The following is a 113,618-nucleotide window of genomic DNA, read 5'->3' as shown; positions in this document are numbered from 1 at the left end:
GGACCCGGGACAGCAATCTGGCTTGGCGCATGGGGCGCGGCATCCAGGCCGGCCGGGTCTGGGTCAACTGCTACCACGCCTACCCGGCCCATGCGGCCTTTGGCGGCTACAAGAAGTCGGGGATCGGTCGCGAGACCCACAAGATGATGCTGGACCACTACCAGAACACCAAGAACCTGCTGGTGAGCCACGACATCAACCCCCTCGGCTTCTTCTAAGCCCATCCCGTGATCCACAAGGGCGCCTGCGGGCGCCCTTTTTCATGCGGTTCAGGCCACGGGTTGGCCCAGTTGCTGGCGATAGCGCTGGGGGGCGCAGCCCTGTTCCCGCTGGAACATGGCGATGAAAGCCGAGGTGGAGGCGTAACCGAGGCGCCAGGCGATCTCCTGCACCGGCATCTCGCCCCGCAGCCAGTCCAGCGCCTTCACCAACCGCAGCCGGGTGCGCCACTGGCCCAGGCTCATGCCAAGCTCCTTCTGGCAACGCCGCGCCAGGGTGCGCTCCGTGGTGTGCAGCGCCCTGGCCCACTCCACCAGCGTGCGGTTGTCCTCCGGCGCCGCCTGCAATGCCGCCAGCAAGGGTGCCAGCAGGCGATCCCGGCTCTGGGGCAGGTAGCTCGGCTGGCAACGGGTGCGGGCCAGCTTCTCGATGAAGAGTTCACCCTGGCGGGCATCCCACTCATCCTCCATGTGCCCGACCCGGCGCTGGGTGAAGTCCTCCAGCAGGGCCCGCAGCAAGGGGGTGAGGGCCAGCAGCTGGGGTTCCCGTGGCAGGCGCGGGGCCAGGGCGTGGCTCACGTAGATGGAGGTGTAATCCAGGGTCTGCTCGTTGAAGGCGGTGTGGGGCAGGTCCGCCGGCACCCAGATGAGGTAGTCCGGGGGCGCCACCAGCCGCTCTCCCCCCACCTCCACCACCATGACCCCCAGGCTGATGAGGCTGAGCTGACCCCAGGGGTGGGCGTGCTCGGCGCAGGCGTTGCCCCCCTGGATCTGGCTGTAGCGAAAGTAGAGGGGGTTGGGGTCGGCCAGCAGGCGATCCTGCTCGGCCAGGGTGAGGGTGCCCATGCAGATTGTCCCAAAGCGGTTATGACATGTCTTATTTACGCTACTTACCTCGTTCAAGACAAGGCTAGACTCTCCCCATCGTACCAAGGAGTGCCTATGCCTTTTCTCTTCCCCCTGCTCGCCATCCTGATCTGGGCCGCCAATACCGTGGTCTCCAAGGCCGCCGCCGGCGTGCTGGATCCCGCCGCCATCTCCTTCTATCGCTGGGTGATCGCCGCCCTCGCGCTCTCCCCCTTCTGCCTGCCGCAGCTCTGGCGCCGCCGGGCCGACATCCGCCCCTGGCTCGGCAAGCTGCTGGTGCTCTCCCTGCTCGGCATGGTGCTCTACCAGTGCCTCGCCTACTACGCCGCCCACAGCACCTCGGCCACCAACATGGGGGTCATCGGCTCCCTGCTGCCCCTGCTCACCCTGCTCATCGGGGCCTGCTGCTTTGGCCAGAAGCCGGGCAAGCAGGCGCTGCTCGGCATGAGCCTCTCCCTGTTCGGGGTGCTCTGGCTGCTGGGTCAGGGCAATCCCCTGGCACTGCTGCACAGCGGCATCAACCCCGGCGACGGCATGATGCTGCTGGGGGCGGCCAGCTATGCCCTCTATGGCCTGCTGATCCGCCGCTGGCAACTGCCGTTCGGCCCCTGGCTCAACCTCTACCTGCAGATCCTGCTGGCGGTGCTGCTGCTCATCCCGGTGGCCCTCTCTGCCGACTCCCTGGCCATTCCCGCCCAGGGCTGGAGCATGGTGCTGTTCGCCGGCCTCGCCTCCTCCATCTTCGCCGCCTACTGCTGGATGCGCGGCCTCGCCACCCTGGGGGCGGAGCGCACTTCGGTCTTCATGAACCTGATGCCCCTGTGCACGGCCCTCATCGCCGTCATCACCCTGGGGGAGCCCATCCACGGCTATCACCTGCTGGGGGGCGGCCTCATCCTGACCGGGGTCATGCTCTCCCAGCTCAAGCCGAGGGTACGCCGTCCTCTGCCAGAAGGGGCTTGAGCCGGCCAGCACCATGAAAGAAGGGAGCCTCGGCTCCCTTCTTGCTGCCCTCGTCAGGGCACACCTGACCTTTTCGCCAGGGTGGCGTCTCCTCCTTAATCCCTGCCCCCCCGCCCCTTGTCATGGGCGGCGAAGGCGCTGCGGGCCGCACTGATGCCATTCATGCAGGCGGGCACTCCGGCATAGACGGCGACCTGGAGCAGGATCTCGATGATGGTCTCCCGGCTGACCCCCACATTGAGGGCGGCCCGGATATGGAACTCGAGCTGTCCGGGCGCCGTACCCATCCCCATCAGGGTCGCCACCGTGAGCATCTCGCGGGTGCAGAGATCGATGCCGGGTCGGGCGAGCACATCGGCAAAGGCAAACCCCAGCACCAGCTCGGCAAGCTCGGGTGACAAGGCATCCAGGCTGGCGGCGACCCGCGTGGGCGCCAGGGGATCGAGCCGGGCCAGCAGCGCGAACGCCCGTTCACGGCGATCCGTGTGCGAGCCGCTCATGCGTTCACCCCCTTCATCCCCTCGGCGGTATAGCGCTCCCCCGCCACCGGCAGGGTCCGGATGGCCTGTCCCAGGGCCCCGAGCTCTGCAGGGGAGAGGCGCACCGAGAGCGCACCGAGGTTACCCGCCAGGTGGGTCAGGCGCCGGGTGCCGGGGATGGGCACTATCCCCTCCCATTGCGCCAGCAGCCAGGCCAGGGCTATCTGCGCCGCCGAGCATCCCTTCTGCTGCGCCAGGGCCATGACCGCCTGCACCAGGGTGCGGTTGGTGGCGAGGTTCTCCCCCTGAAACCGCGGCAGACTGGCCCGAAAATCCCCCTCCTCGAACACCGCCTCCTGCTGGTAACGCCCGGTCAGAAACCCGCGCCCCAGGGGGGAGTAGGCCACCAGACCAATCCCCAGCTCCCGGCAGGCGGGCAGCACCGCCGCCTCCACCTCCCGCGTCCAGAGGGAGTATTCGGTCTGCACCGCCGCCACCGGGTGCACGGCATGGGCGCGCCTCAGGGTGGCCTCGCTCACCTCGCACAGACCGATGCGGGCTATCTTGCCCTCCTGTACCAGCTGCGCCAGCCCGGCCATGGTCTCCTCGACGGGATGGGCCGGATCGAGGCGGTGCACATAGTAGAGATCGATCTGCTCGATGCCGAGGCGGCGCAGGGAGCCCTCGCAGCTCTGACGCGCATAGCGGGCGCTGTTGTCGAGGGTACGCCTGTACTCCCCGTGCTGGCGCACGATGCCAAACTTGGTGGCGACCTTCACCTGCCCCCGCCGGGTCGCGAGAAAACGCCCGATCAGCGCCTCGTTGTGGTGGGGGCCGTACATGTCGGCGGTGTCGAGCAGGTCGATGCCCCGCTCCACCGCCTCCGCCAGCACCCGCAAGGACATCTCATCGTCCCGCGGCCCGTAGAATTCGCTCATCCCCATGCAGCCCAGCCCCAGGGCAGAGACCTGCAGGTTGGCTCCCAGTGTTCGTCGTTGCATCGCATTTTCTCCCTGACAAGTTGCAGGGGAGTATGGTCTTCCGAAAATGAATGAGATATAGAGGTAACTGGCAACCTATCTTCCGATTATGGAAACACTATGCACGATCCCCTGCTCTGGGACGACGCCCGCGTCTTCCTGGCCATCGCCCGCAGCGGCACCCTGAGCGGTGCCGCCCACGCCCTTCGCATGGGGGTGGCCACCGTCTCCCGGCGCCTGGACAGGCTGGAGGCGGCCCTCGGCCTCCCCCTGTTCAGCCGCCACCAGCAAGGCTATCGCCTGACCGACGACGGGGAGGCCCTGCTTGAGCGAGCCGAGGCGCTGGAACATGCGGGGCTGGCCTTTGGCGAGGCGGGGCAGTTGCAGGGACAGGTGGCCGGCACAGTGCGCCTCGCCACCGCCGAGAACCTGGCCAATCCCCTCATCATCCCCTCCCTGCCGACGCTCTTTGCCCAGCACCCCGAGCTGAGGGTGGAGCTGGTCACCGGGGTGCAGACGGTGAACCTGCACCGGCGCGATGCCGATCTCGCGGTGCGCATGGTCAAGCCCGATGCCGGCCACCTCACCCTGCGGCGCCTGGGCACCCTGGGCTTTGGCCTCTACGGGACCGGCGCCTACCTGGATGCCCGCAGCCCCGGGCTGGATGCCGCCAGCTTCGATCAGGATGACTTCATCGGCTGGAACGAAACCCAGAGCCACCTGCCCGCCGCCAGATGGATGACCCGCATGCTGCGCGGCCGCCCCTGCCGGGTGGAGACCAGCACCCTGGCGGCCCAGCTCGCCGCCGCCCAGGCCGGTCTGGGGCTCGCGGTGCTGCCCCACTACCTGGCCCGCCAGACGGATCTGGTCTGCCTGCTGCCGGAGCTCGGGGTGGATCAGCCCATCTGGCTGGTGCTCCACAGCGATCTCGCCCACTCCCGGCGGGTGAGAGCCGTGGCGGATCACCTCATCGCCCTGTTCGAGCGCGCCCGCACCGCCCTGCACCCCTTCTCGGGCGATCCCAGATAGAAGGGCCGGGTCGCATCGGGGCAAAACAAAAGGGAGCTCAAAGGCTCCCTTTTATCTGCGCGGCCTGCGCAGCATGGTGTGCGCGGCCTCTTCAGCGTTGTGCCCGCGGCGGGGTCACGACTCCCGGCGCCAGTGGTAGCGCCGCTCCGGGCGGCCACGCTGGCCGTAGTTGAGCTCCACGTCCAGCCGATCTTCTGACTCCAGAAACTCCAGGTAGCGGCGGGCCGTGGTGCGACTCAGGGAGAGGCGCAGGGCCACGGTGTCGGTGGAGAAGGTGTTGTCCGGCTCCCCCGCCAGTAGATCCAGCACCTGTCGCAGGGTGATGGCGTCGATCCCCTTGGGGGTCTCCCGCGCCTCCCGCCCCTGGTTGCGCGCCTTGCCCATCAGGCGGTCCAGGTCGCTCTGGGCCAGCTCCCCCGGCTCGCACAGGCGGCGATGGAGGACCAGGATCTCCTCCAGGCTCTGCTGGATGCGAAACAGCCGCAGCGGCTTGATGACGTAGTCCTGCACGCCCAGGTTGAGGGCCTGCTGTATGGTCTCCACGTCGCAGGAGGCGGTCACCATCATCACCATCACCTCCCGGTTGTAGCTGCGCAGCCGGCTCACCCACTCCAGGCCCGAGCCATCGGGCAGGGAGATGTCGACCATCAGCAAGCGGGGCTCGCTCCCCGCCATCAGGCGATCCGCCTCGGCCAGGGTGCCGGCCCGCCCCATCAGGGAGAACCCGGCCGTGGAGGAGACCAGCTCCCCCAACATGGCGCCTATCCGCTCGTCATCCTCGATAATCAGCGTGAAGATTGGCTTCATGACTTACACCAATTGGTTTTTATTCAAATAGATACCGAACAGGGTCGTCTGCTCGGCGGTGCGGCGCCATTCTATCACGCCCCCCCGCCTGGCCACCGTCTTCTTGACCAGGAAGAGGCCGACCCCGTGATCCCCGGTCTGGCGGCTGACACCGTAGTCGAACAGGTGATCCGCCAGCGCCTCGTCCACCCCCTCGCCACTGTCCTCCACCTCGATCACCAGCCGCCGCCCCAGATCATCGAGGGAGAGCAGCACCCTGGGCGCGGCGTGCTCGCGGTTCCCCCAGGCGGCGCGAATGCCGTTGTCCAGCAGGTTGCCGATGCAGGTGATGAGATCCGCCGACACCTCGGCCGGATACTCCCCGAGGGCCGACCCCGCATCCAGCACCAGCTCCACCCCCAGCTCCCGCGCCCGGCTGAACTTGCCGAGGATGAGCCCGGCCACCGGCTTGTTCTCGATGACCCGCAGCAGATCCTGCAACATGTTCTGGCAGGCTTCGTTCTCCTGCTGGATGAGGTCTACCGCCTGATCCACGTGGCCAAGCTGGAGCAGGCCGGAGAGGCTGCTGAGCTTGTTGGCGAATTCATGGGTCTGGATGCGCAGCATCTCGCCGTACTGGCGCAGGTGGGTCACCTGCATGCCCAGGCTGCCGGTGCCGTCTGGCCGGCTGAAGATGAGCATGCGCCCCGGCTCGCGACCGCTGAGCTCCTGCCAGTGGCCGACGAAGTCATCCCCCTGCACGGTGAACCTGACCGCCCCCCCTTGCTGCAACGTGGGCACGAGGCCGGGGGCCAGCTCCGCCAGGGAGCGGCCCAGCAGGGCGTGGCGCCCGGTGCCGGGCAGTCGCAACTGATAGAAGGCGGCGCTGTTGAGCATGGTGATCCTGTGCTGGTTGTCCAGGGCCACTATCCCCTCCGAGATCCCCTCCAGCACCAGATCCTGCTGGGCGAAGCGATTGGCGATGGTCTCCGGCTCCAGATCCAGCAGGGTGCGGCGCAGCAGGTGCTGCACCCAGAGCGCCAGCAGCAGGCCGCACCCCAGCACCGCTGCGATGGCGCCGACCAGCAGGGCGATCCGCTCCTGATAGGTGCCCTCCACGGTGCGCATCAGATAACCCACCGCCACCGCACCGATGGCCTGGCCATCGGGCCCCACCACGGGAGCGAAGCAGCGGATGGCGGGGCCCAGGGTGCCCACGTCCCGGGAGCAGTAGCTCTCGCGCGACTGGAGTGCAGGCCAGATGTCCTCCCCCCGGAAGGTCTGGCCCACCAGCTCGGGGGAGGGGTGGCTCAGGCGCCTGGCATGTTCGTCGGTCACCACCATGTAGGCGGCATCGGTGCGGCTGCAGATCCCCTGCACATAATCCCGCAGCCCGGGATCGCTCCCCTTCTCCAGGGCCCGGACCACCCGGCTGTCCGCCGCCAGCACCCGGGCCAGATCGCTCCCCTTCTCCTTCAGGTTGTTCTCCAGCAGGTGGCGCATGAAGAGGGCGAGCAGACAGCCCAGGATCAGGATCAGCAGCAGTGACAAGCCAAGCGAGAGGGTGACTAGCTGGTGGCGCAGTTTCATCGTTCAACCTTGCAGCGGACGGGGAAGCCCAGGGTGAGGGTGTCCCCCGGCCGGGTCAATGGCCAGCCTGGCGCACCTCAAAGGTGGCCACTCTAACGCCTCCTCCGGCCGTTGTCGGTTAGCTGGCCCGCAAAGCCATATAAAAACTTAAACACCACGGCCCGGGCAAAAAACCTGAACGTGAGCTGTATCACACCATTTACTTAGCCTGCGAAATAAATATAATGCTTCGCAAGCTAAGTAATTGAGGTGCCCGTCATGAAAAAGGATCTGGAGATGTTGCGAGAACTCTCCCTCGCCGAGCAGCTGGGGCGATTGCACCGGCTCTGGCGCACCGTGGCCGATCTCGAGCTGGCACCTCTGGGGCTCACCCATCCCCGCTGGACCGCCCTGTGGAAACTCAGCCGCCTCGGCGGCCACCTCAGCCAGAAGACCCTGGCCGAGGCCCTGGAGATAGAGCTCCCCTCCCTGATGCGGACCCTGGGTCAGCTCGAGGAGCAGGGGCTGATCGAGCGCCATTGTTGCAGCCAGGACAAGCGGGCCCGCATCGTCACCCTGACCCCGGCGGGCAAGGCGCTGCTCGATCAGATCGAGGGCCGCATCATCGCCGTGCGCCGGGAGCTCCTCACCGGCATCAGCCAGCAGGAGCTGGCCCAGTTTGAAGACATTGTGCACCGCATCTCCGCCAACGCCCTTGGCAAGATAGCCGCACAGCATGAAGAGAGAGAATAAGATGACACCGGATCAACAATTCAAGCGCTGGATAAAGTGGGCCATCGTCTGCTTCGTCCTGGTGTTTGGCTACTTTCTGCTGGCCGACATCAAAATGCCCCTGACCCCCCAGGCCATGGCCACCCGGGTCGTCACCCGGATGGCCCCCCAGGTCAGCGGTAAGGTGGTCGAAGTCGCCGTCGCCAACAACCAGCACGTCAAGCAGGGGGATCTGCTGTTCGCCCTCGACCCGGAACCCTTCCAGCTCGCCGTGGATCAGGCCAGGCTCGCCCTGGATCAGGCCAGGCAGCAGAACCGCCAGCTGGACGCGACCCTGACCGCCTATGAGGCGGAGTACAGCTCGCTGCGCACCCAGGCCGACCAAAAACAGCGGGAAGCGGCGCGCATCGACGCCCTCTACCGCCGTCACATGGTCTCTGAACAGCAGAAAGATGACGCCGACAGCGCCGCCCGCACCGCCCGTGCCAACCTGCTAGGCAGCCAGGCCCGGGTAGAGCAGGCCCGCGTCAACCGCGGCTTGCCAGGGGAAGACAACCTGCTGCTGCGCCAGGCCCGCAACCGCCTCGCCCAGGCCGAGCTCAACCTCGCCTACAGCCAGGTTCATGCGAGCCAGGACGGCATCATCACCAACCTGCAGCTCAAGCCTGGCAGCGTGGCCAATGCGGGCTCCCCCCTGCTGGCCCTGGTCTCCGAGCAGGTGGACGTGATCGCCGATTTTCGCGAGAAGAGCCTGCGCCACGTCAGCGCCGGCAGTCAGGCCCTCGTCGCCTTCGACGGCGAGCCCGGTCGCCTCTATCCTGCCCGCGTCGCCAGCCTGGATGCCGGGGTCAGCGCCGGCCAGTTTGACGCCAACGGCCAGCTTGCGAACCCCGTCGAGTCCGATCGCTGGGTGCGCGATGCCCAGCGCCTGCGCCTGCACCTGACCCTGGAGCAACTGCCCGCCCACCTGCCGGCCGGGGCCCGCGCCACGGTGCAGCTGCTGCCGGACAACACCCTGACCGGGCTGCTGGCCCGCGGCCAGATCCGTCTGCTCAGCCTGCTGCACTACATCTATTGAGATGACGACCATGAACCTGTGGCACAGACCCCTCACCCCCAACGAACTGCGCCAGTGTCTGCGCATCGCCTTTGGCTGTACCCTGGGGTTTATGCTGTGCAAGATCTTCGGCTGGAGCAACGGGGTCTTCTTCACCGTCACCCCGGTGCTGCTGCTCGGCCTGGTGCCGGTGATGAACGGTCACGCCGCCCGCCAGCTCATCGCATCCGCCGCCATGTGCGGTCTGGAAGTGGGGCTGCTCGGCGGCCTGTTCGGCGGCCACCCGGGGCTCATGACCCCCCTGGTCTTTTTGCTCTTCCTCTACCGTTTCGCCGCCATGTCCCGGGGCAGCCTGTTCCTGTTCGGTGCCAACGGGGTGCTCAGCCTCAGCATCATGCTGCACTTTGCCAGCTACCCCGGGATTGATCTGAACGACCTCATCTTCAGCAACCTCTGGGCCAGCGTCCTGTCGGTGCTCATCGCCTATCTGATGACGGCCCTCATTCCGGACGTGGAGGAGCGCCCCAGGCCGGCCCCCTCCCCCAAGGCGCCGCACCGGATGCGGCACGAAGCCCTGCTGGGGGCGTCCATCGCGACCCTCTCGTTCCTGGTGTTCCAGATCTTCGATCTGCGCGACTCCATGTCCGCCCAGGCCACCACCCTGCTGCTGCTCTTCCCCATGCACTGGAACGGCGCCCTGGACTATGCCCGCAAGCGGGCCATGGGCACCCTGCTGGGGGTGAGTTTCGGCATCCTGGGGCAGCTGGTGCTCTATGACTGGTCCGGCTTGCTGCTGCTGGTGACCCCGGTGCTCTGGCTCGGCGCCATGCTGTTCAGCTATGCCCATGTGAAGGAGGCGAGCGGCTCCGGAGTCGGCTTCGGTGCCCTCACCACCCTCGGCATCCTGTTCGGCCAGTACCTGACCCCGGGCAACGACCTGGTGTTCAGCGCCCTCTATCGGGTGAGCAGCATCCTCTTTGCCATCGTGGTCACCCTGCTCGCCTGCTATCTCATCCACCGGCTGCTCAATCGCTTCGAGGCGACACGGTTCGGCCACTGACCCTTTTCTGCAGCCATTGGATGGCTCCCTTTCGCCCCGCTTGCCTGCCGGGGCGTTTTTTTGCCTGCCCCACGGACCAGAGGGAGACGGACGCATCCCGACGCAGGGCTCCCGCCACGAGGTTGCAGTTGTGCCTCATCCTGTTAGGCTCAAGGCCATATGACACCGTTGTGAGGATCAAACATGAAACACGCCAAGCTCTTTCTACTGGGGGCGGGCGCCATCACCCTGCTCGGCGGCTGCGATCTGGGCAGCGGCAAGCTGGGAGTGACCGGCGGCGATCCCGTCACCTATCTGTGTGAACAGAACCAGAAAGTGCAGGTTCGCTACTTCTCCCTCTCGGACGAGAGCCTGAACTTCGTCAAGCTCTCCCTCCCCGATGGCAAGGATTACACCCTGCCCCAGGCGGTTTCCGCCTCCGGCGCCCGCTATACCGACGATCACGAGGTGGTCTGGTGGAACAAGGGCAAGGAGGGGTTCGTCGAGATGCGTGATGACGCCGGGGAGTGGCAGAGCCGCAACAACGACTGCAAGGAGCAGTGATCCGCGCCGTCATGGCACACAGCCCACACGAAACACCCCGGCCTGGCTGGGGTGTTTGTCATTTCACTTCCACTTCAAATCGGGCCACAACCCGAGCCGGAATGGCTTGCTGATTCTGCTCCGATGGCCGGTAGCGCAGCTGCGCCAGCCCGGAGATGGCGATGAGATCCAGCACGCCGGGAGGCTGGGACTCCAGTACCTCTGGGCTGAACAGCGTGCCATTGGAATCGATGAGGTAGCGAAGGGTCACATACCCCTTGACCGGCCTCTTCGCCGGCAGCCCCCCGACCGGGTTAAAACTGATGGCATCCCCCACCAGCACCCAGTATTCGGGCAGCGTTTCCCAGGTGACATCCACCGGAGGCTGATTCAGCTTGGCGGTGGGGCTGGCACAGCCCCCGAGCAGGGCCAGGGCGGCCCACAGAAACAACCCTTTCACACGCACTGACATTCCCTCTTCGTTGTATCGCTCGACTCCATGAGCGACGCGCCAGTGTCAGGCAAAGGGGCTCATCCGGGAAGCCCCCATCTGGCAGGCAAAAAAAAGCCAACCCCGGAGGGCTGGCCTTGTGATCTCTCACGGCTCAGGCGCGCTTGTCGCTTACCACCAGCCAGAGGGCATGAACCATGCCGGGCAGACCGCCCAGCAGGGTCAGCACTATGTTGATGAGGAAATGGAGGCTGAAGCCTACCTGGATAAAGGCGCAGACCGGGGGGAGAAAGATGGCCAGCAGGATCTTGAGCAGATTGTTCATCGGGATTCCTCGTGTAAACAGCGCTTGGGGTTGGCCTAACCATAAACACCCAAGGCCTCAACTGCAAACCAGACAGGGGATCCGCTCTCCTTCTTTCCGCCAGGCGTTGAGGTCGTGAACCATCTGGTTGCTGCTGCCACGCCAGAGCAGACCGGGATCCGCCAGGGCCTTCTCGAACCTGCCATCCACCAGCACGTCCAGCAAGGCCACCAGCTCCCGCTGTGCCGGGCTGAGATCGGCCAGCAGATAGCCGGTCCAGCACCAGATGTCCTTGCCGGGGCACTCGGCCCGCACCCGCTTCACCAGCGCCAGCACATGCGGCACGTTGGCGGGGTGGAGCGGATCGCCGCCGGAGAGCGACAGTCCGCGCCGCTTGATGCGGCTGTCGTTGAGATCGTGAATGATGCGATCGCTCATCGCCTCATCGAACGGCTTGCCCCCATCGAGCCGCCAGGTGCTCTGGTTGTAGCAACCGGGGCACTGGTGCTCGCAACCCGACACGAACAGGGTGGCGCGGGTGCCGGGGCCGTTGATCACATCGACCGGGTAGTACTGGTGGTAGTGCATTCGAGTTCTCTGGGTTAACGGCCAACCCCCTCCCAACCTCCCCCTTCGAAAGGGGGAGGAGCTTCTTTGCCCCCCCTGCCAAGGGGAGGGCTGGGGTGGGGTCTGCTCGCTTACATATGCTTGACGCGGCGTTTGACCTCTTCCTGCTTGCCCGCGTTGAAGGGGCGCGCATCCGGGCTGCCGAGATAGCCGCAGACGCGGCGGGTCACCGACACCTTGGCGGGGTCATGGTTGCCGCAGCGTGGGCAGGTGAAGCCCTTGGAGGTGCACTCGAACTCGCCGGTGAAGCCGCAGTCGTAGCACTCGTCGATGGGGGTGTTGGTGCCGTAGTAGGGCACCTTGTCATAGCTGTAGTCCCAGACGTTCTCCAACGCCTCCAGGTTGTGCTGGATGTTGGGGTACTCGCCGTAGCAGATGAAGCCGCCGCTGGCGATGGGCGGATAGGGCGCCTCGAAGTCCAGCTTGTCGTAGGGGTTCACCTGCTTCTCCACGTCCAGGTGGAAGCTGTTGGTGTAGTAGCCCTTGTCGGTCACCCCGGCCACCACGCCAAACTCCTTGGCGTCGATGCGGCAGAAACGGGTGCAGAGGTTCTCGCTCGGGGTGGAGTAGAGGCTGAAGCCGTAGCCGGTCTCCTCCTTCCACTCGTCGGTGGCCGCCTTGAGCCGCGCGATGATGGCGATGGCCTTCTGGCGCAGGGTCTCGCTGTCGAACAGGTGGACATCTGTGCCATAGAGGGCGTTGATGGTCTCGTGTACCCCGATGTAACCCAGCGAAATGGAGGCGCGGCCATGTTTGAAGATCTCGCTGATGTTGTCATCGGCCTTGAGGCGCACCCCGCAGGCCCCCTCCATGTAGAGGATGGGGGCGACCCGGGCCTTGACCCCGTCCAGGCGCTTGATGCGGTACATGAGCGCTGTCTTGGCCACCCGCAGGGCGGCGTCCAGCTTGTCCCAGAAGTCCGCTTCATCGCGGGATTTCAGGGCAATGCGCGGCAGGTTGAGGCTCACGACCCCCAAGTTGTTGCGCCCTTCGTGAACCAGCTCGCCATTCTCTTCGTAGGCACCGAGGAAGGAGCGGCACCCCATGGGGGTCTTGAAGGAGCCTGTGACCTTGACCACCTGGTCGTGGTTGAGGATGTCCGGGTACATCCGCTTGGAGGCGCACTCCAGCGCCAGCTGCTTGATGTCGTAGTTGGGATCCCCCTGCTTGTGGTTCAGGCCATCCTTGATGGCGAACACCAGTTTCGGGAAGACGGCGGTCTTCCTGTTCTTGCCAAGGCCGGCGATGCGGTTGCCAAGGATGGCGCGCTGGATGAGGCGCGATTCCCAACTGTCCCCCAGGCCAAAGCCGAAGGTGACGAACGGCGTCTGACCGTTGGCGGTGTGCAGGGTATTGACCTCGTATTCGAGTGACTGGAAGGCGTCGTGGCACTCCTTCTCGGTGCGGGCCATGGCATAGGCATCCACGTCCCTGATCCCCCACTCCTCGGCCACCTCCCGGTGCTTGTGCCAGCTGATGGTCACATAGGGTGCCAGCACTTCGTCGATGCGGTTAATGGTGGTGCCGCCATAGATATGGCTCGCCACCTGGGCGATGATCTGGGCGGTCACCGCAGTGGCGGTGCTGATGGATTTTGGGGTGTCTATCTCCGCGTTGCCCATCTTGAAGCCGTGGGTCAGCATCCCCTGCAGATCGATCAGCATGCAGTTGAACATGGGGAAGAAGGGGGAGTAGTCGAGATCGTGGAAGTGCAGGTCGCCGCTCTCGTGGGCCTGCACCACGTCACGGGGCAGCATGTGACTGATGGCGTAATGCTTGGCGACGATGCCCGCCAGCAGGTCACGCTGGGTCGGGATCACCTTGGAGTCCTTGTTGGCGTTCTCGTTGAGCAGGGCCGCGTTGGTCTGCTCCACCAGGCCGCGGATCTCCTGGGCCAGGCGACCCCGGGCCTCGCGAGCCTGATCCCGGTCGTGACGGTATTCGATGTAGGCACGGGCGATGGCCTTGTCGTCGGAGGCCATCAGGTGGTTCTCGACCCGGTTCTGGATCTCGTGGATGTCTACCTCCCCTCGCCCCTCCAGCTCCTGGCTGACAGCGGCGGCAATGCGCTCTGCCAACGCCGGACTGGCCTGATTGACCGCTGCCGCCGCTCGGCTGACCGCATCGCGGATCAGTTGGCCATTGAATGGTGCACGACATCCATCGCGTTTGATCACTACCGGTTTCATCGATTTTCCCCGTATTGAAAGACCTGGTGGCCACCCTCGGCTCACCCTCGTTGAGTCCCCTTCTCCACGCCCGTCCCCGGCGCAAACAAGGTCAGCCAAGGCTTGAAACACCTGGGCTGACACTGAGAGGGCGACCACTTATGCACAGCTTTATGACACTATATATGGGTGTTTTTTTTATGCTTACCCCTATATGTGGGGTCTATTAGGCACCAAAGCGGTACCCTGTTTCTTGATCCAGAACAGGTTTTGGAAGGAGTGGGGCAGTTCACGACCAGTGCCAAAAGGCGCTCCTTTTGCTCACCCCAGACGGGATGCGGGCTCCCGCCCGACAAGGGATAAAAAGAGAGGGGCACGCCTTCCGACAACAATTGACCGAGGCGCCGGAGAGCGGGAGAGCACATACTGGGGAACAGTCTGTCCCTTGCGGAAAACACACGTGACCAAGGTCTTGCTCCTGCTCTCCCTCCTCTCCCTCCCGCTGCTGGCCGCCGAGATCCTGGTGATCAGCAGCTATCACCAGAGCAACCAGTGGGATCAGAGCTACAGTGCCGGCCTAGAGAAACACCTCAAGCAGGCGCATCACCTCGGCTATCTCTATCTGGACACCAAGCGCCAGCCCGGCCAGACCCGTGACGAACTGCTCGCCAAGGGAATGGCCGCCTACCGGACCCACCAGCCGGCGCTGGTGATCCTGGGGGATGACAACGCCATCAACGCCCTCGCCCGACCCATCGCCGCCCGGGGAACGCCCGTGGTGTTTCTCGGGATGAACGAGAATCCGCGCCCCAAGGGGCTGGTCGGCCACCCCCTGATCACCGGCGTACTGGAACGCCCCCTGCTCAAGCGCAGCATCAGCGAGATGAGTCAGTTGATGGGAGGACTGGAGCGCGCCCTGGTGCTGTTTGACGAAAGCGAGGTGTCCCGCACCGCCGTCGCCCACGAGTTCAAGGGGCGAGGCGAGCTGACGATCGGCCAGACCCGGGTCAGCAGCCGCCAGTTCACCGACTACGGACGCTGGCAGGAGGCAGTGCTCGCCAGTCGGAAAAACGGCTATCAGGCGCTCTTCCTCGGCCTCTACCACACTCTCACCGACGCTCAGGGCCAGCATGTAAGCGAGCAACAGGTGCTGGCATGGACCAGCGCCAACAGCCCGGTGCCACTGTTCTGCTTCTGGGCCTTTGCGGTGGGCAGGGGAGCCGCCATCGGCGGTCTGGTGCTCGACGGCCACAGCCAGGGAGAGAGAGCCGCCGAACTGGCCAATGCCATCCTCTCGGGCACGGCGCCCGGCGCCCTCTCCCCCCGCGCCGCATCCCGCGGGGAATATCTGTTCAGCAAGAGCGAACTGGCACGCTGGCACCTGACGGCTCCCGATGCCTGGCAGGACAAGGTGAGCTACGTCGAGTGAGCCCACCAACGACAAACCCGGCCAGTGGGCCGGGTTTGTCTGCTCAAACGTGCATTCTCAGGGCTGAATGGCCGCCTGCAACTCGGCCTCGGTCCAGATGGTGATCCCCAACTCCTGGGCCTTGGCGAGCTTGGAGCCTGCCGCCTCCCCCGCTACCAGCACGTCGGTCTTGGCCGACACCGAGCCCGCCACCTTGGCCCCCAGGGCCTGCAGCGCCGCCTTGGCGTCGTTGCGGGACAAAGCGGTGAGGGTACCAGTCAGCACGAAGGTCTTGCCGGCAAAAGGTTGATCGCTTGCCTCCTTCTTCTCGATGGCCGGCCAGTGGATCCCGGCGGCCAGCAGGGCGTCGAGCACCTCGATGTTGTGGGGCTGGCGCAGGAAGTAGTAGACGTGCTTGGCCACTATGTCCCCCACGTCAGGCACTTCCAGCAACTGCTCCACCGAGGCGGCGCGCAGGGCATCCAGAGTGAGGAAGTGGTTGGCGAGGTTCAAGGCGGTCGCCTCCCCTACTTCGCGGATCCCCAGGGCAAACAGGAAGCGGGGCAGGGTGGTGCTGCGGGCGGCATCGATGGCGGCCACCAGGTTGAGGGCCGATTTTTGCCCCATCCGATCGAGACCGGCCAGCTGGATGGCGTTGAGGCTGAACAGGTCCGCCGGGGTCTTCACCAGCCCCTTGTCCACCAGTTGCTCCACTATCTTGTCGCCAAGGCCATCCACATCCATGGCGCGACGCGCCGCGAAGTGCTTGATGGCGGCCGCCCGCTGGGCCTCGCAGAAGAGACCGCCGGAACAGCGGGCCACGGCCTCCCCTTCCAGCCGCTCCACCGCCGAGCCGCACACCGGGCACTCGGTCGGGAAGAGGATCTCGCGGGCATCCGCCGGGCGCTGCGCCTCCACCACAGCCACGACCTGGGGGATCACGTCCCCGGCCCGGCGCACGATCACGGTGTCGCCGATCATGACGCCAAGGCGCGCGATCTCGTCCGCATTGTGCAGGGTAGCGTTGGAAACGGTGACGCCGCCGACAAACACCGGCTTGAGCTTGGCTACCGGGGTGATGGCACCGGTGCGGCCCACCTGGAACTCGACGTTCTCAAGCGCCGTCATCTCCTCTTCGGCCGGGAACTTGTGGGCAGTGGCCCAGCGCGGCGCGCGGGCCACGAAACCGAGCTCCCCTTGCAGGGCGATGTCATCCACCTTGTAGACCACGCCGTCGATCTCGTAGGGGAGATCCCCGCGACGCGCCAGGATATCATCGTGAAACGCCTGGCAGCCGGCGGCACCCTCTTTGAGCTTCACTTCCGGGCTGAGCGGCAGACCCCAGGCCTTGAGCTGATTGAGGCGACCGAAGTGGGACTCTCCCAGCTCGTCGCCACCGACTCCCACGCCGTAGGCATAGAAGCTGAGGGGGCGGCTGGCGGTGATGCGTGAATCGAGCTGGCGCAGGCTGCCGGCAGCGGCGTTGCGCGGGTTGACGAACACCTTCTCCCCCGCCGCCAGCGCATCGCGGTTCATCGCCTCGAACCCCGCCTTGGGCATGAAGACCTCCCCACGCACCTCCAGCCGCGCCGGCCACCCCTGGCCGCGCAGGGTCAGGGGAATGGCCTTGATGGTGCGCACGTTCTCCGTGATCTCCTCCCCCGTGGTGCCGTCCCCGCGAGTGGCGGCCTGTACCAGCTGGCCAGCCACGTAGAGCAGGCTCACCGCCAGACCGTCGAGCTTGGGTTCGCAACAGAAGGTAAAAGTCACCTCCCGCTTGAGGCGATCACTCATGCGTTGCTCGAACGCCTGCAACTCCTCGCTGCTGAAGACGTTGTCCAGACTCAGCATGGGGATCTCGTGGCGTACCTGCTTGAAGGCGGTCAGCGGCTGGCCTCCCACCCGCACGCTCGGCGAGGCCGGGGTTTTCAGCTCGGGATGCTCGGCCTCCAGCGCAATCAGCTCGCGCATCAGGCGATCGTATTCGGCGTCCGGCACCGTGGGGTTGTCCAGCACATAGTACTGATGGCCGTACTCGGTCAGCAGCTCACACAGTTGACGGTGGCGGGAGAGGATATCGCTCATGAAAAAGTCTCGAAGTGTGATGGAACATTCAGTCTGGGGCAGAAACAAAAATGCGGCACCGGGGTACCGCACTTTTCATTGTTCAAGCCCCATGGCGCATCAGTCGCGGCTGGCCTCGTAGGCCGCCAGCTCGTGACGGTAGCGGGCGATGTCGTCGTCGCTGAGGGGACTGCGCGAGGCGTCGGTCAGCATGGCATCGAGATCGCTCGCCAGCTGATCCGCGGCCTGCAACATGTGCTCGAAGGCGAAGGCGGCATTGCTGCGAAGGGGCAGTTGCATGAAGAGGGACACACCCGGGGTGCTGAACTGCTCCATGCGATAGGGGTTGAAGGTACCCGGCTTGACCATGTTGATCATGGAGAAGAGCACTTCCCCCTTGCCGCCCAGATCTTCGTGACGGTGGAAGATGTCCATCTCGCCAAACTTGAAGCCCAGCGCCAGCAGGGAAGAGAGCAGAGTCGCACCTTGCAGATCGTGGCCGGGACGGGCCATCAGGTTGATGACATAGACATCCTGCCAGATCTTCTCGACCGGGGCCGGGGCGGGTTCTGGCTCGGCTGCGTGAACCGGCTCTTCATAGGCTGGCTCGTCATCGTAAGCGGGCTCTTCATAAGCCGGCTGGGCGTAGCGGGGAGCCTGCTGGGCAACCGGTGCCGGCTCGCGTGCACCGAAGGTCGGCGCCTGGGCATAGGCCGGCTCCACCAGCGGCTCTTCGTCCAGCGGCTGCATCATGGGCTCGCGCTGCGGACGGGAACGGTGGACCGGCGTACGGCGGATCACCTGTGCAGGTTTGCGCACCGGCGCGGCAGGGGCCTCTTCAACAGGGGCGGCAACCGGCTCGTCATAGTCCTCTTCTTCCTCATACACAGGCTGAGGGGGGACAGGGCGAGCGGCAGGCTTGCGCACCACGGGAGGCGGCAGATCGGCGTCGTCATCTTCATCATCGAAGGCGGGAACGGGGGCGACACGGCGGGGTTCGGGCTGACGGGCCTCGTCGCTGCGCAGTTTGGGCTCGGCACGACGGCCACCGCTCACCACACGCACCTGACCGATGCCATCGCTGTCGAAGGCGTCGTTGTCACGCTCACGGGACTTGGACTCCATCCGACCCAGGGGTTTCTCCTTGATCGGTGCCTGACGATTCTTTCTGTTGCTCCACAACCCGTGAATGAGCAATGCCGCGATGGCAATACCGCCCAGGGCAACCAAGATGTAACGCAATTCCTGCATTAGCTGCTTCTCTTTCTAGTTTTGCTCAGCCAAAGCGACGGCTTCACCGATATCGACCGACACTATGCGCGAAACCCCGGGCTCTTGCATCGTGACGCCAACCAGCTGCTCGGCCATCTCCATGGAGACCTTATTATGACTGATGTAAACGAACTGTACTGTGCTCGACATCTCTTTGACAAGAGAACAGAAGCGACCGACGTTCACTTCATCGAGCGGTGCATCCACCTCATCCAGCAGACAAAATGGTGCTGGATTGAGTCTGAAGATGGCAAAAACCAGCGCAAGGGCGGTTAGCGCCTTCTCCCCCCCGGAAAGCAGGGCAATGGTAGCATTCTTCTTGCCCGGAGGTCTTGCCATGATGCTCACTCCGGCCTCCAAAAGATCATCCGAGGTCAGCTCAAGCCAGGCACTGCCCCCCCCGAACACTTTTGGGAACAGGGATTTTAAATCTTCATTGACCTTATCGAAAGTGTCACGGAAGCGTATTTGTGTTTCTTTATCAATTCTTTTAATGGCTTGGCTCAAGGTGTCGAGGGCCTGCTCCAGATCCTGGCACTGATTTTCCAGGTAGCTTGCGCGGGTTTTCGCCTCCTCATACTCCTCCAGTGCCGCCAGGTTGATGGCGCCAAGCGCCTCCACCTGCGCCTCCAGCGTCTGAATCTCCTGGCGCAGCTTGCCGCGATCAGCGGCAATCAGCACCGCCTGATCGAGGTCCACCAGGCGCACGCCCAGCTCTTCGAACTGCTCGTGCAGTCCCTGCCTGCGCGTCAGGTTGCGCTCGCGCTCGAGCCGCAGAGTCGCCAGCTTCTCTTGAATTTTCACCAGCTGCTTGTGATCGGCGCTTCTGGCCTGCTCCAGCTCGGTCAGCTGACGATCCAGCTCCGCGAGCCGCTGGTGACAGGCCAGTTGCTGCGCCTCAAGATTGCGCTGTTCGACCAGCAGGGGCGACAGATCCTGACTCGGAGCGGCCCCTGGCTCCTTGAGTTCCGCCAGCTCCAGGCCGAGACGGACCAGCTCCTGCTCGCGCAGCGTGATGAGCTGGCGCTGGTTCTGCTGCTCCAGTTGCAACCGCTGGCAGGCCGCCTGCTGCTGCTCCCGGCGAAGGCGCACCTCTTCCAGCGCCCGCTCCGCCCCGCTCACCTGCTCCTGGGCGAGCAGCAGCGCCTCGGCGAGTACCTCCCCCTGCTCCTGCAGCTCGCCAAGGGCCGCTTCATCCTGCTCAAGCCGCTCCCCGGCCGACGCCAGCCGCTGCGCCTCCTCAGCCTGCTCCTTGTCGAGCCGGGCCAGCTCTTCCCCCAGCTGGCCCAGGCGCTGCAAGCGCTCCTGGCGCTGCCCCTCGCGCAGACTCCAGGCTTCGCGCAGTTGCTGCCACCGCAGCTCCTGCTCGCGCAGGGTGTGCTGAGCCAGCTCATGGGCACTGTGCAGCTGGGCCCGCGCTGCATCGGCGGCGGCAAGCTGCTCGTCAAGTCTGTGCAGCGCCTCCCGACCCGCGGCCAGCTCGGTGTGCAGCCGCTCACGCTCACCGAGCAGCGCCAGCGTACCGAGGGCCATGCCCTCCCCCAGATCCGCCCAGTTGGGGCCGAACCAGTCGCCGGCGGGAGTGAGCAGCGACTCACCGGCAGAGAGGCTGTGCAGGCGGGACAGCGCCTCCTCCCTGCTCTCTGCCAGCCAGATGGCATTGAGGAAAGCCGGAATGTGCTCGCCCCCCAGTTGCGCCGCCAGGGTACCGGCCCTGGCTGGCTGGGCCGGGCCAATCCAGAGTCCGGGTTGCGCCAGGTTGCACTCGTCCGCCGGGATTGCGGTGAGCCAGCGGCCGAGCACCTTGTCCAGCCCCCGGGCCCACTCGGGGGGAACCTGCAACCGATCCGCCAGGGTCGCGCCCGCCATCTGCTCCCCCAGGATCTGATCCAGGGTGGCGAGGCGCGCCTCCAGCTCGCGCAGCAGGCCCTGCTGGCGACCCTGCTCTGCCTTGAGCTCTTCATGGCGCGACACACCGGCCTGCCACGCTGCATCGGCTTCCTCATGGCGGGCGCGGGAGAGCGAGAGTTCCGCCGCCAGGGCATCGAGCGCCGGTTGCAGGTTCTCCCCCTCCCCGCCAAGGGGCCCGGCCTGTTCGTCTTCCAGCTTGAGGCGGGCAAGCCGGGTCTTGGCCTGCAGCTCCTGCAGGCCATTCACCTCGGCGCGGGTCTGGTTGAGCCGCCCCTGCAACTGGCCCAGCTGCTGCTGCCACTGCTGCTGACGCTGGCGCGCCTGCTCGAGCCGATCGCCCGCTACCGCACGCACGCTCTGCTGGTCGGTGAGCAACTGCTCACACTGCTCGAGGCGCGCCGACGCCACCTCCCCCTGCAACGTGCTGTCGCCCAGTTGCTCCAGCTGGCCGGCCAGCTGGGCCTTGAGCCCCTCGATACGCTCGCCGAGGGCTTGTCGCCTCGCCTGCCAGTCGCGGCCAAGCTCGCTCTGGTGCAATTGCTGCTGCTCGAGGCGGGCGATGGCTTGCCCGCCGAGGAAAATCTGCTGCTGGCGGCTCGCCTGCTCGGCCTGCGCCTCCTGGCGGGCCACCGACAGAGTGACGTGGCGTCCTTCGTCTGCGGTGCGCTTGGCATCGAGGGCCGCCAGCGCCTGTTCAGTCTGGGCCAGTTCGGTCTTGGCTTCGCCAAGACGCGTCTCCAGCGCCCACAGTTCCGAGCCGATCAGTTCGCTGCGGGCCGCGCGACTGCGACTCTTGAGCTGCTTGTAGCGCTCGGCGGTCTCGGCCTGGGCCTTGAGGTGCTCGAGGCGTGAGCCCAGTTCGCCGCGGATGTCGCCAAGGCGTTCCAGGTTCTCCTGGGTATGGCGGATGCGCTGCTCGGTCTCCCGGCGCCGCTCCTTGTAGCGGGAGACCCCGGCGGCCTCTTCCATGAACAGCTTGAGATCGGCGGGGCGAGACTCCACCAGCCGGCTGACGGTGCCCTGTTCGATGATGGCGTAACTGCGTGGCCCAAGGCCGGTGCCGAGGAAGAGGTCGGTCACATCCTTGCGGCGGCACTTCTGGCCGTTGATCTGGTAGTGATTGGAGCCGTCGCGCAGCACTTCGCGGCGCACCGAGATCTCGGTAAAGCGGCCGAACTCGCCGGGTACCCGGTTGTGGGGATTGTCGAACACCAGCTCCACCGAGGCGCGGCCATGGGCGCTGCGGTTGATGGAGCCGTTGAAGATGACGTCGGTCATGTTCTCGCCGCGCAGATGGCGGGCGGAGCTCTCCCCCAGCACCCAGCGCACGGCGTCGATGACGTTGGATTTGCCGCAGCCGTTGGGGCCCACCACGGCGGTCATGTCGGCGTTGAGTTCGATGCGGGTCGGCTCGACAAACGACTTGAAACCGGCGAGTTTGATCAATTTCAGACGCATGGCGGCCTATGTGGGTAACGAAATAAAGAGGAGGCGGGCAGGCGACTTTACCAAATCAAAGGCTTGTTTGTAATATGCTGGCACTTTCCCCATTCACTGATGGAGCTCACATGAGCCAATCACCCCACATGGTCAAAGATTCGGTCAGCGGTGCAGACTACTTCCTGCGCGGCTTCTCGCTCATCCGCCAGCCTGGCATCCGCACCTTCGTGCTGATCCCCCTGCTGGTCAACTTCGTGCTCTTTGCCGGTGCCTTCTACGCCCTGTTGCTACAACTGGACGGCCTGTTCGCCTGGCTGCACCAGCAGATCCCGAGCTGGCTCTCCTGGCTTGATTACCTGCTCTGGCCCATCGCCCTCATCACCATACTGGTGGTCTTCTCCTTCATCTTCAGCTCGGTGGCCAACTGGATAGCGGCCCCTTTCAACGGCCTGCTGGCAGAGAAGGTGGAACAGATCCTCACCGGTGAAGCCATGAATGACACCGGCATGCTGGATGTGGTGAAAGATGTACCCCGTACCTTCGGCCGCGAATGGACCAAGCTGAAATACTATCTGCCCAAGGCCATCGGCTGCCTGATCCTCTTCCTGATCCCGGTAGTGGGCCAGACCCTGGCACCCGTGCTCTGGTTCCTGCTCAGCGCCTGGATGATGGCGATCCAGTATGTCGATTATCCGTTCGACAACCACAAGATCGGCTTCATCACCATGCGCGACGCCCTCAAGCAACGTCGTGGAAAGTGCCTGAGCTTCGGCGCCCTGGTGACCCTCTTCTCCGCCATCCCGGTGGTGAATCTCTTCGTGATGCCGGTGGCCATCTGTGGCGCCACCGCCATGTGGGTAGACCAATACCGCAGCGAGCAACTTGGACGCTGAACCGCGTCATCATGATCAAAAGAGGGGGCGAAAGCCCCCTTTTCATTACTTAATCTAATGCATAACTAAGATAGCTTGTCGCCCCAGCGCAGGGTTGTTAGGATGCGGGCCTTTCTCGCACCCTGGGATATCTCATGTTACATGCACTCTTCTTGCTCGGCCTGGTGGCCGAAGGGATGACTGGCGCGCTGGCAGCGGGTCGGCGACGGATGGATCTGTTTGGCGTCGTGATCATCGCCTCGGCGACGGCCATCGGTGGCGGTACCATTCGGGATGTGCTGCTGGGCCACTATCCCCTGCTCTGGGTCGAGCACCCCGAATACGTGCTGCTGGTGGCGGGCGCCGCCATGGCCGGGGTCATCTCGGCCCCGCTGATGCGCTACCTTGGCAAGCTGTTCCTGGCGCTCGATGCCCTGGGGCTCGTGGTCTTCTCCATCTTCGGGGCTGCCCGGGCGCTCGAGATGGGCCACGGGGCCGGCATCGCCTGCATCATGGCCGTGGTGACCGGCGTGTTCGGGGGGGTGCTGCGGGACTTGCTGTGCCAGCGCATCCCGCTGGTGTTCAAGCGCGAGCTCTATGCCGCCGTCTCGCTGATCACCGCCGCGCTCTACTGCTTTGCACTGCACCATGGGCTGCCCAACGACTGGGCCGCTTTCGGTGCCATCGGCATCGGCTTCGTGCTGCGGCTCCTGGCGGTACGCTTCAAGTGGGGACTGCCCACCTTCAACTATCAGTACGCCACCCATTGATCGCGCCAGTTCCTGGCCATATCGCACGGATAACGAGCAACAAAAAAGCGCCATACGGCGCTTTTTTGTTGGGCATCGGCAAGAGAGGAAAGGGTCAGTTGATCCCTTCCGAGCTGAAGAAGGTCGCCTTGTCGGCGATGAAACGCACCTTGATGTTCTTGCCTTCCCCTCCCCAGACACAGCTCGTGGTGCCGAGAGCATCGTCGCAACGCTCAGCCTTGCCGAGGATGGCACTCGCTTCGGCATAGCTCATCCCGACTTTCAGCTTGTCGTAGCTCTCGCGGTTGAGCTTGCCGCAACCAGTCAACAACAGGGCGATGAGCCCCCCGATCACAATCTGCTTCATCTTTCTCTCCTCTGGCTGGAGTCCAGAGCCTAGCAGCTTGGTCCCCCTCAATGCCAGCGGCAAAAAGACACAATCGGCACTCAACCCTTGAGGAAATCCCGACTCACCAGCTGCGAACGGGGCCTGTGTCCAGGTGCACGAAGTTGTCGGAAGGGTAATAACCCACACCGCCCACCTTGAGGTTCAGGGCGGCCTTGCGCAGGTGCGCCAGCTGCACCCCGGGGATGCGCACGTCAACCGCCTGCCCCAGGGTGTGGTAGCTGTGCTTGGCGACGCCGCGACTCTTGCGCCGCTTCTGCTGATTGGTGGCCGGGGAGCGATAACCCGAGATGAGCTGGATTTCGCCGTGGCGTCCCAGCTTGTGTTGCAGCAGAAAGAGCTGATCGAACAGCTTTCTGTCGATGTTGAACACTTCGTTGCGACGGTAGTCACGGAAAATATGGTTGAGCTCCGCCAGCCCGTCGCTCAGATAGTGGCCATCTTCCCAATAACTGGCGCGTACCCGCTCGCCGGTATTGAGGTTGAAGAAACTCAGTTCCCGTCCCGAAGTGCTGCGGCTCGCCAGCGCAGGGAACGACAGCAGGCTGGTCCCCATCAAGCAACCCGCCCCCAGCAGCAGACGGCGTCGGCTTATCTCTTGTCCCAGCATCCGTTGTCCGTCCATCTCATGGTGAAGTCACACAGGTGAATGAATTTGATACAAGGGCCGAAACTACCTGCCAGAAAAAGCGCTGTCAAACCCCATTCACCCATGAAAAAGCCCGGCACGGGCCGGGCTTTTCACTCTGTGGCGAGGATCACAGCAAGCGGCTTTGATAGCTGACTCTGTCGAATCCGTAGATATCGTTGCGCAGTTGCTGACGTCCCTCTTCATCAATCCAGCTGCTCCAGTAGACGGTAAACACCGGGATAGGGTTGCTCAGGGGCAGCCACTTGGTCTGGGTCTCTTTCAGGATGCTGGCCACCTTGTCCGGCTGATAGCGGGAGTCCGCCAGCAGCAACTCTGCCAGATCGTCGGCGTGTTCCACCCGGATGCAACCCGAGCTGAAGGCACGGGCCCCCTGCTCGAACAGCGCCTTGCGCGGGGTGGAGTGGAGATAGATGGCATCGTTGTTGGGCAGATAGAACTTGTAGCGACCCAGGGCATTGTGATCCCCCGGCTTTTGCCGCAACCGGTATGGGAAACCCGAGGCCAGCGCATGGTGCCAGCCATCTTCGCTGAACTGCACCGGATTGCCCTCGCCGTCGATCACCTCGAACTGTTCGCGATCCAGGTAGGCAGGATCGCGCCCGAGCTTGGGCAGAATGTCCTTGCTCAGGATGGAGCGCGGCACGTGCCAGGCCGGGTTCAGCACGATGGAGCGGATCTCGCTGGCGAGGATGGGGGTTGCCCGCTGCTCCTTGCCGACGATGACCCGACTGGTGAAGACCTCGCTGCCCGACTCCACCACGCTCAGGCGGTAGTCCGGAATGTTGACCAGCACATAGCGACCGGCAAGGTGATCCACCAGATCACGGCGCCACAGGTTGCGAACCAGCAGGCTGGCGCGCACCTCGGGGCCGGTATTGAGCCAGCTGCGGGTCTGACGGCCGATGATGCCGTCGGCGGTCAGGCCGTGGCGGCGCTGGAACTGCTTGATGGCCTGTTCGGTCTCGGGATCGTAGAGGCTGTCCTGGTGAGTCGGGGCACTGTCCCCCAGTTCGTTCAGGATGGAGCGGATCTGGCCGAGCTCGGTCGAGCTCTCCCCCGCCCGCAGGGTCGGCATGGAGAGGGTGGGCCAGTGCTTGGCCATGGGCATGGCCAGCAGCTTGCGCACTTCTTCGCGCACGGCGTCGTATTCCGCCACCTGTGGCCTGAGTTGCCTGACCTGCTCCAGCAGATTGTCTCCCTGGGGAGCATGGGCCAGGGGGCGGTTCAGATCCAGCTTGAGGGTCTGCATCTGTTCGCGCGCGACCAGATCCATCCCTCGCCAGGCCTGCTGGAACCGGGCCAGCTTGCCAAAGGCCTCATCGTAGAGGGCACCGCGCCGATCCGCCGGGGTCTTTTGCAACTGCTGCCAGAGGCGGTAGAAATCCGGATGCAGCTGGGCCAGCACCGCTTCCTGCAACTGCTGTTCAAGCTCATGACGAGCCTGCTCGGCCACCTCGTTCTGATACCAGTCATGCTGGATGCTGGGACTGGCCACTACCGCCTGTTCCGTGCTGGCATGAACCATGCTGGCTGGCCAGCAGCCCAGCCAGATGAGATTCGCCAATGCCAACCAATACTTCTTACCCATGCTTCTTACCACGCTTGCCTCAAATCGGTTCATTTCGGCCTGTCAGGCGCGACGGTCAGGACCCCATGATGCGTGAATGCCGACGACTTTGCTAGCGGACGGAGGTGTAACGACGCCAGATGAGTTCCTGCTCCCCGCTGTCGCCGACGGCCACTATCGCCTCGTTGAACCGCGCTACGAATTCCCCGGACAGGGTCTTCTTGCTCAACATGAAAAAGGTGGGCGTCTCATGGATCGCCATGGTGTGGGGGACGACCGCATCCGACAGCCCCTCTCTCTTCAGACCCCAGGGCGTGGCCAGACTATCCCCGAGAAAACCGTCTATCCGCCCAAGCAGCAGCTTGCGATAGTTTTGCACATCGTTGACCTCGCTCACCTGGTTGCGGTATCGCTGCAGAACCTTGGTGATTTCCGGGCCGTAATAGTAGTCCCTGGTCACACCGAGGCGATGCCCGTGGGCCAGCCAGCTCGCCAGATCCGACTCCTCACCGGTACCGGATTTGCGTACCCAGAGCGATGTCCGGCCCGGGTTGTAGGGGATGGAGAACCAAGCATAACGCGCCCTCTCATCAGCAAAATACGCCTCCATCACGATGTCCAGCCGACCCCGCTCAAGATCGTGCAACCCCCGCTTCCAGGGACGCTCCACATAGACCAGACGACAACCCAGCCGATTCGACACGGCATTGAGGTAGTCGACCGCAAATCCACGCAGTTCCCGACGTGCTCCCTCTTGCTGGTAATAGTGGTATGGGGGCCAGTCATCGAAACCGACGCGAAGGGGGGAGGAGCAGAACGATTGCGCCCACAACGGTTGGAGGGGCAGACAGCAGAGCACACACAGAGAGAAGAGTCTCATGGGTCATCCTTGACGACGGGACAGGCCATCTTAATTCTGCCCGGGTGAAATGGCGACAGATCCTGCCACAACAAAGCACAATATCAGCCGTTTGCCTGATGCGCCCCAGGTGGCGGCAGACAGGTTGGCGCCGAAAAAGCCACAATCAAGAAGAGGAAGCAAACGACCCCAAAGCCCCTTGGTAAGCAGGGTGATTGAGGGTTAATATGTGAGCAAATATATTTTTGTGATCCACTATGCTTTTTTTGCAATTGGATTAGCATATGCGCGAAATCTGCCTATCAATCTGTCGGGCGTCGAGTGAGTAATATGACCTACAAAAAGTTCGGTTTTCTGGCTGCCATCCTGGCACTGAGCGGTTTCTACCTTTATACCCTCTATCTGGCCGCTCACCCCAACGTGAGCCTGGCTTACAAGCTCTATTACCTGGAAGGCAAGACCCGTTTCTGGGAGCACAACTCCAGCATGACCTACCAGCCCGGCAACGAACTCAACCTGACCAAGCCGAGCCGCTTCCTCTCAAGCGAAGGCTGGGCCAAGAAGCCCAGCGAGCAAGGCACCGAGCTGAGCGGTCAGGGCGGTCTCTATTTCGTGCTGCCCAAGCAGCAGGCCCAGCCGGAGCAGCTCACCATCCAGGCCAGGATCAACAGCCCCCAGGCTGGCGCCCTGCTCAAGGTGGCGCTGGGTCATGATTTCACCACCACGGTCAAGCTGGCCAAGGCGGGCATCAACGAGATCCGCCTCAGCCTGCCGGGCGACTCCCTGACCGCCGATCCCAAGCGTCCCAACTTCCTGGCGCTCTCCGCCCCGACACCACTCAACGTCCAGTCCGTGCGACTGACCGTGGCTCAGTGAAGCGGAATGCCCCAAGCATCTGTTCCGTAAAATAATTCTTTCAATAAGGAAGTTCCCATGTCCCGTGCCGATTTTCGACTCTCTCTGGTCGTTCCCGTTTACAACGAGGAAGAGAGCATAGACGCCTTCATCAGCGCGATAGATACCGAACTGGCCCCGCTCAAAGACCAGCTTGAAATCGTGTTCGTCAACGATGGCAGCCGTGACCGCACCCGTGAGGTGGTCGAGCAGGCCATCGCCCGGGATCCCCGTGTGACCCTGGTCAACCTGGCCCGCAACTTCGGCAAGGAAGCGGCCATGACCGCCGGCCTGCACCAGGCCAAGGGCGACGCCATCGTCCCCATGGACGTGGACCTGCAGGATCCCCCCTCTCTCATTCTGGAGTTCGTCAAGCTGTGGCAGACCGGCGACTATGACACCGTCTACGGCATCCGGGTGGATCGCAGCGCCGACACCCCGATGAAACGCCTGACCGCCGGTGGCTTCTACCGCTTCTTCAACGCCCTCTCCACCAGCACCAAGCTGCCGGAGAACGCCGGTGACTTCCGCCTCATCGATCGCAAGGTGGTCGAGGCCATCAAGCAGTTGCCGGAGCGCAACCGCTTCATGAAGGGGCTGTTCGCCTGGGCCGGTTTTCGCGCCGTCGGCGTTCCCTACGAGCGCCCGGCCCGCCATGCCGGCGAAACCAAGTTCAACTACTGGAAGCTGTGGAACTTCGCCCTTGACGGCCTGATGAGCTTCTCCAGCTGGCCGCTGCGGGTGTGGAGCTACATCGGGGTCGGTGTCTCCTTCATCGCCTTCCTCTATATCCTCAAGATCATCACCCAGGTGCTCTTCTTCGGCATCGACGTGCCCGGTTACGCCTCCCTGATGTCGGTCATGCTGTTCCTCGGCGGCATCCAGCTGCTGTCGCTGGGCATCATCGGCGAGTACATCGGCCGCATGTTCGTCGAGGTGAAACAGCGCCCCGTCTACCTCATCGAAGGGGTCTACGGCCAGTACGCCAAGCAGGATGAAGAGCAGAAGCAGGAAGTGCCCACCACCAGCAAGAAGGGCGCTGGCAAGAAGGCCGCCGCGAAAGCCGCTGATGATCAGCAGGAGCAGGCGTCTCAATGATCTCCCGCGAGGAATTCTGGCGGCTGGTTCGCTTCGGTTTTGTCGGCGGGGGGGCCACTCTCGTCGATCTGGGTACCTCCATCGCCCTGTTTCATACCTGGCCGGCCATCTCCGAGCACCTGGTCACGACCCTGGCCTTTGCCGTGGCGTTCTGGTTCTCGTTCTTCGGCCATCGCTACATCACCTTCCAGAAACAGGGTGCCGCCAGCAAGTTCCTGCTGGTTGCCCTCTTCTCTCTGGCGGTGCGTAACCTCATCCTGAGCGGTTTGCTGTTTGCCGGTCTCTCCGGCCTGTTGCCGGTGGTGATCGCCACCCTGACCGTCACCGTGCTCACCTACGTTCTCTCCCGTATCTGGGTTTTTGCCTGATGAATGATATGACCAATACCGCCCCGTCAACCGGGGCTGCACTCCCCTATCGCCCGTCACTGCGCATCAGCGGCCGCGACTGGCTGATGATTGTCGCCGCCTTTGTGCTGAGCAGGGTGGCGCTCTATGGCATGGGCTATTTCGGCGTCCAGCTCTATGGCGCCACCGACATCGGGCCGCTGCAGGCCTACTGCCAGTTCGACTGCGTCTGGTTCCAGCGCATCATCGAGAATGGCTACGACCTCTATCCACGCTGGTTGAGCAAGGGCAATGCGGCGAACTGGGCCTTCATGCCCCTCTATCCCATGCTGGCCGGCGGTCTCTCCAGCCTGTTTGACATGGAGAGCCTCATCGGCCTGATGCTGGTGGCCAACATCGCCTTCTTCATCAGCTTGCCCCTGATGCTGCTGGTGCTGCGCCAGCTCAAGCTGGGGGACGACACCGCCCGCTTCGGGGTCTGGCTGCTGGCCTTCTCCCCCTTCTCCGCCTATTTCGTCTCCGGCTATACCGAGCCCATGTTCATGGCCTTGATGCTGGGAATGTTCCTGTTCGCCTACCGCGAACAGTGGCTCATGGTCGCCTTCCTCGGCATCTTCATCTCCGCCACCCGCAACCTGGGGGTGATGATGGTGTTCCCGGTGCTGATCCTGGCCCTGCAGGCCTACGGCTGGCGCGAGTTCTTCCGCTTCACCGAGCGGGCCTTCAAGGTGGTGTTCACCCTCTGGCTCATTCCCCTCGGCCTCTTCTCCTACATGGTCTATCTCTATCACCTCACCGGGGATGCCCTGGCCTTCAAGCACATCCAGGTGGCCTGGGGCCGCTATATGGACAGCCCCCTGGACTGGTGGCTGAGCGGCTTCGAGCTGGGGGGGCGCAAGGCCTATCTCTCCATCATGGTAATCTTCGGCTGGTGTCTGAATGGCTACCTGTTCAGCCAGAAACGCTGGGCCGAAGCGACCCTGATGTTCATCTGCTGCACCATCCCCCTGATGACCGGCCTCAACGCCATGCCCCGCTACATGTTCGGCCTCTATCCGACCCTGCTGGCCATCGTGCTGCTGGCCCATCGCTGGCCTGCCATCCGCCCTGCGGTGCTCTGCATCAGCGGCATGGTTGCCTCCTTCATCGCGGTGGCCTTCGTCAACTTCAAGTTCTTCACCGTGTGACGCCACCCCGAATGCCTACAAGCCGGTCAACTGACCGGCTTTTTTCATGGCCGCGACACCCGGTTCACACTTTTCCATTCTTGAAAACGTAACCATTTGAACTGACGTCACAAATCGGTATTTTACCGGTCCAAGCCTGCCCCAGCGCACCCTAGAATGAGTGCCTCAACGGACCCTGCTCCTCACACTCTGCTCAAGGAATGGCTTATGCGTCTCTCTTCGCGCCCCGCTCTTCGCCCATCACCCCTGTGGCTGGCCGTGCTCGCCACACCGCTGTTCATCAGTCAGGCGATGGCCGCCCCCGAGGTCTATCTCCATGTGGATGGCAAACCGGTGGCCGAGGCGCTGACGCTGGACAAGGGCACCGTCACTCTGACCCACAGACTGGACAAGGGGAGCCACCAGATCCGCATCAGCGATGCGGGCAACAGCTGCGGCACCAGCTTCGGGCCAACCGAGGCCAAGCCCCTTCCCTTCGGCACCGCCCAGCCCATGGACAAGTGCAGCAAGGGGACAGACTTCAATCTGAGGGTGATGCTGGCGGGGGACTACGAGTTCACCTTCAACCCCGATACCCCCAGCCTCAAGGTGTTGCGGGCAACCAAAAAGAGCGAGTTCAAACGCCAGCCCCCGGAAGAGCCCTGCATCAGCTGGGATGGCGGCCCGGTCACGACATCACTCAAGGGAGTCTGGCCCGACGGCACCCGGTTGCGGGATGCCTACTCGGGACAGGAAGCCGTGGTCAAGGGCGGCAAGATCACCCTGACACCGAGCAAGGAGAGCGGCGGCCTGCTGCTGCTCGAGCCGGTCAAGGCCGCCAAGCCTGCTCCCTTCAGCTGGGATCAGGCGAGCGTCTATTTTCTGCTGACCGACCGCTTCCACAACGGCGATCCTGCCAATGATCACAGCTTCGGTCGTCAGAAGGATGGTCAGGACGAAGTGGCCACCTGGCATGGCGGTGACTTCAAGGGGCTGACCGAGAAGCTCGACTACATCAAGCAACTCGGCATCAACGCCATCTGGATCACCCCCATGGTGGAACAGGTCCACGGCTTCATCGGCGGTGGCGAACAGGGGAACTTCCCCTTCTACGCCTACCACGGCTACTGGGCGCTCGACTTCACCAAAATCGACCCCAACTACGGCGACGAAGAGAGCCTGAAAACCCTGGTGGACGAGGCCCACAAGCGCGGCATGCGGATCATCCTCGACGTGGTGATGAACCACGCAGGCTACGCCACCCTCGCCGACTTGCAGGATCTGGGGCTCACCGATCTCACCCAGAACACCGGCAAGCTGCCGAGTCGCTGGAACGAATGGCGCCCGAGCGGCGGCCTCAACTGGCATGGCTACAACCAGTTCATCGACTACCAGTCATCCCACTGGGACAAGTGGTGGGGCCCTGACTGGGTGCGGGCCGGCCTGCCCGGCTACCCGCAACCCGGCACCGACGACGTCACCGGCTCGGTGGCGGGACTGCCGGACTTCCTGACCGAATCCACCAGATCGGTGGGGCTGCCACCGCTGCTCGCTGCCAAAAAAGACACGAGGGCCAAGGCCCTGCCCAACGCCACCGTGAGCGATTACCTCATTGCCTGGCACACCGACTGGGTGCGCCGATTCGGCATCGACGGCTTCCGTGCCGACACCGTCAAGCACCTGGAGCCCGCGGTCTGGGCCAGGCTCAAGCAGGCGGGCACCGACGCGCTCAAGGAGTGGAAGGCCGCCAACCCGGGCAAGGCCCTCGATGACCTTCCCTTCTACATGGTGGGCGAGGTGTGGGATCACGGGGTCGCCAAGGACTTCTGGTACCAGCACGGCTTCGATTCCCTGATCAACTTCGACTACCAGCGTGAATTCGCCCTGCCCCAGGCCCAGTGCATGGCGGGGGCAGAGCCCACCTATGCGAGCTATGCCAGCCGCATCAACCAGGATCCCGAGTTCAACGTGCTGAGCTACATCAGCTCCCACGACACCAAGCTCTTCTTTGGCGACTACCAGGACGTGGCGCTGCAACGGCGGGTGGCCAACAGCTTCATGCTGCTGCCGGGGGGCATCCAGATCTACTATGGCGACGAGTCCGGCCGGGGGCTTGCCAAGGATGGCGGCGTGTTCGATCAGAGCGTGCGCTCGGACATGAACTGGCAGGAGCTGGCGAGTGGCGAGAAGGCGGAGCTGGTCAAGCACTGGCAACGGCTCGGCCAGTTCCGTGCCGCCCACCCTGCCATCGCGGCGGGCAGCCACAAGAAGATTTCCGATGCCCCCTACGGCTTCGTGCGGGAGAAAGGAGAAGACAAAGTGGTCGTGGTCTTCGCAGGTCGGCAGAAATAGCGACCTGGCCTGAATAAAAAGGGGAGCCGATGGCTCCCCTTTTTTGTCTTGCCGACGCCCGCATCAATCAGACTGGCGGGCCGCCTTTGGCCACTGCAACCTCGCCCTGAGCAGGGTTTCCTGCCACAGGGGCCAGGCCAGCAAGGCCTGCTGATAGGCGCCAGCCTGACCGGGCAGCGAAATGCCATAGCTTGCCAGTCGATAGGCCATCACCGCATAGAAGGCATCCAGAATGCTCGCCTCGTCGAAAAAGAAGGGCCCCCGCGCCTGGGACCAGAGGGTCTGCAACCGGGCCAGCTCGTCGATGACCTCCACCGGCGGTTCACTCTGGGTGGGCGCCCCCAGGAAGAAAGGCAGCAGGGTGCGGATCTGGCGAAAACCGGCGTGCAGCTCGGCGCACAGGCTGCGGGCCAGGGCCCGTTCGGCCTTGTCCACCGGATAAAGGTGACGCTCCGGGCAGCACTCGTGGAGATATTCGGCGATGGCCAGAGAGTCGTGAATACGCAGTTCACCGTCGTCGAGCCAGGGCACCAGGCCGGCGGGGGCCGTGCGCTTGAGCCGTTGCAGCTCCTTGGCATCTTCCAGATCGAAGACCTGCTCCTGCCACTTGAGCCCGCTCATGGCCAGCACCAGCGCCGTTCTCATTGCCCAGGTGGAGCCCGTGCCCACCGTCAAAACCAGGGATCCCATCGCTTGCCTCCTGCATGGGTTGTTTACTGGCCATCCCGCCGGCCCCGTGGCACGACATCCGATGACCACCTCACATTTGCGTACTGGCGGGTTTGACCCACTTGGGTAGCAGTGCTAGTTTGATTTTTCAAAACAATCAGTTAGCAACAATGTGAGCTATGGACAGCCAATTTACCATCGTCATCGCAGATGACCACCCCCTGTTTCGGGGCGCCCTCTATCAAGCGGTGCACATGGCCATCGACGACGCCAGATTGCTGGAGGCTGACTCCATCGACAGCCTGAGCCACCTGCTCGATGAACATCCCGACGTCGACCTGCTGCTGCTGGATCTCAAGATGCCGGGGGCCAACGGCTTCGAGGGGCTGGCCTATCTGCGCGGACATCACCCGGATCTCCCCATCGTCGTGGTCTCGGCCTCCGAGGATCCCGCCATCATCCAGCAGGTGCTGCGCCTGGGCGCGCTCGGCTTCATTCCCAAATCCGTCCCCATGAAAGAGCTGGTCAGCGCCCTCAATACGGTGATCGGGGGGGACAACTGGGTGCCGGAAGGCATCTCCCTCCATCCCGAGCCCAGCGAAGGGCCCGATTTCGCCACCAAGCTGGCCAGCCTCACCCCCCAGCAATACAAGGTGCTCATCATGTTGCGGGATGGCAGCCTCAACAAACAGATCGCCTGGGAGCTCAACGTCTCCGAGGCGACCATCAAGGCCCATATCACCGCGATTTTCCGCAAACTCGGGGTCAAGAACCGCACCCAGGCGGTCATCGCCCTCCAGCAGATGGATATCAAGGACAGTTGAGCCCCTTGCCACCATCAGAGCCCATATCACTCCGCCTTCCGCAAACTTGGGGTCAAAAACCCCACCCAGGCGGTCATCGCCCTCCAGCAGATGGATATCAAGGACAGTTGAGCCCCTTGCCACCATCAGAGCCCATATCACTCCGCCTTCCGCAAACTCGGGGTCAAGCACCGCACCCAGGCAGTCATCGCCCTGCAGCAAATGGGCATCAAGGACGACTGAGCTCGTCCCCGGCTGGCTTGTAACAAGCCAGCCACACCCGCCTCCCAGAAGACTCTCTGGCCCCCCGCGGCAGCCGGAAACGGCCTCCCTGCACCATTTGCGGCTCGACAATTAGCACGGTCGTACTTTATGCTGCCAACCCAGAGAGAGGAGAGCCGGATGAGCAAGGGACGTCTGACCCGCGACACCATTTTGCAGACTGCATTCGAGCAGGCGAGCCAGCAGGGGCTGGAGAGCCTCACCATAGGCTCCCTCGCAACGGCCTGCGAGATGTCAAAAAGCGGTCTGTTCGCCCACTTCCAGTCCCGCGACAACCTTCAAATCGCCGTGCTCACCCATTCCGCCGAGGTATTTCGGGAGCGGGTGATCCAGCCGGTGCGCCAACAGGGGTACGCCACCCAGCAGGAGAAACTGCTCGCCCTGTTGCAGGCCTGGCTGGCCTGGAACCAGAGTTTTGCCGGCCGCTGCATGTTCCTCGATGCCTGGACCTCCGCCCAGGAGGGTGAGGTCCAGCAGGCGGCACGCGAGCTGGTCCGTTTCTGGCTCGACTACCTGGCACGCCAGGTAGTGCAGGGGCAGGCCAGAGGGGAGTGGCGCAGCGATCTCGACCCCTGGCGCGCCGTCTATCGCCTTTATGGCCTCTATCTCGGGGATCAGGTGTTCCATGCCCTGGGGCTCAGCGAGGATCCGGCCCGCCACTTCTGGCCGGAGGTCACCGCTCTGCTGGCCAGCTGGCGCTGACCCGACGGGCTCTTCTTTTTAAAAACCCGCAAAAAAGCACGATCGTTCGCACACAAAAGACACAGGATGACCATGAGCAGCAAGATCTACTTCAACACACGCCGCTTCAGCCCGAGCAAGTTGCTGCTGGGCCTCGGCACCCGCCTGCATCACGTGCTCGCGCCCACCCACGCCAAGCGCACCGCCAGCAAGCTGCTGCTCACCCCGCAGCGGGCGACCCGGGGCGTCGCAGCCCCAGCTGGCCTGGTCGAGCAGGCCATCCACACCAGTGAAGGGACCCTGATGAGCTACCGGCTCGGGCAGGGGCCGGTCTGGCTGTTGATGCACGGCTGGTCAGGCAGTGCCAGCCAGTTCTATCCGTTGATGAGCCACATCGCCGCCCAGGGCTATACGGCCCTCGCCTACGATCACCCCGCCCACGGCCGGAGCGAAGGGAACAGGGGTCACCTGCCCCGCTTCGTGCGCGCTTTCGACGAGATCCTCGAGCGGGTCGGCCCCGTCCAGGGCGTCATCACCCACAGCATGGGGGGCGCCGTCACCCTCAGCAGCCGTCACCCGGCAATCGATACGCTGCCGCTGCTGCTCATCTCCCCGGTGCTCGACTACGTGCCCCAGCTCTACGGCATGGTGGCGCGCTCCGGCTACTCCATCCGGCTGTTCGATGCGGTGGTCAAGGAGATAGAACACGAATACCAGCACCCGCTCAGCACGGTTGACCCCCTTGGCCGGCTCGCCCGGCGCAGCGGCGCCGCCCTCATCGTTCACGATGAGGAAGACCGCTTCGCCCCCCACCGGGACTCCCTGCGCGCGGCCCAGGATGGCAGAACCCGACTGGTGAGCACCCGGGGGCTCGGCCATGGCCGTATTCTGGCAAGCCCTCCAGCCTTCGCCGCCTTCGATCAACTGAGCCAGACGCCCTTGGCAAACTGAAAATGAAACGGGCCGCAAAAATTGAGCGTGCGGCCCATTTTTATCCGGTATACAACGTCTTATAGTTGAATTGCGCGGTGGCAACCCGCCCTGGCGATCACGATAAGGCGCACCCTCATGGCCAGACCCAATACTGCTCTTCTGCTGACTGGTGGTGGTGCCCGCGCCGCCTATCAGGTCGGCGCACTCAAGGCGGTGGCCGAACTCTACCCCCGCAACATCGGCATCCCCTTCCCCATTTTGTGCGGCACCTCGGCGGGGGCTCTCAACATCACGGCGCTGGCGTGCTACGCCTCCTGTTTCCATCTGGGGGTGCGCAAGCTGGAGTGGGTCTGGCGACGATTCGAGACCCACCACATCTTCGACTTCCACCCTTGCCAACTGCTGTGGCGCACCCTCTATCAGGGCTCGGCCGGCCTCATCACCCCCCAGAGCAACCGAGCCTTTCACCTGTTTGACAACGCCCCCCTGCGCCGTCTGCTGGATCAGCTCATCGACTATCACCGCATCGATGACAACATCCTCTACGGCAGCCTGGAGGCCATCGCCATCACGGCCTCCGACTACGATGACGGCCTCTCCACCACCTTCTTCCAGGGGCGGGCCGAACATCAGCCCTGGGAGCGCGCCAGACGACGTGGCCTGCGTACCCTGCTCACCTCGGATCATCTGCTGGCCTCGTCGGCGCTGCCCTTTGTCTTTCCCGCCACCCCCATCGGCGATCGCGTCTACGGGGATGGCTCCATCCACCAGCTGAGCCCGCTCAGCCCCGCCATCCACCTGGGGGCGGAGCGGATACTGCTGGTGACCCTGGACTCCCCTCACAGGGAGAACCCGACTCCCCGCCAGGGGCACCTGACCAGCTCCAACATCGCGAGCCATCTGCTCAACACCGTCTTCTCCGACACCCTCAATTCGGATCTGGAGCGGCTCGGGCGCATCAACCAGACCCTTTCCCTCATTCCGCCACGGGAGCGCAGCCGACTGAAACTGCGCCAGGTGGAGACCTGCGTGATCCGCCCCAGCCAGGATCTCGACCTCATCGCCCTCGAATACCTCCCACGGTTGCCGACCCAGCTGCGCCGTCTGCTGCGGGTGCTCGGGGTCAACGGCGAAGAGAGCAGCAGCCTGGCCAGCTTCCTGATGTTTGATCCCGGCTATTGCCAGCGGCTCATCAAGCTGGGATACCAGGACGCGCTGGATCACCACCAGCGCATCGAGGCCTTCCTCGACCTGCCGGGCAGCGGGAAGCAGGAGCAGTTTCGCGAAGAGGCCTGAGGAGCCTTATCCCATGGCAAGGAGATCCTAGCGTCCCTCCAGCAGGCGCTGCTCGGCCTGTTCCATGGCCACGGCCGTGCCGAAGAGCACCAGGGTATCTCCCGCCGCCAGCACCAGCTCGCGCCTGGGATCCAGGCTGCGCTCCCCGCGATGAATCGCCTTGATGCGCACCTCTCCCAGGGCGAGATCCCGTACCCTGTGTCCCACCGCCCAGGCCTGGTCGTGCAGCAGCACGGGATGCAGCCGCTCGAGCAGTTGATCCGTCTCCAGATTGCCCGCACTCTTGCCGCCCCAGTAGAAACCGTGCAGAAAGCGATACTGGCTGCTGCGCTCGTGCTCCATGCGCCGGATCACCCGGCCGATGGGAATGTCGCAGTTGAGCAGCAGGTGGGAGACCAGCATCAGGGCTCCCTCCTGGGATTCGGGGATCACCTCGAAGGCGCCGGCCTGCTTGTAGTGTTCAAGGAAGCTGTCATCCCGGGTACGCACCAGCACCTTGATCTCCCCCGCCAGCTCCCGGATCAGCGTCAGCATGGCATCGACCCGCTTTTGATCGTCGAAGGTGATGATCACCAGCCGCGCCCGCAACAGACCGGCCGCCAGCAGGATGTCGCGCCGGCTGGCATCGCCGAACGCCACCTGCTCCCCCGCCAGCTTGGCCTCGCTCACCCGCTCGGGATCGAGATCCAGGGCCAGGAAGGGGATCTCTTCGAGCTTGAGAAAGCGGGCACAGGTTTGGCCGGTGCGTCCGAACCCGGCGATGATGACGTGCTGGTGTTTGCTCAGGCCCGACTGGGCCACCTCGGCGCGAGAGAGCAGGGCACTGTCGGTGAGGGAGTGGGCAAGCCCCAGCGCCCGCAACACCAGCCAGGGGGTGAGGGCGATGGAGATGACACCGATGCCGATGAGCAGAGAGACCAGCTGGTGATCCAGCAAGCCGTGATGACTCGCCAGCGCCAGCAGCACAAAACCGAACTCCCCGACCTGGCTCAACATGATGCCGGCGGCCATGGCGTCGCGCTTGCGCTCCCCCATCAGGCGGCCCGCCAGCAATATGAGCAGCGACTTGCACAGGATGAGCCCCGTCACACAGGCCAGCACCTGCCACCAGGCGCCCGCCACCAGCGCCCAGTCCATGGTCATGCCGATGGTAATGAAGAAGAGCCCCATCAACACGTCGCGAAACGGCTTGATGTCCACTTCGAGCTGATGACGATAGTGGGACTCCCCCAGCATCATGCCCGCCAGAAAGGCACCGAGCGCCATGGAGAGCCCCATCCACTGGGTCAGGGAGGCCGCCAGCAATGCCACCAGCAGGGCACTCAGTACGAAGAGTTCGTCTGAACGTGCGCGCGCCACCTCGAAAAACAGCATGGGCAGCAGCCACTTCCCCACCGCCAGCAGCACGGAGAGCGCAAACAACCCCTTGAGGGAGGCCCAGGCGACCTCCGCCAGCAGGGCGCTGCCCTGCACCTCGGGCTGGGCCAGGATGGGGATCATCACCAGCAGGGGCACCACGGCGAGATCCTGGAACAGCAGCACGCTCACCCCGAGCTGGGCTCGCCGGGTATGGAGCTGCTTGAGCTCGCCGAGCTGCTTGATCACCACGGCGGTGGAGGAGAGCGCCAGGGTGCCTGACACCACCAGCGCCTGGGCCAGGCTCAGCCCCCACCACCAGCCGAGCCCGAAAAACAGCAGTGAGGTGAGCAGCACCTGCAGGCTGCCGACCCCCAACACCAGCTTGCGCATGGCGAGCAGACGCGGCAGGGAGAACTCGAGCCCGAGGGAGAACATCAGGAACACGATGCCAAGCTCTCCTATGGTCTGCATCATGGCCTGACCCGTGACGATGGCCACGCCGTGGGGGCCGAGCAGCATGCCGGCAAACAGATAGGCAAGGATCACCGGCTGGCCGAGGCGCCGGAAAATGGCCACCAGCACAACGGCGAAGATCAGCAGGATCAACACATCGGCGTACACCTATCCCTCTCCTTCATCTGCCCGGCGCCCTCTTCCCTGACACAGCAAGCACAGCGCCCGCTCCCCATATGGCACGCCACTCGCTCAGCGGCAGGAATTTCCCCTCCCGTTTCATCCCGTTAAGCCTAGCCAGCCCCCTTGTTTTTCATCGGACATATTTTAGGCACAGGGCTTGCAAGAGCCTGCGCAATGAATGGAGAGGTGTAAGGGCTGTAACGTGGAAAACACATCGTCATTGAACGGCTTCGGACATGGCATAGAGCAGTGGGTACAGCAGATGGAGCGGCTTGCGCCCTTGACCGGGCAGGACCGCTATCAGCAGATAGAGCAGTTGCTGGGGCAACGGGATCTTGACGCCCTGCTGGCAATCTTTGCCGAGCGGGTGGCAAACATTGTCCGGATCCACTCGCTCCAGTTCGACTGTGGCCAGCCCCATCCCCTCATCTCGCACCCGCCCCAGGCCAGGCTGACCCTGCATGCCTATCGCTTCGAGCTGCGGGGACGACACGAGCAGTTGCTCGGCCAGTTGCACTACGAGCTGGAGCACCCCCTGAGCGACGGCCAGAGGCGGTTGCTTGAGCAATATCATCAGCTGTTCAGCCTCCCCCTGCCCCTCTATCTGCGGCTGGATCGGCTGGAGCAGCAGGTGCGGCTCGACCACCTGACCGGGCTTGGCAATCGCGCCTACTTCGACGAGGCCATCGGCCGGGCGGTGGAGCAACACAGCCGGGAACCCCACGGCCTGGTGTTGGTGCTGCTGGATCTCGACAGATTCAAGCAGGTCAATGACACCTGGGGCCACCCGGTGGGCGACCTGGTGCTAAGCCGCTTCGCCCAGTTGCTGCAGGGGTGCATTCGCGGGACGGATCAGGCGTTTCGCCTCGGCGGGGACGAGTTTGCCCTGCTGCTGCAACCCGCGGACCCCGAGGCCTGGCGCCCGGTCTGGCTGCGGTTGCAACATGTGCTCCACAGCCACAAGGAGCTCAGCGCCTTCTCGGTGGGGTGCAGCCTGGGAGCCGCCAGCTGGCAGTCTGGCATGGATGTGCAGCGCCTCTACGAGACGGCCGATACCCATCTCTACGCCCGCAAGAAAGCCGGGGGCTCCGGCCTGCCCGAATAGGGCATCACCCTTTCTCCTCCCGGCCCCCTGTCACTCTGCGATGTCAATCCGCATCCTGGGGGACGGGGGGCCGCCACTCCCACGCCACCCCCTCTTCTGGCGCCAGAAATCCGTCGCAGACAAAGAGCCCGGCCACCAGTGCCACCTGTTCACCGTAGTAGAGGATGGGAATGCGCCCCCGTTGCCAGGAGGGCACCCCGTATTCTTGCAGCAGCTTCTTGAGCCGCCGGCTGCCCACCCGCCCCACCGGTTTCAGCATGACGCCGGGGGCGACCTGAAAACGCACCGAGAGCGGCTCGTCCCCCCTCGGTGTCCGCAACCCTTCGCCATCCGTTCTCCAAAGCCTGAACTGCCCGAGCCCGTCCGGCAGGGTGAGCGTCTCTTCCATCCCGATGGGCAGCACCTCCTCGCGGGGGGCGAGATCCGGCGCCACCAGGTACAGGCGCCCCTGATAACGGCGGCACGCCAACCCTTGCAGGCTCAGCCTGGGGTTGGCGTCATCGCGCGCCAGCGCCACCTCCTGCCACAGCAGGCCCAGCAGCTCGCGGGAGGGCATCTCCCCCCCCTGGCGGCGGATCCAGTGGCGCAGCAGGTTGTTGCGCCGCACGGGGGAGAGGGAGAGGAGTCCGTCAATGCGCAGCCCTTCTCCCTCCCCCACCGCCTGCCAGTCCACCTCGGCCAGCTCGCCGATGAGCGCCTCCTGCTCGGCGCACAGGGCCATGGTGCGCGCCGTCGTCCGGGCCATGGCGGGCCAGCGGTCCTTGAGCAGGGGAATGATCTGCTGGCGCAGGAAGTTGCGGTCATAGCTCGGGTCCTCGTTGCTCTCATCCTCAACCCAGCCATAAGGAAGTGACTGCGCGGCTTCCGCCAGCTCGGCCCGGCTCATGTCGAGCAAGGGGCGCAACAGATGGCCTGCGGCAAAAGGCTGGCTCGCCACCATGCCCGCCAGCCCGCGCAGACCGGCACCCCGCTTGAGCGCCAGCAGCAGGGTCTCCAGCTGATCGTCCTGATGGTGAGCGGTGAGCAGCCACTCCCCCTCCCCCAGGTGGGCGGCGAGTCGCTCATAACGCGCCGCCCGCGCCTGGGCCTCCAGGCTCTCCCCGTTGCCCCGACAGAGCTGCACCCGCTCCACGATGAGGGGCACCGCCAGTTGCCGGCACACCCCTTCGCAGTGAGCCACCCAGTGGTCGGCATGTGGGCTCAGGCCGTGATGAACGTGCAGGGCGTTCAGGGCGAGGCCGTGGGCGCGTGCAAAACGGGCCGCCAGCACCAGCAAGACGGTGGAGTCGAGCCCGCCGCTGAAAGCCACCAGCAGACCGCGGGAACCTTCCGGCGCGGGCAGGGTCTGACAAAAACGAGAATAAATACGAGAAATCATAGGCTTCCCCAATACGACCAGGCCGATCTTAGCAGAGTCGGGCTTATCAAGCGCTAACCCGGCTGCTAGAGTGAATCGCTCCCTGCGTGGGCAAGGAAGCCATATAACCCGAATTGGAATAAAACCATAATGAACAACAAGAAACACATCCTGGCCACCCTCGTCGGGCTGGCCCTGCTGGCCGGTTGCAGTCAGGCACCGAGCCAACCGGACAAACACTCCGGCCTTGCGCTGGCCAACATGGACACCAGCGTCAAGCCTGGTGACGACTTCTTCCGCTACGTGAACGGCCACTGGCTCGCCACGGCCAAGATCCCCGATGACAGGCCCGCCGACGGCGCCTTCTACCTGCTGCGGGACAAATCCCTGGCGGACGTACGGGTGCTGGTGGAGGGGCTGGATGGCAAGGCCGCCACCGGCACCCCGGCCCAGCAGATCCACGACCTCTACCAGAGCTATCTGGATCAGGCCGCCCGCAACGCCAAGGGCACCACGCCCCTGCTGCCGATGCTGAGCGAGATAGAGCAGATCAGCACGCCGCAGGATCTCGCCCGCGCCTTCGCCCAGAGCGCCCGCACCGGTGGCGGCTCCCCCTTCGGTTTCTGGATTGACGCCGACGCCAAGGCCCCTGACAGCTATGCCGTCTACCTCTACCAGGCCGGCCTCGGCCTGCCGGATCGGGACTACTACCTCAAGCGCGACCCCAGCAGCCAGGCACTGCTGCACAAGTACGAGCAGCACATCGCCGCCATGCTGGCCCGCTTCGGTGAGACGGATGCCCAGGCCAAGGCGAAACGCATCCTGGCCCTCGAGACCAGGCTCGCCCAGATCCAGTGGGACAACGTGGCCCTGCGAGACAGAGAGAAGAACTACAACAAGGGACCGGTGAGCGAGCTGGGGCGCCTCGCCCCCGCCATCGACTGGGACACCTACCTGGCCCAGGCCGGCCTTGCGGGGCAACAGAGCCTGGTCATCGGCCAGCCCACCTACCTCTCGGCCCTGAACGAGGTGATGCAGCAGACCCCGGTCGCTGACTGGCAGGCCTACCTCAAGTGGCAGCTCATCACCGATTACGCCCCCTACCTCGACAGCCAGACCGATGCCCAGAATTTTGCCTTCTTCGGCACCGCTCTTAGCGGCACGCCCAAGCAGCGCGCCCCCTGGGAGCGGGCCCTTGGGGTGCTGGACAACAATCTTGGGGAGGCGGTGGGCAAGCTCTATGTCGAGCGCTACTTCCCACCAGCGGCCAAGGCCCGCATGGAGCAGCTGGTGGAGAACCTGCGCACCGCCTACGGCCAGAGCATCCAGGAGCTGGACTGGATGTCCCCGGCCACCAAGACCCAGGCCCTCGAGAAGCTCGCCAAGTTCAGACCCAAGATCGGCTACCCGGACAAATGGAAGGACTACAGCGCCATCACCATTCGCCCCGACGATCTGGTGGGCAACCTGCAGCGGGCCCGCGCCTTCGAATACGCCGACAACCTGGCTCGCCTCGGCAAGCCGGTCGATCGGGACGAGTGGCACATGTCACCCCAGACGGTGAACGCCTACTACAACCCGAGCAACAACGAGATCGTCTTCCCGGCCGCCATTTTGCAGCCCCCCTTCTTCGACATGACGGCGGACGATGCGGTCAACTACGGCGCCATCGGCGGGGTGATCGGCCACGAGATGGGCCACGGTTTTGATGATCAGGGGGCCAAATCCGACGGTGACGGCGTGATGCGCGACTGGTGGACGCCGGCGGATCTCAAGGAGTTTCGCTTCCGCACCAGCCGGCTGGTGGCCCAGTACAACCGCTTCGAGCCCATCAAGGGCCAGTACGTCAACGGCCAGTTCACCCTGGGGGAGAACATCGGCGATCTCGGCGGCCTCACCATCGCCCACAAGGCCTACCTGCTCTCCCTGGATGGCAAGGAGGCCCCGGTGCTGGACGGTTTTACCGGCGAGCAGCGCTTCTTCCTCGGCTGGGCCCAGGTGTGGAAGGGCATGTATCGCCCCGAGCTGATGCAGATGCTGCTCGCCTCGGATCCCCACTCGCCGCCGGAATACCGGGTCAACGGCGTGGTACCGAACATCCCCGCCTTCTACGAGGCGTTCAAGATCCAGCCCGGCGACAAGCTCTATCTGGACCCGGCCAAACGGGTCAAGATATGGTGATGACAACCCGGGCAGGGGGCGGCCGACCAGCGGCCCCCTGCCCGTCACAGACACACAAGCAGCAACAAGGGTCCTCTCCATGAAAGCCTTATTCCTTACTCTCGGCCTGCTCACCCTGCCCCTCGCCAGCCAGGCGGCGGACGGCTTCTTCAAGCAGATGACGCTCCCCTCCGGCAAGGTGGTGACCGTCAGCGAAGGGCGCGGCGAGCCCGCCTCCACCGGCAGCTACGACGTGCGCCTCTACTCCGGTGCCAACCCGCAGTTTCCGCTGGATCAGTTCATCGACGGCAAGGTGCTGCCGCGCGATGGCAGTATCAAGGAGATCAAGCTGCTGGATCTCAACGGCGACAAGCAGCCTGAAGTCATCGTCGTGGTAGAGAGCGCCGGCAGCGGCAGCTACCTGAGCGCCGACGCCCTCACCATCAATCCCCAGGAGGGGCTGGAGAGCTTCAACCACGTGGAGGGACTGGCCCCCAGTGACGATGTAATTGAGGCCCTCAAGACCCCCCGCGACTGACCCCCCACGCCCCGTATCACGGGGCGTTTTTTACCCCGCGCCTCCCGATGCGGTGCCCACGGCCCCCCACAGGGCGGATGGACGACTGTTTTTTTCTGTGCCTATAATCGCCGCACCCTGCCATAACGAAACACAAGGAGGTAAAAAATGGTTATCCAAGCGTGTCCGATGTTCTCGGCTCGCCTGTTCGGCACATTCAAGTGCTCTTGCCTGCATACCATCGCGCTGCGATAGCGGGTTCGAGCAAAGCCGACTCCCTTCCATACCGAGACCTTTCTCGACTCTGCCGTTGTCGCCAGCGCTCCTGATGACAGGGATTTCCCATCCCGCGATTTAAGAGAGCAAGAGCATGACAACCCTGATGAGTACCCATTCCCTGCAGATGAGTGCGGGGCACCTTCCCTTATTTGATCACCTCGAACTCGGCATTCGCGCAGGCGACCGACTCGGCCTGATTGGCGCCAACGGCTGCGGCAAGAGCACATTGCTCGCGCTGCTGGCGGGCGAGCGCACGCCCCAGGCCGGCCGGATCGTGCAGGCCGCCGCCTGCCGCTGCGAGTTCGTGGCCCAGCAACTGCCCGCCGGGCTTTCCACCCTCAGCACCCGCGCCGTGCTGCTGGATGCCCTGGGCAACGACCCCGCTGCCGAATGGCAGGTGGACAAGCTGCTGGCCGAACTGCAGCTGGAGGCCCAGGCCACGTTGCCGGTCAGTGCACTGAGCGGTGGCCAGCACAGCCGGCTGCAGATAGGGCGCGCCCTGCTGCGCCAACCCAACCTGCTGCTGCTCGATGAGCCCAGCAACCACCTGGACTTGCCCGCCTTGCTCTGGCTCGAGCAGTTTCTGCTGGGCTGGCGCGGCGCCTTCGTGCTGGTCTCCCACGACGCTCGCCTGCTGGACCGCGTCACGGATCAGACCCTGATCCTGCGAGACGGCCAGTTGCACCGCTTCGCCCTGTCCTGCAGCCAGGCCAGGGCGGCGCTGGCTGCCGAGGATGAGCAGACCCGCCTGCGCCGGGCGGATGAGCAAAAGGAGATAGACCGCCTGAGCGCCAGCAGCAAGCGCCTCGCCATCTGGGGGCGGGAGCATGACAACGAGAAGCTGGTGCGCCAGGCCAAGTCCATGGAAAAACGCATCGCCCGCCTGCAGGAGGAGCAAAGCCAGGTGGCGGCGCTGGCCCCCTGGCGGCTCGAGCTGCGCGGAGTGAGCCTGCCCGCCGACACCCTGCTGCGACTGGAGGCCCTCGACGTATCGCCGGCACCGGCACTACCGCCGCTGCTGCGTGCCGAGGGGCTCTGGCTGCGGGCAGGGGACAGGGTCGCCCTGCTCGGTGCCAACGGCACCGGCAAGTCCTCCCTGCTGCGCCAGTGCTGGCGCGAACTGACTGACCTGAGTCCGCAGGCGGGCTGGTACTGCCACCCCGGCGCCAGCATCGCCTATTACGATCAGTCCCTGCAGCAGCTCGCTGACGACGCCACCCTGAGCGACGCGCTGTACCCCCTGGCCCCTCTGCCTGAGGTGACGCGGCGACAGGCGCTGATCCGGGCGGGCTTCCCCTATGCCCGCCACGGCCAGCAGGTGCACACCCTGAGCGGGGGCGAGCGGGCACGGCTGCTGTTTCTCGCCCTGTCCCTCGGCAGCCACCACATGCTCTGGCTCGACGAACCCACCAACCACCTGGATCTGGCGGGCAAGGAGGAGCTGGCCGACGCCATTGCCGCCTTCCCGGGGGGCGTGCTGCTGGTCTCCCACGACCGGGAGCTGATCGAGCGCAGTTGCAACCGCTTCTGGCTGATACAGGACGGGCGCATCCAGGAGGCTCACAGTGCCGAGCGGGCCTATGCCGAGCTGCTGGGCGATGCCCCCTTGCCGCAGGCGGGCAGCCCGGCTCGATCAGGTGACCCGCAGACCGCGGCCGCCACGGGGGATGACGAAGAGGCGCTGCTGGCGCGCTGGTATGAGCTCGATGCCCTGCTCGCCGCCGATCTGGCCCGCAAGCCCAGGCACCAGACCCCGCGCCTGCAGCAGCAGTGGCGTGACGAGCTGGCGCGCCTTGCCGAGCGCCTCGGCTTTGCCTGACGCCAGCCCGGATCATCCATCTCTTGTTACGCAACACACGCGGCCAGCCACGGCTGGCCGCAAGGAGTCATCATGACATCAGCACCACCCCACATCAGGCTGGATCCCGTCACCGACACCGACCTGCCTCACATCTATCGCGGCCTCTCCGATCCCCGGGTCGTCGCCTACTACGGCGTCAGCTACGACAGCCTGGCGGCATGCCGGGCACAGATGGATTGGTATGCCGAGCTGACCCGCACCGGCCGTGGCGCCTGGCACCTCATTCGCGACCGACTCTCGGGCGAGCCGCTGGGGGCCATCGGCTACAACGATGCCGACCCGACTCACCGGTGTGCCGAGCTGGGCTACTGGCTCTATCCCGAACACTGGGGCAAGGGGGTAATGAGCGCGGCGCTGCAACTCTGGCTCCCGCTCACTTACCGCACCACCGACCTGCACCGGCTGCTGGCAGTGGTGGAGGAGCCCAACCACCCCTCCGCCCGCCTGCTGGAGCGGGCCGGTTTTCACTACGAGGGCACGGCGCGGGAGTGCGAGCGCAAGGGGGATGGCTTCATCTCCCTGCGCCACTACGCCATCTTGCGCAGCGACCTGCCCGCCAGCCTGTGACCCGCAACAACAAGCCCCGCACTGCGGGGCTTTTTTTCGGGAGTTACTTGATGGCGCAGACACCCTCATCGGACGCCGAGCGGCGGCGTCTGCGCCGCCACAGGGAGAAGCCGCCATACCCCAGGCTCAGCACAAGGGCATAGAGCACCTGGGTGGCGAGGGCCAGCAGCACCAGGGCACAGAGCAGCACGCTGAGGCCCGCCAGCCCCTTGCCGGTCCCCGACAACAAGCGCCAGCCGGCCGCCATGCAGAGCAGATAGACCAGCACGAAGTTGCCGTTGGCGTAGCGGATCAGCGCATCGAGGGGCAGACGCAGCCAGAGGATCAGGGTGATGGAGACGAAACAGATGGCGAGCACCCAGGCAAGGGCATGCAGAGGAGCGCCCCGGGCCGAGAGGCGAGAGAGGGAGACCGGCAGTTTGCCCTCCCGCGCCATGCTCCAGATAAGGCGCGCAAAACCTTGCAGGTAGATGTTGATGCTGGCGAAGCAGGAGAGATAGCCCAGCACCGCCACCAGCCACTTGGCGGTGGGGCCGAACAGCAGGGAGAGCAGGGCCGGAATGGCGGTGGCATTGGTCGCCTCGTCCCCGTAGAGGTCATATTTGAGCACCACCAGCGAGTGAACCCAGTAGATGAGCCCCGCCAGCAGCACGCCCCCCAACAGGGCAAGGGGGTAGTCCCGCTCTGGCCGCTTGAACTCCTCCCCCATGTGAGCGAAGGCCTCGAGCCCCACGAAACACCAGAACATCACCGCCAGCGCCGAGCCCATGGCGGGCCATTCGCTCGCCGTTGGCAGAGGCTGGGCGGCATCGCGCCAGCTGAGATCCCCCTTGACCCAGATAAGCAGGGTGAGCCCGAGAATGGCCAGGGCGATCAGCAGTTGCAGGTTGCCGGAGGAGCGCGCTCCCCGCAGCCCCAGCAGAAAGACCCCGAGCAGGGTGAGCAGCTGGATGCCCCAGAGGGTCCACTCCCCCATGTCGAACAGGGCGTGCCAGAAACCGGCGGCGATGGTGAGGGCGGCAGGCAGGCCCACCGGCAGCACCGCCAGAAACAGGAAAGCGGAGAAGCGCTCGGCGCCGTTGCCAAAGGCCAGGCCAATCAGATGGGGGGCGCCACCCGCGTGGGGATAACGCCGCCCAAGGCGGGCGAAGGTAAAGGCGATGGGCAGCACCAGGGCAATCAGCAGCAGCCAGGCCCACAGCGACGCCCCTCCCGCCAGCGAGGCGGCGGTGGCCGGTACCACGAAGATCCCGGTACCGAGCAGGGAGGTGGCGAGCAGCCCCATCCCCTGCCAGAGCCCGAGATCCTTTTTCAACCCAGACATATCCTGTTGTCCCGTCTAGAAAAACATCCCGCCATGTTAGGCCGCCACCACCGCTTTGTTAAGCATTTGTGCCCATAAAAAAACCGCCCCGAGGGGCGGCTTTCTCACAGGGATGAACGCTGTCATCAGGCAATCAGCTTGTAGATGATGCCGGACATGGCGATGAGGCCGATGAGGGTGACGAAGCCGTTGCTGAGGTTGCCGGCATATTTGCGCATGGCCGGTACCTTGGCGATGGCGTACATCGGCATCAGGAAGAGCAGCATGGCGATGATGGGGCCGCCCAGATCTTCAATCATGCCGAGGATGCTCGGGTTGATGGTGGCCACGGCCCAGGTGGTCAGGATCATGAAGACCGCGGTCACCTTGTTCAGCTGCTTGACGTCGACGTTCTTGCCCTTCTCGCGCAGGGACTTGGCCATCAGGCCGTTCATGCCCTCTTGCGCACCCAGGTAGTGACCCAGGAAGGACTTGCTGATGGCAACCATGGCGATGAGCGGTGCCACGGTGGCGATCACCGGGTTGTCGAAGTGGTTGGCCAGGTAGGAGAGGATGGAGATGTTCTGCTCCTTGGCTGCTGCCAGGTCAGCCGGGGAGAGGCTCAGCACGCAGCTGAACACGAAGAACATCACCGTCATCACCATCATGACGTGGGCGCCCAGCAGGATGTTGCTGCACTTCTTCTCGGCGTTGGCGCCGTAGCGGCCTTTGTTGTCCACCGCGAAGGAGGAGATGATCGGGGAGTGGTTGAAGGAGAACACCATCACCGGGATGGCCAGCCACAGGGTCTTGATGAAGTCGCCGTTGAAGGCCTCACCCAGCGCAGGGGCTTCGGTGATGATGGCACCGTTCCAGTGCGGGATCAGGTAGAGCGCCAGGCCCATCAGGGTGATCACGAACGGGAAGACCAGCACGCTCATCGCCTTGACGATGACCTGGCCGCCCAGGCGAACGATCGCCATCAGACCCAGGATCAGCACCAGGGAGAGGATGGCACGGGGAGGTGCCGTCATGCCCAGCTGGTGCACCATCAGGCTCTCGACGGTGTTGGTAATGGCCACGGAGTACATCAGCAGGATGGGATAGATGGCGAAGAAGTAGAGCAGGGTGATGAACTTGCCTGCGGTCTTGCCGAAGTGCTCTTCCACCACCTCGGTGATGTCGCCGTCACGGGTGGAGCCGGACAGCACGAAGCGGGTCAGGCCACGGTGGGCGAAGAAGGTCAGCGGCAGGGCCAGGATCAGCATGGCGACCAGCGGCCACAGGCCACCGACACCGGCATTGATCGGCAGGAAGAGGACACCGGCGCCGATGGCGGTACCGTACAGACCCAGCATCCAGACCACGTCGGCCTTGTTGATGCCACGGGAGGAGGCTTTGCTCAAGCTGCCTTCAACTGCAATGTTCATGTCAGACATAGGGGTGTTCCTGTCATCAAGGAAAGTGGGATCTTAACTTGTCAGTGGGCCTGGGCCCGGTTCCTTTCCCTGGAACTCCAGCTATTCGTCCTGTTTGTTCCTCCGCCCCGGCCATCCGGCCGCCACTCCCTGTGGCAACCTAATTGCAACAAACACGGGCGGGGAGTCGTAATACAGAGGGGATCGTGCTCGCTCGTTAACAACGGGATAACGCTCACCTCATCCGATGAGATGACTCTAGTTAAAAGGCCCTATTAATCACAGCGTTTTTTTGAATTAATCAACCAAAGTTTGATTGGAATCGCCTTTCCGTCGCTTCAGATCACACTTAAATCGCCATATTACGATTTTTTTTTAACATATAAACTTTTTGGTGTGATCCACCTCACCCTTGAAACGCGCAACAATTTCGTCATAACCCCCTCGTTGCCCCCCGATTGTCTCCCGTCGCCCCATGGCGTACCCTTTGTGTCCGCCCCTTTTCTGCGTACCGACCATGACCCTCTCCCGCACCGATCTCGCCGAGCTGGCCGTGTTTGCCGCCGTCGCCCGTCACCGCAGTTTCAGCAAGGCCGCCCTCGAGCTCGGGGTCTCCGCCTCGGCCCTGAGTCATGCCCTCAAAGGGCTGGAGAGTCGCCTGGCCGTCAGGCTGCTCAATCGCAGCACCCGGGCCGTGGTGCCGACCGAGGCGGGCGAACGGCTGCTGGCCCAGGTGCTGCCAACCCTGGGGCAACTGGAGGCGGCGCTGGCGGAGCTGACGCGCCACGCGGGCGAACCCGTGGGCAGGCTCAGGCTCTGTGCCCCGCGAGCCGCCATCCAGGAGGTGCTGGCCCCGGTGCTCATCGACTATCTGGTGCGCTACCCGCGCATGCAGGTGGAGGTGGAGGAGCTGGAGCTGATGCCCCGCCTCATCGAGGATGGCTACGACGCCGCCCTCTTCTACGGCGACCTGCTGCCCCAGGAGATGATCTCGGTTCCCCTGGGCCCGCAGCAGCGCTATCTGGTGGTGGGCTCCCCCGACTATCTGGCACGGCGTGGCACCCCTCGCCACCCCTCGGATCTGCGCCAGCACGACTGCATCGGCTACCGGCTCACGCCCCATCACCACTATCGCTGGGCCTTTGCCGCCGAGGGGGAACTGCTGGAGATCGAAGTGACGGGCCCGCTCACCACCAGCACGCCCGCGCTCTATCTGGGGGCGGCCGAGGCGGGGCTCGGGCTCGCCTACTGCCATGAAGGGGAGGTGTTCGACGCACTGGCATCGGGGCGGCTGGTGAGCGTGCTGGATGACTGGAGCCCCAGCTTTGCCGGGTTCAACCTCTTCTATCCGGGCCGGCACCAGCTGGGGCAAGGGCTGCGAGCCCTGATCGACATGCTGAAGGAGTATCACAGGATCCGTTGATTGATGAAATCTATTCAGCAATCCATCAAATGAAAGCCTGATTATCAATTAAACCATAAGAAACTAGACTGTCTGCTCGATTCCGGCCCTTTTCCCGAGTACAGATATGTCCGCCTACTTCCGTCTGCGTCAACGGGCCATGGCCCGCCGTTTCTGGGGCTATGCCCTCCCCTCCGTCATGGCCGTGCTGGTCTCCGGCGCCTACTACCTGGTAGACGGCATCTTCGTCGGCCACTACGTGGGGGCCGCCGGCCTTGCCGGCATCAACCTGGTCTATCCGGTCATCATGGTGCTCATCGGCCTCGCCGCCATGATCGCCATGGGGGCCGCCACCGCCATCTCCTTCCAGCAGGGCGCCAGGAACCTCGCTCTGGCCCGCCAGGCTCTGGTCAGCGCCCTCTGGCTGCTGCTGATCCTGGGCACGGTAGCGCCGCTGCTGCTGCACCACTGGCACACCGATATCCTGCAGGCCCTGGGAATGGCCCCCGGCACCGACACCTGGCAGCAGGCCAGCGACTACCTCACCTGGATTGGCGGTGGCACCCTGCTGCTCGCCAGCAACCTGGCGGTGCCCTACCTGCTTCGCAACGACGGCCGCCCTCGCCTCGCCATGGTACTGGTGAGCGGCGGCGCCCTCCTCAACATCCTGCTCAACTACATCATGGTGGGCCGGCTCGGGCTCGGCCTCACCGGCACGGCCCAGGCCACCCTCCTCTCGGAGGCCGTGGTCAGCCTGCTCGGCCTGGGGTACTTCTTCTCCCGCCACGCCCGGTTGCGGCTGACCTGGCGCCAGCTGGTGCCACGCTTCCCGGCCATGCCCGGCCTGCTCTTCACCGGGCTGCCGAGCCTCATCGCCCAGTTCAATCTGGGGCTGCTGTTGCTGCTGCACAACAGCCAGCTGATGGTGCACGGCACGGTCAAGGATCTGGCGGGCTTCACCGTGGCGGGATACACGGAGGCGGTCTTCATCGTCATCCTGCAGGGACTGGCGTTTGGCATCCAGCCCCTGGTGAGCCAGGCAGCCGGGGCCGGGCGCTATCGCGACCTCCAGTTCCTGATGGCGATGGGGCTCAAGATCACCCTGGTCTATGGCCTGGGGGTCTGGCTGATTGTCCAGCTGCTGCCGCAGCCGGTCGCCATGCTCTACACCGGTGATCAGGACGCAGAGCTGCTCGCCGCCGCCATCAGCAGCCTGACCCTCAACCTCGCTGCCCTGCCCCTGGAGGGGATCGTCATGTTCGGCATCGTGCTGTTGCAGGCCATGGCCCGCACCCGCCAGGCCCTCGTCATCTCCGTGGCCAAGACGGTGCTGCTGCTGCCCCTCATCTTCCTGCTGCCCCTCTGGTGGGGGCGCGACGGGGTCTTGATGGCACAGCCCGCCACCGTGCTGCTGCTGACGCCCCCCCTGTGCTGGCTGCTGTGGCGGGAGTGGCGGGCCCTGAGCCCTGCCGGAGGGCGTGCTTCCGTCCGTATGCAACGGGCGCTGACCGCTCCCTGAGGCCCGCCCCGGCGTCCCCCCACAAACGTCGCCCATAAAAAAAGTCCCCGCATGCGGGGACTTTTTATTGGAAGCGGCAGATCAGCAGTAGCCGTAACCCAGCAGACGCTGGTAGCGCTGCTCCAGCAGTTGCTCGCTGTCGAGGGGGCGCAGGGCATCCAGATCCTGCTTGATGCGCGCTTTCAGGTGCTTGGCCATCTTCTCCACGTCGCGGTGGGCACCGCCGAGGGGCTCCTCGACGATGTTGTCGATGAGCTTCAGCTCCTTCAGGCGCTGGGCGGTGATGCCCATGGCATCCGCCGCCACCGAGGCCTTCTCGGCGCTCTTCCACAGGATGGAGGCGCACCCTTCCGGGGAGATGACGGAGTAGGTGGAGTACTGCAGCATGTTGACCCGATCGCCCACGCCGATGGCGAGAGCGCCGCCGGAGCCGCCTTCACCGATCACGGTGCAGACCACCGGCACGGTCAGGCCGGCCATGACTTTCAGGTTGCGGGCGATGGCTTCGGACTGGCCACGCTCCTCGGCACCCACGCCGGGGTAGGCACCCGGGGTGTCGATGAAGGTGATGATCGGCATCTTGAAGCGCTCGGCCATCTCCATCAGGCGCAGGGCCTTGCGGTACCCTTCCGGGCGCGGCATACCGAAGTTGCGCTTGATCTTCTCCTTGGTCTCGCGACCCTTCTGGTGACCGATGATCATCACGGGCTCGCCGTCGAGACGGGCGATGCCGCCGACGATGGCCTTGTCATCGGCATAGGCGCGATCCCCGGCCAGCTCGTCGAAATCGGTGAAGATCTGCTCGATGTAGTCGAGGGTGTAGGGGCGCTGGGGATGACGTGCCATCTGGGATACCTGCCAGGCACCCAGATCGCCGAAGATCTTCTTGGTCAGCTCTTCGTTTTTCTTCTCCAGCCGGCGAATGTCTTCGCTGAGATCCACGGCACTGTTGTGCTCGCTCACATGGCGCAGTTCATCGATCTGTGCCTGCAACTCGGCGATCGGCTGTTCAAAATCCAGAAAAAGACTCATAGGGACAATAGATCCTCTAATCAAAAACCAATTCAACCCGCTCTCGTCCAAGCAGGACTCGCAAGTCATCTATCAGTTGATCGGTGGGCGTCACCCGCCACTCGGTACCGAGCGTCAATCGCACCCGGGAACCGGGGCGACGATAGTTTACCTGAACCGGACAGACTCCGGCACGGGCGGGCTCCAAAATCTCGCACAAACGCGGGAAAAAGCGCTCGTCAATGCGTTGTTCATCGAGGGAGATGCGGATTGCCCTGGCAAAACGCTCCCTCGCATCGTTGATATCCAGCAACTCGCGGGCCGACATTTTAAGGCCACCGGAGAAGTCATCAAAGCTGACCTGTCCAGAAACCACTAAAATACGGTCTTTTTGCATCAATTCTTCGTATTTTTCCAGCGCTTCACTGAAAAGGGTCACATCCAGACGGCCGGAACGGTCGTCCAGGGTGAAGATCCCCATCTTGTTGCCGCGCTTGGTCACCATGCTGCGCGCCGCGATCACCAACCCCGCCGCCGTGGTCACCGTATCCCGGGAGGTGGGATGCAGATCGCACAGTCGGCCCGAGGTGTAGCGCCGCAGCTCGCTGCTGTACTGGTTGATGGGGTGACCGGTGAGGTAGAGCCCGAGGGTCTCGCGCTCCCCTTCCAGCCACACCTTGTCGGGCCAGTGCGGCACGTTGGCGAACGCCTTCTTGACGTCGTCGATCTCCTCCGTGAGCACGCCGAACATGTCGACCTGCCCCACCGCCTGGGCCTTGGCGTGCTGCTCGGCGGCGCGCATCGCCTCCTCCAGGGTCGCCATCAGGGCGGCGCGGTGGGGGCCGAGCCTGTCCATGGCGCCGGAGAGGATGAGCTTCTCCATCACCCGCTTGTTGAGCTTCTTGATGTCGACCCGGTTGCAGAAATCGAACAGGTCGCGGAACGGACCGTCCCGATCCCGCGCGTCCAGGATCGCCTCGATGGGCCCTTCCCCGACCCCCTTCACCGCGCCGATGCCGTAGACGATGTGGCCGTCCTCGTTGACACTGAAGCGGTAGCGACCGGTGTTGACGTCCGGCGGGATCACGGTCAGCCCCATGCGCTGACACTCGTCCACCAGGGTCACTATCTTGTCGGTGTTGTCCATGTCCGCGGTCATCACCGCCGCCATGAACTCCGCCGGGAAATGGGTCTTGAGCCAGAGGGTCTGGTAAGAGACCAGCGCATAGGCAGCGGAGTGGGACTTGTTGAAGCCGTAGCCCGCAAACTTCTCCACCAGATCGAAGATCTTCATCGCCAGTTCGCCGTCGACGCCGTTCTTGACCGCCCCCTCCTCGAAGCCCGCCCGCTGCTTGGCCATCTCTTCGGGTTTTTTCTTGCCCATGGCCCGACGCAGCATGTCCGCGCCACCCAGGGTATACCCCGCCAGGGTCTGGGCGATCTGCATCACCTGCTCCTGGTAGAGGATGATGCCGTAGGTGGGCTCGAGTATGGGTTTGAGGCTTTCGTGCTGCCACTTCTCGTCCGGGTAGGAGATGGCCTCCTTGCCGTGCTTGCGCTCGATGAAGTTGTCCACCATGCCCGACTGGAGCGGGCCCGGGCGGAACAGGGCCACCAGCGCGATCATGTCTTCGAAGCAGTCGGGCTGTAGCCGCTTGATGAGGTCCTTCATGCCGCGGGATTCGAGCTGGAACACCGCCGTGGTCTCGAAACGCTGCAAGAGGGCGAACGACTTCTTGTCGTCGATGGGGATGGCGGCGATGTCCACCGGCGGCTTGCCCTCTTTGGCAAGACGGGGGTTTATCATGCCAAGGGCCCAATCGATGATGGTGAGCGTGCGCAGACCCAGGAAGTCGAACTTCACCAGCCCGGCATACTCCACGTCGTTCTTGTCGAACTGGGTGACCGGGTGATGCCCCTCGTCGTCGCAATAGAGCGGCGCGAAGTCGGTGATCTTGGTAGGTGCGATCACCACGCCACCGGCGTGCTTGCCGGCGTTGCGCACCACCCCTTCCAGGCGGCGGGCCATGTCGATGAGGTCCTTGACCTCCTCGTCCTGCTCGTAGAGCTCCGGCAACTTGGGCTCGGCTTCGAACGCCTTGGCGAGGGTCATGCCCGGATCCGGCGGGATCAGCTTGGAGATGCGATCCACAAAACCGTAGGCGTGGCCCAGCACCCGGCCGACGTCCCGCACCACCGCCTTGGCCGCCATGCTGCCGAAGGTGATGATCTGGGACACCGCCTCCCGGCCGTACATCTCGGAGACGTGATCGATCACCTCGTCGCGCCGGTCCATACAGAAGTCGACGTCGAAGTCGGGCATGGAGACCCGCTCGGGGTTCAGGAAACGTTCGAACAGCAGGTCAAATTCCAGCGGATCCAGGTCGGTGATCTTGAGGGCGTAGGCCACCAGCGACCCCGCCCCCGAGCCCCGGCCCGGACCGACCGGGATGCCGTTGTCCTTGGACCACTGGATAAACTCCATCACGATGAGGAAGTAACCCGGGAAGCCCATCTGGTTGATCACTTTGAGCTCGATGTCGAGACGCTCGTCATACTCGGGACGACGCTCGGCCCGCACCGCCGGATCCGGGAACAGGAACTCCAGCCGCTCCTCCAGCCCTTCCTTCGACTTCATGACCAGGAAGTCCTCGGTGGTCATGTCGCCGGTGGGGAAATTGGGCAGGAAATACTCGCCAAGGCGCACCGTCACGTTGCAGCGCTTGGCGATCTCCACCGTATTTTCCAGGGCTTCCGGGATGTCGGCAAACAGCTCCGCCATCTCCTCCTGACTGCGCAGGTACTGCTGGGGGCTGTAGCGGCGCGGTCGGCGCTTGTCCATCAGGGTGTAGCCGTCGTGGATGGCGACCCGGATCTCGTGGGCGTCGAAGTCATCGGCGGTGAGGAACACCACCTCGTTGGTGGCCACCACCGGCAGTTCGAACTCGGTGGCAATGGCCACCGCCATGTGGAGGTAGACCTCCTCGTCCGGGCGGCCGGTACGCAGCAGCTCCAGGTAGTAGGCATCCGGGAAGTGGGTCTGGTAGAAGGCGAGGCAATGCTCCACCATCTGGCGGTTGCCCTTGAGCAGGAACTTGCCCACATCCCCCTCGCGCCCGCCGGAGAGGACGATCACCCCCTTGGCATGTTCGCCAAGCCAGGCCTTGTCGATGACGGGGCGCCCCTGCACGTGACCGCGCTGATAGCCGCGGGAGATGAGCAGGGTGATGTTCTGGTAGCCGTCGTTGTCCATGGCGAGCAGGGTGAGGCGAAACTGCTCGTCCCCAAGCTCGTCGCTCTGCACCCAGAAATCCGCCCCGACGATGGGCTTGATCCCCTTGCCGTGGGCAGAGCCGTAGAAGCGCACCAGGCCGCACATGTTCATCTGGTCCGTCAGGGCCAGGGCCGGCATGTTGTTGGCGGCGGCAGCGGAGACGATGGGACCGATCTTCTGCAGGCCGTCGACCATGGAGAAGTCGGAGTGCACCCTCAGGTGGATGAAACGAGGATCAGCCATGGTCACGCCCTCTCATTGCGCAAGCAGAAATCGTTCAGACAGATCGGCATCGGTTATTCGATCCCCTGGGCGCGGCGCACCGGCTTGAAGCTCTGCCGGTATTCGGGCAGCGGGCCCCGTTCGGCCAGAATGGCGAGGTGCTCCGCCGTCGGGTAGCCCTTGTGGCGGGCGAAACCGTACTCGGGATGGCGGCTGTCCAGCTCGGTCATCTCGGCGTCCCGGGTCACCTTGGCGAGGATGGAGGCGGCGCTGATGGCGGCCACCAGGCTGTCACCCTTGACCACGGCGCGGGCCTCCATCGGCAATCTGGGGCAGCGGTTGCCGTCGATGAAGACCAGCTCGGGCGTCACCTTGAGCCCCGCCACGGCGCGCTGCATCGCCAGCATGGTGGCGTGCAGGATGTTGAGCTCGTCGATTTCCGCCGGGCTGGCGCGGCCAATGGCATAGGCCAGCGCCTTCTCTTTGATCTCGCCAAACAGGGCGAGGCGCTTCTTCTCGGAGAGCTTCTTGGAGTCGGCGAGGCCAAGGATGGGATTGGCAGGATCCAGGATCACCGCGGCGGTGACCACGTCACCCACCAGGGGGCCGCGACCCACTTCGTCCACCCCGGCAATCAGCTTGTCTTCGGGAATATCGATCGTCATCTCATAGCCTTGAATCAAAACCGGCCCCGCAGGGCCAGTATCAGCACAACATCACGCCTGACACACAGGCAGAGCCCACTAGCGTTCCAGCAGCGCGGCAACCGCTTCCGCTGCCTGCACATCCGCATTGCAGCGGATCTTCTCGTGCAACCGGGTGAAGGTGGCGATGAGCTCGCTGTTGTCATGGTCCAGCAGCTTGCTCACCTCTTCCACCAGGTTGGCCGGGGTGCACTCGTGCTGGATGAGCTCGGGCACCAGCATCTTGTCCGCCAGCAGGTTCGGCAGGGAGACATAATCCGTCTTCACCAGCCACTGGGCCAGCAAGTAGCTGAAGGGTTTGAGCTTGTAACCCACCACCATGGGCTTTTTCACCAGCATGGCCTCGAGGGCCGCGGTGCCGGAGGCGAGCATCACCACGTCGGCGGCAATCATGGCCTCGCGGCCCTGACCGTCCAGCAGCACCATGTCGAGCTCCGGGGCCACCTCGGCCTTGATGGCGAGGAACTGCTCGCGCCGTTTCTGGTTGACCAGAGGCACGATGAAACCGAGATCCGGGTTGTGCACCGTCAGGTGCTTGCACGCCTCGAGGAAGACCGGCGCCATGAAGCCCACTTCCGCCGTGCGGCTCCCCGGCAGCACCGCCAGCCAGCGACGGGCGGGATCGATGCCGAGGGCCTCGCGCACCGCCCCTTGATCCGGCACCAGCGGAATGTCGTCAGCCATGGTGTGGCCAACGAAGCGACAGGGGGCATCGAAACGGTCGTAGAAGGCTTTCTCGAACGGCAGGAAGGCGAGCACCATGTCGGTGGCGGCCTTGATCTTGTGAATGCGGCCCTGACGCCAGGCCCAGACGGAGGGGCTGACATAGTGGACCGTCTTGATACCGGCGCGGCGCAGTTTCAGCTCCACCCCGATATTGAAATCCGGTGCATCCACACCGACGAAGATGTCGGGGGGATTGGCGATGAAGTGGCGCAGCAGTTCGCGGCGCACCTGGAGGATGCGGGGCAGACGGCCCAGCACCTCGGTGATGCCCATGACGGAGAGCTCCTCCATCTCGAACAGCGCCTTCACGCCGAGAGCCTGCATCCGCGGCCCGGCGATCCCTTCGAACTGCGCATCCGGGTAGCGGGCTTGCAGTTCGCGCACCAGCCCTGCGGCCAGGATGTCGCCGGAGGTCTCTCCGGCGACGATGCCGATGCGAATGGGATCAGGCACGGATGATCCCGCGCTCGTTGTCCTTGAGGAAATCCACATAGAGCTGGATGGCCGGTTCGCTCTGGGCCATCTCGCTCAGCACGGGCAACACCTCTTCAATGGTCTTGCCGGAGCGGAAGATCTCCTTGTAGGCGCGCTTGACGGCAGAGATCGCCTCGGCGCTGAAGCCACGACGACGCAGGCCTTCGGAGTTGACCCCGAACGGCTTGGCGTAGTTGCCGGCGGCCATCACGTAGGGCGGCACGTCCTTGTTCAGGGCAGCGCAGCCGCCGACGAAGGCGTGGGAGCCGACGCGGCCGAACTGGTGAATGGCAGACAGACCGCCGAAGATCACGAAGTCACCGATGTGCACATGGCCCGCCAGGGTGGCGTTGTTGGCGAAGATGCAGTTGTCACCGATGATGCAGTCGTGGGCCACGTGAACGTTGACCATGAACAGGTTGCCGCTACCCACCTTGGTCAGGCTCTGGTCCTGGGTGGTACCGCGGTGCACGGTGCAGTTCTCGCGAAACACGTTGTTGTCGCCGATCTCGAGGAAGGTGCGCTCGCCGGCGTACTTCTTGTCCTGGCAATCCTCACCGATGGAGGTGTGCTGGAAGATCTTGTTGCCGCGACCGATCTTGGTCGGGCCCTTGATCACCACGTGGGAGCTCACCCAGGTGTTGTCACCGATTTCCACCTCGGCGCCGATGACGGTGAAGGGGCCGATTTCAACCCCTTTGCCGATGACGGCAGACTCATGGACGATGGCGGTGTCGTGGATGATGGCAGTCTGATCGATCACGGTTATACCTCGCGCTTGGCGCACATCAGTTCGGCAGTACAGACCACTTCACCGTCGACGGTGGCGACACCGGTGAACTTGGCGATGCCGCGACGCTCCTTCAGGAACTCCACATCCAGCACCAGCTGATCGCCGGGGCCCACCGGGCGCTTGAAGCGGGCATTGTCGATGGAGGCAAAGTAATAGAGCTCGTTGGGTGACGGCTTGCCCACCATGGTGAAGGCCAGGATACCGGTGGCCTGGGCCATGGCTTCCAGGATCAGCACGCCGGGGAAGACCGGCTTGGCCGGGAAGTGGCCCTGGAAGATCGGCTCGTTGAACGAGACGTTCTTGATGGCGCGCAGGGTCTTGCGCTCATCGCTGATCTCGTAGTTTTCCACCTTGTCCACCATCAGGAACGGATAACGGTGGGGCAGCAGATCCATGATTTCCTGGATACCCAGGCTCTTCTTTTCAGTAGTCAAAACAGTACCCTATACCAATCGTGATTATTCTTGATCCAGCTTTTTCTCAAGCTTGCTCAACCGCTTGTGCATCTCTTCGATACGCATCACCCGGGCGGCGGTCTTGCGCCACTCTTTATTGGTTTGCAGGGGGATGCCGGAAGAGTAGATACCGGGCTCGGTGATGGGACGCATCACCATGGCCATGCCGGTGACGGTGGCCTGGTCGCAGATCTCCATGTGCCCGTTAAAGACGGAGGCACCACCAATGATACAGTATTTGCCGACCTTGAGACTACCGGCCATCACGGTGGAGCCCGCCACGGCAGTGCCGTAGCCGATCTCGACGTTGTGGGCGATCTGGCACTGGTTGTCGATGATGACGTTGTCAGCGATGCGGGTATCTTCCAGCGCACCGCGGTCGATGGTGGTGCAGGCACCGATCTCGACCCGGTTGCCGATGGTCACGCCACCGAGCTGGGGGATCTTGATCCACTCGCCGCGCTCGTTGGCATAACCGAAACCGTCTGCCCCGATCACGGTGCCGGCCTGTACCAGACAGTCCGTGCCCAGGGTCACGTTGTGATAGAGGGTGACGTTGGCCCACAACCGGGAGCGCGCTCCCAGTCGGGTATCCTTGCCAACGAAACAGCCCGGGCCGATACGCACATCGTCACCCAGCACGACGCCGGATTCGATCACCGCATTGGCACCGATGGCCACTCTCTCGCCCAGTTGCACGTCCGCCGCGATGACGGCGCTCGGATGGATATCCATGGCCGGCTGCGGGGTGGTGTCCAGCAGTTGGGCAACCCGTGCAAAGCCCACGTAGGGGTCCTTGAGCACCAGGGCGTTGGTGGGGCAAAACGGCAGGTCTGCCTCGGTGATGAGCACGGCAGTGGCCTTGCTCTGCTCCAGAAAATGCCGGTACTTCTTGTTGGACAGGAAGGCTATCTCCCCCTCCCCGGCTTTTTCCAGTGTCGCGACCTTGCGAATTTCCCGGGTCCCATCCCCATGGACCTCGGCCCCCAGTTGCTGGGCCAGCTGTGCGAGAGTGAATGCCATCAATTAGTTGCTCTTGCTAACCTGAGAAATAACCTGGCCGGAGATGTCCAGCTTGCTGGCTGCATACGGGGCGGCGTTGCGCTCCAGCACCAGATCGTAGCCATTGCTCTTGGCGATGGCGTCGATGGCAGCCTGCACCTTGGTCAGGATCTTGTTGCGCTCTTCGGACTGACGGCGACCGTTGTCCTGTTCAAACGCCTGACGCTTCTGGTTGAACTCCATCTGCAGCTTGGCCAGCTTCTCCTGGCTCTGCTTTTTCTGTTCGGCGCTCATGAAGGCTTCGTCCTTCTTGAACTTCTCGACCAGTGCCTGACCGTCGGACTCCAGCTTCTGCAGTTCACGCATGCGCGGCTCGAACTCGCCCTTCAGCTTCTTGGCAACGGCTTCACGCTGGGGCAGCTTTTGGAAGACTTCGCCCATGTCGACCACGGCAATCTTGGTCTCAGCGAAGGCAGAACCCATGCCGGCAGCCATCAGTGCAAAGCTCAAACCAGCTACTTTCAACGCTTTATTCACACTTACTCCTTGGTCCCTCGGTCGAGGGCTACCTGATTTACCTGATTGTGCAAGCGATCCACGAGATCGTCTTGTTACCTGGTGAGGCGCGCAAATGCGCGACCCATCATGCTTCCCCCCGCCATGGCGGGGGGGCGTCCGCTTCCCTTAGAAGGTACGGCCGATGTTGAAGGAGAAGACTTCGGTGTCGTCCCCTTCATATTTCTTGATTGGTCTTGCCAGCACGAACACCAGCGGGCCCATGGGAGAGAGCCACTGCAGCGACAGGCCGGTCGACATCCGGATGTTGCTCGGGTCGGAGTAGTCCATCAGATAGTTGCAACCACTGAAGCAACGGTTCTGATACTGGCTGTAGTCGAAGTGGGTATCCCACACGGAACCGGCGTCGATGAAGAAGCTGGTCCGCAGCTGGGGCTGATAGGTCTCGGAGGCAAAGGGCGTCGGCACGATCATTTCCAGCGAGGCCACCGCCAGGGCGTTGCCCCCGACCGAGCTGTCAGTGCCCTGGATGACGTCGTTGCCGCCCAGGTTGTAGTAGTAGAGCGCCTTCGGACCGACCGTGTTGCTCTTGAAACCACGCAGGGTGTCGAAGCCACCGGCGTAGTAGTTCTCGAAGAACGGCAGGACGTGCTCGTAATCGCCATTGGTGCCGTAGCCATCGCCGTAGGAGGCACGGGCCTTGGCCAGCATGACCCATTTGTGATCGGCATCAAACGGGAAGTAGTGGGCATCTTCGGCGTTGAGCTTGAAGTACTGCAGATCCATGCCGGGCACCGTCACCTTGGCGTTCACCCGCTGGCGGTCACCGGAGGTCGGGAACTGACCCTTGTTGAGGGTGGAGCGGGTCCAGCCGGCGGTGACGTCCACGGTGTTGAACACCATGCGGTTGTCGCCATCCAGATTGCCGTTGTAGACCTTCCAGAACTCGTCCACCTGTACATAGGGGTTGGGCTGGGACAGTTTGTTGTTCTCGTAGCCCAGGCTGAAGTCGAGACGGTTGTTCTCGTTGACCGGGAAGCCGCTGGAGAGACGGAAACCGACGGTGGTGTTCTCGTAGTCCACGATGTTGGCGTCGGCCGCACTGAACTTGTTGTAGTAGAGACGGCCGCCCAGGCTCACCCCGTCCACGGTGAAGTAGGGGTCGTTATAGCTCAGGTCGACGCTCTTGGAGTAGTCGTTGGTGCTGGCGTTGATGCCGATCTTCTTGCCGGTCCCCATGAAGTTGTCCTGCTGCAGACCCGCCTGCAGGCTCAGACCCGACTCGGTGCCGTAGCCGATACCGGCGTTGATGGACCCCGCCGGCTGCTCCTTGACCTTGAAGTCCAGATCGACCTGGTCATCGCTGCCCGGCACCCGCTTGGTGTCCACTTCCGCGGTCTCGAAGAAGCCGAGGCGGTTGAGACGGGTCTTGGACTGCTCGACGTTGTCGGAGGAGAGCCAGGTGCCCTCCATCTGGCGCATCTCGCGACGCAGCACTTCGTCCTTGGTGGTGACGTTGCCGCTGAAGTTGATGTTGCGCACATAGACCCGGGGACCCGGCTCCACGTTGACGATGAGCTCCACTTCCTTGGTCTGGTCGTTGATCTGGGGGAAGGTGACCACTTTCGGATAGGCGTAGCCGTAACGGCCGAGGAACTTGGAGAGCACCTCTTCGGTATGGGTCACCTGACTGGCGGAGTAGACGCTGCCCGCCTCGATGGGGATGAGGCCCTTCATCTCGCCGCCGCGGTCGATGAGGTCGCCCTTGAGCTGGATGCCGGAAACCTTGTACTGCTCCCCTTCCTTGACGTTGAGGGTGACATAGACCCCCTTCTTGTCCGGGGTCATGGAGACCTGGGTGGACTCCTGGGTGAAGCGGATGTAGCCGCGGTCCATGTAGTAGGAGCGCAGCACTTCGATGTCACCGGCCAGCTTCTGCTTCTGGTAGCGCTGATCGCCGGTGAAGTTCCACCAGGGCACGTCGTCCTTGAGGGAGAGCTGGGCCAGCAGCTTCTCTTCCGGGAAGACGTTGTTGCCGACGATGTTGATCTGCTGGATCTTGGCCGCTTCCCCTTCCACGAAGGTGAACTTGAGGTCGACCCGGTTGCGCGGCAGCGGGGTGACGATGGCCTTGACCTTGGCGGAGTACTTGCCCACGCCGTAGTAGAAATCTTCCAGCCCTTTCTCGAGGGAGCTCAGCACGGTGCGATCCAGCGGATCACCCACGCGGATCCCGGAGGATTCCAGGCTCTGGGTCAGTTGCTCTTCCTTGATATCCTTGTTGCCGGAGAACTCGATGCTGGAGATGGTCGGGCGCTCCTTGACTACCACTTGCAGCACCTGACCGTCGCGATAGACCTTGACGTCCTCGAAGTTGCCGGAGGCATAGAGCTTCTTGATGGCGTTCGCCAGGGACACGGAGTCGACGGAATCACCGACCCGCACCGGCAGATTCAACAGGGCGGCACCCAGGGTCACCCGCTGCAGGCCCTCGACCTGAATGTCTTGCACCACAAAAGAGGCCGGGGCAGCCTGAGCCAGGAAGCTGGCCCCCAGCAGGCAACTCAACACCAATGCTTTTTTAACAGCCATTTTGTTCTTATGTGTCCTTGTTGATGCTCTGGCCTCAGAGGCGAGCGAAATCATTAAACAGCGCAATGCCCATCAGTAACATCAGAATGGCGGCGCCTATCCTGAACCCAACTTCCTGAATTTTTTCCGATACCGGCTTGCCGGTGATCGCCTCGATGAGGAAATAGACCAGATGGCCACCATCGAGCACCGGCAGGGGGAACAGGTTGATGATCCCCAGGTTGACGCTGATGAGCGCCAGGAATCCGAGGAAATAGACCAACCCGTAATCGGCGCTGCTGCCGGCCCCCTTGGCGATGGAGATGGGGCCGCTCAGGTTGTCCAAAGAGACGATGCCACCGATCAGCTTGCCTATCATGTCGAAGGTCAGGGTGATCAGGCTCCAGGTCTTCTGGACCCCATGCCACAGGGCTTGCAAAGGCCCATACTGTAACAGAGTTCGATACTCATCCGGTAATGGAACCAGTTGCGGCGACAAGCCCACAAAACCGACCAGCTGGCCCTTCACTTTCTTCCCGTCCGGGGTCAGGGTCAGGGTCATCTCGCTGCCCCCGCGCTCCACCGTCACCTGCAACGGCTGCGCCGGTGACTGCTGGACACGCTCGACAAACTGGGCCCATTCGGTGATGGCCTCTCCATCGACCCCCTTGATGCGATCCCCTACCTGAAGGCCGGCCTTCTCGCTGGCGCTCGATGGCACCACGGCCTCCACCACGGGCAACACCTTGCCACCGAGGGGCACTATCCCGAGGCTCCCGATGGGGGACTCCTTGTCCGGATCGAATTTCCAGCCTGCCAGCTGCAGGGTCTTGTCCACTGCATAGCTGGTGTTGGCCGCCTTGAGCTTGAGCTGGACCGAGTCATCACCAAGGTGGCTGATGAGGGCGTAGGTGACGCTCTCCCAGTCACCGGTCTCCTCGCCGCCGACGCCGACGATCTCCATGCCTGGCAGGATGCCGGCCTCTGCCACGATGGAGGCGGGACGCACCTCGCCCACCACGGGTTTGACGCTCGGCACCCCTATCATGAACATCAGCCAGAAGGCGAACAGGGCGAACACGAAGTTTGCCATGGGGCCGGCCGCGACGATGGCCATCCGCGCCCAGACGCTCTTGTGGTTGAAGGCCTGCGCCTCCTCCCCAGGCTTGAGTTCGTCGACCCGGCCATCCAGCATCTTGACGTAACCGCCAAGGGGGATCAGGGCCAGCACGTATTCGGTGCCATCCTTGCCAAGGCGACGCCAGATGGCCTTGCCAAAGCCGATGGAGAAGCGCTCCACCTTGACGCCGCAACGACGAGCCACCCAGAAGTGGCCAAATTCATGCACCGCCACCAGCAGCCCGAGGGCCACGATGAAGGCGCCGATATTCCACAGAACCCCGCCCATCAGCCGCGTACCTCGCGGTCATGTCCAGTCCTGCGCTCGAGAGCATGGAGAGGGGCTGGCTGCCACCACAGTCCGTTCATACGGCAAGCTCCTTTATCAGTTGCTGGGCACGGGCTCGGGCCGTACCGTCCAGGGCGATGAGATCCGCCAGAGAGCCGGCAGCACTGCTGCCCAGCTCGGCCATGACGGATTCGTTGACTCTGGCAATATCCATAAATCCGATCCGCTCTGCAAGAAAAGCCGCGACGGCCTCCTCGTTGGCGGCATTGAGGGAGGTGGTCGCCCCCTGCCCTTGCTGGCACGCGCTCATGGCCAGCGCCAGACAGGGATAGCGCTCATAGTCGGGCCGGATAAAGCTGAACTCTCCGACACTGAAGAAATCCAAAGGTTCCACACCGGACTCGATCCGTTCCGGATAGGCCAGAGCGTGGGCAATGGGGGTGCACATGTCCGGGTTGCCGAGCTGGGCCAGCACGGAGCCATCCTTGTACTGCACCATGGAGTGAATGACGGACTGGGGGTGGATCACCACCTGGATCTGCTCGGGGGCCGCATTGAACAGCCAGCGCGCCTCGATGTACTCCAGCCCCTTGTTCATCATGGTGGCGGAGTCCACCGAGATCTTGGCCCCCATGGACCAGTTGGGATGGGCAATGGCTTGCGCCGGGGTGACATGGTGCAATTCACCCACATCGGCATAGCGGAAAGGTCCGCCGGAGCCGGTCAGCAGGATCTTGCTGATCCCCGCCCCGGCCAGATCGCAGAAACCGGGCTGGCGCTGCACGTCGACCGGCAGGCACTGGAAGATGGCGTTGTGTTCGCTGTCGATGGGCAGCAGCTCGGCGCCGTGCTCTCGCACCGCCTCCATGAAGAAGGCGCCGGACATCACCAGCGCCTCCTTGTTGGCCAGCAGAATGCGCTTGCCGGCGCGCACGGCAGCCATGGTGGGTGCCAGACCCGCCGCACCGACAATGGCCGCCATCACGCTGTGGGCCTCGGGGTGAGCAGCCACGTCGCACAGGGCTGCCTGACCGGACAACACCCGGGTGGTGCTGCCGTGAGCCTTGAGCCGACCCGCCAGATCGCTGGCGGCGCCTTCGTCCACCATGACAGCGAACCGGGGGGAGAATTCGAGACAGTCGCGCAGCATGGCATCCACGCTGCGGGCAGCGGTCAGCGCCAGCACCTGCCAGCGCCCGGGGTTGTGGCGCAGTACCTTGAGGGTGCTCTGACCGATGGAGCCTGACGCTCCCAGGATCACCAGGTTTTGCATCAAGACTCCTGATTGGGTAACAGACTGATGGAGCGGGACGCTCCCGGGATCATCAGTGCGCGAAACATCAAAACTCCGGACCGAGCAACAGGTAGCTGAGCAGGAAGACGGGCAGCGCCGCCGTCAGGCTGTCGATGCGATCGAGAATGCCGCCATGGCCCGGCAACAGGGTGCCGGAATCCTTGATGCCGGCTTCCCGCTTGAACATGCTCTCGGTGAGATCGCCGAGCACGGAGGCCAGCACCGCCAGCAGGGAACAGAGCAGCACGGTGCCCATCTTGGCAGGCACGAAGCCCATGAACCAGGTCACGCCGATGGCCAGCAGGCTGGCGGTAAACAGCCCACCCAGCATGCCTTCGATGGTTTTCCCCGGGCTCACGGCCGGCGCCAGCTTGTGTTTGCCGAACGCCTTGCCGAAAAAATACGCGCCAGAATCTGCCGCCCAGACCAGTCCCATCACGAACAGCAGGATCCAGGCCCCCATCATGGGGTCGTGGTAGAAGTTGTAACCGCGAATGGCCACCAGGGACCAGAAGAAGGGAACCAGGGTCACCAGACCGAACAGGGATTTGAGCCAGATGGATTCACGCCACAGCCTGGCGCTTTGCGGGTAGCGCAGCACCAGCACCAGCCCCAGCAGCCACCAGCTGACGGCGGTCCAGAGCACGCCCATCACCAGCGGATGCAGTTGGGGGATCCAGAGTTGCTCCACGGGCACCCAGAACAGGCTGGCCCCCAGCAGCAGACAGAACACCAGCGGCAACCACTGTTGCGGCTGGGCAGTGACGAAGGCACTCCACTCACGGCTGGCCAGCAGAAAGACCAGGGCGGCGAGCAGGGCAAAGAATTTCAACGGCAGAAAAAACAGCGCCCCCAACACCAGGGGTACTAACAGTAATGCGGTAATAATTCGTTGTTTTAGCAAAAGAAACCTCTCTCTTGGGAGCGGGGTTTAGCCGGTCTGTTGCGCGGCGATCAATTCCCGGATCTGTTCACCCGTACACCCGAAGCGACGCTCGCGAGCAACGAAGGAGGCAACTGCCCCACTGAACTCGGCCTCGTCAAAATCGGGCCACAGGACCGGGGTAAAATAGAGTTCGGCATAGGCGAGCTGCCACAGGACAAAGTTGCTGATGCGATGATCCCCGCCGGTGCGGATCAACAGATCCACGGGGGGCAGATCAGCCATGCAGACATGACGACCCAATGCCGCCTCATCGACCGCCTCGGCATCGAGTTCACCCGCAGCCACGGCCCGTGCCAGGGTCCGGGCCGCCTGGGCGATGTCCCACTGACCGCCATAGTTGGCGGCGATATTGAGGGTCAATCCCTGATTGTTGGCGGTCAGGGCCTCGGCCTTGGCGATTTTGGCCTGCAGCCGCTCGCTGAAGCGGGCAGTGTCGCCAATCACCCGAAGGCGAATGCCGTTGCTGTGCAACTTGCTCACCTCGCGACCCAGCACCGTCATGAACAATTCCATCAGGGCGTTGACTTCCCCTTCCGGACGGCGCCAGTTCTCGCTGGAAAACGCAAACAGGGTCAGCGCCTCCATCTTGGCACGGGCGGCAAAGGCCACGGCCTCACGCACGGATTTCACGCCCGCCTTGTGCCCGGAAACCCGCATCTTGCCGCGGTTCTGGGCCCAGCGACCATTGCCATCCATGATGATGGCGACGTGACGGGGCAAGGACGAGCTGGCGCTATCGCCTAGCGCTGCCAAAAGCGACATTCATTTCTCCCACAAAGACAAAAGCGCCGTGCAGGGGCACTACACGGCGCTCGTAATATACCTGTCGGAGGCTTAGATTTCCATTAGCTCCTTTTCCTTCACAACCAGGGCGTCATCCACCAGCTTGATGAAGGTATCGGTCAGCTTCTGGATCTCTTCCTGGGCGCGACGGTCGTCGTCTTCGGAGATCTCTTTCTCTTTCAGCAGGGCTTTCAGGTCGGCGTTGGCATCGCGACGGATGTTGCGAATGGCAACCCGGGCACCTTCGGCTTCGGCACGGACGATCTTGGTCAGATCACGGCGACGCTCTTCGGTCAGCGGCGGCAGCGGTACGCGCAGAGTCTGGCCGTTGCTGGACGGGTTCAGGCCCAGATCGGAGGTCAGGATGGCTTTTTCCACCGCCTGTATCATGGAGCGATCGAAGATGGAGATGGAGAGAGTACGGGCATCTTCTGCCACCACGTTGGCCAACTGCTTCAGAGGAGTGGCAGCACCGTAATACTCCACCTGGATGCCGTCGAGCAGGCTCGGATGAGCACGGCCGGTACGGATCTTGGACATCTGGGTCTTCAGCGACTCTACGCTTTTGCCCATGCGGTCCTTGGCGTCGTTTTTAATCTCGTTGATCACAGTGGTTTTCCTTTTGGCGAACGAGCCGACAGGCGGCTCGTATCTATCTTGTTGACTGGCGTAATGGACAAGCGAGCCTGGGGCTCACACTTGCCTTACTTGCTGGCCTGGTGGATCAGGGTACCTTCCGGCTCACCCATGATCACGCGGCGCAGCGCGCCCGGTTTGTTCATGTTGAACACCCGGATCGGCAGATCGTGGTCGCGGGCCAGGGTAAAAGCAGCAAGATCCATCACTTTGAGTTCTTTTTCAAGAACTTCATCATAACTCAGTTCCTGATAGAGCACGGCATCCGGGTTCTTGACCGGGTCATCGGTGAACACGCCATCGACCTTGGTGGCTTTCAGCACGACGTCGGCTTCGATCTCGATACCGCGCAGGCAGGCTGCCGAGTCGGTGGTAAAGAAGGGGTTGCCGGTACCGGCAGAGAAGATCACCACCTTGCCGGCACGCAGCTGGCTGATGGCTTCGGCCCAGCTGTAGGAGTCGCAGACCCCTTGCAGGGAGATGGCCGACATCAGGCGGGCATTCACATAAGCACGATGCAGGGCATCACGCATGGCCAGGCCGTTCATGACGGTCGCCAGCATGCCCATGTGGTCACCCACCACGCGATTCATGCCTGCCTTGGCAAGGCCGGCACCACGGAACAGGTTGCCGCCACCGATGACCAGACCGACCTGAACACCCAGCTCAACCAGCTCTTTGATCTCTTGGGCCATCCGTTCCAGCACCGCCGGATCAATGCCGAAACCCTCGGATCCTTGCAGGGCTTCACCACTCAACTTCAGAAGAACACGTCTGTATGCAGGCTTGGGATTGGTACTCATGTCACTGATTCCTGGTCATATAAAGACCGCGACATAAGTCGCGGTCTGGGGAAACGGAAAAACCGGTTCGATTAGGCCTTCTGAGCGGCCGCGATCTGGGCTGCTACTTCAGCAGCGAAGTCGGTCTCTTGCTTCTCGATGCCTTCGCCCACTTCGAAACGGGTGAAGGAAACAACGTCAGCGCCTTCTTTCTTCAGCAGCTCGGCAACGGTCATGGAAGGATCTTTCACGAACGGTTGACCAGTCAGGGAAACCTCACCGGTGAACTTCTTCATGCGGCCTTCAACCATCTTCTCGGCGATCTCTTTCGGCTTGCCGGAGTTGATGGCGATGTCGATCTGGATTTCGCGCTCTTTGGCAACGACTTCGGCAGACACGTCTTCCGGTTTGACGAATTGCGGGCTGTTGGCAGCAACGTGCATGGCCAGATCTTTGGCCAGCTCGTCGGTACCGCCAACCAGCTTGGTGATAACACCGATGCGGGAGCCGTGAACGTAGGTGCCCAGGTTGTCACCTTCAACCAGCATCACGCGACGCAGGTTCATGTTCTCACCGATCTTGGCGATCAGGTTGGTGATGGTCAGCTCGACGGACTCGCCGTTGCCGAAGTCGGCGGCTTTCAGCGCGTCAACGTCAGCGATTTTCTGGGTAGCAGCGATCTCGACGATCTTCTGACCCATGGCCAGGAAACCGGCATCCTTGGAAACGAAGTCAGTCTCGCAGTTCAGCTCGATCATGACGGCAACGTTGCCTTCGGTACGGGCGAAGATCACACCTTCAGCGGCGATACGGCCAGCTTTCTTGGCGGCCTTGGCCTGACCGGATTTACGCATGTTCTCGATAGCCAGCTCGATATCACCGTTGGCTTCTTCCAGCGCTTTTTTGCAATCCATCATGCCAGCGGCGGTGCGCTCGCGCAGTTCTTTTACCAGGGCGGCAGAAATGTTTGCCATGTCCAGTATCCTCGGTCTTGAATTGACAAGAAACAGGGGCCACAAGGGCCCCTGCTAACCAATTACATCAGCTTGGTTAATAAGGGCTTTACAGTCCTTATCAATTACTCAGCTTCAACGAAGCCATCTTGTTCGGCTTGAACAACGATGTCCTGCTCGCGGGCTTCCAGAACGGTGTCAGCAGCAGCGTTCAGGTACAGCTGTACGGCACGGATAGCGTCGTCGTTACCCGGGATGACATAGTCAACGCCGTCCGGGTTGGAGTTGGTATCAACGATGGAAACTACCGGGATACCCAGGTTGTTGGCTTCTTTGATAGCGATGTGCTCGTGGTCGGCATCGACAACGAACAGAACGTCAGGCAGGCCGCCCATGTTCTTGATACCACCCAGGCTCTTCTCCAGCTTTTCCATTTCGCGAGTACGCATCAGCGCCTCTTTTTTGGTCAGCTTGTCGAAGGTACCGTCTTCGCTCTGGGTTTCCAGATCTTTCAGGCGCTTGATGGACTGACGAACGGTTTTCCAGTTGGTCAGCATGCCGCCCAGCCAGCGGTGGTTAACATAGAACTGGTCGCAACGCTCAGCGGCTTCTTTGACGGCTTCAGACGCGGCACGCTTGGTACCTACGAACAGTACCTTGCCTTTCTTGGCAGCTACGGAGCTGATGAAGTTCATGGCATCGTCAAACATCGGAACGGTTTTTTCCAGGTTGATGATGTGAACTTTGCTGCGGGCGCCGAAGATGTAGGACTTCATTTTCGGGTTCCAGTAACGAGTCTGGTGACCGAAGTGAACGCCGGCTTGCAGCATGTCGCGCATAGAAACTTTAGCCATTTTATACCTCTGTATTGGGGTTAGGCCTCCACACATCCCATATAACCGACCCGTTAAGGCACCCCGGCATATGTGTCGATGTGTGTGTGTTGTTGAGTAAGGGTGATGGCATGAGGACACGAGTTCCCCATTCCGGCGCGCTTTATACCATAACTTTGGTCATGACACCACCAGCCCGGGTGCTAAAAATGGATCCCGGACCATGGTGCGACCGCCTGATGACGTTGCGATGACGATCACACTGGAAGTAAACGGGGGTTGGGGATAAAATTTCGCCCTGATTGCAAACGCATCTATTTTTCATTACCTGGTTGTTGGGCATCGGCAGGATGCGCAATCAGGCCCCAAGAGAGATCCCATGTCCATTAAAATCAAGACACCGGAAGAGATTGAAAAAATGCGTGTCGCCGGCCAGCTGGCCGCCGACGTGCTGGTCATGATCGCCCCCCACGTCAAGGCGGGCGTCACCACAGACGAACTGAATACCCTCTGCCACGACTACATCGTCGACGTGCAGCAGGCCATCCCCGCGCCGCTCAATTACCACGGCTTCCCCAAGTCCATCTGTACCTCGGTGAACGATGTCATCTGCCATGGCATCCCGAACCACAAGAAGCTGCGGGAAGGGGACATCATCAATCTGGACATCACCGTCATCAAGGATGGCTATCACGGCGATACCTCCGCCATGTTCATCGTGGGCCAGACCACCCCCCTGCGCCGCCAGCTCTGCAAGGTGGCCCAGGATAGCCTCTATGCCGCCATCAAGCGGGTGCGCCCGGGCATGTGCATCACCGAGATCGGCGCCGTCATCCAGCCCATCGTCGAGCAGGCCGGCTTCTCCGTGGTACGCGACTACTGCGGCCATGGCATCGGTGCCGAGTTCCACGAAGAGCCGCAGATCCTCCACTACCGCAACGGCGGCAAGCTGGAGCTGAAAGCGGGCATGTGCTTCACCATCGAGCCCATGGTCAACAGCAAGAAGTACCACTGCAAGGTCAATCCGAAGGATGGCTGGACCGTGACCACCAAGGACGGCGGCGACTCCGCCCAGTGGGAGCACACCCTGCTGGTGACCGAGGATGGCTGCGAGGTCCTGACCCTGCGCCCCGACGACACTATCGAGCGTTTTATCCGCCACGTTTGACATTCAACCCCGGCCGCGCGCCGGGGTTGCTCTTTACCCGGCCCGACCGAGAGTGTGACATGCCATGGATGCCAGCCTGCTTTCTCCCCATCTGCTCCCAGACGATCAGCTCACCCGTGACAACTGCAAGGAGTACCTGAGCCGCTTTCTCGCCTGGCTGCACGAGCGCTTCGACGCCGGTGACAACATCATCGAACTGGTGGCCACCCGCTCCGAATACATGGACGCGCTGCTGACCAGGCTCTGGCACAAGTTCGGCTTCGACAGGACCGAGCTCACCCTGATCGCGGTAGGCGGCTATGGCCGCGGCGAGCTGCACCCCCACTCCGATATCGACCTGCTGATCCTCTACGAAGGAGATGAACTGGACGAGGTGCTGGGGCTTCGCATCGGCGAGTTCATCACCCTCTTGTGGGATCTCAAGCTGGAAGTGGGGCAGTCGGTGCGCAACGTGGCCGAGTGCATCGAGCAGGGTCGCAACGACATCACGGTTGCCACCAACCTCATCGAGGCCCGTTACATCACGGGTCGCCTGGCGGGATTCGAGCAGTTGCAGGCGGCCACCCAGCCCCAGCACTTCTGGCCGAGCGAAGCCTTCTTTCGTGCCAAACGCGAAGAGCAGGCCCTGCGCCACCAGCAGTTTCTCGGCACCGCCTACAAGCTGGAGCCGGATCTCAAGAACAATCCCGGGGGCCTTCGCGACATCCAGACCCTGGCCTGGGTCGCCCGCCGCCACTTCGGCGCCACCACCCTGTTCGAGATGACCAGCCACGGTTTTCTCAACCGGGCCGAGTACCGGGAGCTGCTCGACTGTCAGAATTTCCTGTGGAAGGTGCGCTTCGCCCTGCACATGGCCATCAACAAGGGGGACAACCGTCTCTTGTTCGACCGCCAGCGCACCGTGGCCCAGATGCTGGGGTTCGAGGGGGAAGGCAACGGCCCGGTCGAGCAGATGATGAAGCGCTTCTACCAGACGGTGCGACGGGTGGCCGAACTCAACGAGATGCTGCTACAACTCTTTGACGAGGCCATTCTTGGCAACACCGCCATGGACGTGCGCCGCATCAGCGACGAATTCCAGCTGCGCGGCCGCCTCATCGATGCGGTGGACTCCGAGCTGTTCGGCCGGGATCCTGCCGCCATCCTGCGACTCTTCTACCAGATAGCCCAGCACCCGGAGATTGCCGGCATCCACTCCGCCACCTTGCGCCAGTTGCGCGAGGCCAGACGCACCCTCAACTGCTGGCTGCAAGATCTACCCGAGTGCCGCCGTCTCTTCATGGCGCTCCTGCGCCACCCCAACGGCATCGGCCAGCCGCTCACCCTGATGCACAAGTACGGGATCCTCGCGGCCTACCTGCCCCAGTGGAACCTCATCGTCGGCCAGATGCAGTTCGACATGTTCCACGCCTACACGGTGGACGAACATACCCACAGGCTGCTGCAGAACATCCATCGCTTTCCGAATCCGGCCAGCCGCCAGACTCACCCGCTCTGCCACGAGGTGTTCACCCAGTTGCGCAAGCCCGAGCTGCTCAGCATCGCCGCCCTCTTCCACGACATCGCCAAGGGCAGGCGCGGCGATCATTCCGAACTCGGGGCCGTGGATGCGCTGGAGTTCTGCCAGTTGCACGGGCTGGATCGCTACGAGAGCCGACTGGTCGCCTGGCTGGTGCGCCACCATCTGCTGATGTCGGTCACCGCCCAGCGCCGCGACATCTACGACCCGGATGTGGTCACCGACTTCGCCCAGAAGGTGCGGGATGAATTGCACCTCGACCTGCTCTATTGCCTGACCGTGGCCGACATCTGTGCCACCAACGACAGTCTGTGGAACGACTGGAAGGGCACCCTGCTGCGCGAACTCTACTTCGCCACCCAGAAGGCCCTGCGCCAGGGGTTGGAAAACCCGCCAGACATGCGCCTCAAGATCCGTGAAAACCAGCGCCAGGCCAGGCAAATCCTGACCCAGCGCGAGGTGCCACAGGAGGCGGTCACCGCCCTCTGGAACGACTTCAAGGCCGATTACTTCCTGCGCCACAGCCCGGAGCAGATCGCCTGGCACTGCCGCAAGATCATCGCCCACGGTGACAACCCGGCCCCCCTGGTGCTCATCGGCAAGCATCCCATACGGGGCGGTAGCGAGGTGTTCATCTATTGTCGCGATACCCCCAACCTCTTTGCCACCGTGGCCTCGGCGCTGGATCAGAAGAACCTCAGCATCCACGACGCCCAGATCATGAATTCGCGCAACGACTACGTGCTCGACACCTTCATCGTGCTGGAGCCAAACGGCGAGCCAATCAGCCCCAACCGTACCGCCACCATCAAGAAGGCGCTGGAGAAAGCCCTTCAGGAGCCGGGCAAACTGGTACTGCGCAGCAAGCCCCTGTCCAGACGCCACCGCCAGTTCAGCGTGCCGACCAGGGTGGTCTTCCTGCCCCACAAGGGGGAAAACCGCCACACCCTGCTGGAGCTGACGGCCCTGGACACTCCGGGCCTATTGGCCCGTATCGGTGCCGTGTTCCAGCAGTGCGGCCTCTCCCTCCATGCCGCCAAGATCACCACCATCGGTGAGCGGGTGGAGGACTTCTTCAGCCTCACCACCCTGGCCGGAGAGCCGCTGAACCCGGAGGAGCAACAGGCCCTCGAGGAGAGGCTGGTCAATCAGCTCAACCCCCAGGAACCGGTTGGCGAGAGTGCCTGACACGCTCGGATGAAGCCTCGAAAGAGGCTTTTTGACGTATTGATTCCTCAATCAGAACAAATGGTTGGACCACTCAAGTACAATAAATCGCCCTGATTCTGAAGAAATCGGCGAGAGCCCTTAAAAACGATTGGAAAAGTGTGATACAACAAACAGAATTTTATAAAGGAAACCTGTCATGACCCAGTTGCAACAGACCATCGAAGCGGCCTTCGAGCGCCGTGACTCCATCACCCCCGGCTCCGTCGATGCCGCCACCAAGGCCGCCATTCTGGAAGCCATCGACCTGCTGGACTCCGGCAAAGCCCGGGTTGCCGAGAAGATTGCCGGCGAGTGGGTCGTCCACCAGTGGCTGAAGAAGGCCGTGCTGCTCTCCTTCCGCATCAACGACAACGGCATCATCAAGGGCGACGATGCCCAGTACTACGACAAGGTTCCCCTGAAGTTCTCCAACTACACCGAAGAGCAGTTCAAGGCTGCCGGTGTACGCGTCGTGCCGCCCGCGACTGCGCGCAAAGGCTCCTTCATCGCCCCGAACACCGTGCTGATGCCCTCCTACGTCAACATCGGCGCCTTCGTCGATGAAGGCACCATGGTCGACACCTGGGCCACCGTGGGCTCCTGCGCCCAGATCGGCAAGAACGTGCACCTCTCCGGCGGCGTCGGCATCGGCGGCGTACTGGAGCCACTGCAGGCCAACCCGACCATCATCGAAGACAACTGCTTCATCGGTGCCCGTTCCGAAGTGGTGGAAGGGGTGATCGTCGAGGAAGGCTCCGTCATCTCCATGGGGGTCTTCATCGGCCAGTCCACCCGCATCTATGACCGCGAAACCGGTGAAATCCACTACGGCCGCGTCCCGGCCGGCTCCGTGGTCGTTTCCGGCTCCCTGCCCTCCAAGTGCGGCAAGTACAGCCTCTACGCCGCCGTCATCGTCAAGAAGGTGGATGCCAAGACCCGCGCCAAGGTCGGCATCAACGCCCTGCTGCGCTCCATCGACGAGTAATCCACGCCGATGTCATCAAGGGCACCTCTGGTGCCCTTTTTCATGCCCGCTCTCATGGGCGGGCGCCAACTCCCCTGCCCCACCATCACTGCCCCCCATGAGACGACACCGCTTATGGCAGTGCTGACAAGGCGTTCACCCCTCCCCCTTGGCTCGTTGATTAAAAAAGACCTTTTTGACACCAATTTGAATTTGGCGCGCCTGTCACAGGCAAGGCGTCCGGACTCGGGTAAGATAGAGGGGTCAGGATCGTTTCAAACCAAGGAAGCCCGATGTACGAGAATCTCAAGAGCCTGGGGATCCAGGAACCCACCTCGGTGGACAGCTACACCCTGCGCCAGGAAGCCAACCACGACATCCTCAAGATCTATTTCAAGAAGCAGAAGGGTGAATTCTTCGCCAAGAGCGTCAAATTCAAATACCCCCGCCAGCGCAAGACCATGCTGGTCGACTCGGGGACCCATGAGTACAAGGATGTCACCGAGATCAACGCCAACCTCAAATACGTGGTGGATGAGCTGGACAATCTGACCCAGGGCGGCCAGCCTTCCGCCGATCCGGACATCAAGCAGAAGATACTGCGCGACTTGCGTCATCTGGAAAAAGTGGTGCAGAACAAGATCAGCGAGATAGAACGGGATCTCGAAAAGCTTTAAGCCGGTCTGATGCAGCAAAGGCGCCCAGGGGCGCCTTTTTCATTGGATCACACCATACTGGCGCCGTCAGGAAAGTCCCCGCACATGTCCCGCCACCAAACGCAACCCAGCAAAAAGGGAGGCTTGCGCCTCCCTTTTCGGAACTCGGATATCGGAGCGACAATCAGTTGCTCTTCATCCAGATGTCCATTTCAGTTTTCAGGTTGTCGGACTTGGTGCCGAAGATGGCTTGTACACCGGAACCAGCCACCACCACACCGGCGGCACCCAGCTTCTTCAGACCAGCCTGGTCAACCTTGGCCACATCCTTCACACCGACACGCAGACGGGTGATGCAGGCGTCCAGAGAGGCGATGTTCTCTTTGCCACCGAAGGCGGAGACCAGTGCAGCAGACATCTCGTCCTTGCTTTGACCGGCAGAGGACTCTTGAGCGGCTTCGTCTTCACGACCCGGAGTTTTCAGGTTCATGGCACGGATGACCACGGTGAAGACCACGTAGTAGATGACCGCGTAGACCAGACCCAGACCCACCAGCAGCAGCATGTTGTCGGCACGCGGGGATTGCACCACGAAGTCGATGAAGCCGTTGGAGAAGGTGTGACCGTGAACGACACCCAGCATGTTGGTCAGCACGTATGCCAGACCGGCCAGCAGGGCGTGGATGGCGTACAGAACCGGGGCCACGAACAGGAAGGAGAATTCGATAGGCTCGGTGATACCGGTCAGGAAGGAGGTCAGGGCAGCAGAAGCCATGATACCTACGATCTTGGCGCGGTTTTCCGGCTTGGCGGAGTGCGCAATGGCAAACGCGGCAGCAGGCAGACCGAACATCTTGAACAGGTAGCCACCCGCCAGCTGACCGAAGCCGTTGCCGGCAGCACGGGAAGCGTCATCAGCAGTCAGGAAGCAGGTCATGATGCCGTGTACGGTTTCACCGGCGGCGTTGACGCAGGTACCAGCCTGATAGAAGAACGGCACGTTCCAGATGTGGTGCAGACCGAACGGGATCAGGGAGCGCTCAACCACGCCGTAGATGCCGAAGGCCAGGACCGGGTTCTGGTTGGCAGCCCAGTCGGAGAAGGCACCGATGGCACCACCGATCGGCGGCCAGATGAAGGAGAGCACGACACCCAGACCGATGGAAACAAAACCGGTGATGATGGGCACGGCGCGCTTGCCAGCGAAGAAGCCGAGGTACTCTGGCAGCTGGATCTTGTAGAAGCGGTTGAACGCCCAGGCAGCCACGCCACCGGCGAGGATACCACCCAGCACACCGGTATCGATCTTCTCGACACCCATCACAGGCGCCATCACAGTCAGGGTGGCAGTCATGATGCCGTAGCCGACGATGGCGGACAGGCCGGAAACACCGTCGTTATTGGTGAAGCCAAGGGCGACGCCCACGGCGAACAGCAGAGCCATCTGGCCGAATACGGAACCACCGGCCTGCTCCATCAGTTGGGAGACGATTTCCGGCAACCAGCTGAAGTGGGCAGCACCCACCCCCAGCAGAATACCTGCAACGGGCAAGACCGATACGGGCAGCATCAGCGCCTTACCGACCTTTTGCAGATTAGAGAAAGCATTTTTTAACATGTGTGCGCTCCTGAATGGATTTTTTTCCGACAACGACTCAGGGCAGTTTATTGATGACGATGTGCTTCATCCGTCACTGCGCCAAATGCGTTTTCCGGGTTGCTTATTTTGACCAGCAGAATATAACCCAGCGGGGGTGGAAATGCCTCTGTCGGAAACAAGGGAATAATAAATTTGGAGGAGAGATCACAAGATAATAAATAAGCAGAGAGGGGACTATCTTGAATATTATTTCGTATTGTTATAGCTTCGCCGCAAAAAGAAATAAACCACTTCAAAACAAATCACAAAGAAACCAAATAATACCCAACGATACCCAATGTAACTGAATGTAACTTATTGCGGATTTATATTATCCAGTCTACCGATTAAAAAGGCCTCCAACAAGGGAGGCCTCCAATAAATATCGATTTTAATAAACCGAGATATTTAATTCTTCTGTGAACGTTTCACTGCATCAATAAAGACCGATTTAGCCTTGGTTGAACCGGCACGCTCGGCTTCATTCACGAGTTGCATCGCCTTGTCGATGTCACCGGCCTTCACCGCTTTCTCGATCTGGGCGTTGTAGAAGCTCTCGGTCTCGCTCAGCATGGCGGGAGCCGGTTTGCTCGGCGCTGCGGCAACGGCTGCCGTGGTGGCCGCCGTCGCAGCCACGGCAGTGGTAGCAGGCTTGGCCTGGCTCATCGCCACCTTGTCGGCGTATTCAGGCTTGAACACTGCTTCCAGGCCTTGTCCCTTGGCCATGTCCGTGACCTTGATCTGTACCAGACCCCAGGGCGAATGGGGGATCACGGGGTCCTTGATATCCGGCTCGACCGTGCCGTTGGCACGGGCAAAGGCCTTCGCGGGGTGCAAGATGGTGGTGCTGCCCGCCGTCTCGTTGGCCGGCGCATAGACCACCATATAGGTTTCAGTGGCGGGATTGCCCGGCATGCTGCGGTCCACGAACACACGCCCCTCAATCCTGTCGTTGTCGAGCAGGTGGGCTGGTTGATAGGCAAAGACCGACTCACCCAGCACGCGAGTCACCTTGAACTGGGCATCCAGCATGATCACCTTGGGAACCAGGACCGTCTTGCTGACCTGGGAGGCCAGGGTGATGGCCAGATTGCCGGTATTGGCCGGCAGACGATAGGCGGCAAAATAGCTCATTCCCTCGTCAAACTGATAACTGGGCTGCTTGCCGTCGATGGCCAGCAGCGTCTCGCCTTCCGGCAGGGAGACATAATTGAATTCGTTGAACCCTGTGCAACAATTGGTTGCCTGGGAGAGCGCCTGCTTGGCCTGATCGGCATTACTCAGAATGGAGGCGTGCTCCTGCACGGGCACCACCATGCTACCGGAACAACCGGCCAGCAGCGCGGTAACCATGGCCGCGATAGACATCTTTACCAGTTTCATTCTTCTTATCTCCATAACCCGGTTGCCACATCATGCGAAACAAAACTGCCCCCATAAGGGGGCAGTGACTAACTTAACTGAAGATATTGCTTACCACCAGGCTTCTGCTTGTACGCCAACCTGATAGGTGTCTTTGGAGGTGTTGCCTTCAAAGGCGTTCTGGTCTTCGGTGTTCTTCAGGTAGGTGGCGAACACGCGGATTTCCGGACGGGCCCAGAAGCTGGAGCCGGCAGACCAGGCCTGAGCCAGGGTCAGCTTGTAAGCGCCATCTTTGTCGGTGGTACCGGAAGTGGACTTGTTCTTGTCCTGGAAGTAGCCGCCTTCGAAGATGGTCTTGTTGAAGTCATCCCACTTGTACATCGGGCGAGCGACGACAGACATGGTTTCGTACTTGTCGTTGCCGTTCCACATCTCGTTGCCTACCCCGTAGACCAGCTGGTGACCCATCTCCCAGGAGTTGCCCATCGGGATGACGCCCCAGTTGATGATACGGTAGCCATCGGCACCGGCTTTGGCTTCGGCACCATACCAGGAACCGTCACCGTAGAAGGCCATGGTCTTGGAGTAGCCTTCGGTACCGTACTGCAGCACGGTCTTGTTGAAGCCACCGAAGATGCCTTGGGTCAGTTCGGCAGTCAGCATGACGCCGTTCTTCATGTTGTCGTTCTTCAGATCTTTCTGGGCGTCGGTCTCATTGACCAGGGCATACATGGCGCCCACTTCCAGAGAGCCGTCCTGCCACAGCGGGATGCCGGCATAACGCACATCCAGGGTGTTGACGTTCAGATCTTCGTTCTTCTGGTAAACCGGATCGCCGTTGCCATCTACACCGGTCTGGGTGTACTGACCGAAGACATCACCCGCGCTGCGGTCGTTGCGGACCCAGGCCAGGGAGAGCTTGCCAGGACCAGCCTGGATGCCTTCGATACCGGCGCCGGCACCGGAGATGTTCCAGTAGTAGAAGTCAGAGATGTGGATGTCGTGACGTTGGTAGTAACGCTTACCGGCCCACAGGGTGGCTTCCGGCGCGAAGCCCAGCAGCCCTTTGGCTTGCACGTTGAACTGACGCAGGGCGAAGTCGGAGTCGCCGTTGCACTGCTTGGCATCGAAGTTACAGACGGTGCCGGTACCTTCCCAGTCGTTGGAGCCGTTGGACGCCATGGCGAACATGGAGTCTACGTAGAAAGTCTTGCCATCTTTGTTGAAGACTTCCTGACCCAGCTGGACTTCGCCGTAGGTATCATTTTCGTTACCCAGACGACCAACCTTGTTGACGTTGTATTTGACCATGTCCCCGTCACCGGAAACACCGACACCTGAACGGAAGTAGCCGTGGAAATCAACGGCGAAGGCGGCTTGAGAAGCCAGGGCTGCGGTTACTGCTGCAGCGATCGGGAGCCACTTTGCTTTCATTTTCATTTTCCTTATTCCCGCTGAGAGGAGTGTGATCCTGATATTCAAGTTCTTATCACCGGAAAAACGTTTTGGTGATAACCGGGGTCGATTATAGGTACCCAAATTCCCTGCAAACATGAGCTGATTCACAAAACGATGACAAATCGCACGCCACCGACAGCCACAGCAACAAAAGTTCAATAAACTTTCATTTATTGGCACCAACCACCCAAAAAAAGCACAAAAAAGAAAAACAACAACCAAAGAAAGCGCTTTCAAATATTAATTTGCGACGAGAGTTAAGTGATAAATCCGTGTCGCAGTAGCAAAAACATGACTGAAATCGCTTTCAATGCGGAACTTTTAATTTTTCAATTTGTCGTGGGTGATGATGAATATGGCCAACCGGTTATCATAATTTGCGAGAAAAATAACCGGACGAAAGAGAGGATATATTTGGGGGCTGAGGCGTGACGCCCCAAAAATAAAACACCCCCGTCAGCACACTCACGGAGGTGAATTTATTCTCGGGGAGAAGGGTCTGGCTACAGTCTATTTTCCCAGGTTTTCAACCAGGCCAGCGCCGCCACTTCAGGCTCATCTTCTACCGTCGCATCGATTTCCAGGCGCACAACCAGTGGCTCGGCAGCCAGCTCCTGCAACAGGGCATCCAGCGTTCGCCCCGCTCCGCAGAAGTGTTCATAGCTGCTGTCTCCCATGGCGATGAGGGCATAGCGCCATCCCTTCATATAAGGAGCACGATCGGCCAGGGCACTGGCAAAGGGCTGCAAATTGGGCGGTATATCCCCCTGCCCCGTGGTGGCGGTCACGATGAGCAGAAAGCGGGAAGCATCGATGTCGGTCAGCGCCGCGTCATCGAAGATCTGGCAAACATGGCCATTGGCTTGTAGGTGGTCACAGAGGGTCTCGGCCACCAACATGGCAGAGCCGTAGACGGTGCCGACCAGGATGTCGATCTCGGCCATCAGCGACTCCTCAGGGACAGACATTGGGCCCGGCAAGACCGGGATGGGTAGGAAGAGCCCCCTTGAACAGGCGGGGGGTACGCGATTGCGCAGGCGATATCTCGTTGAGCCATAAGTCATTCCTCTGACGTACCTGGGTTACAGCATGCCACAGCCCGGTCAGAGGCAACAGATGGAAAGAGGCTCAGGCGCCGTAGTCTTGCTCGCTGGCAGGCCAGCCCAGACGGGCGAACAGACCCAGCACCTCGGGGCCCAGGGGCGCTTGGATCCGCATCGGCACCTTGAGCACCGGATGCTCGAAGCTCAGACGGTGCGCGATCAACAGCAGGCGGTCGCACCCGTAGTGCTCGCGAAAGAAGCGGTTGTGCCGGCCATCTCCGTGGGTGGTATCACCGACGATGGGGTGGAACAGGTGATCCAGATGGCGGCGCAGCTGATGCTTGCGCCCCGTCTTGGGAAAGAGACGGACCAGGCTGTAGCGACTGGTGGGATGCTTCTTGGAGACGGCGAAGGGCAGCTCGACCTGATGCAGACGACGAAACGCGGTCACCGCCTCCTGGGCGGGGCGATCCGGGTCGCTGAAGGCATCGGCAATCTTGTCCAGCTGCTCCTTGAGCGGATAGTCGATGAGCCCCTCTTCGGGGGCCCATCCCCGCACCAGTGCCAGGTACTCCTTGTGGACCTGACGGGCAGCAAAGGCCTCAGTCAGGGTACGGGCCACGGCAGGATCGAGAGCAAACAGCAGCACACCCGAAGTGGGCCTGTCCAGTCGGTGCACGGGGTAGACATGACGACCCCCGATCAGATCCCGGGTCATCTGCATGGCGAAACGGGTCTCGGCCTTGTCGAGCCAACTGCGGTGCACCAGGAGACCGGACGGTTTGTTCACCGCCACCAGCCAGTCATCCTGATAGAGCAGAGTCGGCTGCAAGGCATCCGCTGTCCGGGTCTGCTCGTCCATCATTGTTCGACCACTTTGCCGGAGAGCAGCAGATCGAAACGGGCGATCAGACGAAGCAGGGCCTCGACCTCCGCCAGCTCCTCTTTATAGACCTCACTCGCCATGGGATAGAGGGAGACGCTGGTCGGCAGCGGAGCCTGCAGCAGCACCAGCTGCTCCATGCGCGGGATCAGCACGAACTGCAGCCACTGATCGAAACTCAGGGTATCGACACAGAACGGCAGCTCGCTTGCCAGCGCCTCGCTCCCCGGATGGTCGGCTTGCCAGCGTTCCAGACGTTGCAACTCGGCAGTCAGCTCTCCCAGCAGACCGGCAACCAGCAGATATTGATTCATCTCGCTCACTTCCTCATCGCGGGCCCGGTCTGCGACGGGGCCCCACTCAATACGGCCATCAAAAAGGGGCGCTACTATACACCGACCCCGTAATGGCTGCCATGTTGCCGTCACCTTCATCCCCTGCATCACCGCCTCTGGCTATCTGGTGCAGCCCCCTTATAATCGCCCCCATTATCTTCAAGCGGGATCTCTTCATGTCTTCCATCAACACCCTGACCGAGTTTCTGACCCAGGCCGATACCCAGTTCCAGCTGTTCGATCTGGGCCGCCAGGTGCGCCCGCTCTCCAGCGACCTCTTCGTGCGCATCGAGCAGCAGCAGGAGCCCTATCCCTGGCCGTTGCAGCAGCACGCCTGGCTCGGCGTGCACTTCTTCCAGCCAACCGAATCCAGGCACTACCTCTGGTTCCTCAAGTTCGCCCTCGATGAGCGCGGCCTCCTCATCTCCAGCGGCCCCAAGCATTTCATGGATCAGGTGGTAGAGACTCTGGGCTACAAGCTCACCGGTGAACTGGACGAAGAGAAGGCCCAGCGTCTGGCGGACAACCCCTACACCTTCCGTCCGGCCGAGGCCAAGATGGCCAGTGTGCACGCCAAGCTGGCCCGCCAGCTGGAACAAGCCCCTTCCCCTTACTACGAGGCCCTCTGCCACTATCTGGCGGCGCCGGGGGAAGAGGGGTGGCAGGCCCTGGGACTGCAAGGGTTTGCAGATCTCGCGGAGCGGCTGCAGGTTGAACGCAACCTGGCACTGGTCTGCAAGGCCTTGCCCGTGCTGCCGCAGGCCCCCCTCTACGCCCTGTGCCAGAGCCTGGAGAACGCCCCCCTGCCTCCTGCCCTGCAAGGCGCATTGCTGGAGCGCATCGGCAAGGAGCAGGAGTGCGCCGAGCCTGACCCCGAAACCCTGGCCTATCTGTGCCGGGCACTGGCCTCCTGCCCGGGCAACGGGCTGCGCACCAACAAGCTGTTGACCCTGCTGCAAACCCGGCCAAGCCCCTCCCTGCTCCTCGCCATCGCTGGCCGCCTCTGGCCCGATCTGAAACACCCCGAACTGCTCGGCCTGTTTCTGGAGCAGCTCGCCCTGCAACCCACCCAGTTCTTCAACCAGGTATTTGCCGAGCTCGTCACGCTACCGGCCCTGCGCAATGATATGCTGGCAAAACTGCGTGACCCCGAACGCAGCGAGGCCTTGGGTCTGGCCATCGGTCGCCTGTTCGCTTCCACCTAGGCCCGACACAACGGCCCTGTTGCCTGAGGTGAACAGGGCCCCACACACATCACAGAAGGAACCCGCTGATGGGAGAAATGCTTGGGATCTTGCTGCTCGGCCTCGTTGGCTGGGCCTTCTGGCAACAGCGCCGCCAGGCGGAGCTGGCTTGGCAATACATGCGCCGCTACTGCCAGCACCACGACCTGCAACTGCTGTCGCTGGCGCGGACACACCGTGCCCTGGGGCACAAGCCCCTGCGCCTGCTCACCTACTACCAGTTCGAGTTCTCCAGCGACGGTGAGAGCCATTATCAGGGGCAGCTCTGCATGCAGGGGCTGCATGTCGCCGGTGTCGAGCTGCCACCCCATCGTCTCCCCTCCTAGATTTGAGAGCACGGGGGCTGGCTATACTCTTCCACAGCCCCCTTCCAAGGAGTACCGACATGGAATTGCTCACCCATGACATGGCCGCCCTGTTTGCCCAGCTGGGGCTGGCCAGTGACGACATCAGCCAGCAGCGTTTTATCCGCGACCATCCCATCGATCGCCATACCCAGTTGCCCGACGCGCCGTTCTGGACGCCTTCCCAGGCAGACTTTCTGCGCGATGCCCTCAGCCACGACGCCGACTGGGCGGAAGCCATCGACCAGCTGGATGTGATGCTGCGCCAGGGGACCTGATCCCCCCACTCCCGGCGGCCAGCGTTGGGTCGACGCGGAGCCGCCAATCCCCTCCCTCTCGCCACCCACGCCCTTCGCTCCGCTTTCCTGATGGACAGGCTTTGATTAAGCTCTGTGCCACTATCCACCCGCAGCAAGACGGCCGTGCAGGAGCCAAGATGTCAGCCCAAGAGATCATCCAGATAGCCAACGAACTCAGTGCCAGGGGGATCACCCCCTCTACCGCCATGGTCAAGGCCCGCCTCAGCCATCCCGTGCCCATGGCCGAGCTGCTCAAGGTGTTGAGCCAGTGGAAGCAACAACCCCAGCCCGCGGCGACAGCGCCCGCCCCCGCCAGTGCCCCCGAGGCGTCCCCCTTGGCCACGGAAAGCGTCACTCTTCAGCAACTGAGCGAACAGCTCGCCCGGCTGGAGCAGAAGGTCGATCGCCTCACCGATCTGCTGCTCAACCAGAAGCCGGATTGACCCATCGCCATGTATATCCTCGAACTCACCTTTGAGTGCTACCGCGATACGTCCCTCGGGGAGGCCGAGCGGGCCATCGTCCACTACCTCGACATGCTGCGCTATCAGGGTCAGATCCTGGGGCGGGAGTTTCCCACCAGCATGCACGAAGGCTATTTCGTCAGCCGGGTGGTCTGCCCGGAGCAGGACAGCCTGCACCCTGACAACCAGAGCGAGCTGGTCGCCCTTGCCGAGCAAGGTCTGCACCAGGCGGGCCTGCTCGCCCCCAAACTCCACCTGCAAGGGGCGGATCTGCTCTCGGACAGCACGGACCCGTGCGCAGAGCAGGGAGAGCGTCCCAGCTGGATGCTGCTCTACACCAGCTTCCTGCACAGTTGCTCTCCCCTGCGCTGTGGCGATCACTTCGCTCCCATCCCGCTCTATCGGCTGCCCGCCGTCGCCAACGGTGACCACAAGCAGATCATCAAGTGGCAGGAAGATTGGGAAGCCTGCGATCAGTTGCAGATGAACGGCTCCATCGCCGAACACGCCGCCCTGCACGAAATCGGCGAGGTGGGCAGCCGCCTTCATCGCCGGGGCAGCGATCTCGCCAGACGGCTGGAGGTCCTGAGCGGCATCCCCACCTATTACTATCTCTACCGGGTAGGTGGCCTGAGCGCCGCCGAAGAGCGGGCTCGCCCCTGCCCTGGCTGTGGTGGCCCATGGGCGCTGGCCGCCCCCCTGCACGAGATCTTCGACTTCAGGTGCGAGCCTTGCAGGCTGGTCTCCAACCTCTCCTGGGACTTCAAGGAATAGGAGCCTACCGCGCACAATGGCGCAATAAAAAGAGAGGGCCTTGCCAGGTGGCAAGGCCCTCTCTTTTGGGGCATCACTGGGGCAAGGTTTCCAGTCGCGCCAGAAAGGCCGGCAACGAGGGAGCCAACGTCAGGCGCCGCCCGGAGTCCAGCCACTCCAGCCACACCTGGCCGCTCTCGTTATCGAGGGACACCAGCGTCATCTCGTTGCGGGTCGTGGCAATGAAGAGTGAAGGGGATCGCTTCAACTTGCGCAGCATCAGCAGGTGGCCGATGAGGTTCTCCTTGAGCAGATCCAGATCGGCATCGTTCCACGGCAGGATGAGTTCGATGCGCAGCCCCTTGAAAGAGCAGGGCAGAGGGCGGCTGAACCAGTGGCCAAACAGGGCGATGGCGCTGGGATGCAGCGTCAGCTCCAGGGCGTTCGCCATGGCCGTGAAGTCGGCTGCCTGCTCCCGCTGGAACGGACGCCAGGCTACCCGACCCTCCCTGGGTTCATCCAGCTCGCAAGGAGAGCGCCAGTCGGCCTCCCAGTCACACAGGGGCAGCCCCCGCCTTCCTTCGCCATCGCGCTGCCAGCGTAAAAAGAACTGCTCCAGGGCAGACAGGACTTGATCCGACATCGATATTCCCCACAATAGCGGCCTCTGATGGCCGCAAGTACCTGATCGAAAAATCGGGCCATTGCACCATCAAACCCTTTATCAGACAAGCGTGAGCAAACCAGCATGAGCAAACAAGAGAGATACGCCGGCGCCAGTGCGCTGCAAGGCCTGAGCCTGGGGCAGCAGTCCGCCTACATCAGCCAGTACACCCCGAGTCTGCTGCAGCCCGTGCCACGCAGCCTGAACCGCGACGATCTTGGCCTGAGAGGTGAACTGCCGTTCCAGGGGTGCGACGTCTGGACCCTGTATGAACTCTCCTGGCTCAATGCCAAAGGCAAGCCCGTGGTTGCCATCGGGGAGGTCTTTGTGCCGGCCACCAGCCCGAATCTCATCGAGTCCAAGTCGTTCAAGCTTTACCTGAACTCCTTCAACCAGACCCGCTGCGACTCCCTGGAGGCGGTGCAGGCGCTGCTGGTTCAGGACCTGAGTGGCTGCGCTGGTGCCCCGGTGAGCGTCACCCTCTTCACCCTCGACCAGGCCCCCCACCAGATAGCCCAGCTGCCCGGTGAGTGCATCGACAACCTGGATATCGAGGTGGATGGCTACGAGTTTGACGCGACCCTGCTGCAAGGGGCCGCCGGTCGCGAGATCGTGGAGGAGACCCTGCACAGCCACCTGCTCAAGTCCAACTGCCTGGTGACCAGCCAGCCGGACTGGGGATCCGTGGTGATCCACTATCGCGGCCCGCGTCTCGACCGGGAGAAGCTGTTGCGCTACCTCATCTCGTTCCGCCAGCACAACGAGTTCCACGAGCAGTGCATCGAGCGCATCTTTACCGATCTCAAGCACTTCTGCGCCCCGGAGCAACTGACCGTCCATGCCCGTTACACTCGCCGCGGCGGCCTGGACATCAACCCCTTCCGCAGCGACTGGGAGCCGGTTCCGGCGAACCTGCGCCTCATTCGTCAGTAATCACCGGCGCCGCCATCCTGCGGGCTGCGGCCCGCTGCGCATCACCTCAGTAAACTCTGGACGGGCGGGGGTGGGCTTGGATAACATGCCTGCACCTCCGTGCCGTTCTTAATCCAATGAATCAACTGTTTTTTCTGGCAATGATGATGTCCTCCCTGTCGGCTCCTGATCTGGATCTGGCCAAGGAGCAGTTGTCCATCGACCTGCAGCAGGCCCAGACCCTGGTGCTGACCGATCCCGCCAGATGTGCCCAGATTGCCACCTCCTTCCTCGAACGCACGGCCAACAATCCCAAGCAGATCATCAGCAACCGTCAGGAGTACGGCTATCGCGAGCCGATGCTGAACTACGGTACCGCCACCCAGACCACGGGCGCCTATCTGCTCAAGGGGGAGTGTCTGCAGCAGCTAGGGCAGTTCGCCCAGGCACAGGAGTCCTTCGAGCAGGGCATCGCCATGGCCGAGAAAGAGCAGCAGTTCGAGCTGCAGGCCCATGGGCTCTATCTGCTGGTTCGAAGCCGCAATCTGCAACAGCATACCCATGGCGCCGCGTCCCCCCTGCTCGACAAACTCGACAAACTGCTGGCCAATCCCGACCTCAAGGAGAGCCAGTTGCAGGTCTACAGCCGCCTGCTGCGCGTCAACGCCAGCATAGAGGAGCGGCAATTCGATCTCGCCAAACAGCAGCTGGCCGAGACCCGCAAATGGGCGGATCACGCCAAACACCCTCTGGCCAAGGCCTGGACCAGCGCCGTGGGCGGGGATCTCTATCAGGCTCTGGGTCAGCCCCAGCTTGCACTGGGGGAGTACATCGAAGCACAACAGCAAGCCAAGCCCCTGCAGGATCCCCTCTTCCTCGGCCTGCTTTCGAACCAGATGGTCAGCCTCTATCAGGAAGAGCAGGAGCCACAAAAAGCGCTGCAATACGCCAGCGAGGCGGCCAACTATTTTCATGCCCTCGGCAATTCCTCCATGCTGAGCGACGCTTTGATCGTGCTCGCCCGTCTCAACCGGGATCAGGGCGAGATGAACATGGCGCTGGTCTATTTCTTCAATGCCCTCGACCTGCTGGACGAGAGCAGCAACCGCACCCGCATCGCCCATCTCAAGTTCGAGATAGGCAAGACCTACCTGCAGACCGGCAACCTCAACCTGGCGCGAAACTACCTGAACGCCGCACGCCAGTCCCATGAGCTGGGGGATGACAAGGAGTCGCTCATCGACACCCTGCTGTTGCTGGGAGAGCTGCACCTCAAGCAGCAGGAGGCGGGCATCGCCATCCTGCAGTTGGAGAACGCTCTCACCCTGGCCAACCGGATTGGGGACATCCGGCGCCAATTCGAGATCTTCCGCCTGCTCTCCGTCGCCTATGAGCAGAAGGGTTACCTCCAGCAGGCCCTGGAGAGCTACAAGAATTACCACCAGCGCAGCGAACTGGTTCGCCAGCAACAGCTGGCGCTGGAGCAGGAGGCGGTGCGCGACAACTACGCCCAGGTGGAGCGTGTGCAACAGGTCAAGGAGCTGGAACAGCAACTCGACGTCAGCCAGCACCAGCAGGAGCGATACCTCTGGACCAGCGTCAGCACCGGGCTGCTGCTGGCACTCTTCATCTATCTGTTCTTCACCCTCTGGCTGAAACTGCGGGTCGCGCGCCTTCATGCCAAACAGCTGGGAGAGGCCCTGCTGGTAGAGCCGCGCAGCGGCCTGGCCAACTGGCAGCGACTGATGAGCCGCTGGCCGCGGGAGATGGCAAAGCGCCAGCAAAAATCCGAGCGCTGGTACCTGAGCGAACGCCCCACCAGCGAATTTGACGACAAGCTGCACTACCTGCTGTTCCGGGTTCCCTTCCTGATCAACAGCCTGGAGCAGCACGGCTATCAGGTCAGCCGCGAGATAGAGCAGGCCTTCGGCCGTTACGTCAACGAACTGACCCCGCAGGATGGCCGCATCTACGACCTGCGCGAAGGCCACCTGCTCTATGTGGTGCCCCAGCGCCACGTGGCCCAGTTGCATCAGCTGGCCCAGACCCTGCTCGACACCCTGGCAGCCTTCCCCTGCGAGCACCCGCTGGACAGGCGCATCAGCCTCGGCATCGTCAGTCATCCCTTCCTGCCCAAGGCGGCCATGGCCCTCGATCACCACGGCCTGTTCGATCTCTGCTACCTGGCCCTCTCGGGAGCCATTCAGCTCAGCGAAAAATGCCAGCAGAGCGTCTGGCTTGAGCTGGCCGCCATCGATTGCCAGCAGGCCGCATTTTTTAACGGAGATGTGTGGCAATGCTGCTTGATGGCAATTGACAAGGGACTGGTAAAAGTAAATTCTTCTCATGAAAAGCAATGGGTTAACTGGCTTGCGCTTTCACGGACGAAGGTTGCGGACAATCCGTGACAAAAAGGTACTCAACGGGGTCTTTGATTGGCTTTCTGTTGCTGGACGAAACAAAAACGATAATGACAACAGGGCGACCTGAAGAATGAATGATATGGCTGCCGTAACAGGACAACTGGCAAGACTCAGGGAATCCCTCCAGCAGAAACAGCAGGAGCTTGACGGCATGGCGAGCTTCTCCGATGCCGAACGCACCCGCAGTATCCAGTTCATCGGCAAGTTGATGCAAGCCTGTCGCGGCCACGATCGCGAGCTCGACAACCGGCTCGCCAAGCTCAAGCAGAAACTTGAAGGCAACCCTCCTCTTACCTCCATCGATGCCGATCTGAACGCCATCGAGAAGCTGTTGCAGCAGCACAGCCACACCATGGAAGAGTCCATCAGCCTGACCCGGGCAGCCATCGATCTCGGCAGCAAACAGCTCAAAACCATCAAGGGGTTTCCGGAAGATACCCGCCGCGCCCTCAAGGAGTTTCTCGCCAGCCCGGAGAGTTACGGCATCGGCGATCACCAGAAGAAGGTGATCCGGCTGCTGGAGTTCTACCAGCAGGCGATCAAGATCCAGCTGCTGCCGCGCAAGCCGCTGATCCCCCCTTCGGCGGAGATCCCCACCGAGCTCTCCAGCCCGGCCCCTACCGACTCCTTTGACATCAAGGCACATGCCCAGATTTCAGACGAGTTGCAGCGTCTCATCACCGAGCTCGACTTTGCCGGCGCCGTGGGCGAGAGCCTCGCAGACATCCGCCGCCAGTTGCTCGGGGGCATCACCCCTGCCCTGCTGGCCGAAGTCTGCCTGCAGATCATCGAACTCATCATCGAGGGTACCCGGGAAGAGCGCAAAGCCTCCCAGGCGTTTCTCAGCACCCTGAACGAGAGTCTCTCCTCGGTCCATTACAGCTTTACCGAATCCCTGGATGAAGGGCGGGCGCTGCAAAATGCCGCCCATCTCAGCGGACAGGCGCTGGAGCGGGAACTCGCCGCCATCGATCGCGCCATGGCAGCCCATGACTCGCCACAAATACTCAGGGGCGCCATTTCTGGGCATCTGGACACCATCCGCCGGCTGCAGCAGGAGCGGGAGGAGATGGCCAACCGCGAGCGCCACCTGCTCACCCACCTCTCCAACATGGAAGCCAAGCTCAGGTTGATGAAGGACGAGACCGCCGAGTACAAGAAGCGGCTCACCATCCAGAAACACAAGCTCTTCCTCGACAGCCTGACCCAGGTACACAACCGGGCGGCCCTGGACGAGCGGCTCGAGCTCGAATACAAACGCTGGCTACGCTATGGCACCCCCCTGTGCCTGGCCATCATCGACATCGACCACTTCAAGCACATCAATGACAACTACGGCCACATGGCCGGCGACAAGGCATTGAAGGTAGTTGCCAAGGCCCTGCAGAACGCCTTGCGCGACACCGACTTCATCGCCCGCTTTGGCGGTGAGGAGTTCGTGGTCCTGCTGCCGAACATCAATCCGGACAAGTACCAGAAGCCGCTGGAGAACCTGCGTCAGACCATCAAGAGCATCCCGTTCCGCTTTCGCGATGCCAGGGTCGAGATCACCATCTCCATCGGTGCCACCCTGTTTCGGACCGGCGACCATACCACGGATGCGTTCGAGCGTGCCGACAAGGCGCTCTACAGTTCCAAGCACTCCGGCCGGGATCAGGTCAATCTCGCCTGAATACGCTTTGAGGGGCGGCTAAAAAAGCGGCAAACGCACAGTCCCCCTATTCCCCTGCCCACCCCCTTGCCTCTACTATCGAACCCGAGGGATGCCAAAGCATCCCGTTTTCTCCCCAGGGAAAGCACAACGATAACAAGCGAGTGAAAGGGGAAATTATGATTACACACATCAATCCCGTGGGCAGCATGGACCTGCTGTCCCAGCTCGAGGTGGATCGCCTCAAGCAGACGGCCTCCAGCGATATCTATCAACTGTTTCGCAACTGCTCGCTGGCGGTCCTCAACTCCGGCAGCCATACCGACAGTTCCAAAGAGATACTGGAACGTTTCAAATCCTTCGATATTCACGTGATCCGGCGCGAGCGCGGGGTCAAGCTCGAGCTGTTCAACGCCCCCGAGCACGCCTTCGTCGACGGCGAGATCATCCGCGGCATCCAGGAGCACCTGTTCTCCGTGCTGCGGGACATTCTCTATGTGTCGACCCAGCTCGAGTCCAATCGTCTGGTCAACCTGACCAGCTCCACCCATATCTCCAATGTGGTGTTCGCCATCCTGCGCAACGCCAAGGCGATCCTGCCCGGCGCCGATCCCAACCTGGTGGTCTGCTGGGGCGGCCACTCCATCAACGAGGTGGAATACCAGTACACCCGGGCGGTGGGTAGCGAGCTGGGTCTGCGCGAGCTCAACATCTGTACCGGCTGCGGTCCGGGTGCCATGGAGGGCCCCATGAAGGGGGCCGCCGTCGGCCACGCCAAGCAGCGGGTGCGCAACGGCCGTTACATCGGTCTCACCGAGCCTTCCATCATCGCCGCCGAACCGCCGAACCCCATCGTCAACGAGCTGGTGATCCTGCCGGACATCGAGAAGCGGCTGGAAGCCTTCGTGCGTCTGGGTCACGGCATCATCATCTTCCCGGGCGGGGTCGGAACTGCCGAGGAGCTGCTCTACCTGCTCGGCATCATGATGCACCCGGCCAACGATCGCCAACCCATCCCCATCGTGCTGACCGGCCCGAAAGAGAGCGCCGACTACTTCCGCGCCATCGACGACTTCGTCAAGGCAACCCTGGGGGAAGCCGCCACCAGTCTTTACCGGATCATCATCGGCGATGCGCCCGAGGTGGCCCGCGTGATGAAGGAGGCGATGCCGAAGATCCGCGAATACCGCAAGTCGGTGGGAGATGCCTACTCCTTCAACTGGTCCCTGCGGATCGAGCCCGAGTTCCAGCTGCCGTTCGAGCCGGATCACGCCAGCATGGCCAGCCTGGATCTGCATCGCAACCAGCCGCCCCAGCTGCTGGCAGCCAACCTGCGCCGCGCCTTCTCCGGCATCGTCGCAGGCAACGTCAAGGAAGGGGGCATCAGGGCCATCGAGAAGAAGGGTCCCTTCAAGCTGCACGGCGACAAGGAGCTGATGCACCTGATGGACAGGTTGCTGGAAAGCTTCGTCAAGCAGCAGCGCATGAAGCTGCCGGGCAGCCAGTACGTTCCCTGCTACGAGATAGTCAAATAGTCGGGACATCACAATGCACCGCACCGGAGGGGCCCATGGGCCCCTCTTTCATTGACTGGTCTTCTACGGGGTTAGCAGGAGACGCCACCATTGTTACAATGGCAATCCCCGACGCCCGGAGTGCCCCATGCCACACCTGCTCATCATCGATGCCCTCAACCTCATCCGCCGACTGCACGCGGTGCAGAGCCAGCAGGGACTGACCCCGGCTCAGGCCCTGCTCGCCACCCGTGCCAACCTCATCAACACCTGCAAGAAGCTCCTGGCGGCCAGCGAGCCGACCCACGCCATCGCGGTCTTTGACGGTGAGGTCCACAGCTGGCGCAAGACGCTCTATCCCCCCTACAAGGAGGGCCGCCCCCCCATGCCGGATGAGCTGAGAGAAGGGCTTGCCGACCTGCAGGACGCCTTCTGGGAGTGCGGTGTGGATGCCCTGCTCTCCCAGACCGACGAGGCGGACGATCTCATCGCCACCCTGGCAAGCGGCATTGCCCAGCACGGCGCCAGCGCCACCATCATCTCCACCGACAAGGGGTTCTGCCAGCTCATCTGCCCGCAGATCCGGGTGCGGGATTACTTCAACAAACGCTGGCTGGATGCCGCCTTCGTCCAGCAGCAGTACGGCGTTACACCGACCCAGCTTGTGGACTTCTGGGCCCTGACCGGTATCGGCGGCTCCAACATCAAGGGGGTGCCCGGCATCGGCCCCAAGACCGCCACCCAGTTGCTGCAGCAATACGGGGACCTGGCTGCCATGCTGGAGGCCTGTGAGCGGGAGGAGGCCACCAGACCCCTGCTCAAGCTGCGCCAGCACCGGGAAGAGGCCCTGCTGGCCCAACGCCTGGTCCGGCTGCAGCACGATATCCCGCTCGGGTTCAACCTGCGGGAGATCCGCTACCCTCCCGTCCCTGATGCCGGGGCGTGATCCCCAGCACACCATTTCCCAAGACAGGCCGTACCTGTTGACATAAATGGGTAAAATGTAAAGAAACATGGAGGATGTGGTGCAAAAATGGTATAAAGCCGACGAATCCTCCCCCTCTGTTCCCTAGAAGTGGATACGCCTCATGTCAAAAAGAAAGATTACCGTCATCCCGGGCGACGGCATCGGCCCCAGCATCATCGAATCCGCCATCCAGATCCTGACCCACGCGGGTTGTGACTTCGACTACGAATACGCAGATGCCGGTCTGGTAGCCCTGGAAAAACATGGCGAGCTGCTGCCCCAGGCCACCCTCGACCTGATCGAGAAGAACAAGGTCAGCCTGAAAGGCCCGCTCACCACTCCGGTCGGCGGCGGCTTCACCTCCATCAACGTCTCCCTGCGCAAGAAGTTCAATCTCTACGCCAACGTGCGCCCCGTCCTCTCCTTCAAGGGCACCAAGAGCCGTTACGACAACATCGACATCATCACGGTGCGCGAGAACACCGAAGGCATGTACTCCGGTGCCGGCCAGAAGCGCAGCGATGACAACCAGAGCGCCGAGGCGATGAGCATCATCACCCGGGAAGGGGCCGAGCGCATCGTCACCTTCGCCTTCGAGCTGGCGCGCCAGGAAGGACGCAAGAAGGTCACCATCATCCACAAGGCCAACATCCTCAAGTCCACCTCCGGCCTGTTCCTGGAAGTGGCCCGTCAGGTCGCGGCCCGCTACCCGGACATCCAGAACGAGGAGATGATCGTCGACGCCGCTTGCATGAACCTGGTGATGTACCCGGAGCGCTTCGATGTGATGGTCACCACCAACCTGTTCGGCGACATTCTCTCGGATCTCTGTGCCGGTCTGGTGGGGGGGCTGGGCATGGCGCCGGGCGCCAACATCGGTGAAGGGGCCGCCATCTTCGAAGCGGTACACGGCTCTGCGCCGGACATCGCCGGCAAGAACATCGCCAACCCCACCTCGGTGATCCTCGCCTCCATCCAGATGCTGGAATATCTCGGCATGCAGGACAAGGCGGAGCGCATTCGCGAGGCCGTGCGGGCGACCATCGAGTCCGGTGATCGGGTGACCCGTGACCTGGGGGGCACAGCGTCCACCAGCGAATTCACCCAGGCCATCATCGACCGTCTATAAATAGAGTCCAACCATATGATTTTAAAAGGGAGCTTCGGCTCCCTTTGTTTTATGCCAACGCCTCCCTACCTCCCTCGCCAGATGAATACTATGTTGATATGAAGGATAAGGAGATCCACCATGCGTGCTACTTTCATCTTGCTGATTGTCAGCAGCAGTGCCACGGCATTAGACAGGCCAGTCGACAATGCCTGGTTGACGCCGCCTCCCCAGCACGAGGCGCCAGCCAAGCAGACCTGGCAATCCACCCTGGATACCAACGATCTGCTCAAACAGCCCAAGCCGCTCTCTCTGGGGGTGGATATCACCACCGACAGCAACGGTAATCGGCAGGTCACCCCCTATCAGAAGCTGAACCTCACGGCAGAGAAGAGCGTCAGCCTCTCCTTCGAAAAGCAAAAGCCCAGGATCAAGTTCAACGCTGGCGGCATCAACACCTCGGTCAAGCTTCGCGGGGATGGCGTCAAGATGCAGTTCAACCCCAGTGACAAGACCATTCCCCTGCAAATTGAGCTGAAGATCACCGACGACGAGTCCATGATGCGTCTGGACTACCGATTCTGATGACCCAGACACAAAAAAACCGGACGTCGCCGTCCGGTTTTTTCATGCCCTGTTCCCGATGCTGCTTCAGGACTTGGGTGCCAGCTTGGAGACCCAGAATTTGTTGTAGACGTGCACCGTGATCTCTTCGCGATCGTGATAGAGCTGTTTGGCCTGAATGATGAAGCCGCTGTCGATCTCCGCCAGCAGTCCGCGCAGCACCTCGATGTTGTGCACCGCCTCGGCGTAGCGCTTCTTCATCGGCAGCTTGAGGTTGAACATGGCTTCCTGACAGTCGTTCTCCCTGAACCAGTCGGCCACCATGTGTGTCACTCGCGCCGGCTTGTCCACCATGTCGCACACCAGCCAGTAGGTATTCTTCTTGCTCGGCCGCCACACGAAACCATCGTCACGGATGTGCTTCACCTGGCCTGTGTCCATCAGGGATTGGGCCATCATGCCGTTGTCCACCGCCGTCACCATCATGCCGCGACGCACCAGCTGATAGGTCCAGCCACCCGGGCAGGCGCCAAGATCCACGGCCTTCAGTCCGGAGCACAGGCGCAAGTCCCACTCTTCCTTCGGCACGAAGACGTAGAACGCCTCTTCCAGCTTGAGGCTGGAGCGGCTCGGGGCATCGGCCGGGAATCGCAGGCGCGGGATCCCCATGTGGAAGGCGGAGTTGTTGAAGGAGTAGGAGTACCCCAGCATCAGGTGGTCATTGGCCAGGAAGAAGGCGTGGAACACGGGACGGTTCGGGGTCTCCTTCTTGGTCAGGATCTCGTTGCTGCGCAGCGCCTGGCGAAGCGGCACGGTGAACTTGCGGCAGAAGGCGGAGAGCTCCTTCGCCTCGTTGGTATCGGCCGTCTCCACCCGCAGATCCCCGCAAATGGCGTAACCGCTCGCCGCCTCAAGGATGGGAGAGACCCGATCGCTTATTTCCAGATCTTTCAGCTCGTGGGTCACCACCAGCATCTGGCGAATGAAGATGAGCTCGCGGAATGGCAGCTTGCGCGCCAGCAGATCGGCCTGCTCCTCGTCATACAACTCGAAGATCACATAGCCGCTGTCGTCCTTGACCCGGGCAAAGCCGTAGCACTGCATGTTGCCGGCACGCTCGGTGATCTCTGCCGCCGCCTCTTTCTCAAAACCCGGGCGGCAATAAAGCAGCAGATTATTCATTCTTTCCTCCAAGACGACAGCCGGCCCACATCAGAGCCGCCCATCCCAACATAAAACAGAGGCCACCGGCCGGGGTGATGAGCCCCAGCCCCTTGCTGCCAAGCAGCACCATGGCGTAAATACTGCCGGAGAATCCCAGGATCCCCAGCACAAAGACGGCGCCCGCGAAGGTGATCACCTTGCCGCGCACGCCGCACAACCCCAGCACCAGCAGGGCCAGGGCGTGGAAAAACTGGTATTGCACGGCGGTGTTGAACGCCGCCAGCAACGAGGGGGCGATGCCGGTCGCCGCCAGCCCGTGAGCGCCGTAGGCCCCGAGCATGGTGGCCGTCAGGCCGAAGAAGCCCGCCAGCACCAGCCAATGTCGTTGGATCTGCATCTTCTCTCCTTGCACGCTTCTTCTCTCGACCCGCTCGAGATGGTCAGGAGCGGCCCACCGCCGCGATAAAATCCTTGATCCGCTCCGCAGCCAGGCGCAGGTTCTCCTGCTCGCTCATGCCGCTCGCCTTTCTCGGTTTGAAACCATGATCCCCGTCGGTCAGCCAGTGGACCGATACGGCAGGTGAGAAGGGGAAATCGGCCAGCTCGGCGCGGGAACCGAAGGTATCGCGCTCCCCCTGCAGCAGCAGCGTGGGCGTCGTGATCAGCTTGAGCACCTCGCCCCGCCATGCGTCGGGCTTGGCCGGGGGGTGGAAAGGATACCCGAGAACGATCAATCCTGCAGCATCCATCTCGTCGCCCCCCTCGCAAAACAGCTCGGCCGCCATCCTTCCCCCCATGGACTTGCCTGCCAGAAACAGCCGGGGATGGGCAAACTGACGCACCATCTCGCGCCAGTGAGCCAGCAGCACGGGTTGTCTGTCCGGCGGCCTGCGTTTGCCGTCCTGAGCCCGTTTGGTCATGTAGGGGAAGTTGAAGCGCACTACCTCGATCTCCGGCCCCGCCAGCAGTCGCGACAACTCGGCCAGGAAGCTGTGCTCCATGCCCGCCCCCGCGCCGTGGGCCAGCAGAATGCGAACGGGGGCGTCACTCGCCCCCTCTCTTGTCAGGTCAGTCACCAGGTCAACTCCTCAGGCATCGGCAAGGCGGGCACGCCTGCGGGCCTCTTCCTGCTCAACCAGTTCCAGCATCCAGTCGCGAAAAGCCACTATCTTGCCCTGATCGGACTGCTGCTCCTGACACACCAGATAGAAAGCGTTCTTGCTCACCAGCACCTGCTCGAACGGGCAGATGAGACGACCCGCCTCGATCTCCGGCTGGGCCAGCACGCTGTGGCCGAGCGCCACTCCCTGACCGTGGATCGCCGCCTGGATCACCATGGTGGAGTGGCTGAAGATAGGCCCCTGATTGACATTGGGGGCATCGATGTCGAGCTGGCGGAACCAGGCCTTCCAGTCGCGCCGGGAGGTGTCGTGCAGCAGGGTGTGACGGGTCAGGTCGTCCGGGGTGCGCAGGGGCTTGGGGCCGGTCAGCAACAGGGGCGAGCAGACCGGGATCAGGTACTCGGTGTGCAGCTTGTCCGAACGAAGACCCGGCCAGTTGCCGCGGCCGTAGTAGATGGCCACGTCCACGTCGTCGGTCAGCGACCCCTCGTCCATGTCCACCGCCTTGATCCGCACATCGATGTCCGGGTGGCGTTCGCTGAACTTGACCAGGCGGGGCACCAGCCACTGGATGGCGAAGCTCGGCTGCAGGGAGACGGTGAGCGCCCCCTTGGCGCTGCGGGCCAGCAGCTTGTCGGTCGCCTCGGAGATGGAGGCAAAGATGTCCTTGATATCGAGGAAGTAGCTCTGCCCCTCCTCGGTCAGTAGCAGGGAGCGATTCTTGCGGCGAAACAGCTTGATGCCGAGATACTCCTCCAGCGCCTTGATCTGGTGGCTGATGGCTGCCTGGGTCACGAACAGCTCTTCTGCTGCGCGGGTAAAGCTCAAGTGACGAGCCGCGGCTTCAAACGCTTTCAGTGCATTGAGCGGAGGTAAACGACGAGACATGGAATCGGCCGACGATGAATTTTTCTAATGGGGCGCATTATAAATTGTCGGTTGCGGGTCGACCAGTGAATAAACATAATTCGCCACGCAATTCGTTGTCATATGGCTCACACCTTCTCTTCCATGTTGGTTTACATGTGGTTTTTGTGAGTGAGTCGACAGTGATTGTGGTGTTGTGTTTCTTCCTCTGCGGGAAGAAGGGCTAAATCAGGTCGATTTAACCCAGTCTGTCATCTGAATGTGTTTGGCGCCTCCGGTTGGATGGCGCCTTTTTTCTTATCCTCCCCTACACCCGGAACTGGCCCACCAGTTGCTGCTGCTTGTCCGCCAGTTGCGACAGCTCGCGCCCGTTGTCGGCGGAGGTCGCCGCTTCCGCCCGGATGGTATGGCTCACGTCGCGAATGTTGCTGACGTTGCGATTGATCTCGTCCGCCACTCCGCTCTGCTCCTGCGCAGCCCTCGCGATCTGCTCGTTCATCTGGTGGATGGTGCCGACAGCCTGGATGATCTGCTCCAGCACGCTGACCGACAGCTCCACCTTGGTCAGCGTCAGATCCGCCTGGTGATGACCGGTCAGGATCGCCTTCACCACCGCCTCCGTCCCCGACTGCAACTGGCCGATGAGGTTCTGGATCTCGACGATGGCGTTCTGGGTTCGGCCCGCCAGGTTGCGCACCTCGTCGGCGACCACCGCAAAACCGCGCCCCTGCTCACCTGCTCGGGCCGCCTCGATGGCCGCGTTCAGGGCCAGCAGGTTGGTCTGCTCGGCAATCCCCTGGATCACCACCAGGATGTCGTTGATGTTGTCGCTGTTGGCGGAGAGGTGCTCCACCACTGGTTTGGCATCGCTTATCACCGTCATCAGTCTGGACATGGCCTCCTGGGTCTGCGCCACCACGGACTTGCCCTCATGGGCCGCCGTGTCGGCCTCATCGGCCGCCGCCACCGCCGCATTGGCATTGCCGGCGACCTGCAGGGCGGTGGCGCTCAACTCTTCAAACGCGGTCGCCACCAGATCCACCTCCTGATACTGGGACTGCATGCCGGCGCTGGTACGGGCTGCCCCTTGCGCCGCCAGGGCCGCACTGGCCCGAGTGCCCGCAACGGTGTCGATCACCTGGCTGATGGTGGATTGCAGCTTGTCCAGAAACTTGTTGAACCACTTGGCCAGCTCGCCTATCTCGTCATCCCTGCGCAGATCGATGCGCTGAGTGAGATCCCCCTCCCCGCTGGCGATGTCCTTGAGGCGTGCCACCACGGCGCGGATGGGCGCCACGATGCGCTGGGCCATCAGCCAGATGCAGAGCAGGGCGAGCGCCGAAATCCCGCCACCTATGGTGAGCTGGGTGGCCACGCTGCGCTGGGCCTGCTCCTCAAGCTCCCCTTGCAGTTGCAGGGCCGAGGCGAGCACCACGGCGCGGGGCAGCTCGATATAGATGCCCCACTTGCGATCCGTACCGCGCATGCTGACCGGCACGAAGGTCTGCAACAGTGCGCCATCCGGGCTCCAGCGCGTCACCACATCTCCCTTGGTCAGCCACCCCTTGAGATCCTGCGCCAGCCCTTGCTGCTCCAGCAGATTGCCAAGGGCGACCGGGAACCCTTCCACGCCGGCCACCCGCCCTTCACTGCTGAGCAGGAGCACCTTGCCCTGCCCCTTGTAGAGGGTCCGGCCCATCTCTTCCACCAGGCTCTGCAGGGTCCCCAGGGAGATGTCGACCCCCACCATGCCAAGCAGGGAGCCTTGGTCCAGCAACGGCACGGTCACCGAGGTCATCAACACCTGCTGGGTCCCCACCTCGTCCACATAGGGTTCGAGCAGACAGAGCGCCTTGCTGCGGATGCTGCAACTGTACCAGTCGTTCTCAAGGCCGCCGTGTCCGGAGGGCTTGTCGTTGGCCAGCATCGCCTCGTCCATCACCTCCAGACTGACCTTGCCGTCGACCCTGGCCCAATAGCTGGAAAAACGCCCCTTGTCGTTGGCGCCAAGCGCCGTCGACCCCTGATAGTTGTCATCCTCCCCGTCGAGCTGGTTGGGTTCGAATACCGCATAGACACCGAGCAGGTTCGCTGACGACTCCGCCGCATCCTGCAACTGCTGGTTGACGGCATTGCGCAGCGCCTCGGAGTGAACGAAGTTGTCGGCAGCGTTCTTGCGCTGGAACAGAATGCCCTCGGCAAGCAGGGTCGCCCTGAAGTAAGCCTCATCGAGGTAGCTGGTCACCCGGGCTGCCTGGGTCGCCCCCATGGCCTGCATCCAGTTTTCTGCCGCGTGCTGCCCCTCCAGGGTGGTGGAGGTGAGCACCTGCTCCTGCATGCGGGCCGCGTTGAAAAGAGAAGAAGCCACCAGCGCGACGGCACTGGCCAGCAGACAGCAACCGGCGATCAGGGTGATCCGTCCCTGAACAGAAAGAGAACTCATGCCACTATTTCCTAACGTCTACAGATGTGAACACTGTATCGGTTTTGGATACAAAAACTTAACTAAATCAGCAGAGATCCAGGCTTAATTGATTGATTTCACCCGCTCCGGGCAAACCAACGACCAGACCGAGCAGGCGAATGGGTTTTCCTTGAGCCCGTTGCAGTCCCTCGTGCAGCAGATCGTGGAAGCGGGCCGCCTGATAACTCCCCTTGCGATAGACGGTGGTCTGGTGAAAATCGGCAAACTTCAGCTTGATCCCCTGCCCCATCAGCATCTCCGCAGGGCAGGCCTTGGCAAAACGCAGCTCCAGCTCGGGAATGAGCCGGCTAAGCACCTGCCAGCAGGCGTCCTCGTCCAGCACGTCGCTGGCGAGCGTCGTCTCCACACCGATGCTCTTGCGCACCCGCCTGGCCTGCACCGGCTGATCATCATGCCCCCAGATGCGGCCGGCCAGCATCTCCCCGAGCTTGCCGAAACGGGCGATCAGCTCCTCGTTGCCGAGCTGGCGGGCATCTTCGCACGAATACAGCCCGAGGGACTCCAGCCGCTCTGCCGTCTTGCGGCCGATGCCGGGCAGCTTGCCAAGAGGGAGCTGGCGCACGAACTCGTCCACCTCCTGGGGGCGAATGACGAACAGGCCGTCAGGCTTGCGCTGCTCGGAGGCGAGCTTGGCCAGAAACTTGTTCGGCGCCACACCGGCCGAGGCCGTCAGCCCGAGCTCGGCGCTGATGGCGGCGCGGATCTCCGCCGCCATCAGGGTGGCGCTGCCACCGCAGCGGGGACTCTGGGTCACATCGAGATAGGCTTCATCGAGGGAGAGCGGCTCCACCTGCTCGGTATAGCGCAGGAAGATGGCGCGCAACTGGCGCGAAGTTTCTTTGTAGACGGCCATCCGCCCGGGGATCAGCACCAATGGCGGACAGAGCTTTCTGGCCAGGGCGCTCGGCATGGCGGAGCGCACCCCGAAGCGGCGCGCCACGTAGTTGCAGGTGGAGATGACTCCGCGTCGGTCGGCGGCGCCACCGATGGCGAGCGGGACCTCCCTGAGGGCCGGGTTGTCCCGCATCTCCACCGCGGCGAAGAAGCAGTCCATGTCGATGTGAATGATCTTGCGCATGGCCGTGTCTGTTGCTATGTCGACAGCCTCCCGGACAGATCATAGGGATAGACCCTGGGCCTCCGGCGAGGAGGCGTGTCGAACGACAAAAATACTGTATATATAACCAGTTCGGTGACCCATGCTACCCCAAGCCTGTCATTTCTGCCAGTCTGCGCGCGGGCGCGGCGGCATAGACTCTCAAGGCCACATCCACACGAGACTCAAGGAGGAGAAGCATGAGCATCATCCGGGCGGGGTTCTGCCTGCTGCTGTTGCCGCTAGCGACCATGGCCAAGGATCACCCGACAGCCGAATGCAGCTGGCTGTACAAGCGCATCGAGATACTGGAAACCGCCATCAGGCAGGGGGATGAACTGGGCACCAGGGAGGAGCTGGCAAAGCGAAAGAAAGAGTTCAAGGAAAAGGCATGCAGCCAATATGACTACTGACCCCATGCCACATAAAAAACGAGCCGACCCAGGGGTCGGCTCGTTTCGTTGCAAGGCTGCCTTCAGAGCGATATCCGCCGTTAGATGATGCGGTTGTCCACCAGCATCTTGCGACGGGCCTCTTCCTTGGCCATCTTCTTCTTGCGGTTGTCGCAAGGCTCGGGGCAGTCGCACTCCTTCTCGATCCCGATGGAACCCAGGCCGCCACAGGAGCCGGAGATGGACTTGCGCTGGAAAATGTAGCCGATGGCCATGGCCACCACGACCATCAGAAACACCCCGAAGGTGATCAGAAAGATCTGCATGTAGTTACCCCTTACTTCTTGACCAGATATGGTTTGAAGGCATCCGAATAGGCCTCTTCGAACCCGTCATCCGTCTTGGTGATGGTGAAGATGGCCAGCCCCCGTTCCTTGGCATAGGCCAGGCTCTTCTCCGGCCCCATGACCATGAACACGGTCGCCAACCCGTCTGCAGTCATGCAGGAGGGGTGGATGACGGTCACCGACACCAGGCGGTGCTGGATGGGCTTGCCCGTCAGCGGATCCATGGTGTGGGAGAAGCGCTTGCCGTCCAGCTCGTAATAGTTGCGGTACTCGCCCGAGGTGGCCACCCCGTTGTCACCGGGCAGGATCACCTCTTGTACGGAACCGGCATTGACGGTCGGCTTCTCGATGGCGACACGCCAGGGATGCCCCTTGCCGTTGACGCCGTTGATGCGCAGCTCGCCGCCGATCTCCACCAGATAGTTGCGCGCCCCCTGGGACTCCAGGTACTCGGCCACCTTGTCTACGCCAAACCCCTTGGCAATGGCGGAGAGATCCACGTAGAGGTCCGGGATGTCCTTTTGCAGGGTATCGGCATCGGCAGAGGTTATCACATGCAGATTGCCAAGGCCCGTCTTCTGCCGGGTCTGGGCGATCAGCTCGTCGGACGGCACCTTGCTCGGTCTGGCATCCGGCCCAAAGCCCCACAGATTGACCAGAGGACCGACGGTGACGTCCAGCGCCCCACGGCTCTCGCGGCCAATGTGAATGGCCTCGGTCACCACCCGCGCGGTATCGCGGGAAACCACCACAGGGGTATTGCTCTTGTGCTGGTTGAAGCGTGACAGCTCGGAATCCGGGCGATAGGTCGACATCTGATCGTTGACCCGCTCCAGCAAGACGTCGACCTCGGCTTGCAGCCTGGCGGCATCCTGAACGGCACTATCTGCCACCTTGATGGAGTAGTAGGTACCCATGGTGCTGCCGGTGATATGGATCTCCGGCTTCGATTGGACCGTTTCCTGACCGCACCCAGTCAAGAAAAAGGCTAGCCCGAAGGCTAGCCAGGTCTTTACAACGCTGTGCATGGATTAACCACCGAAGTCATCCAGCAGGATGTTCTCGTCTTCAACACCGAGGTTTTTCAGCATGTTGATGACGGCGGCGTTCATCACGGGAGGCCCGCACATGTAGAACTCGCAATCCTCAGGCGCCTCGTGGTTCTTGAGGTAGTTCTCGAACAACACGTTGTGGATGAAGCCGGTGTAGCCATCCCAGTTGTCTTCCGGTTGCGGATCGGACAGGGCGACGTGCCACTGGAAGTTGTCGTTCTCGGCCTGCAGCATGTCGAAGTCTTCGACATAGAACATCTCGCGCTTGGAACGGGCACCGTACCAGAAGCTCATCTTGCGCTTGGTCTTCAGACGGCGCAGCTGGTCGAAGATGTGGGAGCGCATCGGCGCCATACCCGCACCACCACCGACGAACACCATTTCGGCGTCGGTATCCTTGGCGAAGAACTCGCCGAACGGACCGGAGATGGTCACCTTGTCACCGGCCTTCAGGCTGAAGATGTAGGAAGACATCTGGCCGGGAGGTGCAGTCCAGTTGCTGGGCGGCGGGGTTGCGATCCGCACGTTCAGCATGATGATGCCGAACTCTTCCGGATAGTTCGCCATGGAGTAGGCACGGATGATCGGCTCGTTGACCTTGGACTCCAGCTCGAAGATCTTGAAGCGATCCCAGTCGCCACGATACTCCTCGGGAATATCGAAGTTCTTGTACTGCACGTGGTGGGCAGGCGCTTCGATCTGGATATAACCACCGGCGCGGAACGGCACGCTCTCGCCATCCGGGATCTGCAGCTTGAGCTCCTTGATGAAGGTGGCCTTGTTGTCATTGGAGATGACGGTACAGTCCCACTTCTTCACGCCGAAGATCTCTTCCGGCAGCTCGATGTCCATGTCGGAGCGCACGGTGACCTGGCAGGCCAGACGCTCGCCATGACGGGCTTCGCCCTTGCTGATGTGATCCAGCTCGGTCGGCAGGATGTCGCCGCCGCCAGATTTCACGCGCACCTTGCACTGACCACAGGAGCCGCCGCCGCCACAGGCGGAGGAGACGAAGATACCACTGCCGGCGAGCACGCCAAGCAGCTTGCCACCCGCCGGGCTGGTCACAGCCTTGGCCGGGTCGCCGTTGATGCTGATTGTCACGTCACCGGCGGTCACCAGCTTGGACTTGGCGAACAGAATGACTGCCACCAAGGCCAGCAGGATCACGGTGAACATGACCACACCCAGAATAATTTCCATCTATATTTCCTTTCCGATTACAGGGAAATACCAGAGAAGGACATGAAGCCCAGCGCCATCAGACCCGCGGTGATGAAGGTGATGCCAAGGCCACGCAGGCCTTCCGGAACATCGGAATATTTCATCTTCTCGCGGATCCCTGCCATCGCGACGATAGCCAGCATCCAGCCTGCACCCGAACCCACGCCATAGACCACGGACTCAACGAAGTTGTAGTCACGCTGCACCATGAAGGAGACGCCACCGAAGATGGCGCAGTTCACGGTGATGAGCGGCAGGAAGATACCGAGGGCGTTGTAGAGGGCCGGGAAGTACTTGTCCAGCGCCATCTCCAGGATCTGCACCAGGGCCGCGATCACCCCGATGAAGGTGATGAAGCTCAGGAAACTCAGATCCAGACCGGATACCAAGGCACCGTCTTTGAGCACGTAGTTGTAGATCAGGTTGTTGGCCGGGACGGCAACGGTCTGAACCACGATAACGGCAATCCCCAGCCCCATGGCGGTCTTGACCTTCTTGGACACCGCCAGGAAGGTACACATCCCCAGGAAGAAGGAGAGCGCCAGGTTCTCGATGAAGATCGAGCGAATCAACAGACTGATATAGTGTTCCATACCTTAATCCTTCGCCTCTACCTGCTTGGGATCCTTGGTGCGCACGCCCCAGATGATCAGACCAATGATGAAGAACGCACTCGGCGGCAGCAGCAGCAGGCCGTTGGGCACATACCAGCCACCATTGTTCACCAGCGGCAGCAGCTCGATGCCGAACCAGGTGCCGGAACCCAGGATCTCGCGCACGGTGGCCACGGTCAGCAGCACGGCGCCATAACCCAGACCGTTGCCGATACCGTCCAGGAAGGAGGGCAGCGGGGCACTCTTCATGGCGTAGGCTTCGGCACGACCCATCACGATACAGTTGGTGATGATGAGACCGACGAACACCGACAGTTGCTTGGAGATGTCGTAGGCATACGCCTTGAGCACCTGGTCAACCACGATAACCAGCGAGGCAATCACCGCCATCTGGGCGATGATCCGCACGCTGTTCGGGATCTGGTTGCGGATCAGGGAGATGAACAGGTTGGAGAAGGCGGTGACCGCGGTAACGGCCAGCGTCATCACGAACGCCGTCTTCATCTGGCTGGTAACGGCCAGCGCGGAACAGACACCCAGCACCTGCAGTGCGATGGGGTTGTTGCCGAGCACAGGCGTCAACAGCAACTTTTTCATTTCGCTCTTGTCAGCCATTGTTGATTTCTCCTGCACGTACCTTGGCCAGGAAGGGACCGAAGCCCTTGGGGCCCATCCAGAAGTCGAAGGTGTGCTGTACACCATTACCGGTCAGGGTTGCACCAGACAGGCCGTCGATTTCATGCTCGGAACCAGCCGGAGCATGGCCCTTGATCACCCGCAGCGCAGGCTGACCGTTCTGGTCGAACAGCTTCTTGCCGACGAACAGCTCGCGCCAGGCCGGGTTCTCGATCTCGCCACCCAGACCCGGGGTTTCACCGTGGTCATAGTAGGTGATGCCCTTGATGGTCTGGCCATCGGCCGCGACCGCTACGAAGGCGTACATGGTGGACCACAGACCCTGGCCGTAGATCGGCAGGATGATGTTATCGACCTTGCCTTCGGCATCTTTGGCGAAGAACACCGGGATCAGTTTGGAGATTTGACGCAGGCCGGCCTTGTCGTCGGCCGGGGCCAGACGGATGCTCTTGGCCGGGTCCTTGGCGGCAACCTTGGTGTCGAAGTTGTCGGCGTCGCCGTCAACGAACTCACCAGTGGTCAGATCCACCAGACGCGCTTCAATCTTGTCGCCATAGAGCTGGGCCAGGTCACGCTTGGCCACGGCGCTGATGTCGACGCCGGCGACGGACAGGATGTTGCTTTGCTTGTCCAGCGCCTTGTTTTCCAGCTGGGCCGGACGCAGACCCACGGCGGCCACGGAGACCACGATGGAGCAGACCAGACACAGACCGGTCACTACGGCGAGAGTGCCGGTAGTAGAGTCTTTATTAAACGCCACGTGCGATCCTCCGCTTGATGTTCGCCTGTGCCACGAAATGGTCAAACAAGGGGGCAAACAGGTTGGCGAACAGAATGGCCAGCATCATGCCTTCCGGGAAGGCAGGGTTCACTACCCGGATCAGCACCACCATCACGCCGATCAGGGCGCCATACCACCACTTGCCCTTGTTGGTGAAGGCAGCGGAAACGGGGTCGGTCGCCATGAAGGCCATGCCGAACGCGAAGCCACCCAACACCAGGTGCCAGTGCCACGGCATGCTGAACATGGGGTTGGTATCGGAACCGATGACGTTGAACAGCAGGGAGGTCGCGACCATGCCGACCATGACGCCGGCGATGATGCGCCAGGAGGCGATGCGCATGTAGACGATCATGGCTGCGCCGATGAGGATCATCAGGGTGGAAACTTCACCGATGGAACCGGGCAGGTTGCCAAGGAAGGCATCCATCCAGCTGATGGCTTCACCGGTGGCACCATTGATCAGCGCCATCTGGCCGCCCTGGGCCCACTGGCTCAGTGCGGTTGCGCCGGAGAAGCCGTCAACGGCAACCCAGACCGCATCACCGGAGATTTGACCCGGGTAGGCGAAGAACAGGAAGGCACGACCCGCCAGCGCCGGGTTCAGGAAGTTTTTGCCGGTACCACCGAACACTTCCTTGGCCAGCACCACACCGAAGGTGATACCCAGGGCAGCTTGCCACAGGGGCAGCTCGGGCGGCACGATCAGGGCGAACAGGATGGAGGTCACGAAGAAGCCTTCGTTGATCTCGTGCTTGCGCACCATGGCGAACAACACTTCCCAGAAACCACCGACGATGAAGACGGTGATGTAGATCGGGAAGAAGTGAGCCGCACCGATCAGCATCTTGCTGCCGATGCCGGCGACGGCCGGATCCAGCGAGGCACCGAACAGAGTGGCCAGGGCGTATTGCCAGGAATCGGCACCGGCCGCGCTGCCCATGTGGGCGATGGCGGCGATGGACTGGTTGCCGACGTTGTACATGCCCCAGAACATGGCCGGGAACACAGCCAGCCACACCATGATCATCATGCGCTTCAGATCGATCGCATCACGGACGTGGGCGGCATTGCGGGTCACGGAACCCGGGGTATAAAACAGGGTGTACGCCGCTTCGAACAGGGCATAGTACTTGGCGTACTTGCCACCCGGCTCGAAGTGATGTTCCATATTTTCAAGAAGTTGCTTGAAACTCATCGCTTAACCTTCCAGTTCGATCTTGGTCAGGCACTCACGCAAGACGGGGCCGTACTCTGTCTTGCCGGGGCAGACGAAGGTACAGAGCGCCAAATCTTCCTCATCCAGCTCCAGGCAGCCGAGCGCCTGCGCGCTGTCGGTGTCACCGGAGATCAGATCCCGCAGCAGCAGGGTCGGCAGGATGTCGAGCGGCATCACGCGCTCATAGTTGCCGATAGGCACCATGGAGCGATCACTACCGTTGGTGGTGGTAGTGAAGTTGATGAGTTTGCCCTTCATCAGGTGAGAGAGGGTGGTACGGGTGATGGAGAACTTGTTGGCACTGGGTTTGACCCAGCCCATGAACTCTTTCTCACGGCCTTCGCCCAGCACGCTCACCTGGTTGTGGAAGCGACCCAGGTAGTCATGGACCCCTTCGGCCTTGGCACCGCTCAGCAGGGAACCGGAGATGATGCGGTTTTCGTCCGCACGCAGCTCGTTGTTGGTCAGCTGGCTGAGGCTGGCACCCAGGCGGGTACGCAGCAGACGCGGCTTGATGACGTTCGGGCCAGCCAGGGAGATCACCTTGTCGGTGAAGATCTGGCCGGTGGTGAACAACTTGCCGTAAGCGATCACGTCCTGATAGTTAATGTGCCACTGCACCTTATTGGCACCGACCGGATCCAGGAAGTGGATGTGGGTGCCCGGCAGACCGGCGGGATGCGGACCGACGAACACTGCTTCCTTGACCTGGGCCAGGGAGGAGTGCGGCAGGCTGGCTTCGCCCTTGCAGACGTGGACGGTACCATCGGTCAGGCGGGTCAGCACGGCCAGACCGTCGAGGAAGGCCTGGGCCTGTTCCTTGATGATCAGCTCCGCACTGGCGGCCAGCGGGTTGGTGTCCATGGCGGTGACGAAGATGGCGCGCGGGGTGGAACCCACGGCCGGCACCTTGCTGAACGGGCGGGTACGCAGCGCGGTCCATTGGCCTGATGCGACCAGGATCTCCTGCACCTTGCTGCGCTCGAGCTGTGCCAGCTCGGCGGAGGCAAAATGCTCAAAGGTCACCTGCTCGTCGGACCCATCGATGTCGATGACGACGGACTGGAGAACACGCTTGGCACCACGGTTGATCTCAGAAACCACACCGGTGGCAGGGGCCGTGAATTTAACGCCGGGATTCTTCTTATCTTCGAAGAGCTCCTGACCTTTAATGACGCGATCACCTACTTTGACAAACATAGTAGGACGCATCCCCACGAACTCTTCGCCGAGTGTAGCAACACGGGTGATGGCCGGGCCATCGTAGATTACTTGCTCCGGAGCACCCAGCACGGGGATGTCCAGTCCTCTTTTAATTGTAATCATACTCACTTGCACTACCGTTAAGGGAAGACAGGTTGGTTAGCGCCGAGAAATACATCACGACGAGTTGTTGAATGAGCCCGTCAACATCGCGGAAAGCTGTCGAAGAAATAAACAAATCAGCAACATACAGGATCATTCAAAAGCGCCTGAGTTTACCACCTTAGGCGAGTTAGCCGCCACGCCAAATGGGGAAAATCCCCGCCCTATCACAAAATTAACCTTCACTGAATATTTCGCGCACGTCCTTGCAAACCGTGGTTTTAAAGGACTTTTCGCAAAACTAACCATATAGAGGTATTTTCCAGGCGCAAGGAAAAGGATTAGAAAAAATAATGCTACACCCCTCATCCCTGGCGGCACACCATTCGTGATAGCGCTGTTAATGGCCCGAGGAAGGCGCCATCAGAAGGTCCAACGGCTCACGCAAAGGGGGATTTGCTGACGCAACCCGGCGTCTTTGGCGCCTGCTCCCGGGCCTGCCACTCGGATTCGGTATAGGTATGCAGCGCCAATGCATGAATGGCTCCCGCCAGCTCGTCGGCCAGCACCCCGTTCACCTGACGATGGCGACCCAGCAAACGCTGTCCCTCAAACGCCTGGCTCACCACGACTACCTTGAAGTGGCTTTCGGAGCCCGGTGCCACCCTGTGCATGTAGCTTTCATTGATCACTTCCAGGTGGCTCGGGGAGAGCGCGGCGGCCAGCTTGGCCTCTATCTGTTGTTGCATGCTCACGGTAAGGACTCCTCGTTGAATATCCGGCCATTGTAGCCAGGGTTGTGCACCCGATGCATCAGGTACGAAGGATCCGCTCGCTCTCGCCGTACCGGACTGGTGAATTTCTCCGCCGCCGCTAGAATAGCGCCACTTTCACCGCTGCCTGGCAACACGGGGCAGACGGTCGCCATTCATCAATCACACGTTGGACTCTTGCCTATGCAAACCCTGCTCGACACGGCCCACTGCCGCCTGACCCTGTATCGTTACCCGCGGCAGAGCCAGGATCCCCTGCAGGCCTGGGATGCGGCGGACGAGTATCTGATAAGCCACCTTGCCGAATCGCAGCAGGCACCTGACGGCCCCGTCATCATCATGAACGACGGCTTCGGCGCCCTGGCCGGCTATCTGCATGCCCACGCCCCCGTCTGCGTGACCGACTCCCACATCAGCGAGCGGGCCACCCTGGCCAATCTGGCGGAAAACGGGCTGGATCCCCACGCCATCACCCTGCAGGATGCCCTGGCCCCCCTGCCCGATGCCCCCGCCCTGGTGGTGATCAAGGTCTCCAAGTATCAGGCGCTGCTGGAGCAGCAACTGCTTGCCCTGCGCGGGGTCGTCACCCCTGCGACCCGCATCATTGCTGCCGGCAAGGCCAAGGACATCCACACCTCCACCCTCAAGCTGTTCGAGAAGTATCTGGGGGAGACCCGCACCTCGCTCGCCTGGAAGAAGGCGCGCCTCATTCATTGCACCCCGGCCGCCGAGCGCCCGTTCCTGACCAGTCCCTTCCCGACCGTCTGGCCGCTGGAAGGCACCGACATGCTCATCCACAACCATGCCAACGTGTTCTCGCGCACGAGCCTGGATATCGGCGCCCGCTTCATGCTGGACAACCTGCCCATCCACAGTGCCCGCAGGGTGATCGATCTGGGATGTGGCAACGGCGTGCTCGGGCTCTCCCTGCTGGCACGAGACAGCGAGGTGGAGGTGACCTTCATCGACGAATCCCGGATGGCGGTAGCGTCCGCACGGC

The 113,618-nt window shown here is 62.4% G+C and carries 104 protein-coding genes (2 of these 104 running past the window's edge); 44 read left to right on the top strand and 60 right to left on the bottom strand.

The window, feature by feature from the left end; all coding sequences use genetic code 11:
* Positions 1–218, top strand: partial view of an acetaldehyde dehydrogenase ExaC gene (exaC, locus tag AB7E19_RS01700; RefSeq protein ID WP_427934550.1) — the final stretch only. 1,300 nt of this gene lie to the left of the window's left edge; 218 of the gene's 1,518 nt are visible here — the last part of the coding sequence; its start codon lies off the left edge, out of view; its stop codon occupies positions 216–218.
* 51 nt (positions 219–269) lie between these two features.
* On the opposite strand, the gene AB7E19_RS01695 is transcribed toward exaC, so the two are convergent.
* Positions 270–1,064 (bottom strand): AraC family transcriptional regulator, encoded by a 795-nt coding sequence (locus AB7E19_RS01695; RefSeq protein WP_010673466.1) that lies wholly within the window; start codon positions 1,062–1,064, stop codon positions 270–272.
* A 96-nt stretch (positions 1,065–1,160) separates the two neighbouring features.
* Between AB7E19_RS01695 and AB7E19_RS01690 the strand changes: the two genes are divergently transcribed.
* A complete protein-coding gene (locus tag AB7E19_RS01690; RefSeq protein WP_010673465.1) occupies positions 1,161–2,048 on the top strand; it encodes a DMT family transporter in 888 nt (295 codons plus the stop codon).
* 95 nt (positions 2,049–2,143) lie between these two features.
* Here AB7E19_RS01690 and AB7E19_RS01685 read toward each other — a convergent pair whose 3' ends face one another.
* A complete protein-coding gene (locus AB7E19_RS01685) occupies positions 2,144–2,548 on the bottom strand; it encodes a carboxymuconolactone decarboxylase family protein (protein ID WP_010673464.1) in 405 nt (134 codons plus the stop codon).
* On the bottom strand, positions 2,545–3,528 hold the full coding sequence (locus tag AB7E19_RS01680; RefSeq protein WP_010673463.1) for an aldo/keto reductase: 984 nt from the start codon (positions 3,526–3,528) through the stop codon (positions 2,545–2,547). Before AB7E19_RS01680 ends, AB7E19_RS01685 begins: the two co-directional genes overlap by 4 nt.
* A gap of 99 nt (positions 3,529–3,627) precedes the next feature.
* Here AB7E19_RS01680 and AB7E19_RS01675 point away from each other — a divergent pair, with 99 nt between their 5' ends.
* Positions 3,628–4,536 (top strand): LysR family transcriptional regulator, encoded by a 909-nt coding sequence (locus AB7E19_RS01675; RefSeq protein WP_069785606.1) that lies wholly within the window; start codon positions 3,628–3,630, stop codon positions 4,534–4,536.
* A 114-nt stretch (positions 4,537–4,650) separates the two neighbouring features.
* Here the strand turns inward: AB7E19_RS01675 and AB7E19_RS01670 are convergent, their stop codons facing one another.
* Both AB7E19_RS01670 and AB7E19_RS01665 read right to left on the bottom strand, forming a co-directional pair.
* Positions 4,651–5,343 (bottom strand): response regulator, encoded by a 693-nt coding sequence (locus AB7E19_RS01670; protein WP_010673461.1) that lies wholly within the window; start codon positions 5,341–5,343, stop codon positions 4,651–4,653.
* Positions 5,344–5,346: 3 nt separating this feature from the next.
* Positions 5,347–6,912 (bottom strand): ATP-binding protein, encoded by a 1,566-nt coding sequence (locus AB7E19_RS01665; RefSeq protein ID WP_010673460.1) that lies wholly within the window; start codon positions 6,910–6,912, stop codon positions 5,347–5,349.
* Positions 6,913–7,170: 258 nt separating this feature from the next.
* Here AB7E19_RS01665 and slyA point away from each other — a divergent pair, with 258 nt between their 5' ends.
* The 4 genes from slyA to AB7E19_RS01645 all read left to right on the top strand — a co-directional run bounded on the left by slyA (position 7,171) and on the right by AB7E19_RS01645 (position 10,283).
* Positions 7,171–7,644: a transcriptional regulator SlyA gene (slyA, locus tag AB7E19_RS01660; RefSeq protein WP_010673459.1), complete on the top strand. Its 474-nt coding sequence runs from the start codon at positions 7,171–7,173 to the stop codon at positions 7,642–7,644.
* A 1-nt stretch (position 7,645) separates the two neighbouring features.
* Positions 7,646–8,701, top strand: a complete 1,056-nt coding sequence (locus AB7E19_RS01655; protein ID WP_322131357.1) for an HlyD family secretion protein — start codon at positions 7,646–7,648, stop codon at positions 8,699–8,701.
* A 10-nt stretch (positions 8,702–8,711) separates the two neighbouring features.
* On the top strand, positions 8,712–9,740 hold the full coding sequence (locus AB7E19_RS01650; protein WP_322131356.1) for a DUF2955 domain-containing protein: 1,029 nt from the start codon (positions 8,712–8,714) through the stop codon (positions 9,738–9,740).
* Positions 9,741–9,923: 183 nt separating this feature from the next.
* Complete coding sequence (locus AB7E19_RS01645) at positions 9,924–10,283, top strand: MliC family protein (protein ID WP_427934549.1); 360 nt, start codon at positions 9,924–9,926, stop codon at positions 10,281–10,283.
* Positions 10,284–10,341: 58 nt separating this feature from the next.
* Here the strand turns inward: AB7E19_RS01645 and AB7E19_RS01640 are convergent, their stop codons facing one another.
* The 4 genes from AB7E19_RS01640 to nrdD all read right to left on the bottom strand — a co-directional run bounded on the left by AB7E19_RS01640 (position 10,342) and on the right by nrdD (position 13,833).
* Entirely contained in the window at positions 10,342–10,734 is a 393-nt protein-coding gene (locus AB7E19_RS01640) for an energy transducer TonB (protein WP_010673455.1), read from the bottom strand.
* A gap of 133 nt (positions 10,735–10,867) precedes the next feature.
* On the bottom strand, positions 10,868–11,038 hold the full coding sequence (locus AB7E19_RS01635) for a YqaE/Pmp3 family membrane protein (protein WP_010673454.1): 171 nt from the start codon (positions 11,036–11,038) through the stop codon (positions 10,868–10,870).
* Positions 11,039–11,095: 57 nt separating this feature from the next.
* Positions 11,096–11,605 (bottom strand): anaerobic ribonucleoside-triphosphate reductase-activating protein, encoded by a 510-nt coding sequence (gene nrdG / locus AB7E19_RS01630; protein ID WP_322131355.1) that lies wholly within the window; start codon positions 11,603–11,605, stop codon positions 11,096–11,098.
* 110 nt (positions 11,606–11,715) lie between these two features.
* Positions 11,716–13,833 (bottom strand): anaerobic ribonucleoside-triphosphate reductase, encoded by a 2,118-nt coding sequence (gene nrdD / locus AB7E19_RS01625; protein WP_042864245.1) that lies wholly within the window; start codon positions 13,831–13,833, stop codon positions 11,716–11,718.
* 439 nt (positions 13,834–14,272) lie between these two features.
* Between nrdD and AB7E19_RS01620 the strand changes: the two genes are divergently transcribed.
* Complete coding sequence (locus AB7E19_RS01620; RefSeq protein WP_322131354.1) at positions 14,273–15,241, top strand: ABC transporter substrate-binding protein; 969 nt, start codon at positions 14,273–14,275, stop codon at positions 15,239–15,241.
* A 57-nt stretch (positions 15,242–15,298) separates the two neighbouring features.
* On the opposite strand, the gene ligA is transcribed toward AB7E19_RS01620, so the two are convergent.
* From ligA to AB7E19_RS01605, 3 genes are all read right to left on the bottom strand, one after another.
* Positions 15,299–17,305 (bottom strand): NAD-dependent DNA ligase LigA, encoded by a 2,007-nt coding sequence (gene ligA / locus AB7E19_RS01615; protein WP_322131353.1) that lies wholly within the window; start codon positions 17,303–17,305, stop codon positions 15,299–15,301.
* Between the two features lie 99 nt (positions 17,306–17,404).
* Positions 17,405–18,535 (bottom strand): cell division protein ZipA, encoded by a 1,131-nt coding sequence (zipA, locus tag AB7E19_RS01610; RefSeq protein WP_039039273.1) that lies wholly within the window; start codon positions 18,533–18,535, stop codon positions 17,405–17,407.
* Positions 18,536–18,550: 15 nt separating this feature from the next.
* A complete protein-coding gene (locus tag AB7E19_RS01605) occupies positions 18,551–21,925 on the bottom strand; it encodes an AAA family ATPase (protein ID WP_427934548.1) in 3,375 nt (1,124 codons plus the stop codon).
* A 110-nt stretch (positions 21,926–22,035) separates the two neighbouring features.
* On the opposite strand from AB7E19_RS01605, the gene cysZ reads away from it, so the two are divergent.
* Positions 22,036–22,800, top strand: a complete 765-nt coding sequence (gene cysZ / locus AB7E19_RS01600; protein ID WP_010673447.1) for a sulfate transporter CysZ — start codon at positions 22,036–22,038, stop codon at positions 22,798–22,800.
* Positions 22,801–22,934: 134 nt separating this feature from the next.
* The gene (locus AB7E19_RS01595) at positions 22,935–23,549 is read left to right on the top strand and encodes a trimeric intracellular cation channel family protein (protein ID WP_010673446.1); all 615 of its coding nucleotides are present in this window, start codon (positions 22,935–22,937) and stop codon (positions 23,547–23,549) included.
* Between the two features lie 94 nt (positions 23,550–23,643).
* Here AB7E19_RS01595 and AB7E19_RS01590 read toward each other — a convergent pair whose 3' ends face one another.
* From AB7E19_RS01590 to AB7E19_RS01575, 4 genes are all read right to left on the bottom strand, one after another.
* Positions 23,644–23,895, bottom strand: coding sequence for a hypothetical protein (locus AB7E19_RS01590; RefSeq protein WP_010673445.1), 252 nt, complete (start codon positions 23,893–23,895; stop codon positions 23,644–23,646).
* Positions 23,896–23,998: 103 nt separating this feature from the next.
* A complete protein-coding gene (locus tag AB7E19_RS01585; RefSeq protein ID WP_039039271.1) occupies positions 23,999–24,544 on the bottom strand; it encodes a DUF882 domain-containing protein in 546 nt (181 codons plus the stop codon).
* Between the two features lie 148 nt (positions 24,545–24,692).
* Positions 24,693–26,174, bottom strand: a complete 1,482-nt coding sequence (locus tag AB7E19_RS01580) for a L,D-transpeptidase family protein (protein ID WP_045523555.1) — start codon at positions 26,172–26,174, stop codon at positions 24,693–24,695.
* Between the two features lie 91 nt (positions 26,175–26,265).
* Positions 26,266–27,033: a substrate-binding periplasmic protein gene (locus tag AB7E19_RS01575; protein ID WP_069651724.1), complete on the bottom strand. Its 768-nt coding sequence runs from the start codon at positions 27,031–27,033 to the stop codon at positions 26,266–26,268.
* Positions 27,034–27,342: 309 nt separating this feature from the next.
* On the opposite strand from AB7E19_RS01575, the gene AB7E19_RS01570 reads away from it, so the two are divergent.
* The 5 genes from AB7E19_RS01570 to AB7E19_RS01550 all read left to right on the top strand — a co-directional run bounded on the left by AB7E19_RS01570 (position 27,343) and on the right by AB7E19_RS01550 (position 32,869).
* Positions 27,343–27,888 (top strand): hypothetical protein, encoded by a 546-nt coding sequence (locus tag AB7E19_RS01570; RefSeq protein WP_010673441.1) that lies wholly within the window; start codon positions 27,343–27,345, stop codon positions 27,886–27,888.
* A gap of 57 nt (positions 27,889–27,945) precedes the next feature.
* On the top strand, positions 27,946–29,004 hold the full coding sequence (locus tag AB7E19_RS01565; RefSeq protein ID WP_041214702.1) for a glycosyltransferase family 2 protein: 1,059 nt from the start codon (positions 27,946–27,948) through the stop codon (positions 29,002–29,004).
* The gene (locus AB7E19_RS01560; protein ID WP_010673439.1) at positions 29,001–29,372 is read left to right on the top strand and encodes a GtrA family protein; all 372 of its coding nucleotides are present in this window, start codon (positions 29,001–29,003) and stop codon (positions 29,370–29,372) included. Before AB7E19_RS01565 ends, AB7E19_RS01560 begins: the two co-directional genes overlap by 4 nt.
* Entirely contained in the window at positions 29,372–30,538 is a 1,167-nt protein-coding gene (locus AB7E19_RS01555) for a membrane protein (protein WP_029313951.1), read from the top strand. The genes AB7E19_RS01560 and AB7E19_RS01555 overlap by 1 nt, the downstream gene beginning before the upstream one ends.
* Positions 30,539–30,745: 207 nt before the next feature.
* Positions 30,746–32,869 carry an alpha-amylase gene (locus tag AB7E19_RS01550; protein WP_139700599.1) on the top strand — a complete coding sequence of 708 codons (2,124 nt, stop codon included), beginning with the start codon at positions 30,746–30,748 and terminating at the stop codon, positions 32,867–32,869.
* 63 nt (positions 32,870–32,932) lie between these two features.
* Here AB7E19_RS01550 and AB7E19_RS01545 read toward each other — a convergent pair whose 3' ends face one another.
* On the bottom strand, positions 32,933–33,559 hold the full coding sequence (locus AB7E19_RS01545; RefSeq protein ID WP_128296890.1) for a glutathione S-transferase: 627 nt from the start codon (positions 33,557–33,559) through the stop codon (positions 32,933–32,935).
* Between the two features lie 158 nt (positions 33,560–33,717).
* Here AB7E19_RS01545 and AB7E19_RS01540 point away from each other — a divergent pair, with 158 nt between their 5' ends.
* From AB7E19_RS01540 to AB7E19_RS01525, 4 genes are all read left to right on the top strand, one after another.
* Positions 33,718–34,362 carry a response regulator transcription factor gene (locus AB7E19_RS01540; protein ID WP_010673435.1) on the top strand — a complete coding sequence of 215 codons (645 nt, stop codon included), beginning with the start codon at positions 33,718–33,720 and terminating at the stop codon, positions 34,360–34,362.
* A 381-nt stretch (positions 34,363–34,743) separates the two neighbouring features.
* A complete protein-coding gene (locus AB7E19_RS01535) occupies positions 34,744–35,325 on the top strand; it encodes a TetR/AcrR family transcriptional regulator (RefSeq protein ID WP_039039448.1) in 582 nt (193 codons plus the stop codon).
* A gap of 72 nt (positions 35,326–35,397) precedes the next feature.
* Complete coding sequence (locus AB7E19_RS01530; RefSeq protein ID WP_069785620.1) at positions 35,398–36,255, top strand: alpha/beta hydrolase; 858 nt, start codon at positions 35,398–35,400, stop codon at positions 36,253–36,255.
* Between the two features lie 117 nt (positions 36,256–36,372).
* A complete protein-coding gene (locus AB7E19_RS01525; protein WP_069785595.1) occupies positions 36,373–37,533 on the top strand; it encodes a patatin-like phospholipase family protein in 1,161 nt (386 codons plus the stop codon).
* Between the two features lie 27 nt (positions 37,534–37,560).
* On the opposite strand, the gene AB7E19_RS01520 is transcribed toward AB7E19_RS01525, so the two are convergent.
* On the bottom strand, positions 37,561–39,513 hold the full coding sequence (locus AB7E19_RS01520; protein ID WP_045523570.1) for a monovalent cation:proton antiporter family protein: 1,953 nt from the start codon (positions 39,511–39,513) through the stop codon (positions 37,561–37,563).
* Between the two features lie 193 nt (positions 39,514–39,706).
* Between AB7E19_RS01520 and AB7E19_RS01515 the strand changes: the two genes are divergently transcribed.
* Positions 39,707–40,633, top strand: a complete 927-nt coding sequence (locus AB7E19_RS01515; RefSeq protein ID WP_039039444.1) for a GGDEF domain-containing protein — start codon at positions 39,707–39,709, stop codon at positions 40,631–40,633.
* A gap of 43 nt (positions 40,634–40,676) precedes the next feature.
* Here the strand turns inward: AB7E19_RS01515 and tilS are convergent, their stop codons facing one another.
* Positions 40,677–42,011 carry a tRNA lysidine(34) synthetase TilS gene (tilS, locus tag AB7E19_RS01510; RefSeq protein WP_427934547.1) on the bottom strand — a complete coding sequence of 445 codons (1,335 nt, stop codon included), beginning with the start codon at positions 42,009–42,011 and terminating at the stop codon, positions 40,677–40,679.
* Between the two features lie 129 nt (positions 42,012–42,140).
* Here tilS and AB7E19_RS01505 point away from each other — a divergent pair, with 129 nt between their 5' ends.
* From AB7E19_RS01505 to AB7E19_RS01490, 4 genes are all read left to right on the top strand, one after another.
* A complete protein-coding gene (locus AB7E19_RS01505; protein WP_319921385.1) occupies positions 42,141–44,171 on the top strand; it encodes a M13 family metallopeptidase in 2,031 nt (676 codons plus the stop codon).
* A gap of 79 nt (positions 44,172–44,250) precedes the next feature.
* The gene (locus AB7E19_RS01500; RefSeq protein ID WP_319921384.1) at positions 44,251–44,688 is read left to right on the top strand and encodes a PliI family lysozyme inhibitor of I-type lysozyme; all 438 of its coding nucleotides are present in this window, start codon (positions 44,251–44,253) and stop codon (positions 44,686–44,688) included.
* Positions 44,689–45,037: 349 nt separating this feature from the next.
* Complete coding sequence (locus tag AB7E19_RS01495) at positions 45,038–46,765, top strand: ABC-F family ATP-binding cassette domain-containing protein (RefSeq protein WP_427934546.1); 1,728 nt, start codon at positions 45,038–45,040, stop codon at positions 46,763–46,765.
* Between the two features lie 72 nt (positions 46,766–46,837).
* Entirely contained in the window at positions 46,838–47,374 is a 537-nt protein-coding gene (locus AB7E19_RS01490) for a GNAT family N-acetyltransferase (RefSeq protein ID WP_202041329.1), read from the top strand.
* Between the two features lie 43 nt (positions 47,375–47,417).
* On the opposite strand, the gene yjeH is transcribed toward AB7E19_RS01490, so the two are convergent.
* Both yjeH and AB7E19_RS01480 read right to left on the bottom strand, forming a co-directional pair.
* A complete protein-coding gene (gene yjeH / locus AB7E19_RS01485; RefSeq protein ID WP_427934545.1) occupies positions 47,418–48,698 on the bottom strand; it encodes an L-methionine/branched-chain amino acid transporter in 1,281 nt (426 codons plus the stop codon).
* Between the two features lie 125 nt (positions 48,699–48,823).
* Positions 48,824–50,116 carry an HAAAP family serine/threonine permease gene (locus AB7E19_RS01480; RefSeq protein WP_042864259.1) on the bottom strand — a complete coding sequence of 431 codons (1,293 nt, stop codon included), beginning with the start codon at positions 50,114–50,116 and terminating at the stop codon, positions 48,824–48,826.
* 496 nt (positions 50,117–50,612) lie between these two features.
* On the opposite strand from AB7E19_RS01480, the gene AB7E19_RS01475 reads away from it, so the two are divergent.
* Entirely contained in the window at positions 50,613–51,518 is a 906-nt protein-coding gene (locus tag AB7E19_RS01475) for a LysR family transcriptional regulator (protein WP_039039436.1), read from the top strand.
* Between the two features lie 106 nt (positions 51,519–51,624).
* Positions 51,625–53,016 (top strand): MATE family efflux transporter, encoded by a 1,392-nt coding sequence (locus tag AB7E19_RS01470; protein ID WP_203764462.1) that lies wholly within the window; start codon positions 51,625–51,627, stop codon positions 53,014–53,016.
* An 81-nt stretch (positions 53,017–53,097) separates the two neighbouring features.
* Here the strand turns inward: AB7E19_RS01470 and accA are convergent, their stop codons facing one another.
* From accA to rpsB, 17 genes are all read right to left on the bottom strand, one after another.
* Complete coding sequence (gene accA / locus AB7E19_RS01465) at positions 53,098–54,048, bottom strand: acetyl-CoA carboxylase carboxyl transferase subunit alpha (protein WP_010673419.1); 951 nt, start codon at positions 54,046–54,048, stop codon at positions 53,098–53,100.
* A 16-nt stretch (positions 54,049–54,064) separates the two neighbouring features.
* The gene (dnaE, locus tag AB7E19_RS01460) at positions 54,065–57,544 is read right to left on the bottom strand and encodes a DNA polymerase III subunit alpha (protein WP_139736831.1); all 3,480 of its coding nucleotides are present in this window, start codon (positions 57,542–57,544) and stop codon (positions 54,065–54,067) included.
* A gap of 53 nt (positions 57,545–57,597) precedes the next feature.
* A complete protein-coding gene (gene rnhB, locus AB7E19_RS01455) occupies positions 57,598–58,188 on the bottom strand; it encodes a ribonuclease HII (protein WP_427934544.1) in 591 nt (196 codons plus the stop codon).
* 78 nt (positions 58,189–58,266) lie between these two features.
* Positions 58,267–59,406, bottom strand: a complete 1,140-nt coding sequence (gene lpxB, locus AB7E19_RS01450) for a lipid-A-disaccharide synthase (protein WP_039039432.1) — start codon at positions 59,404–59,406, stop codon at positions 58,267–58,269.
* On the bottom strand, positions 59,399–60,190 hold the full coding sequence (lpxA, locus tag AB7E19_RS01445) for an acyl-ACP--UDP-N-acetylglucosamine O-acyltransferase (RefSeq protein ID WP_010673415.1): 792 nt from the start codon (positions 60,188–60,190) through the stop codon (positions 59,399–59,401). The genes lpxB and lpxA overlap by 8 nt, the downstream gene beginning before the upstream one ends.
* Positions 60,191–60,192: 2 nt before the next feature.
* Positions 60,193–60,654 carry a 3-hydroxyacyl-ACP dehydratase FabZ gene (gene fabZ / locus AB7E19_RS01440; protein WP_010673414.1) on the bottom strand — a complete coding sequence of 154 codons (462 nt, stop codon included), beginning with the start codon at positions 60,652–60,654 and terminating at the stop codon, positions 60,193–60,195.
* A gap of 24 nt (positions 60,655–60,678) precedes the next feature.
* Complete coding sequence (gene lpxD, locus AB7E19_RS01435; protein ID WP_039039449.1) at positions 60,679–61,698, bottom strand: UDP-3-O-(3-hydroxymyristoyl)glucosamine N-acyltransferase; 1,020 nt, start codon at positions 61,696–61,698, stop codon at positions 60,679–60,681.
* 3 nt (positions 61,699–61,701) lie between these two features.
* Positions 61,702–62,214, bottom strand: a complete 513-nt coding sequence (locus AB7E19_RS01430) for an OmpH family outer membrane protein (protein WP_029313943.1) — start codon at positions 62,212–62,214, stop codon at positions 61,702–61,704.
* Positions 62,215–62,361: 147 nt separating this feature from the next.
* Positions 62,362–64,785, bottom strand: coding sequence for an outer membrane protein assembly factor BamA (bamA, locus tag AB7E19_RS01425; RefSeq protein WP_139736830.1), 2,424 nt, complete (start codon positions 64,783–64,785; stop codon positions 62,362–62,364).
* A gap of 34 nt (positions 64,786–64,819) precedes the next feature.
* The gene (gene rseP / locus AB7E19_RS01420; RefSeq protein WP_223920071.1) at positions 64,820–66,172 is read right to left on the bottom strand and encodes a sigma E protease regulator RseP; all 1,353 of its coding nucleotides are present in this window, start codon (positions 66,170–66,172) and stop codon (positions 64,820–64,822) included.
* Between the two features lie 76 nt (positions 66,173–66,248).
* The gene (ispC, locus tag AB7E19_RS01415; RefSeq protein WP_052815753.1) at positions 66,249–67,445 is read right to left on the bottom strand and encodes a 1-deoxy-D-xylulose-5-phosphate reductoisomerase; all 1,197 of its coding nucleotides are present in this window, start codon (positions 67,443–67,445) and stop codon (positions 66,249–66,251) included.
* A 67-nt stretch (positions 67,446–67,512) separates the two neighbouring features.
* The gene (locus AB7E19_RS01410) at positions 67,513–68,370 is read right to left on the bottom strand and encodes a phosphatidate cytidylyltransferase (protein WP_427934543.1); all 858 of its coding nucleotides are present in this window, start codon (positions 68,368–68,370) and stop codon (positions 67,513–67,515) included.
* Between the two features lie 27 nt (positions 68,371–68,397).
* Positions 68,398–69,174, bottom strand: coding sequence for a polyprenyl diphosphate synthase (uppS, locus tag AB7E19_RS01405; protein ID WP_039039427.1), 777 nt, complete (start codon positions 69,172–69,174; stop codon positions 68,398–68,400).
* 72 nt (positions 69,175–69,246) lie between these two features.
* Positions 69,247–69,804, bottom strand: coding sequence for a ribosome recycling factor (gene frr, locus AB7E19_RS01400; RefSeq protein WP_010673406.1), 558 nt, complete (start codon positions 69,802–69,804; stop codon positions 69,247–69,249).
* A gap of 95 nt (positions 69,805–69,899) precedes the next feature.
* Positions 69,900–70,634, bottom strand: a complete 735-nt coding sequence (gene pyrH, locus AB7E19_RS01395; protein WP_010673405.1) for a UMP kinase — start codon at positions 70,632–70,634, stop codon at positions 69,900–69,902.
* A gap of 71 nt (positions 70,635–70,705) precedes the next feature.
* Positions 70,706–71,587: a translation elongation factor Ts gene (gene tsf / locus AB7E19_RS01390; RefSeq protein ID WP_010673404.1), complete on the bottom strand. Its 882-nt coding sequence runs from the start codon at positions 71,585–71,587 to the stop codon at positions 70,706–70,708.
* Positions 71,588–71,691: 104 nt separating this feature from the next.
* Positions 71,692–72,420, bottom strand: coding sequence for a 30S ribosomal protein S2 (gene rpsB / locus AB7E19_RS01385; RefSeq protein ID WP_010673403.1), 729 nt, complete (start codon positions 72,418–72,420; stop codon positions 71,692–71,694).
* A 358-nt stretch (positions 72,421–72,778) separates the two neighbouring features.
* Here rpsB and map point away from each other — a divergent pair, with 358 nt between their 5' ends.
* From map to AB7E19_RS01365, 4 genes are all read left to right on the top strand, one after another.
* Positions 72,779–73,567, top strand: a complete 789-nt coding sequence (gene map / locus AB7E19_RS01380) for a type I methionyl aminopeptidase (protein WP_010673402.1) — start codon at positions 72,779–72,781, stop codon at positions 73,565–73,567.
* A 64-nt stretch (positions 73,568–73,631) separates the two neighbouring features.
* Positions 73,632–76,274, top strand: a complete 2,643-nt coding sequence (gene glnD / locus AB7E19_RS01375) for a bifunctional uridylyltransferase/uridylyl-removing protein GlnD (protein ID WP_042015535.1) — start codon at positions 73,632–73,634, stop codon at positions 76,272–76,274.
* A 178-nt stretch (positions 76,275–76,452) separates the two neighbouring features.
* Positions 76,453–77,280, top strand: coding sequence for a 2,3,4,5-tetrahydropyridine-2,6-dicarboxylate N-succinyltransferase (gene dapD, locus AB7E19_RS01370; protein ID WP_010673400.1), 828 nt, complete (start codon positions 76,453–76,455; stop codon positions 77,278–77,280).
* Positions 77,281–77,552: 272 nt separating this feature from the next.
* Entirely contained in the window at positions 77,553–77,936 is a 384-nt protein-coding gene (locus AB7E19_RS01365; RefSeq protein ID WP_039039426.1) for a DUF3461 family protein, read from the top strand.
* A gap of 163 nt (positions 77,937–78,099) precedes the next feature.
* Here the strand turns inward: AB7E19_RS01365 and ptsG are convergent, their stop codons facing one another.
* The 6 genes from ptsG to AB7E19_RS01335 all read right to left on the bottom strand — a co-directional run bounded on the left by ptsG (position 78,100) and on the right by AB7E19_RS01335 (position 84,614).
* Complete coding sequence (gene ptsG / locus AB7E19_RS01360; RefSeq protein ID WP_010673398.1) at positions 78,100–79,533, bottom strand: PTS glucose transporter subunit IIBC; 1,434 nt, start codon at positions 79,531–79,533, stop codon at positions 78,100–78,102.
* Positions 79,534–79,962: 429 nt separating this feature from the next.
* The gene (locus AB7E19_RS01355) at positions 79,963–80,937 is read right to left on the bottom strand and encodes a MalM family protein (protein ID WP_427934541.1); all 975 of its coding nucleotides are present in this window, start codon (positions 80,935–80,937) and stop codon (positions 79,963–79,965) included.
* A gap of 90 nt (positions 80,938–81,027) precedes the next feature.
* Complete coding sequence (locus AB7E19_RS01350) at positions 81,028–82,350, bottom strand: maltoporin (RefSeq protein ID WP_041214686.1); 1,323 nt, start codon at positions 82,348–82,350, stop codon at positions 81,028–81,030.
* 527 nt (positions 82,351–82,877) lie between these two features.
* Positions 82,878–83,318 (bottom strand): flavodoxin, encoded by a 441-nt coding sequence (locus AB7E19_RS01345; protein ID WP_039039423.1) that lies wholly within the window; start codon positions 83,316–83,318, stop codon positions 82,878–82,880.
* A 184-nt stretch (positions 83,319–83,502) separates the two neighbouring features.
* The gene (gene truC, locus AB7E19_RS01340; RefSeq protein ID WP_324046314.1) at positions 83,503–84,279 is read right to left on the bottom strand and encodes a tRNA pseudouridine(65) synthase TruC; all 777 of its coding nucleotides are present in this window, start codon (positions 84,277–84,279) and stop codon (positions 83,503–83,505) included.
* Complete coding sequence (locus tag AB7E19_RS01335) at positions 84,279–84,614, bottom strand: YqcC family protein (protein WP_010673392.1); 336 nt, start codon at positions 84,612–84,614, stop codon at positions 84,279–84,281. The genes truC and AB7E19_RS01335 overlap by 1 nt, the downstream gene beginning before the upstream one ends.
* A 197-nt stretch (positions 84,615–84,811) precedes the next feature.
* Between AB7E19_RS01335 and AB7E19_RS01330 the strand changes: the two genes are divergently transcribed.
* The 5 genes from AB7E19_RS01330 to AB7E19_RS01310 all read left to right on the top strand — a co-directional run bounded on the left by AB7E19_RS01330 (position 84,812) and on the right by AB7E19_RS01310 (position 87,760).
* On the top strand, positions 84,812–85,840 hold the full coding sequence (locus AB7E19_RS01330) for a DUF3549 family protein (RefSeq protein WP_427934538.1): 1,029 nt from the start codon (positions 84,812–84,814) through the stop codon (positions 85,838–85,840).
* A 68-nt stretch (positions 85,841–85,908) separates the two neighbouring features.
* The gene (locus AB7E19_RS01325; RefSeq protein WP_039039421.1) at positions 85,909–86,205 is read left to right on the top strand and encodes a DUF3301 domain-containing protein; all 297 of its coding nucleotides are present in this window, start codon (positions 85,909–85,911) and stop codon (positions 86,203–86,205) included.
* Between the two features lie 59 nt (positions 86,206–86,264).
* A complete protein-coding gene (locus AB7E19_RS01320) occupies positions 86,265–86,501 on the top strand; it encodes a DUF2789 domain-containing protein (RefSeq protein ID WP_010673389.1) in 237 nt (78 codons plus the stop codon).
* Positions 86,502–86,659: 158 nt separating this feature from the next.
* The gene (locus AB7E19_RS01315) at positions 86,660–86,965 is read left to right on the top strand and encodes a DNA-binding protein (RefSeq protein ID WP_010673388.1); all 306 of its coding nucleotides are present in this window, start codon (positions 86,660–86,662) and stop codon (positions 86,963–86,965) included.
* Between the two features lie 9 nt (positions 86,966–86,974).
* Positions 86,975–87,760 (top strand): Zn-ribbon-containing protein, encoded by a 786-nt coding sequence (locus AB7E19_RS01310; protein WP_167825378.1) that lies wholly within the window; start codon positions 86,975–86,977, stop codon positions 87,758–87,760.
* Positions 87,761–87,833: 73 nt separating this feature from the next.
* On the opposite strand, the gene syd is transcribed toward AB7E19_RS01310, so the two are convergent.
* Positions 87,834–88,382, bottom strand: a complete 549-nt coding sequence (gene syd / locus AB7E19_RS01305) for a SecY-interacting protein (protein WP_010673386.1) — start codon at positions 88,380–88,382, stop codon at positions 87,834–87,836.
* A 105-nt stretch (positions 88,383–88,487) separates the two neighbouring features.
* Between syd and queF the strand changes: the two genes are divergently transcribed.
* From queF to AB7E19_RS01270, 7 genes are all read left to right on the top strand, one after another.
* A complete protein-coding gene (gene queF, locus AB7E19_RS01300) occupies positions 88,488–89,336 on the top strand; it encodes an NADPH-dependent 7-cyano-7-deazaguanine reductase QueF (RefSeq protein ID WP_134997580.1) in 849 nt (282 codons plus the stop codon).
* Between the two features lie 116 nt (positions 89,337–89,452).
* On the top strand, positions 89,453–91,723 hold the full coding sequence (locus AB7E19_RS01295) for a hypothetical protein (protein WP_316286901.1): 2,271 nt from the start codon (positions 89,453–89,455) through the stop codon (positions 91,721–91,723).
* 85 nt (positions 91,724–91,808) lie between these two features.
* Complete coding sequence (locus AB7E19_RS01290) at positions 91,809–93,410, top strand: GGDEF domain-containing protein (RefSeq protein ID WP_041214681.1); 1,602 nt, start codon at positions 91,809–91,811, stop codon at positions 93,408–93,410.
* A gap of 158 nt (positions 93,411–93,568) precedes the next feature.
* The gene (ppnN, locus tag AB7E19_RS01285) at positions 93,569–94,924 is read left to right on the top strand and encodes a nucleotide 5'-monophosphate nucleosidase PpnN (protein WP_010673382.1); all 1,356 of its coding nucleotides are present in this window, start codon (positions 93,569–93,571) and stop codon (positions 94,922–94,924) included.
* Between the two features lie 127 nt (positions 94,925–95,051).
* Entirely contained in the window at positions 95,052–95,849 is a 798-nt protein-coding gene (gene xni / locus AB7E19_RS01280) for a flap endonuclease Xni (RefSeq protein ID WP_041211282.1), read from the top strand.
* 142 nt (positions 95,850–95,991) lie between these two features.
* On the top strand, positions 95,992–96,999 hold the full coding sequence (locus tag AB7E19_RS01275; RefSeq protein ID WP_010673380.1) for an isocitrate dehydrogenase: 1,008 nt from the start codon (positions 95,992–95,994) through the stop codon (positions 96,997–96,999).
* Positions 97,000–97,119: 120 nt separating this feature from the next.
* A complete protein-coding gene (locus tag AB7E19_RS01270; protein WP_041211281.1) occupies positions 97,120–97,563 on the top strand; it encodes a hypothetical protein in 444 nt (147 codons plus the stop codon).
* Positions 97,564–97,629: 66 nt separating this feature from the next.
* Here the strand turns inward: AB7E19_RS01270 and rlmM are convergent, their stop codons facing one another.
* From rlmM to dinB, 6 genes are all read right to left on the bottom strand, one after another.
* On the bottom strand, positions 97,630–98,724 hold the full coding sequence (gene rlmM / locus AB7E19_RS01265) for a 23S rRNA (cytidine(2498)-2'-O)-methyltransferase RlmM (RefSeq protein WP_041211280.1): 1,095 nt from the start codon (positions 98,722–98,724) through the stop codon (positions 97,630–97,632).
* The gene (locus tag AB7E19_RS01260; protein ID WP_010673377.1) at positions 98,717–99,103 is read right to left on the bottom strand and encodes a DUF423 domain-containing protein; all 387 of its coding nucleotides are present in this window, start codon (positions 99,101–99,103) and stop codon (positions 98,717–98,719) included. The genes rlmM and AB7E19_RS01260 overlap by 8 nt, the downstream gene beginning before the upstream one ends.
* Positions 99,104–99,146: 43 nt before the next feature.
* The gene (locus AB7E19_RS01255) at positions 99,147–99,782 is read right to left on the bottom strand and encodes an alpha/beta fold hydrolase (protein ID WP_043152486.1); all 636 of its coding nucleotides are present in this window, start codon (positions 99,780–99,782) and stop codon (positions 99,147–99,149) included.
* A gap of 12 nt (positions 99,783–99,794) precedes the next feature.
* Positions 99,795–100,715, bottom strand: coding sequence for a transcriptional regulator GcvA (locus AB7E19_RS01250; protein ID WP_029313926.1), 921 nt, complete (start codon positions 100,713–100,715; stop codon positions 99,795–99,797).
* A 286-nt stretch (positions 100,716–101,001) separates the two neighbouring features.
* Positions 101,002–103,137, bottom strand: a complete 2,136-nt coding sequence (locus AB7E19_RS01245; protein ID WP_427934530.1) for a methyl-accepting chemotaxis protein — start codon at positions 103,135–103,137, stop codon at positions 101,002–101,004.
* 67 nt (positions 103,138–103,204) lie between these two features.
* The gene (gene dinB, locus AB7E19_RS01240; protein ID WP_257709594.1) at positions 103,205–104,257 is read right to left on the bottom strand and encodes a DNA polymerase IV; all 1,053 of its coding nucleotides are present in this window, start codon (positions 104,255–104,257) and stop codon (positions 103,205–103,207) included.
* 218 nt (positions 104,258–104,475) lie between these two features.
* On the opposite strand from dinB, the gene AB7E19_RS01235 reads away from it, so the two are divergent.
* Positions 104,476–104,688: a hypothetical protein gene (locus AB7E19_RS01235; RefSeq protein ID WP_427934527.1), complete on the top strand. Its 213-nt coding sequence runs from the start codon at positions 104,476–104,478 to the stop codon at positions 104,686–104,688.
* 80 nt (positions 104,689–104,768) lie between these two features.
* Here AB7E19_RS01235 and nqrM read toward each other — a convergent pair whose 3' ends face one another.
* The 9 genes from nqrM to AB7E19_RS01190 form a co-directional block, all read right to left on the bottom strand.
* Positions 104,769–104,993, bottom strand: coding sequence for a (Na+)-NQR maturation NqrM (gene nqrM / locus AB7E19_RS01230; RefSeq protein WP_010673371.1), 225 nt, complete (start codon positions 104,991–104,993; stop codon positions 104,769–104,771).
* A gap of 11 nt (positions 104,994–105,004) precedes the next feature.
* Positions 105,005–106,042, bottom strand: coding sequence for an FAD:protein FMN transferase (locus AB7E19_RS01225; RefSeq protein ID WP_103260659.1), 1,038 nt, complete (start codon positions 106,040–106,042; stop codon positions 105,005–105,007).
* A 3-nt stretch (positions 106,043–106,045) separates the two neighbouring features.
* Positions 106,046–107,269: an NADH:ubiquinone reductase (Na(+)-transporting) subunit F gene (gene nqrF / locus AB7E19_RS01220; RefSeq protein WP_010673369.1), complete on the bottom strand. Its 1,224-nt coding sequence runs from the start codon at positions 107,267–107,269 to the stop codon at positions 106,046–106,048.
* A 17-nt stretch (positions 107,270–107,286) separates the two neighbouring features.
* Positions 107,287–107,883, bottom strand: a complete 597-nt coding sequence (gene nqrE / locus AB7E19_RS01215; protein WP_005303538.1) for an NADH:ubiquinone reductase (Na(+)-transporting) subunit E — start codon at positions 107,881–107,883, stop codon at positions 107,287–107,289.
* A gap of 3 nt (positions 107,884–107,886) precedes the next feature.
* Entirely contained in the window at positions 107,887–108,519 is a 633-nt protein-coding gene (locus AB7E19_RS01210) for an NADH:ubiquinone reductase (Na(+)-transporting) subunit D (protein ID WP_005303545.1), read from the bottom strand.
* Positions 108,512–109,300 (bottom strand): Na(+)-translocating NADH-quinone reductase subunit C, encoded by a 789-nt coding sequence (locus AB7E19_RS01205; protein WP_045523606.1) that lies wholly within the window; start codon positions 109,298–109,300, stop codon positions 108,512–108,514. The genes AB7E19_RS01210 and AB7E19_RS01205 overlap by 8 nt, the downstream gene beginning before the upstream one ends.
* Positions 109,290–110,519, bottom strand: a complete 1,230-nt coding sequence (locus AB7E19_RS01200; RefSeq protein WP_010673367.1) for an NADH:ubiquinone reductase (Na(+)-transporting) subunit B — start codon at positions 110,517–110,519, stop codon at positions 109,290–109,292. The genes AB7E19_RS01205 and AB7E19_RS01200 overlap by 11 nt, the downstream gene beginning before the upstream one ends.
* A 3-nt stretch (positions 110,520–110,522) precedes the next feature.
* Complete coding sequence (locus AB7E19_RS01195) at positions 110,523–111,866, bottom strand: Na(+)-translocating NADH-quinone reductase subunit A (RefSeq protein WP_029313920.1); 1,344 nt, start codon at positions 111,864–111,866, stop codon at positions 110,523–110,525.
* A 419-nt stretch (positions 111,867–112,285) separates the two neighbouring features.
* Complete coding sequence (locus AB7E19_RS01190) at positions 112,286–112,594, bottom strand: BolA family protein (protein WP_010673364.1); 309 nt, start codon at positions 112,592–112,594, stop codon at positions 112,286–112,288.
* Between the two features lie 207 nt (positions 112,595–112,801).
* On the opposite strand from AB7E19_RS01190, the gene AB7E19_RS01185 reads away from it, so the two are divergent.
* Positions 112,802–113,618: the 5' portion of a methyltransferase gene (locus AB7E19_RS01185; protein WP_139737544.1), read on the top strand. 317 nt of this gene lie beyond the right edge of the window; the window shows 817 of its 1,134 coding nt (coding positions 1–817); the start codon lies at positions 112,802–112,804; its stop codon lies beyond the right edge, outside the window.

The organism is Aeromonas sp. (assembly GCF_050252055.1).
GTDB lineage: Bacteria > Pseudomonadota > Gammaproteobacteria > Enterobacterales > Aeromonadaceae > Aeromonas > Aeromonas caviae.
Note: the sequence above shows the minus strand (reverse complement) of the source record. Positions and strands in the feature narration are given on the sequence as shown.

Excerpts from the sequence above, each read along its gene's own strand:
- AB7E19_RS01695 (WP_010673466.1), bottom strand. The coding sequence starts at position 1,064 with ATGGGCACCCTCACCCTGGCCGAGCAGGATCGCCTGCTGGCCGACCCC.
- AB7E19_RS01690 (WP_010673465.1), top strand. The coding sequence starts at position 1,161 with ATGCCTTTTCTCTTCCCCCTGCTCGCCATCCTGATCTGGGCCGCCAAT.
- AB7E19_RS01685 (WP_010673464.1), bottom strand. The coding sequence starts at position 2,548 with ATGAGCGGCTCGCACACGGATCGCCGTGAACGGGCGTTCGCGCTGCTG.
- AB7E19_RS01680 (WP_010673463.1), bottom strand. The coding sequence starts at position 3,528 with ATGCAACGACGAACACTGGGAGCCAACCTGCAGGTCTCTGCCCTGGGG.
- AB7E19_RS01675 (WP_069785606.1), top strand. The coding sequence starts at position 3,628 with ATGCACGATCCCCTGCTCTGGGACGACGCCCGCGTCTTCCTGGCCATC.
- AB7E19_RS01670 (WP_010673461.1), bottom strand. The coding sequence starts at position 5,343 with ATGAAGCCAATCTTCACGCTGATTATCGAGGATGACGAGCGGATAGGC.
- AB7E19_RS01665 (WP_010673460.1), bottom strand. The coding sequence starts at position 6,912 with ATGAAACTGCGCCACCAGCTAGTCACCCTCTCGCTTGGCTTGTCACTG.
- slyA (WP_010673459.1), top strand. The coding sequence starts at position 7,171 with ATGAAAAAGGATCTGGAGATGTTGCGAGAACTCTCCCTCGCCGAGCAG.
- AB7E19_RS01655 (WP_322131357.1), top strand. The coding sequence starts at position 7,646 with ATGACACCGGATCAACAATTCAAGCGCTGGATAAAGTGGGCCATCGTC.
- AB7E19_RS01650 (WP_322131356.1), top strand. The coding sequence starts at position 8,712 with ATGAACCTGTGGCACAGACCCCTCACCCCCAACGAACTGCGCCAGTGT.
- AB7E19_RS01645 (WP_427934549.1), top strand. The coding sequence starts at position 9,924 with ATGAAACACGCCAAGCTCTTTCTACTGGGGGCGGGCGCCATCACCCTG.
- AB7E19_RS01640 (WP_010673455.1), bottom strand. The coding sequence starts at position 10,734 with ATGTCAGTGCGTGTGAAAGGGTTGTTTCTGTGGGCCGCCCTGGCCCTG.
- AB7E19_RS01635 (WP_010673454.1), bottom strand. The coding sequence starts at position 11,038 with ATGAACAATCTGCTCAAGATCCTGCTGGCCATCTTTCTCCCCCCGGTC.
- nrdG (WP_322131355.1), bottom strand. The coding sequence starts at position 11,605 with ATGCACTACCACCAGTACTACCCGGTCGATGTGATCAACGGCCCCGGC.
- nrdD (WP_042864245.1), bottom strand. The coding sequence starts at position 13,833 with ATGAAACCGGTAGTGATCAAACGCGATGGATGTCGTGCACCATTCAAT.
- ligA (WP_322131353.1), bottom strand. The coding sequence starts at position 17,305 with ATGAGCGATATCCTCTCCCGCCACCGTCAACTGTGTGAGCTGCTGACC.
- zipA (WP_039039273.1), bottom strand. The coding sequence starts at position 18,535 with ATGCAGGAATTGCGTTACATCTTGGTTGCCCTGGGCGGTATTGCCATC.
- AB7E19_RS01605 (WP_427934548.1), bottom strand. The coding sequence starts at position 21,925 with ATGCGTCTGAAATTGATCAAACTCGCCGGTTTCAAGTCGTTTGTCGAG.
- cysZ (WP_010673447.1), top strand. The coding sequence starts at position 22,036 with ATGAGCCAATCACCCCACATGGTCAAAGATTCGGTCAGCGGTGCAGAC.
- AB7E19_RS01595 (WP_010673446.1), top strand. The coding sequence starts at position 22,935 with ATGTTACATGCACTCTTCTTGCTCGGCCTGGTGGCCGAAGGGATGACT.
- AB7E19_RS01590 (WP_010673445.1), bottom strand. The coding sequence starts at position 23,895 with ATGAAGCAGATTGTGATCGGGGGGCTCATCGCCCTGTTGTTGACTGGT.
- AB7E19_RS01585 (WP_039039271.1), bottom strand. The coding sequence starts at position 24,544 with ATGCTGGGACAAGAGATAAGCCGACGCCGTCTGCTGCTGGGGGCGGGT.
- AB7E19_RS01580 (WP_045523555.1), bottom strand. The coding sequence starts at position 26,174 with ATGGGTAAGAAGTATTGGTTGGCATTGGCGAATCTCATCTGGCTGGGC.
- AB7E19_RS01575 (WP_069651724.1), bottom strand. The coding sequence starts at position 27,033 with ATGAGACTCTTCTCTCTGTGTGTGCTCTGCTGTCTGCCCCTCCAACCG.
- AB7E19_RS01570 (WP_010673441.1), top strand. The coding sequence starts at position 27,343 with ATGACCTACAAAAAGTTCGGTTTTCTGGCTGCCATCCTGGCACTGAGC.
- AB7E19_RS01565 (WP_041214702.1), top strand. The coding sequence starts at position 27,946 with ATGTCCCGTGCCGATTTTCGACTCTCTCTGGTCGTTCCCGTTTACAAC.
- AB7E19_RS01560 (WP_010673439.1), top strand. The coding sequence starts at position 29,001 with ATGATCTCCCGCGAGGAATTCTGGCGGCTGGTTCGCTTCGGTTTTGTC.
- AB7E19_RS01555 (WP_029313951.1), top strand. The coding sequence starts at position 29,372 with ATGAATGATATGACCAATACCGCCCCGTCAACCGGGGCTGCACTCCCC.
- AB7E19_RS01550 (WP_139700599.1), top strand. The coding sequence starts at position 30,746 with ATGCGTCTCTCTTCGCGCCCCGCTCTTCGCCCATCACCCCTGTGGCTG.
- AB7E19_RS01545 (WP_128296890.1), bottom strand. The coding sequence starts at position 33,559 with ATGGGATCCCTGGTTTTGACGGTGGGCACGGGCTCCACCTGGGCAATG.
- AB7E19_RS01540 (WP_010673435.1), top strand. The coding sequence starts at position 33,718 with ATGGACAGCCAATTTACCATCGTCATCGCAGATGACCACCCCCTGTTT.
- AB7E19_RS01535 (WP_039039448.1), top strand. The coding sequence starts at position 34,744 with ATGAGCAAGGGACGTCTGACCCGCGACACCATTTTGCAGACTGCATTC.
- AB7E19_RS01530 (WP_069785620.1), top strand. The coding sequence starts at position 35,398 with ATGAGCAGCAAGATCTACTTCAACACACGCCGCTTCAGCCCGAGCAAG.
- AB7E19_RS01525 (WP_069785595.1), top strand. The coding sequence starts at position 36,373 with ATGGCCAGACCCAATACTGCTCTTCTGCTGACTGGTGGTGGTGCCCGC.
- AB7E19_RS01515 (WP_039039444.1), top strand. The coding sequence starts at position 39,707 with ATGGAGAGGTGTAAGGGCTGTAACGTGGAAAACACATCGTCATTGAAC.
- tilS (WP_427934547.1), bottom strand. The coding sequence starts at position 42,011 with ATGATTTCTCGTATTTATTCTCGTTTTTGTCAGACCCTGCCCGCGCCG.
- AB7E19_RS01505 (WP_319921385.1), top strand. The coding sequence starts at position 42,141 with ATGAACAACAAGAAACACATCCTGGCCACCCTCGTCGGGCTGGCCCTG.
- AB7E19_RS01500 (WP_319921384.1), top strand. The coding sequence starts at position 44,251 with ATGAAAGCCTTATTCCTTACTCTCGGCCTGCTCACCCTGCCCCTCGCC.
- AB7E19_RS01495 (WP_427934546.1), top strand. The coding sequence starts at position 45,038 with ATGACAACCCTGATGAGTACCCATTCCCTGCAGATGAGTGCGGGGCAC.
- AB7E19_RS01490 (WP_202041329.1), top strand. The coding sequence starts at position 46,838 with ATGACATCAGCACCACCCCACATCAGGCTGGATCCCGTCACCGACACC.
- yjeH (WP_427934545.1), bottom strand. The coding sequence starts at position 48,698 with ATGTCTGGGTTGAAAAAGGATCTCGGGCTCTGGCAGGGGATGGGGCTG.
- AB7E19_RS01480 (WP_042864259.1), bottom strand. The coding sequence starts at position 50,116 with ATGTCTGACATGAACATTGCAGTTGAAGGCAGCTTGAGCAAAGCCTCC.
- AB7E19_RS01475 (WP_039039436.1), top strand. The coding sequence starts at position 50,613 with ATGACCCTCTCCCGCACCGATCTCGCCGAGCTGGCCGTGTTTGCCGCC.
- AB7E19_RS01470 (WP_203764462.1), top strand. The coding sequence starts at position 51,625 with ATGTCCGCCTACTTCCGTCTGCGTCAACGGGCCATGGCCCGCCGTTTC.
- accA (WP_010673419.1), bottom strand. The coding sequence starts at position 54,048 with ATGAGTCTTTTTCTGGATTTTGAACAGCCGATCGCCGAGTTGCAGGCA.
- dnaE (WP_139736831.1), bottom strand. The coding sequence starts at position 57,544 with ATGGCTGATCCTCGTTTCATCCACCTGAGGGTGCACTCCGACTTCTCC.
- rnhB (WP_427934544.1), bottom strand. The coding sequence starts at position 58,188 with ATGACGATCGATATTCCCGAAGACAAGCTGATTGCCGGGGTGGACGAA.
- lpxD (WP_039039449.1), bottom strand. The coding sequence starts at position 61,698 with ATGGCATTCACTCTCGCACAGCTGGCCCAGCAACTGGGGGCCGAGGTC.
- bamA (WP_139736830.1), bottom strand. The coding sequence starts at position 64,785 with ATGGCTGTTAAAAAAGCATTGGTGTTGAGTTGCCTGCTGGGGGCCAGC.
- rseP (WP_223920071.1), bottom strand. The coding sequence starts at position 66,172 with ATGGGCGGGGTTCTGTGGAATATCGGCGCCTTCATCGTGGCCCTCGGG.
- ispC (WP_052815753.1), bottom strand. The coding sequence starts at position 67,445 with ATGCAAAACCTGGTGATCCTGGGAGCGTCAGGCTCCATCGGTCAGAGC.
- uppS (WP_039039427.1), bottom strand. The coding sequence starts at position 69,174 with ATGTCGCTTTTGGCAGCGCTAGGCGATAGCGCCAGCTCGTCCTTGCCC.
- pyrH (WP_010673405.1), bottom strand. The coding sequence starts at position 70,634 with ATGAGTACCAATCCCAAGCCTGCATACAGACGTGTTCTTCTGAAGTTG.
- tsf (WP_010673404.1), bottom strand. The coding sequence starts at position 71,587 with ATGGCAAACATTTCTGCCGCCCTGGTAAAAGAACTGCGCGAGCGCACC.
- rpsB (WP_010673403.1), bottom strand. The coding sequence starts at position 72,420 with ATGGCTAAAGTTTCTATGCGCGACATGCTGCAAGCCGGCGTTCACTTC.
- map (WP_010673402.1), top strand. The coding sequence starts at position 72,779 with ATGTCCATTAAAATCAAGACACCGGAAGAGATTGAAAAAATGCGTGTC.
- glnD (WP_042015535.1), top strand. The coding sequence starts at position 73,632 with ATGGATGCCAGCCTGCTTTCTCCCCATCTGCTCCCAGACGATCAGCTC.
- dapD (WP_010673400.1), top strand. The coding sequence starts at position 76,453 with ATGACCCAGTTGCAACAGACCATCGAAGCGGCCTTCGAGCGCCGTGAC.
- AB7E19_RS01365 (WP_039039426.1), top strand. The coding sequence starts at position 77,553 with ATGTACGAGAATCTCAAGAGCCTGGGGATCCAGGAACCCACCTCGGTG.
- ptsG (WP_010673398.1), bottom strand. The coding sequence starts at position 79,533 with ATGTTAAAAAATGCTTTCTCTAATCTGCAAAAGGTCGGTAAGGCGCTG.
- AB7E19_RS01355 (WP_427934541.1), bottom strand. The coding sequence starts at position 80,937 with ATGAAACTGGTAAAGATGTCTATCGCGGCCATGGTTACCGCGCTGCTG.
- AB7E19_RS01350 (WP_041214686.1), bottom strand. The coding sequence starts at position 82,350 with ATGAAAGCAAAGTGGCTCCCGATCGCTGCAGCAGTAACCGCAGCCCTG.
- AB7E19_RS01345 (WP_039039423.1), bottom strand. The coding sequence starts at position 83,318 with ATGGCCGAGATCGACATCCTGGTCGGCACCGTCTACGGCTCTGCCATG.
- truC (WP_324046314.1), bottom strand. The coding sequence starts at position 84,279 with ATGGACGAGCAGACCCGGACAGCGGATGCCTTGCAGCCGACTCTGCTC.
- AB7E19_RS01335 (WP_010673392.1), bottom strand. The coding sequence starts at position 84,614 with ATGAATCAATATCTGCTGGTTGCCGGTCTGCTGGGAGAGCTGACTGCC.
- AB7E19_RS01330 (WP_427934538.1), top strand. The coding sequence starts at position 84,812 with ATGTCTTCCATCAACACCCTGACCGAGTTTCTGACCCAGGCCGATACC.
- AB7E19_RS01325 (WP_039039421.1), top strand. The coding sequence starts at position 85,909 with ATGGGAGAAATGCTTGGGATCTTGCTGCTCGGCCTCGTTGGCTGGGCC.
- AB7E19_RS01320 (WP_010673389.1), top strand. The coding sequence starts at position 86,265 with ATGGAATTGCTCACCCATGACATGGCCGCCCTGTTTGCCCAGCTGGGG.
- AB7E19_RS01315 (WP_010673388.1), top strand. The coding sequence starts at position 86,660 with ATGTCAGCCCAAGAGATCATCCAGATAGCCAACGAACTCAGTGCCAGG.
- AB7E19_RS01310 (WP_167825378.1), top strand. The coding sequence starts at position 86,975 with ATGTATATCCTCGAACTCACCTTTGAGTGCTACCGCGATACGTCCCTC.
- syd (WP_010673386.1), bottom strand. The coding sequence starts at position 88,382 with ATGTCGGATCAAGTCCTGTCTGCCCTGGAGCAGTTCTTTTTACGCTGG.
- queF (WP_134997580.1), top strand. The coding sequence starts at position 88,488 with ATGAGCAAACAAGAGAGATACGCCGGCGCCAGTGCGCTGCAAGGCCTG.
- AB7E19_RS01295 (WP_316286901.1), top strand. The coding sequence starts at position 89,453 with ATGAATCAACTGTTTTTTCTGGCAATGATGATGTCCTCCCTGTCGGCT.
- AB7E19_RS01290 (WP_041214681.1), top strand. The coding sequence starts at position 91,809 with ATGAATGATATGGCTGCCGTAACAGGACAACTGGCAAGACTCAGGGAA.
- ppnN (WP_010673382.1), top strand. The coding sequence starts at position 93,569 with ATGATTACACACATCAATCCCGTGGGCAGCATGGACCTGCTGTCCCAG.
- xni (WP_041211282.1), top strand. The coding sequence starts at position 95,052 with ATGCCACACCTGCTCATCATCGATGCCCTCAACCTCATCCGCCGACTG.
- AB7E19_RS01275 (WP_010673380.1), top strand. The coding sequence starts at position 95,992 with ATGTCAAAAAGAAAGATTACCGTCATCCCGGGCGACGGCATCGGCCCC.
- AB7E19_RS01270 (WP_041211281.1), top strand. The coding sequence starts at position 97,120 with ATGCGTGCTACTTTCATCTTGCTGATTGTCAGCAGCAGTGCCACGGCA.
- rlmM (WP_041211280.1), bottom strand. The coding sequence starts at position 98,724 with ATGAATAATCTGCTGCTTTATTGCCGCCCGGGTTTTGAGAAAGAGGCG.
- AB7E19_RS01260 (WP_010673377.1), bottom strand. The coding sequence starts at position 99,103 with ATGCAGATCCAACGACATTGGCTGGTGCTGGCGGGCTTCTTCGGCCTG.
- AB7E19_RS01250 (WP_029313926.1), bottom strand. The coding sequence starts at position 100,715 with ATGTCTCGTCGTTTACCTCCGCTCAATGCACTGAAAGCGTTTGAAGCC.
- AB7E19_RS01245 (WP_427934530.1), bottom strand. The coding sequence starts at position 103,137 with ATGAGTTCTCTTTCTGTTCAGGGACGGATCACCCTGATCGCCGGTTGC.
- dinB (WP_257709594.1), bottom strand. The coding sequence starts at position 104,257 with ATGCGCAAGATCATTCACATCGACATGGACTGCTTCTTCGCCGCGGTG.
- AB7E19_RS01235 (WP_427934527.1), top strand. The coding sequence starts at position 104,476 with ATGAGCATCATCCGGGCGGGGTTCTGCCTGCTGCTGTTGCCGCTAGCG.
- nqrM (WP_010673371.1), bottom strand. The coding sequence starts at position 104,993 with ATGCAGATCTTTCTGATCACCTTCGGGGTGTTTCTGATGGTCGTGGTG.
- AB7E19_RS01225 (WP_103260659.1), bottom strand. The coding sequence starts at position 106,042 with ATGCACAGCGTTGTAAAGACCTGGCTAGCCTTCGGGCTAGCCTTTTTC.
- nqrF (WP_010673369.1), bottom strand. The coding sequence starts at position 107,269 with ATGGAAATTATTCTGGGTGTGGTCATGTTCACCGTGATCCTGCTGGCC.
- nqrE (WP_005303538.1), bottom strand. The coding sequence starts at position 107,883 with ATGGAACACTATATCAGTCTGTTGATTCGCTCGATCTTCATCGAGAAC.
- AB7E19_RS01210 (WP_005303545.1), bottom strand. The coding sequence starts at position 108,519 with ATGGCTGACAAGAGCGAAATGAAAAAGTTGCTGTTGACGCCTGTGCTC.
- AB7E19_RS01200 (WP_010673367.1), bottom strand. The coding sequence starts at position 110,519 with ATGAGTTTCAAGCAACTTCTTGAAAATATGGAACATCACTTCGAGCCG.
- AB7E19_RS01195 (WP_029313920.1), bottom strand. The coding sequence starts at position 111,866 with ATGATTACAATTAAAAGAGGACTGGACATCCCCGTGCTGGGTGCTCCG.
- AB7E19_RS01190 (WP_010673364.1), bottom strand. The coding sequence starts at position 112,594 with ATGCAACAACAGATAGAGGCCAAGCTGGCCGCCGCGCTCTCCCCGAGC.